The sequence below is a fragment of the Litoreibacter sp. GN1-5 genome (assembly GCF_055693805.1).
In genome coordinates this window covers 962,261-1,074,365 of the sequence record NZ_JBVFUP010000001.1, presented here as the reverse complement: position 1 = coordinate 1,074,365, position 112,105 = coordinate 962,261, and the positions used below count along the sequence as shown (strand labels likewise).

Below are 112,105 nucleotides of genomic sequence, written 5' to 3'. Positions count from 1 at the left end.
GCATTACCGCGTTGGGTTGACGGGTCAGGACAGGAAGCCCCCCATAGGTTGGCTGCAAATGACAGCCAGATCATGCATTGGGGCCAGCCTATCGCGCGTGATCTGGTGCAGCTCAACCATTATTCTGTCCGCTCGGCTGCGGATTTCATGATCAAGCGCGCTCAGGGCCTGCCCAATCATCGCGATAAACCGATTGACCTGACCTATTGGGTTGAGCGGAACTTCAATACGGTCGAGGATTGCTCTATCGCTCGTATGCGGCCTGCTACACAGACGACTTTAGAAGAGTTGATGCAGATCACGGGCGTCACAGAAGCCAATGAAAACGCCTTCGACTGGCATTTAACCCGATTTCAATCCATGATGAAAGATGATGCGGAACTGGCCCTGTTTGGCCGGTTATTGCTGGCCGGTGGTAGTACGCCACCAAACCGTAAAGTGGCGTTGGAGTTGGTCAAAATGTATCAGGCGGTCCATGCCAAAACGTAAAAACCAAGACCCTGTCTATGTCAGTCGTACCCTGAACTGCGCCCGGCAAGGGGATGTCACCGTGTTGGGGTGTGTCGGTTGGTCCGACCCCGATGCGGGCATGGCTCTACGGATATGCTTTCTGGCCGACACCAAGGCCGAGCAGATTGAACAGAATCCACCACAGGACTGCGTTAAGCCAAACTCTCTTCGAAGTATAAACGGCGCGTTGATGCTGTCGGCAACATACCCGGAACTTGCAGCATCTGTCCCACTGGCTCTGACCAGTGGTCCCATGCAGCTGGATGTGCAGCCGGTCGAGACGGATCTGTTCGCGGGCTTAAATACCTTCCTGACAGAACGCAATGGGGAGCCGATAGAGCTTCTGGAAACATGGTTGCGCCATCACATCAAGCACCATGATCTACAGGCTGTTTTGTTGATAGACCGGGCCAAACCGGGCAGTGAGAAAGGTTTCGCACGTAAGCTAGAAGCATTGGCCGAAAAGCTTGGTCTTGCACGTTTGGTGCATCTGAAATGCGATATGCCATTAGGGCATCCCAACCTGCCTGAAGCGGCGCACCCGTTCAATGCACCTGACGCGCCGGGTAGGGCGAGAATGGGGGCACTTGAGCCAGACCCGTGGGCGTCCCCACTACGCCACTTCACCATTTTCGAGCTGGTGCGCTGGCGATTTCTGAACACGGCCCGTGCGGTGATAAATCTGGACCCAAGCGACATTCTGTTGCCCGAAGACAACCCGTTTTCACAGGTTCAAGACAGCAAAGCGGGTGTTCTAAGCCTGGCAGGGCAACGAATTTACCCATGGCGTATCAGGCAGGGTCAGATGCCAACATTTGGCGACCATATCTGCAAACCGTTTGATGCTGACAAAATCGCCCGACGATGGTGCGTAGCACCTGCGCGGCTGACGCCTGATAATATCTGGCGGCTGATCCGGATCACCAATGTTGACACGGACTCGACCGTTACCGTTCCCTTCCTGCGGGCCATGGCCGTCCGGCATCCGATGGCTAATACGGCCGAGATCGTGCCGAAAGCCTCGCTTGTTGAAGACAAACGGCTTTTGGCATTATCTAAGACCAGTTTCGCACACAAACCGGTGCGACCACCAACAAATCAAGTGGTGCGTGTGCCTCTCAAGGCAACGGATGCAGGGCGTACCTGCATTATCACCACCATGAAGAATGAAGGGCCGTTTATTCTGGAATGGATCGCCTATCATCGGGCGATTGGGGTGGATGATTTCCTTGTCTATTCCAATGATTGTACGGATGGCACGGACGACATGCTCGATCTGTTGCAGACCAAGGGGTATTTGCAGCATCGTGAAAACCCGTACCGCAGTTTGAAACCGACATCGCCCGGCGCAATTGTCAGACCCCAGCATGCAGCCCTTCAGGCCGGAGAAGCAGAGCCGATACTCAAGAATGCGGGTTGGATAATTTGCATGGACGTGGATGAATATATCAACATCCATGTGGGGCAGGGGCTGTTGTGCGATCTCTATGAGGCCGTGGGGCAGGCCAATCTGATTTCGCTCACCTGGCGTTTATTTGGAAATGATAATGCGCATGAATTTCAGGATGAATTCATTACAGATCAATTCACCAGATGTGCCCCGCAACTTTGCCGTAAACCCCATCAGGCTTGGGGGTTTAAGACGCTGTTTCGAAATATAGGTATGTACAGCAAAATCGGGGTGCATCGCCCCAAGGGCCTGAAGCCTGATCTGTGGGATCAGATCAAATGGGTCAATGGCTCTGGTAAGTCCATGCCCAAGTCTATGTTGCGCAATGGCTGGCGATCCAGCGTGTCGACTTACGGCTATGATCTCGTGACGCTCAATCATTATGCGGTCCGCTCGGTGGAAAGTTTCCTCGTGAAGCGTGACCGCGGCAGGGTTAACCATGTTGGGCGTGATCAAGGTCTCAGCTACTGGTTTCGTATGAATAACAACGCGGAAGAAGATCTGTCGATCCTTTCCAAACGCTCATTGTTGCAAGCTGAATTTGACCGCTTGATGTCTGATCCTGACATTGCCGCTATACACGCGCGTTGTGTGGCCGCGCACCGGGCCAGGATCACAGAGTTAATGGCCATAGATGGATATCGAGATATCTATGAAGCGCTCACAAGCCCGCGGATGGAGCGTCTGTCGCAGCTGCATAAGCATTTCGGCGCAAATGTGTTTCTGGCTGGCCCTGAGGTTATCCCTCAAGAGATCGTGGATCGTGAAGACCTACCGGAAAACTTCTTTTTCACCGTCGAAAAAGCGGAAACCACGCATTAAAGCGGTTTGCGTTTGATCTGAATCGAAGGGGGATTCACACGGAGCTGTTTGTGTGCTTCACTTCCTCTGGGAGGTGGATCATGGGCAAACCCTACTCTTTGGACCTTCGGGAACGGATTTGCGCTTACATTGCCAAGGGAAACTCAGCGCGTTCGGCTGGGCGGCTTTTTGGAGTTAGCGCTGCGACGGCGGTCCGTTTTGCGGCAGAGCATCGTGAACGCGGCGCGATAGCGCCCAAGCCTCAAGGCCGCCCGTCTGGTCAATTTGGCAAGCTTGCGCCGCACCGGGATTTTCTGCTGGAGATCGTGAAGGCCGAACCGGATATCACGCTCAAGGAACTGGCTGCTGCCCTCCTGCAAACACATGGCGTAGACGTTCAGCTATCGTCGTTGCACCGCGCCCTCCATCGCGCCGGGCTTTCATATAAAAAAAGGACTGATCGCGGCAGAGCGTGATCGGCCCGTGGTGCGTCAAGCCCGCCGTGACTGGATCACGCGCCGTCAGCCCCGCATGCGCCAGGAGCCGCACAGACTGGTCTTCATTGACGAGACGGCGGTGAAGACCAACCTCACACGCCTGCGCGGGCGAGCTCCAGTCGGGGAGAGGCTCTACGGCACCGCTCCCTTTGGCAGATGGGGGACGCAGACATTCATTGCCGGTCTGACGCAAGACGGGCTGATCGCTCCTTGGGTGATCAATGGTCCGATGAACGGACCTACCTTCGACACTTACGTCGACACACAGCTGGCTCCAGTGCTTGATCCCGGAACAGTCGTCATCCTCGACAACCTGTCCACCCACAAAAGCCCGCGCGCCGCCGAAGCCATGCGCAAGCGAGGCTGCTGGTTCCTGTTCCTGCCCGCCTACAGCCCCGACCTAAATCCGATCGAAATGGCCTTCTCCAAACTCAAAGCGCACCTTCGCCGCATCGGAGCAAGAACTTTCGATGCCTTGTTCGAGGCTCTTGGCGATATCTGCAATATGTTCAATCCAAACGAATGCTGGAACTTCCTCAAAGCCGCCGGATACGCCTCAGATTAAATGCAAAACGCTTTAGGGGACTTAATGCGTGCGCCGTGCTTTGCGGAATGAACTCGGGCTCTGGCCAGTATGGGCTTGAAAGGCGCGGGTGAAATAGGTGGGTGAGTTGAACCCCAGATGTTTTGCGATGTCTTGCACCGGCTCATCCGAGTGGATCAGCGCATCGCATGCTGCGTGAATGACCCGCTCCTGCACAAGAGTTGAAGCAGGTTTGCCGACCGCGCCTTGGGTCAGGCGTGTCAGATGCGTTGGCGTGATTTTCAGATCATCGGCAAATTCACCAAGAGATTTGCCGCAGTTCTGGGTGATGGACACCACCTTGCTGAACTTTTGCAGCACCTTTTCGGATTTACCCAACGCGCCTTGGGGTTGGTCGGCCAGCAGCCGATCCAGCCAGACGCCAATCATTGTGGCATGGGCGCGAATTGCGCGGCGTTGACCTGTGCGCGGATGCGCCATTTCACGCACCAACAGATCAATTAGCGTGGTCATATCGCTTTGGCATTGCACCGAGCTGGCTTTGACAATTGCAGCTTCTTCGGGAAGCGAGATCATATCATCCTCGGGAAGATAGACGACCATACCCTGAGACTGTGAAAACATTTCGTAGCTGAACAACGTATGCGCCGGGATATACACAGCCGAGTTCGGACCGACACCGCGCATTTTGCAGTTCACCATGAACTTGCCTTGACCACGTGTGATCCAGAACAGGATCGGATGCTCAAGCGCGCGCGCGCTGTCGCAGCGCCATGCTTCGTTTCGTTGCACGGCAGCAAGTGTTTCCACCTTTGGAAGTGACGTCTTGAGCATATGGTCAGTAATCCAAACTTGTTTGTCTTAGTGTATCTAACATTTAAAAGCCCCCGCAACCCTCTGTCAAATATTGAGAAAAACATTTCTATACTGTGTGGGCAGGGACACGAACCCAGTTTTTCATACGGGCCCGGAACCATGTACGCTGACGTTTAGCATATTGGCGCGAGGCGATAATGGAACGGTTTTCTGCCTCAGTTAGCGAAATTTCGCCATTAATGTGTGCCATCAGTTCAGGTGCGCCGATGGCTTTGGCTGATGGACGGCCAGGATCCCAGTCATCTTGCAAAGCGCGCACCTCATCCAATGCGCCGGCATCCAACATCAGTCCGAAACGGCGTGTGATCCGTTCAAGCAACCACTCCTTATCGGCGTCCAGAACCAGTGCCGTTGTGGCGTTCAATGGCAATAACGGGGGAGGCGTATTGTCCTGCCAGTCCGCAATCCCGCGCCCTGTGCTGTGCAGAACCTCCCACGCGCGTTGCACGCGGGCGCGGTTCTGCGTATCGATCCGTGCTGCAGACGCATCGTCCAGCATCGCCAGAAGATCATCGTGGGACAATGCATCTGCCTTGGCCCGGATGTCGGGCGGCGTTGCGGGAATCTCGGCCAGCCCTTCGGTCAGCGCCGTGAAATATAAGCCAGTGCCGCCTACGATGATCGGGCGAAGCGTGCTGTGTAGGAACGGTTCAATCTCGCGCAGCCAGTGGCCTACAGAATAATCTTGCTGGTAAGGCACATGCCCGTACAGTGCATGGGGTGCCCGGGCGATGTCTGCCTTATCGGGCCGGGCCGAGAGCACCTGCCAGCAATCAAAAACCTGCAGCGCATCGGCATTGATCACAATACCGCCTTGCGTTTCTGCCAATTGCAACGCCAATGCGGATTTGCCCGAGGCCGTAGATCCAGCAAGCAGGATCGGCTGATCAGCGGGAATAGTAAGGTCCTGCACAGGCATAGCGTGCTTTCTGCAATCTTTGCGAAATAGGGCGGGTTTACCCGTTGAAACTTCACCGTTTTTCCGACATTTTGCGCCCAACATGCAACCCAAACCGAAAAGGCTTATGCGCATGACCGGTCAGGCCCCCTCAAAAACCACATATAAACGCGTTCTTCTGAAGATTTCTGGTGAGGCGCTGATGGGCGATCAGGGCTTCGGGTTGCATCCGCCCACCGTTGAACGCATCGCCGAAGAGGTCAAAACGGTTCACGATATGGGCGTTGAGATTTGTATGGTGATCGGCGGTGGCAATATTTTCCGCGGGCTTCAGGGAAGCGCGCAGGGCATGGAACGCACGACCGCAGATTATATGGGGATGCTTGCGACTGTGATGAATGCGCTGGCGATGCAAAGCGCGCTGGAAGGCCTGAATATCCATACCCGTGTGATCTCGGCCATAACGATGAACGAAGTGGCCGAGCCCTATATTCGTCGCCGCGCCGTCCGCCACCTGGAGAAAAAGCGCGTTTGTATCTTTGGAGCCGGAACCGGCAATCCGTATTTCACGACTGATACGGCGGCTGCGCTGCGTGCCAATGAGATGGCGTGCGAGGCGATCTTCATGGGTAAACAAGTGGATGGCGTTTACGACAAGGACCCCAAGAAACATGCGGATGCGAAGCATTACCCGAAGATCAGCTATGATGACGTGCTGCAAAAGCGCCTGGGCGTCATGGACGCCTCGGCCATTGCCTTGGCGCGTGACAACGATCTGCCGATTATCGTGTTCTCCCTTGATGAACCGGGCGGCTTCAAAGGCATTATGGGCGGTGAGGGAAAATATACGATCGTGCAGGATTGATGTGCGCATCAGCAGACGAAAGTACATTCAAATTTTGGGGCACTGATGCAAGTTGTGCCGTCACCAGGCATCAAGCTGGATGAAAATCGTGCGCAAGAATTGCATTTAGAGGTCAACTTCACGGATAACCGACGATCGAAAAAGCAAAGCGCCGAAGCCTTTACGATGACAAGAAGCGCGCGTTTGCCTGACGCTTGACATTTTACCTACCTATACAATCCCGCTGGATTGACGGTATATAACTGCAACAGCAACAAGAAGACCTGACGAGGCATAACGATGGCTGAAGATTTCATTCTTGATACTGATGATTTGCAAAGACGCATGGATGGGTCGATGGCATCTCTGCGCACGGAATTCGCCTCGCTTAGAACCGGGCGGGCGTCTGCTTCTATGCTGGAGCCTGTGATGGTAGATGCCTACGGCTCTATGACGCCGATCAATCAGGTGGGGACCGTGAATGTACCCGAGCCGCGGATGGTCACGATCAATGTTTGGGACAAGGGGCTGGTTGGCAAGGTTGAGAAAGCCATCCGCGAAAGCGGGCTGGGCATCAACCCGCAACTGAACGGCACAATTATAATGCTGCCCATACCCGAGCTGAACGAGGAACGCCGCCGCGAGCTTTCAAAAGTCGCTGGCACCTATGCCGAGAATGCGCGTATTTCTGTGCGCAATATTCGCCGCGACGGTATGGATCAGATCAAGAAGGCAAAGGCCGACGGTATGTCGGAAGACGATCAGAAACTTTGGGAACAGGAGGTTCAGGATATGACCGATGCCCAGATCAAACTGATCGATGACGCGCTTGACAAGAAGCAAGAAGAGATCATGCAGGTCTAATGGCGTCACAATCCTGCCAAACCCAAATGTTTTTCTGGTAAAAAGTTTTTATTGAGGCAATGTGATGAGCGTTCATGAGATCAACCCGACTGGCCCGAAGCATGTGGCTATCATTATGGATGGCAACGGACGCTGGGCCACGCAACGGGGCAGGCCGCGCCTGTTCGGCCACCGGGCAGGCGCAAAGCGTGTGCGGCAGGTGGTTGAGACTTGCCCAAGCCTGGGCGTGAAATACCTGACCATCTTTGCCTTTTCGACGGAAAACTGGAAACGAACACAAACCGAAGTGGCAGGCCTCATGGCGCTGTTTCGTCGCTACATTCAGCGTGAGGCGAGCAATCTTTACAAAGAAGGTGTTTGCGTCCGCTTTATCGGCGACCGTGTCGCTTTGGATAAGAAATTGCAGGTTCTGATGAAATACCTGGAAGATCTGACCAAGAAAAACGACAAGGTTCATCTGACGATTGCGCTCAACTATGGTGGGCGGGATGAGGTGACGCGTGCCACGCAGAGGCTTGCAGTCGAGGTCGCCGAAGGACGGCTGAAACCTGATCAGGTCGACAGCGAAACGCTGGCCAGTTTTCTGGATACCTACGTGCTGCCTGACCCTGATCTGGTGATCCGCACGAGCGGGAGGCCCGGATATCAAACTTTCTTTTGTGGCAATCGGCTTATGCAGAATATGAGTTTATCGATACGCTTTGGCCAGATTTCTCGCCTGATATATTTAGCGATGTTGTGCGTCGCTTTGGTATGCGTGAACGACGCTACGGCGCAATCCGGGCTTGATTGATATGGCTGGTGACGGGCTGACACCCAGCACTGACAAATGGGGCGACCTTGCTGTCCGTATGGGCTCTGGCCTGGTGATGGCCGTGCTGGGATTGACCGCTGTTTGGCTCGGGGGCGTATGGTTTCTGGGCTTGCTGGCTATAATATGCGCCGCCCTTGTCTGGGAACTTGTGCGCATGCTTGGAGGGGGCAATAAACGTGCGTTGATCTTAGGCGTTGGTGCAGGTGCTGCTCTGCTTGTTGCTCGCCTGCTGCCGGTGGGGCTAGGTCTGCCGTTTCTGTTGCTACCAGCCATTGCCGGAATCGGGTTTCTTGATAAGAACCGCACGCTTTTCATGGTTTTCACAGCGCTGATCGTCATTGCGTCGTTCGGTCTGGCCGTTCAACGGATTGATTTTGGCTTTCGCTGGATGCTGTGGTTGGCGCTGATCGTGATTGCAACAGATGTGTTTGGCTATTTCGCTGGGCGGTTTCTAGGTGGCCCAAAATTCTGGCCACGTGTCAGCCCCAAGAAAACATGGTCCGGAACCGTGGCTGGGTGGGTTGCTGCGGGTGTGGTTGGGGCGCTGTTCATGGGGTATCCGGGCGTCGGGGTCGAGATCATTGGCATCTCGGTGGCGCTGTCTATGGCGGCGCAGATGGGCGATATTGGTGAAAGCGCTATGAAACGCAAGATGGGCGTGAAGGACAGCTCGAACCTGATTCCGGGGCATGGGGGCGTTTTTGATCGTTTTGACGGTATGCTGGGCGCATCGGTTTTTCTATTGCTGATCGAACAGTTGGTCGACTTTCCGCCAGTGCTGTGATGGTCCGTAAAGTTTCCATCTTTGGCTCAACCGGGTCGATCGGATGTAACACGGTCGACCTGATCCTGCGGCACCCTGACAGCTACGATGTGGTGGTCTTGACAGGCGGGCGCAACGTGACGCTTTTGGCGCAGCAGGCGAAAGCCACTGGCGCAGGGCTTGCTGTAACTGCGTTTGAGGACTGTTACGACCCTCTGGCCGAGGCGCTAGAGGGCAGCGGGATCGAGATTGCAGCCGGACCGGATGCGCTGATCGAAGCAGCAGATCGCCCTGCCGACTGGATCATGTCCGCTATTGTTGGCGCTGCGGGGCTGGCACCCGGGTTACATGCGCTGCGCCACGGCACGACATTGGCGCTGGCGAATAAGGAAAGTCTGGTGACGGCCGGACCGCTTATGCTGTTTGAGGCAAAGAAGCATGGCGCCACAATCATTCCAGTAGACAGCGAGCATTCAGCCATTTTTCAAGCGCTTGTCGGCGAAGATATCAACGCTGTTGAGCGGATCGTCATCACGGCCTCGGGCGGGGCCTTCCGCGACTGGTCGTTGGATCGTCTCAAGACAGCCACGCTGGAGCAGGCGTCAAACCATCCGAACTGGGATATGGGGCAGCGAATTACCATTGACTCGGCGTCGCTGTTTAACAAAGCGATGGAGTTGATCGAGACGAAAGAATTCTTTGGTGTGCATCCTGATCAGATCGAGGCGGTGATCCACCCGCAATCTCTTGTTCATGCCTTGGTTGGTTTCACGGATGGTGGCCTGATGGCCCATCTCGGCCCGCCTGATATGCGTCACGCCATTGGGTATGCTTTGCACTGGCCGGATCGGCGGCATGTGCCAGTGGACCGGCTTGATCTGGTGCAGATAGGTCAGTTGGAATTTCGGGCCGCCGATCCCGATCGCTACCCAGCGCTGGCATTGTCGCGTTTTGTGATGCAGACGGGCGGGCTGAGTGGGGCTGCATTCAATGGCGCGAAAGAGGCCGCCCTGAATGCATTCATCGCAGGAAATATCGGATTTTTGGAAATGGCACGGGTTGTTGAGGGCGTTTTAGAGCAGATTGACGCAGAAAATGGTCATAACTCTGCCATGATAACCCTTGATAACGTGGTGCAAATGGACCATTTGGCACGTAACAGTGCCGCCGAGATTATTCGGAAGATCGCACGTTAGGGCAGGGCTGACATATGGATATTCTGGGAACAATCCCGCAATTTGGTGGGTTTTTGTCAACTATATTGGCATTTGTTGTCGCGCTAAGCGTTATCGTCGCGGTGCATGAATATGGCCATTATATTGTCGGGCGTTGGTGCGGCATTCATGCTGAAGTGTTCAGCCTTGGCTTCGGCCCGATTCTGTATTCGCGCGTTGATAAACATGGCACCAAATGGCAACTGGCTGCCCTTCCATTCGGGGGGTATGTGAAATTTCTGGGCGACTCCAACGCGGCCAGTGGCAAAGACGACGAAACAATCGGCCAGCTCAGTGATGCTGAGCGCAAGCGCACTATGCATGGGGCGGATTTGTGGCGACGCTCTGCCACCGTTGCAGCGGGTCCTGTGTTCAATTTTATCATGTCGATCCTTGTATTTGCCGGTGTTTTTCTATTCTCTGGAACAACAGAGGACGAACCGGTTATCGGGACGTTAAAGCCCCTTCCGGGGGGAGCATGTACTTAAGCCCGGCGACCGTATTCTTTCGATTTCGGGCGTGGATATACCGGACCTGACAACACTTTATGAAACTGCGCGAGAGCTGGAGCCTTCCAAGACTGTCGAATACAAGATCGAGCGTGATGGTGCCGAACTGACCCTAGAGGGCATGTTTCCCATGCCCGCTATTATCGACCGGCTTCAGCCCAAATCGGCTGCGATGGATGTTGATATGAAGGTGGGGGATGTGATCCTGTCCGTCGACGGGGAGCCTGTGAACGCCCTCAGACAGCTTCAGGAAGCCGCCCAGGAAGGGGAAGGCAAGCCCATGGTGCTGAGCGTCTGGCGTGATGGTGAAGTCTATGAAGTTGCTTTGGCCCCACGTAAACGCGATATTCCCCGCAGCAATGGCGGGTTTGAGACGCGCTGGCTGATCGGCTTTTCGGGCACCGTATTTTTTGACCCCCCTGTGGAGAGGTTGGGTATTGGGGAAGCAATTTCAAGCGGCGCACAACAAACATGGCTTATCGTGACCTCAAGCCTGTCAGGCATCTACCATATGATCACCGGTGCGATCAGTTCTTGTAATATTCAGGGCCCAATCGGTATTGCACAGACTTCTGGCGATATGGCGTCACAGGGCTTGCTGGAATTTATTATGTTCGTTGCAATGCTGTCGACGGCTGTGGGACTGCTGAACCTGTTCCCAATCCCGGTTCTGGACGGTGGGCATCTGGTCTTTCACGCGTTTGAGGCTGTTTCAGGACATCCTCCAAGTGACAAAGCCCTGCAAATCCTGATGATGAGCGGTCTTGCGGTGTTGCTGTCTTTCATGATGTTCGCCCTGTCGAACGACCTTTTCTGCGTGTAACGTCAAAATTCAGCCACATTATCGTCAGATTTGAGTGTGATATGAGCACTACACAATTACGTGAGACGGTTTTATGCAACCTGCGTCGACTTCATATGATTGTTTGAGATTGCTGTTCGCATTGAATGCGGACCGGTTACTTTTTGTTCTGGCCATCGCTTTGGGCGTTGTGTTGAGCAATTATGTAGCGGGTCTCTGAGGCCACTTTTTAAAGCATTTTTCGGCCATTAGTTTACGATAACTATCATTGAATTTCTTTACTGTCGTTCGTTTTGACAACCGGCAAGACTCGGGATACTCAGGGCATATATTACAGAGTGTCAGAGCGAGACCCGAGCACATGAAGATCGCACACGCGGCGCAGCCCTCAGAAAATTCATCAGATTGAACATCGTCACGGGGCTTTTGGCTTGTGCCACGCTGGGTGGCGTTACGCATATCACCCCCGCGGAGGCGCAAACCTATAATGTTTCTCGGGTCGAGATTGAAGGAAACCAACGCATCGAGGATGCAACGATCCTCAGCTTTCTGGAACTCACGCCGGGGCAGCCTGTCTCTGCAGCAAAACTGAATGATGCCTTTCAGCGATTGCAACGCTCAGGCCTTTTTGAAACGGTCGATATTGTTCCGGCGGGTAATCGGCTGATTGTGACCGTTAAGGAATATCCGACCATCAATCAGGTCAATATCGAAGGTAACAGACGCCTTAAGGACGAAGACCTGCAAGCATTGGTGCAATCGCAATCCCGGCGCGTCTACAGCCCTGCAACCGCAGAAGCTGACGCAGCACTTTTGACCGAAGCCTACCGTCAGGCTGGCCGAATTGCAGCCACTGTAACGCCCAGGATTATTCCACGTTCCAACAACAGGGTTGATCTGGTTTTTGAAGTTACAGAGGGCCGTGTGGTTGAGGTCGAGCGGGTCAGCTTTGTCGGCAACCGCGCCTATAGCGACCGTAGGTTGCGGCGAGTGATTGAAAGCAAACAGGCAGGGATTTTCAGGACGCTCATTCAAAGCGATACGTTTGTTGCCGACCGGATCAATTTCGACCGTCAGCTTCTTCGGGATTTTTACCTGTCACGGGGCTATGTCGATTTTCAGGTCTTATCCGCGACCCCTGAACTAACGCGTGAACGGGATGCGTTCTTTGTGACCTTCAACGTTCAGGAAGGTCAGCAGTTTCGGTTTGGTGAGATTACCACAGTCAGCGATCTGACCCAGATCGATACAGAAGAATTTCAGGCGGTATCGAAAATCAAGCCGGGATCAGTGTATTCGCCCGAGCGTGTGGAAAATACGATCACCCGTATGGAACGGCTGGCGCTGCAAAAAGGGCTGAACTTTATTCGGGTAGAACCGCGCATCAACCGCGACGATGCCAATGTAATTCTGAACGTTGAGTTCAACGTAACACGTGGGCCACGTGTCTTTGTGGAACGCATCGATATTGAAGGCAATGCTACGACGCTTGATCGTGTCATCCGACGCCAGTTCCGCACCGTCGAGGGTGATCCTTTCAACCCCCGTGAGATACGCGATGCGGCCGAACGTATTCGCGCGCTGAATTACTTCTCGAATGCTGATGTGAATACCCGCGAAGGCAGTGGCCCGGGTCAGGTGGTTGTAGACGTTGACGTTGAAGAAACGACAACTGGCTCTCTTGGCTTTGGTGTCAGTTATGGTGCCGTCAATGGTGTGTCGTTCAATGTAAACTTTAGCGAACGAAATTTCCTTGGTCGGGGGCAACGCTTGTCATTCTCGCTTGATACGGGATCAGACAATCAGAACACGAATATAAATTTCCTGGAACCTGCATTCCTTGGGCGCGATCTTGCGTTTGGGCTGAACGCTTATTACCGCACGACAGATTCGCAATTTGCGAATTATGATACTCAAAATATTGGGATTGCGCCCAGTATAGAGTTTCCCGTAAGCGAAAACGGACGGCTGCGGTTTGGGTATCAGATTTCTGAAGACAGAATCCAAAATGTGCAGGCGGATGTATCGCCCATTATTCAGCGAGAAGCCGGATCTCAGATTACATCTGCTCTCGACTATTCTTATTCCTATGATACCCGTCGTACAGGTCTGAATCCCAATGCCGGCGTCTTGCTGCGCTTTGGGCAACAATATGCGGGTATCGGCGGGGATACGGAATATATCCAAACAACCGGCCTTATCTCGGCACAAACCAAAGTTGCACGAGAAGAAGTGACCCTACGGGCTGAGTTTGAGTTTGGCGCCCTGACAACTTTGTCTGGCAATAGCCGCATTACCGAGCGCTTTTTTCTGAACTCTAACCGACTGCGTGGATTTGACGGGGCAGGGGTTGGGCCACGTGACCGCGATTCTGCCGGTGGTGATGCGCTTGGCGGCAATTACTTTGCCGTGGCCCGTCTTGAGGCGGAATTCCCCGTTGGCTTGCCTGATGAATATGGCATCACTGGCGGGGTTTTCTTCGACGTTGGCTCTGTCTGGGGATTGGATGATATCGCGGGAACAGCTGGTGCAATACAGCCCACTGGCCTTGTAGATGACAGCTTGAACCTGCGGTCTGTCATTGGCTTCTCGGTCTTCTGGAATACGCAAATCGGACCATTACGCTTTAACTTTTCTAAAGCACTTGTCAAAGAGCCGGGCGATCTGGAACGGAGCTTTGATTTGACCGTTTCAACCCAGTTTTAACCATGAGATGGCTGGCGCTGTGTCTGGCATGTCTGTGCATCGCGCATCCGGTTTTTGCCCAGAGCCCGCCCAATAGCCCTGTTCTGACGCTTAATCAGGATAGGCTTTATATCCTGTCTGATTACGGGAAACGGGTTCAGGCCGAGTTGGAGGCAATCTCATCTGAGTTGGCCGCAGAAAACCGCCGGATCGAAGCAGAACTGGTCGCCGAAGAACAGGACTTAACCAACAAACGCCCCGAAATGGACCCGGTAGAGTTTCGCAAGTTGGCGGAAGAATTTGATGAACGTGTCACCAAAATCCGCAAAGAGCAGATAGACAAACGCGATGGCATTCGCAGACGGTCCGAGGCTGAACGAACCCGGTTCTTTGAACTGGCTTACCCTGTCTTGTTCAAGCTGGTTGAAGACACAGGGGCTGTGACGATCCTGAGCGACTCGGCGGTTATTCTTTCGGTCAAACGCATTGATATAACCGATGAGGCAATCCTTCGTGTAAACGCTGAGATCGGAACCACGCCGCTTGGGCCGTTGCCCGAAGGAACATTCGGGCCTCAAAGCCCCACGCTTAATCCCGATGACGGAAATATAACGCAACAAAACGATAACTGACCCCCGCTTGTGTGGTGCCGGACGCACTGCTACTGAGATTTAACGGGTGACTTTAGGCGAGGATATAATGACCCAAACCACGGCTGATATTGACTTGATCCAACGGATCATCCCTCATCGCTATCCCTTCCTGCTGATCGATAAAGTCGTGGATATTGAGGCTGGCAAAAGCGCCGTGGGCATTAAAAACGTCACCTTCAATGAACCACATTTTCAAGGCCATTTCCCCGGCGCCCCAATTATGCCGGGGGTGACAATCATCGAAGCGATGGCCCAGACTGCGGCTGTTATGGTCGGCGTAACGATGGATATGGCTGACAAAGATTTGCTGGTTTACTTCATGGGCATTGACGGCTGTAAATTCCGCCGCAAGGTGGTGCCCGGTGATGTACTGCACCTGTCGGTTGAAGCCACACGCGGCAAACCCGGCGCAAAGGTCTGGAAATTCAAAGGCATTGCTACTGTTGAAGGGGATATGGCGGCCGAAGCAGAATTCACTGCGATGATGGACCTGCCAAAAGAATGAGCGCTCGGATACATCCCTCTGCCATTATCGAAAATGGTGCGCAGATTGCGCAAGGGGCAACAATTGGTCCGTTCTGTACTGTTGGTCCAAATGTCAAACTTGCCGCTGGTGTAGAGCTGAAAAGTCATGTTGTGGTGGCGGGGCATACTTCTATCGGTGAAGATACGGTTGTGTTCCCGTTCGCCACTTTGGGTGAGATCCCGCAAGATTTGAAGTTCGCCGGAGAAGAGACACGGTTGGATATCGGGGCCCGCAATCGTATCCGCGAAGGCGTAACAATGAACACCGGGACTGAAGGCGGTGGCGGCGTGACGCGTGTTGGTGATGACAACCTGTTCATGACGGGGGCTCATGTGGGCCACGATGCCGTTGTTGGCAATGGCGTTATCATGGCCAATCAGGCCGCACTGGCGGGCCATTGCATTATAGAAGACAAGGTCATTATCGGCGGTCTTGCCGGTATTCATCAGTACGTGCGCGTTGGGCGTGGCGCGATCATCGGGGCGGTTACGATGGTCACAAATGATGTGATCCCTTATGGTCTGGTGCAGGCTCCGCGTGGCGAGTTGGATGGGCTGAACTACGTTGGCCTCAAGCGCGCTGGTGTGGCGCGGGCGGATATCACCGCTTTGCGCGCGGCATACCAGATGTTGCGACAGGGGGATGGGGCCTTTCAGGACCGTGCGCGCAGGCTTTCGGATGAGACCGACAGCGTTTACGTGCGTGAAGTGGTTGACTTCATTTTGGGGGCAAGCGACAGGTCGTTCTTGACGCCTCGCTGATGCTGGCTTTGATCACAGGGGACGGGCAATTGCCCGGCGTTTTGATAAAGGTGCTGGAAGCACAGGCTATTCCATTCCAGCTGTGCGAAATGGAAGGGCATGGCTCAGACGCGCGGGGTGACAGGCCGGTGACGCGGTTTCGTGTGGAACGGTTGGGTACATTTCTTGAAACGCTGAAAAGCCACGGTGTCACTGAGGTTTGTTTTGCCGGCGCTGTGGCGCGCCCGCGTTTGGATCCAACGCTGATAGATGCCGCAACAATGCCTTTGGTCCCACGCATGATGACTGCGCTACAGGCGGGCGATGATGCGGCTTTGCGTATTGTCCTTGATTTCTTTGAAGAGGCGGGTCTGAAAGTCCGCGCGGCCCATGACATTGCCCCCGATCTTCTGCCGGATGCGGGTGTGCTGACGGAAAGGCAGCCCACTGAACAGCACCAGCAAGACGCAGAACATGGCGAGGCGATCATTGCTGCCATGGCCACGGTTGATGTGGGGCAGGCCTGTATCGTGGCGGAAGGGCAAGCACTGGCGATTGAAGCGTTGCCCGGAACGGATTGGATGTTACGCTCTCTACTGAAGCCGATGCGCAGTAGCTCGACCATGGACGATACATCTGACCCACTGGGATGGGCGGTTGACTGGCTAACTGGCGATGGCGCTGAAACTGGTCAAATTCGCTTGTCGCGTGATCCGGCGCTGCCCGGCGGCGGAATTCTGTGCAAGATGCCCAAGCCGGGGCAAGACATGCGCGTTGATGTGCCGACCATAGGCCCCAATACCATGACACTTGCTGCCGAGGTGGGGCTGCAAGGCGTGGTGATCAAAGCTGGTCAGGTTATGGTGTTGGACCAGCCAGCAGTGATTGATCTGGCGAATGCACATGGGCTGTTTCTCTGGGTACGGGAATGAAGCTTTACCTGATTGCAGGGGAACCTTCGGGCGACAAGCTTGGCGCGGCGCTGATGGCCGGGGTGAAAGAGCTGGTGCCCGATGCGCAGTTTGCAGGCATTGGTGGTCCGCTTATGCAGGCCGAAGGGATGAGCAGCCTGTTCCCGATGGAGGAGCTGAGCGTCATGGGCTTGGCCGAGGTCCTGCCGCGATTGCGCGGTTTGCTGAAACGCCGCGATCAGGCGGCGGCGGATGTCATCGCGCAGGCCCCGGACGCGCTGATCACGATCGATAGCCCTGATTTTTGCCTGCGGGTGGCCGCGCGCGTCAAGGCCTCTGCAAATATTCCGACGATCCATTACGTGGCCCCCACTGTTTGGGCTTGGCGACCGGGGCGCGCAGTCAAGATGGCCAAGATGATCGACCATGTTCTGGCGCTGTTTCCGTTTGAGCCGCCCTATATGCATGCCGCTGGTATGGGCTGCGATTTTGTCGGTCATCCGGTCGTCAGCGAACCCGTTGCTTCAGACACCGACGCGGCAGAGTTTCGGGCCGCGCAAGGTTTGGATAACGCGTCTGTCATTCTGGTCCTGCCGGGCTCACGGCAGGGGGAGGTTGCGCGCCTGTCCCCGATCTTTGGCGATGCGTTACGCCAGATCACGCAGGCCCGCCCGGATGCACGTGTCATTATTCCGGCAGCAGATGCCGTGGCAGAAACTGTTAAAAGCCTGACCGCAGATTGGCCCGGCGACCCTATTGTGCTGGATCCGCGCGGGCAGGGGGCATATGCGATGCCCCTTAAGCGCGCGGCGTTTAAAGCGGCGGATGTGGCTTTGGCAGCGTCAGGTACGGTGTCGTTGGAACTTGCCGCAAACACGACGCCGATGGTTGTGGCCTATGATATGAATTGGCTCTCGCGTCAGATGATCAAGCAGATGTTGCGCATTGATACGGTCACGCTGGTCAATCTGGTCTCTGAAACACGTGCTGTGCCGGAATTTCTGGGGGCTGATTGCAAGCCTGATGCCATAGCAACAGCCGTGCTTGACCTTCTCAACGATCCTGCCGCGCAGGACGCACAACGCGCTGCGGCAGCGGTGACGATGGAACGTCTTGGCAAAGGACAGGAGGCCCCGGGTTTGCGGGCGGCGCGGGTGGTGCTGGATGTAATCAACGGTAGTGGCTAGTTGGTAAAATCCACCACTGTGCCGCCCGTCAAGGCGATCAATTGATCCGGGGTAATCCGAAAAATATGGCGCGGTGTTCCTGCTGCTGCCCAGACTGTCTCAAAGGTGGTCAGGTGCGGGTCGATGAAGCTCTGAATCGGGCTCAGATGGCCAACGGGTGAGACGCCACCAATCGCAAATCCGGTCTGCGCACGGATTAACGCTGCATCAGCCTTGTCCAGCCCTTGCCCGGCAACATCAGCCGCTTTCGGCAGCGACACCGTGTTGCCACCCGCCGTCAGGAATAGGATAGCTTTGCCACCCGTGTGCCCTTGAAAGATGATCGACTTTGCGATTTGGTCCACCTCGCACCCGACGACATCTGCTGCTTGTTGGGCCGTGCGCGTGCTGTCCCCGGTTTCGACAATCTCGATATCAAGCCCTGCCTCTGACAAGGCGGTTTTGACGCGCTTCAGACTTTTGCTCATCGCGTATCTCCTTCATGATCTTTGTTATTGGAATGCAGGGCAGTTACAAGTCATGGTTGACCCGGCGTGCGCGGGCTCTCATCCTTGGATATGACTTTCGCTGATCACATCACCCGCAGCCCGATCCCCTATCAACCTGATAGGGCCGAAGAAGTTGCAGCACTGTTCAGTGATCTTGCTGAGCCATTGCGGAACCTCATTGCTGGTACAGCCGGGTGCAGCCCCTATCTGGCGGGGCTTCTTCACCAAGAGCAGGATTGGGTGATGGGTCTTAAGACGCGAAGTGCAGATGCGTTGCGTGATACGGTTCTGTCTGACCTGCGCATGCTGTCCGCCGATCAGATGAAATACGGCCTGCGACAAGCCAAACGCCGTCTGGCGCTATTGGCGGCCTTGGCGGATCTGGGCGGTGTCTGGCCATTGGAAACGGTCACGCAATGCCTGACCGATCTTGCCGACACGGCCACCGATGTGGCCTTGAAGTCCCTTGTCGGCGCCGAAATCGCGCGTGGTAAACTACCCGGACTGACCGAAGATGATATAGCCACCGCAGGCGGTATGTCCGTGCTTGCCATGGGCAAGATGGGCGCGGGGGAGCTGAACTATTCCTCGGATATTGATCTGATCTGCTTGTTTGACGAAACCCGCTTTGCGCCTGATGATTACATGGACGCGCGTGCCAGTTTTGTGCGGATCACCCGACGGTTGGTTGCGCTGCTGTCGGATGTCACGCAGGACGGCTATGTTTTTCGAACCGATCTGCGTCTGCGCCCCGATGCGTCAGTCACGCCGGTTTGCATCGCGATGGAAACGGCCGAGCGGTATTATGAAAGCGTTGGCCGCACCTGGGAACGCGCCGCCTTTATCAAAGCGCGCCCTTGCGCGGGCGATATCGATGCCGGTCATGCTTTTCTGGAACGGCTCATTCCGTTCGTTTGGCGCAAGCATCTTGATTTCGCAGCCATCCAGGATGCCCACGATATGCGCCTGCGCATCCGCGATCACAAAGGCCTGCGCGATGCGATAGAGCTGTCTGGCCACAATATGAAGCTGGGCGCTGGCGGTATTCGGGAGATCGAGTTCTTTACCCAGACCCGTCAGATCATTGCAGGCGGGCGCGATCCTGCTTTGCGGGTGCGTGGCACCGTTGAGGGGCTGGCGTGTTTGGAACAAGCGGGCTGGATCGACACAGAGGTGGCCAAGACCCTGACCGACGCCTATCGCGCGCATCGCGAAGTCGAGCATCGATTGCAGATGATAGGTGATGCACAAACCCACGATCTGCCGACCAATGACGAGGGGTTTGACAGGCTGGCGCGCTTTGCCGGTTATATAGAAACGGATGACTTCAAGGCCCAGCTCGCGCATCGATTGGGCGTAGTCTCTGATCTGACGGAAGAGTTCTTTGCCCCGTCTGATACAGGCACCTTGCGCCCTGATGCTGCTGAATACCTTGAAAAATGGCGCAGTTTTCCTGCGTTACGGTCGCCCCGTGCTGTCGAGATTTTCAAACGTCTGTTTCCGGACATTCTGAGCCGATTGGACGCTGCTGCCAAACCGGACGAGGCCTTAGCAGAGTTCGAGCGGTTCCTGTCTGGCCTGCCCGCTGGGGTGCAGGTCTTTTCCCTGTTTGAGTCCAATCCGCACCTGACACAGTTGATCGTAGATATTTGTGCCACATCCCCCGCTTTAGCCGCGTATCTGGCGCATAATGCCGGGGTTCTTGATGCTGTGATCGGGGGCAGCTTTTTCTCGGACTGGCCGGGTCAGCATGTTTTGACTGTGGAGTTAAGCGACATTCTGGTCGGACGCGATGACTATGAAGCCAAGCTGGACGCGGCGCGTCGTTGGCAGAAGGAATGGCATTTCCGTATCGGGGTACATCACCTGCGCGGATTGATCAGCCCTGAAGAAGCAGGCGTAGAATATGCTGAACTGGCGGGCGCGGTTCTGCAGGCTTTGTTCCCGGTCGTCATCGCTCAGTTCGCGGGTAATCATGGCAATCCGCCGGGGCGTGGGGCTATGGTACTTGGTATGGGGTCGCTTGGGGCAGACCGTTTGTCAGCGCGATCTGATCTTGATCTGATCGTGATCTACGATGCGGCAAGGGTAGAGGCTTCGGATGGGCGGCGCCCCTTGCCAACCCGTACCTATTTTGCCCGGCTAACACAGGCTTTGGTCACGGCGCTGTCTGCACTTACGGCGGAGGGCAAGCTTTATGATGTGGATATGCGTCTACGCCCGTCCGGGCAGGCAGGGCCTGTCGCAACCTCGCTATCTTCCTATGCGGCTTACCAGCAGGACGAGGCCTGGGTTTGGGAGCATCTGGCCCTGACCCGCGCCCGCGCTGTTGCGGGGGCCGCTGATCTGATGGCCGATGTGGATGCGGTGCGCGCGTCGGTCCTGACCATCGGCCATGACCGTACCAAAGTGATGCAAGAGACCGCTGAGATGCGTCAACGCTTGCTGGCTGCGGGGCGGGTGGGGAGCATCTGGGCGGTGAAGGACGGACCCGGCGGGCAGCAGGATATTGAGCTGATGGCGCAGGCAGGGGCGCTTATGTCCGGCAGTCAGACCCGCGCGGTGTCAGACCAGTTGCGCGCTGGCGTTGTTCTGGGTTGGCTATCCGCAGATGCGGCAGAGGCGCTTGAACAGGCCTATCGCCTCTTTTGGAAAATACGTCAGACAAGTCGTTTGCTGACCGATAGCCCGCTTGATGTCGCGCAGCTGGGTCGTGGAGGTGTGGACGTGCTGTTACGCGATACTGACGTCGGATCGCTAAGTGAGCTGGAAACAGCGCTCGTAAAACATCGCAAAATTGCAGCGGATAGAATTGAAACGGTACTGGCGCAAACGCAGCCGCGTGCTAAGTAAAGTTTCAAGTGGAAGTTACTTTATGAACCTCAAAGATCTCGACAGTAAGGGCCTTATCTGCGACGCCTATCAGATTGATGGGATTACGGTCGCTGAGTGTCGGTCTATATTTCTGGATTGGGCGCTTAGCCTGCCCATGGGCGAAGAGACGCGCCCAAGGATTGAAAAGCTGTTGGTGCATTATGGCGCCGAGGCACCGGATCATCCGATGAGCGCGGTTTTGACCGCAGGTCTTACAGCCCCTTCAACGCCTAAGCGGCGCGGGGGCGCAAGGCGCGCGTACCAGAGTAGCTGGCCGTTACGCGAAGTGTCGCTTAACGGCCGAGCAGATTATTCAGATGCTGGGGCAGGGGTCGCATCTGGCTTGGTTGCCTCAGTCACAGCTTCCAGACCGGCAGTGAAGCCTGTCAGGGACACGCCCAGCTCTACTTTTTGGTCCGGGGCTTGCGCAGGGATGATCGTAATCTTCGCACCCTTGCCGCGCTTGAACGAAGCAATATCGTCTGCGGTAAACCCTACACGGGCAAAGCAACCTACCTGCGTGCAAAATGTAAACGGATATGTTTTGGCAGGGCCGCCATCTACCGACATCACCAATTGACGGGTCAACAGGGTTTCCAGCGGCGTTACAATAGTTGCGCCTGCTGCCAGCTTGTCACCTTCGGGCAAGTTGAACAGGTTGATTTCTGCGACAGCGTTGTCGTTCTGATCTTCCAGCAATTGGTACAGTTGGCACGGATCCTTTGTACCCTCGGGTGCCTTGATGCAACGTAATTCCCAATCGCCATGTTCTGAGACAACATAAGTCTGGCCAACATCCGGGCCGACTTCGGTGCCGGTGGCCAGCCCGTCAGTACGCTCATCAGGGGTCTCTTCAGGTGCAGGCACTTCTGCGTCGTCTTGTGGTGTCGCGGGCTGCCCTTCTGGTGCCTCTGTTTCCGGGGCGGGTGCAGGTGTGGTTGCGTCCTGCGCGATGGCAGGGGCAGAGACAGCGAGCCCTGCACAGATTAAAAGTGATTTCAAAAGATCAGACATGTTCGTTCCATATCGGTTACTACTCACAAGGACATGTAGCATGGGGCCGAGGCAGTGTCAGGCGCGAAAACAGAGATGTGAGATAGCTTTGTCCAAGGCGGCAACAGCCCGCCAACCTATACCTTTGAATCAGGAAAAGGGCCTGATAACAGACCCTTCCCTTTTTCTTCTCTCCCCGTCGGACTGGCCGACTTATATGTCAAAGTTATGACAAGGCCACGGATCGGTCAACAGGCTTTATGAGTTACGGTAAACTAATTGAAATCAAATAAAAAAGGCCGTGTCGCGGTGACACGGCTCAGTTGACAGGGAGGAAGTCATGCCTGCGCTGACCTGCTTGGGTCTTTGCCTGCGTAGGAATGAGACTGGCACAAACAGATTAACAATGTATTTTGCCGTAACGGTTTTTCGGAAGGAACAGACATCGTGTCGGATCAAAAGACAATTTTCATTGGCGGTGGTGGTGAAGACTACAAAGAAAAGCAACATATGTTGCTGCGTTACGCAAACCGGCATGGTCTTATTGCTGGGGCCACAGGCACCGGAAAAACTGTGACATTACAAATCCTTGCAGAAAATTTTTCAAACGCCGGGGTGCCGGTGTTCATGTCCGATGTGAAGGGTGATTTGTCAGGGTTGGCCGCGGCGGGCTCGGACAGTCATAAACTGCATGACGCCTTTTTGAAACGTGCGGGTAGTATTGGCTTTGACGATTTCGCCTATGACACATTCCCGGTGACGTTCTGGGATTTGTATGGCGAGCAGGGCCATCCGGTCCGCACAACCGTCTCGGAAATGGGGCCGTTATTGTTGTCGCGGCTCATGGAGTTGAGCGAGGCGCAGGAGGGGATTCTCAACATTGCCTTCCGTGTGGCTGATGAAGAAGGTCTGTCATTGCTCGATCTGAAAGACCTACAGGCGCTGCTGGTCTGGATCGGCCAGAACGCCAAAGATTTGGCTTTGCGTTACGGGTTTGTATCATCGCAATCCGTAGGTGCCATTCAGCGCCGTTTGCTGGTGCTTGAAAATCAGGGCGCAGAAAAGCTGTTTGGTGAACCGGCGCTGGACCTTGAAGATATGTTTGTCACCGATACAGCGGGCCGGGGACAGATTAATATTCTTGCCGCCGACAAATTGATGGGGTCGCCAAAGCTCTATGCGACTTTCCTGCTGTGGCTGTTGTCAGAGCTGTTTGAAACCCTGCCTGAAGTGGGCGACCCGGACAAACCGAAATTCGTCTTCTTCTTCGATGAAGCGCATTTGCTGTTCGAAGGTGCCCCGAAAGCGCTGGTCGACAAGGTTGAGCAGGTGGCGCGTCTGATCCGTTCCAAGGGGGTGGGGGTGTACTTCATCACACAGCAGCCCGCAGATGTTCCGGAGGATATTCTAGGGCAGCTTGGCAATCGCGTTCAGCATGCCTTGCGGGCCTTTACCAAGAAGGATTTCAAGGAGTTGCGCGCCGCAGCTGAGACATACCGTGAAAACCCGCGCTTTGATGTGGAGGACGCGATCAAGGAGGTTGGCGTAGGGGAAGCTGTGACATCAATGCTGATGGAAAAAGGTGTTCCGGGCATTGTAGAGCGTACCCTGATCCGACCGCCATCTTCACAGCTTGGCCCGATCACAGCGATTGAGCGTAAGGCTGCAATGAACAGCTCTCCGGTTGCTGGCAAGTATGAAGCCGAGGTTGACCGGAATTCCGCTTTTGAGATGCTTCAAAAACGCGCCGAAGACGCGGCCAAGGCTGCGGAAGAAGCTGAAGCGCGTGAAGAAGAAATGGAGGCACGGGAGCGTGAATATCAAACCGGGCGACGCTATTCCGGGACACGGGTAGGCCGGTCAACGACAAAGAAGCGCACAACGCGTCGTGGCGATTCCGTGGGGACGGCTTTTGCCAAATCCATGATGCGATCAATTGGCACCAAAGCGGGCACGGCCATTGTGCGTGGGGTGATGGGCAGCCTGTTCAAGGGACGTTGAGCAATGGCCTGCCAGCCCTTCAGAAAAGGAAAGCAGGTCACGCAAATAGATTCGTTTGCATTGAAACAAAACCCGTGTTTGGCCAATAATTGTGTGGATTAGAAGCTATTTTTTAGAGCCTAACAAAGAGAGTCATTCAGGAATTTGAAAATTAGATTTTAAAATAATTGATTTATACCAATGTATTAATGGCAAGTCATATTTTCTATATTCCCATGTTCATGAAAATAAAGCACTCTTATTTCAGCAGATCGACTTGTGGGAGGGTTATTACTAGGGATCAGGCTGAGGCATTGTTATTACCGCCAAACACAGCAACTCAAAATTGTAGTATGACTTTGATCCCTCACCTGAGAGATTTACTTTAAAAATAGGGGAGTAAAGATGAAAATAGTAAAAATACTTGGAATTGTGTGTGCGATGTCGTTCGCGTCACAGGGGCCGCTTTGGGCTCAGGACACATTCGAAAAGAACATCATGACGGGTGGCGCATCTGGGACCTACATCCAGATCGGCCGTGATATCGCGGAGCTTGGCTTGACCTGTGGCAAAGACCTGACAGTTCAACAAAGCGCGGGATCACTGGAAAATATCCTTGCTGTTCGGGATCGGCGTAATACGCAATTCGGTATTGTTCAAAGTGATGTGCTTGATTATTTCCAGACCTATTCAAAAGATGATCCAGATATTCAACGTGCCATTGCCGGTGTGGTGATTGCGGCACCTCTTTATAACGAGGAAATTCAGGTTCTTGCCAAACGCGAGATTATGTCACTGGCAGAGCTGAACGGCAGGCGTGTGTCTGTCGGGGTGCAGGACAGCGGGACATTTCTGACAGCATCACTTGTTCTGGATCAGACAAATACCGATCCTGGCAGTAAGCTGAATCTGAACGCCAAAGACTCGCTCGAAGCTTTGCTGAAAGACGAAATCGACGCATTTTTCTACGTCGCGGGCGCGCCGACAGCCTTGTTGGCCGATGAGCGGATTGATCCGGAACTTTACCAGCTTGTGCCGTTGACTGATAGCGTCCTGACAGAATCTTATACGGCTGCGACATTGCCAGCAAATACCTATCCTTTCCAGAAAGAACCGGTCGATCTTATGGCTGTAAAAGCTGTGCTAATGACCTACGATTATGATCTGGGCAAGAACAACTATCACCGACAAAGCTGCGATGCTGTATCAGACTTCTCCAATCTGGTGTTTTCCAACTTCGACAAGCTGAAGCAGACAGGGCATCCCAAGTGGAACAATGTTGACCTTACCGATATTCCGCCCGGCTGGACGATCGGGGCCTGTGTCAATCGCGGCATTGCAGAGGACTATACGTCGCAATGCACCATCCAGGCAGCAGAGGCTGCTGCTGCAGAAGAAGAACCCGAGGCAAACGTGATCTACAAACAACGCATCTGCGCAGCACTCGGCGGATGCTGATCTAATCACGGGATCATGCAGGCCCGATAAAGGGCTTGCATGATTTCACCCATTGCCGCGTTCTTCGGATTTGACCGCATCCCACAAGGCGTCCATTTCTTCCAAATCAGACTCGGCCGGGGTTTTACCAAGCGCTGCCAGCTTCGCCTCAACCGCTTCAAACCGGCGCGTGAACTTGGCATTGGCTGCCCGCAGGGCGCTTTCAGGATCGAGCTTCATATGCCGCGCCAGATTGGCCATTACGAATAAAAGGTCGCCAAATTCTTCCTCAATCTCTTTTTGCGATAGGGTGCTATAGGCCTCGCGCAGCTCCTGAGCTTCTTCGCTGATTTTATCCAGCACCTGATCAATGAACGGCCAGTCAAATCCGACCCGGGCCGCGCGCTTTTGCAGCTTGACTGCGCGCACCAGGGCGGGCAGCCCGATAGCAACCCCGTCCAACGTGCCACGTTGAGCCTTACCAGCCCGTTCGCGCGCTTTGATGCGTTCCCAATCCGCCGTCTGCTGGTCTGCGGATTTATCCCGTGATGCGGCACCAAACACATGGGGATGGCGGGCGACCATCTTGTCGGAAATTGTATTTGCAACGCTGTCGAAGTCGAACAGTCCGGCCTCTTCGCCCATCTGCGCATGATACACGGTCTGCAACAGCAAATCCCCAAGTTCGCCTTTCAGTTCGTCCCAATCCTGCCGCTCGATAGCATCCGCGACTTCATAGGCCTCTTCAATTGTGTAAGGGGCAATCGAGCTGAAGTCCTGTTCGATATCCCATGGGCAACCCGTTTCAGGATCCCGCAGCCGGCGCATGATTTCCAGCAAACGGGCCATTCCGCCCTTTGGGTCATTGATCAGATCAGGCATTGCAGGCGGTCCGGCTTTGGAACAACATGGCGCGACATTGCCAGAAGGAGCCCGCCTATGCCACCCGTCAACCGTATCGCTGATTTTGCCGAGGATATGAAAGGCTGGCGCCGCTGGATGCATCAAAACCCTGAGCTGCAATTTGACTGTCACAACACGGCTGCGTTTGTTGTGGAACGGTTGCGTGAATTCGGGATCACAGACATTCACCAAGGCATTGCCAAAACCGGCGTGGTTGCGATCATTGAAGGGCGGGGCGACGGCCCGACCGTTGGTTTGCGCGCTGATATGGATGCTCTGCCAATAGAGGAAGCAACTGGGGCTGACCATGCGTCGCAGACGCCCGGCAAAATGCATGCCTGTGGGCATGATGGCCATACGACAATGCTACTGGGGGCCGCGAGATACCTGGCCGAGACGCGCCGGTTCAAAGGCCGTGTTGCGTTGATCTTTCAACCCGCTGAGGAAGGCGGTGGCGGGGCAGGCGTTATGGTCGAAGAAGGCATAATGCAGCGTTTCGATATTGGTGAAGTCTATGCCATGCATAATAAACCCGGCTTGCCTGTAGGTCATTTCCAGATCCGCCCCGGCCCGATGATGGCTGCGGTTGATACGTTTGAAATCTATATCAACGGTCAAGGTGGTCACGGTGCCATGCCGCATCAGACCCGCGACCCGATTGTAGCTGCTACTGGAATTGTGCAGGCAATTCAGACGATTGTTAGCCGTAATCACTATACGCTGGACGAGCTTGTAGTGTCGGTTACGCAAATCCATACGGGCTCTGCCGACAATATCATTCCTGAAGAGGCCTATATCTGCGGCACAGTGCGCACCTTTGATAAAGCCGTGCAGCAAATGGTCATGGACCGGATGGAAGCCATTGTCGCAGGTCAGGCGGCCAGCTATGGCGTCGAAGCGCGGCTGGACTATCAGCAGGGCTACCCGGCCACGGTCAACCATGCCGATCAAACCGCTTTTGCGGCAGACACCGCCCGGGCCGTCTCGGGTGATGCTTTTGTTAATGACACCTGCAATCCAACCATGGGGGCAGAAGATTTCTCATACATGCTGGAGGCGCGCCCCGGTGCTTACATCAATATCGGCCAAGGCGAGAGCGCCGGGCTGCACCACCCGGCCTATGATTTTAATGATGACATAGCACCTATCGGTGCCTCATTCTTTGCACAACTTGTCGAGCGGTCACAGCCAGTGAGTTGAGTGTTGGATGTGTCATCAGTTTCGCTGTGCTATCCCTTGTTAGCTTTGAACTATACCTAAGTTTTCGACAGAATTGCCCCGGTGACTTGTTCTATGGGTCTAAAGAATTTAGGGAAAAGTAGATTTATTGCCGGGAGGAACGAGTGCGAATTGCATTATGCGGCATCGTTAAGAACGAAGCCCCCTATCTTATAGATTGGTTGGCTTGGCATAGAGCGCTTGGTTTTACAGATTTCATAATCGCCGATAACGATAGCAGTGATGGGACTTCGGAGATTCTGAAACAGCTACAAGACAAAAATGCTGTGCGAAGTTTTCAGATGCCTACCCGTCTTCATGAGATACCGCAGCTTGATGCTTATGCGCACGCTGCTCGTGTGGCTGATCGTCTTGCGGTTGACTGGATCGCCTTTTTTGATGCGGATGAGTTCCTGCTTCCCTCAGATCCAGAGGTAAGTCTATCGGAACTTCTCGCCAAGCTTCCGCCGGATTGCGGATCAATCTCGTTTAACTGGGCTACATACGGGTCGTCGGGGCATCTTAGGGCTAGCTCCGAGCCTGTGCCTTATCGTTTTACACAACGGGCCCCGATGTATGATGATCATGTCGCGCGGACTGGCATTAACCTACATTACAAATCGATCATCAGACCTTCCGCTTTTGGGGGCGATCTTCCAAATCCGCATCATATGAAGCTCAAGTTAGGTTTTCAGCATCTGGGAGCTGATTTTTCTCCTCTAGGACTGACACGGGTAGGGATCGGAAACCGTGTCTTCTGGAAGCCATTCCGTATCAATCATTATACTGTGCGGTCCTGGGGAGAGTTTTTACAGAAGAAACTTACGCGCGGCTTGGCCGATATTCCTACTTTGACGCGAAGTACGGATTACTTTCATCGGCACGACTTCAACACTGAGCGTGACCCGGTTCCCGACTGGATTAAGTCAAACTTTGAGGCGAAACAGGCAGCGTTGCTGAATATTTTAGGCGACACTCGGATTTTAGATAAAGCAATTGCTGATATGCTTGCTTTTGATCCACCCCCAATATCCTCATCTATCACACCGGGTTTAGAACAAGATAGCGTGCTTAACAAGCATTTCGTCGGATTGGCTGGAAAGCATAGGCGCAGGCTGCGACGGTGCGCACTACAGATCGCGCTTTGGCAGGCAAAAACCGAGCCTCAATTAGAATGGTGAGTGTACGGGGCAGCGTGCAAGATGATACTGGATCAAAGCGTCAATTAAGGCCCGCAACCTGCCGCGGGCCTCGTTCATGTATGTCTGCCTTTTAAGCTCCGACCATAATACAGCGGAAAGGCGATACAGTCGCGCTATGCCTTACAGCGCGCCTTCATATTCGCCCCGCGCCGGATAGCCCTTGTCGATGGCGAAATCGACAGCCCCCAGAAGTTCCGAGAAATGCGGACGTACGAAAGGCATGGTCTGCACCGACATGTAATACAGCGTCTGATCCGGGTTCACCAGAAACAGACCGGGCTCGGAAAACAGCGCGGGTTCTTCGATACCGATGGATGTTTTGCCGCGCGAGGTTGAGATATAGAGCCCCCATTCTTTCGCCTTGGCCAGTGGCAGATCATAGGCAAAACGCAGATCGCGCGCCTCGATCTTGTCCGCCATACCTTGCGTGCGCTCTTCACCGTCTGAACTGATGGCGATGGTCTTTACGCCGCGATGGGCGAAGTCACCTGTAAGCTTTTCAAGCTCTTTGAGGTAAGTGGCGCAGAGCGGGCAATGCAAGCCGCGATAAAAGCAGATAACCGTGCCACGGTCCGACCCGTCAGTGCTCAGGTCAAATTGACCTCCGCCCAGCAGGGGCAGAGAAAGATCAGGGGTTTTCTGGCGTGGCATAAGCATTGAGGTATCTCTTTTTTGTTCGGGTGTTTTGTTGCAGGGTTGCGCCCGGATGAACATTCACAAATCGGTCATCGCAGCCCTAATTTCAGCAGCGCGAAGCCCAAGCCCGACAAAACGCAAATGCCAAAGGCCAGCGGCAGAGGGGTGCCATCAAAGGCCAATCCCAATGGTGCTGCGACCAGCACGGCCAGAACGGTTGAAACTGCCCCGATGACCGAGGCGGCAAGACCTGCGATATGTCCTACAGGTTCCATCGCCATGGCGTTGAGGTTGCCGATCACGAGGCCTGCCATAAAAAACACGCTTGTGGTCCAGATAACATAAAGCGCGAAGGGCACATCGCCGCTGGCGGTGCCCCATAAGGCCACGATGCCCGACAGCAGGATTTGCCCACCAAACCCGTAGAGCGCCATTTTGCGCATGCCCAAACGCACGACCAAAGCTGCATTGATCAGGCTGGCTGTGCCAGCAATCAAAGCGATCAGCGCGAACCACAGCGGGAAGCTGTCATTGCGACCGTAGGTTGTGTCAAAGATCTGCTGGGTCGAGCTGAGGCAGCCAAAAAGTATCCCGAAACACAAAGTCTGGGTAAGTGTGGATATGGTGAAAACCCGGTTCCCAAAGCATTCCTTAACAGCTGCGATCAAGCTGGTGGGCCGAAACGGACGCCGCTTGTCACGGGGCAGGGTTTCAGGCTGCCGGATCATGAGCCACGACATTGTCACTATCGAGAACAGGATGAACGCCAAAAAGATCACACGCCAACTGCCATTGCCGATAATCACTGCGCCGATAGATGGCGCGATGGCGGGCACAAGCGTGAAGATCATCATCGCAAAAGACATGATCCGCGCCATCTGGCGGCCATCATACAAATCTCGCACAATCGCCAGCGCTACAATGCGTGGCCCAGCCGCGCCCAGGCCTTGCAACACGCGGGCGGCGATGACCGTTTCCAGCGTTTGAGCAAAGCTCGCCAGTGCGGCACCCAGAATATAAAGCGCCGCACCGCCCAGAATAACGGGCCTGCGTCCCAATGTGTCCGACAAAGGTCCGGTAAAGAATGTGCCCAACCCCATGCCAAAGACGAAGCTGGTCAGGATCAGCTGGGCGTTATTAGGGGCTTTGGGGCTAAGTTCTGCCGCGATGCTGGGCAGGGCTGGCAGCATCGCATCGATCGAGAAAGCCACGGTGGCAAACAACATGCCTATCAGAGCGATAAATTCAGGCAGAGGCAGGCGACGGGCGTCAGTCACGCGTCACGCCAGTTTGCTAAAAGCTGCGCCGTGATCACGCCTGTTCTGCCAGTTGTGCGTTGATGTCTTCTATCACCTGCCCCCACAGATCAGGTTGTTGCGCGCCGGGCAGGACGTGCTGGTTCGCGATCACGAAGGTCGGAACGCCGGTTACACCTTTTTCGCGGGCATTGGCATCACGGGCGCGGATGTCATCGGCATCTGCGTCACTATCAAACAGGCGCGCGGTCATGGCCCGGTCCATACCGGCACTTTCGGCAATATCGAGCAGGGTTTCGATGTCGCCAATATCGCGGCCCTGCACGAAATAGGCCCGAAACAGGGCCGAGACCACGGCGGTCTGGCGCCCCTCCAGCCCGGCCCAATGGATCAGACGATGGGCGTTAATGGTGTTTGGTGTTGTTTTGATCCCGGCGAAATCAATCTCAAGGCCAGCGGCTTCCGCGGCCTCTGCGATCTGGCCATAAACCCGCACAGCGTTATCTTTGCCGCCGAATTTGGTCTCAAGATAGGTGCGACGGTCCATGCCGTCTGCTGGCATATCAGGGTTTAGCTGGAAAGGGTGCCATTCGATAGCAAACGGATGATCTGGGTGTTTTTCCAGCGCGCGATCCAGATGTGCTTTGCCGATATAGCACCAAGGGCAGATCGGGTCAGAGATGATATCGAGTTTGATCATGAGGGGCTCATCTTACTAGTCATGGCAGTGTGTTTGACCTTTAGGCATGTCTGCTGGCGGAATGTAAAGGTATGGAATACGCAACGCGGGACTTTCTGGCGCGATCCCCATTGTCAGCGGCAGGTCATTCGATTTATGACAGGCGTCATGCCAAGTGAGAAAGAACCCAGCCTGATCCGTATTGCCCGCGAAAGCGGGGACCGTAGCCCTGTTGAACCGCTCAATCTGGGACAACGGGTGCGAGAACTGCGCAAAGAACGCGCCTGGACGTTGGAGCAGGCGGCGCAGGAAGCTGGTTTGGCGCGCTCGACCCTGTCGAAGATCGAGAATGACCAGATGTCCCCGACCTTCGAGCTGATGAAGAAGCTGGCAGAAGGTCTGGGCATTGATATGCCGCAATTGTTCACGCCGCCCAAAAAGGCGCAGGTGAATGGTCGCATGGATGTGACCCGCTCTCAATCCGGTCAGGCCCATGTGACCCCGACCTATGAGCATGAGTTGTTGAACGCGTCCCTGACCAAAAAGACCATGCTGCCCTATCGTGCCTATATCCGGGCCCGATCTTTTGACGAATTCGACGGCTGGATCCGCCATGACGGGGAAGAGTTCCTTTATGTTCTGACCGGTACGATCCGGCTGTTTACCGAATTTTACGAACCCGTTGACATGAAACGCGGCGACAGCGCCTATTACGACGCCTCGATGGGCCATAACGTGGTTTCCACAAGCTCTGAGGACGCGCTGATCCTATGGGTGACATCGCTGGTTTGAAAGGTTTGGAGGCTTTTTCGACGGCTTACGATAAGGAAGATTTTGGGCTTGATTATTAAACCGCGTAGAGTGTGTTGCAACCAGTAGAAATATCACTATTGACGAAACTGAGGATATTATAGCCCCCACATATCGCAGAGCGCAAAGACCTAACAAAGAGTGTCAGATGTCAACTCCGAGCCCATATTGACGAATGCTGCAGGGTGTCTGAATGTCTATCTTTGTGATCTGCATTGACGACAGTTGAGGACTAGGAACTCTCGATCGGACAATGTTACTTGTCACTGACACAAAAGGGACGGCTGTAAGCATGAGTATCAATCTGACTTTAGTGGCGCTGGAGCCCTCGCTTTCAGATAAACTACGCTCCAATCCTTTGTTGTCACAAGAGATTGAGATTGAGCCATCGCGGGATGATTTTCTTGCATCACATGGTCTTCAAATCAGTCGTACTCTGAGTGAAGATGAATACCCTTTCGACCGACTAGCACTGGGTAAAGACTGGCACTTGATGGATCAAATTTTCACAGGAATCGGCGGCTTACGTTTGCTGAGATTATTCATAGCAAGTGGAATAGGTTCTTTTCTCACTTCCGGTGGAACGTCAATCGGCGAAGGCTCCGGATACGGTCCTGCAAGACTGCTATCTGCTGAGGAATGTGGGGACATTGACACTTTTCTGGAAGACTTCGATATATCGTCGGCTATCGAGGGCCTGACCATGAAAATCGTTAAGCAAGCGGACATTTACAGCTATTCGCAAGGTAACGTGCCAATCGAAGAAATTCGAAGGATTGCGCGTCTAAATTTTGATGAAATTAAGAACTTTTTTCGAAAAGCGTCGACAGCCGCATTAAGCGCCTACATATTCATGTCATAAATCTTCTTTGCTTTGATCGCTTGTGACATTGACCCAGACTAACTGGCGACTGCTTAGCAGTCATTCGCGCAAGCGCAGCGAATTCACCCTTTGTCCGCTGTGCTGGCCTTGCCGTAGAGCGGGATGAAGGTCCGGGTTAGATCAAAATGCGTGACGTTTGAGCCAAAACTGCCGGACATACATGGTTGGACTCAGAAAACGAGTCCATCGTGTCAAAGCTGCGTAACTTTCCGCACCACCCATAAATCGAACGATGGAAAAGATCTCGTTCAAGGGATCAGAACGCCGGAGCAAGCCTGCAAATTTCGCGGATGGTCCTCTGTTCCAATATCTGCCATTCCACGCCCCCCTCACTCTGCGGCTGCTCGGGTTGCTGTCAGGTCTATATTTACCACGACATCAAACGCCACGCTGCTTTCATCGCTGTAGCTTTCGCCAATGTTGTAGGCGGTTCGGTTCAGGGTGGTTTGGCCCGTCATTGTGGCGGTGTCGCCGTCAAGTGTCAGGGTAAAGGGCAGGGTGACGGGGGCCTTGGTGCCTTTCAGGGTCAGGGTGCCGTCGGCGACATAGCCGGGGTCATCCGCCCGTATATCGGCTGTGAATGTGGCGGTCGGGTGCGCGCTTGCGTCGAAGAAATCTGTGCCCAACGCCTGATCGGTGACAGAGCCAAGGGTCAGGGATGGGATGCTGATCTGCACCTCGACGTCTCCGTATTTGCCATCTGCGTCTGGCGTTTCGTCGAAATTAATCGCCGCGCTCCAATCAGAGAAGCTGCCTTCCACGTCACTGCCCAATTGTTTCACAATGATGGAAAGCGTGCCGTCCTGCACCTGCCAGCCGCTTTCTGCAACTGCTGTAGGATCAGAGGCAGATGCTGGCGCAGGGCAGCCTCGCTGTGGTCATGGCTATGCTCATGTTCATGGGAGGAAAACAGCCCAAGGGACGTGCCAATCAGCAGCGCTGCGGCGTATATGCCAACTGCGCCAAAGGCCGGCGTCATCGATTTATGCTGTGCAGGCAGAGCGTCTGGTTCCGTCGTCCCCGGCAACATCCGCTTCAGGGTCACGTCCTTGTCGATAACATGGTGCTTCAGCGCGCCTGCAACATGCAGCAGGATGGCAACGACCAGAACACGCTCAAAGATGATGTGCAGGGACGAGAAAGTTTGCGCCACGTGCTCATCCTTTGGCACGAAGGGCAGGGATTGCCCGAAAGGCCACCAGATCGGGGCGAACCCAGTTGTCGCGGCGTGGTGAACCCAGCCAGTCAGCGGGACAAGTATAAGTGAGGCGTAAAGCAGCCAATGCACCAGTTCAGCCAGAAAGCTTTCCAGCTTTTTGTCGGCGTTCAGCAGCCCTGGTTTGGGCTGGCTGATGGCCCATGTGATACGCGCCAGGGCGGTAAAGAAGATCGCCACGCCGATGGTTTTATGCAGCGAGAACAGCCACGCCTTGCGGGCCAACTGCTCCCCCGTGTCAAAGGGTAGACCATTGGCGTAGATGCCAAGCGGGATCATGGTGAGGATCAGCAGAGCAATCAGCCAGTGGAACGACTTGGTCACTGCGCCGTAGGTGGTGACAGAGTTGGTAAGCATCGGGACCTCGCTAAACGTCGCGTTTTTGCAGCATAAGCCGGTCAAACCTGCTGGCAACCGGTCAAATGACGCCTTTCAAGGAAAACGGTTCTGGATTATGAAAAATGTGCGCATACTGCTATTTTGTGCAAGTTCCACAAGGATTTGCGAAGCTATGAAATTTACCAAAAGATTGTTTTGTTTGCTCATGTTATTTCTGAGCGGTCCAGCCAATGCGACGCCGCCTGATATTATTACGGTTCATGATGAGGTTTTTGGGATCAGTGAGGCCTATGTTTTTGTGTTGCGCAAAACGAACGACAATATGGGCCTTTATACCAGCGATACGCGTGATATTTATCTGGTGGTAAAGAGCATTGCATCCGGCCTGGACGAAGAGATTTGGCCGGTTTACCGGACGCAACGCGCCCCGGACTATGAGAGGGATCCCAGCGGGTATGTTGAAAAGCTAACGGTTTCAGAGTTAGAGGATGCGGTAAACCCGTTTGAAATTCTGGCGCAATATGACGGATTGTCGGTGGCTGATAGAGGTAACACAGCATTGACTGACTATGACGTGGTGTCTTTGAGCACTGAGCTGTTGGAAATTTCACACGATGGACAGCGCCGATACCAGCTTTCGACGCAACAAATGCTCAGCGACATTGCTTATTCTATAAGCGTAACGGCAGAGGCTTTGCCAGATTACGGGCGGATGGCCCCGATCGCGACAAGGGATGTTTTTTATCGAGGACCTTATGAGCCGGAGGAGTGCGAGGTCGGCAGGCTACAGAAAGTCAATTCCGTTCGGCAACAGTCGCACATTCAACTGGCTCTGATAAAGTGTGCCACGGGGGAGGGTGATAGCGCTTCAATCTACGTTATTGTTCCGCCCGTTGCGGAATAAGGTCAGCATCCTTGTGAGCCTTCGCCGGGTCGGCTAGACCTGAACAAAAGATCAAGGAGGGACAATCGTGCGGGCATTCATATTTCCGGGGCAGGGCGCTCAGACCATTGGTATGGGAAAGGCATTGGCGGATACTTATCCCGCTGCGAAGGCTGTGTTTGACGAGGTTGACGAGGCGTTGGGCGAGAAGCTGTCAGCCCTGATCTGGGAGGGCGAGCAGGATGTGCTGACGTTGACGCAAAATGCGCAGCCCGCGCTGATGGCGACCTCTCTGGCGGCTATGGCGGCATTGCAGGCCGAAGGGGTCACGGTTGGGGCCGCGTCTTTTGTGGCCGGGCATTCATTGGGGGAATATTCTGCGCTTGCTGCTGCCGGGGCGTTGAGCATCGGGGATACCGCACGTCTGCTGCGCACGCGCGGGCTGGCCATGCAAGACGCTGTGCCTGTAGGTGTGGGGGCTATGGCTGCGCTGCTGGGGCTTGATTTTGAGACGGCGACCATCGTGGCAGAGGAAGCAGCACAGGGCGAGGTTTGTCAGGCAGCCAATGATAATGATCCGGGGCAGGTGGTTGTCTCGGGGCATAAAGCCGCTGTGGAGCGGGCTTTAGAGATCGCCAAGGAGAAGGGAGCGAAGCGGGCTGTGTTGCTGCCTGTCAGCGCACCGTTTCATTGCGCCTTGATGGAACCTGCTGCGCAGGTCATGGCAGAGGCTTTGGGCAAGGTAGAGATCACACAGCCCCAAGTGCCTTTGGTGGCGAATGTACGCGCCTCTGCTGTCAGTGATCCGTTGATGATCCGTGACTTGCTGGTGGAACAGGTGACAGGTTCTGTCCGTTGGCGCGAGTCGGTCAGCTTCATGGCAGGCGAAGGTGTCACCGAGATGTGGGAGATCGGCGCGGGCAAGGCGCTGTCGGGTATGGTGCGACGGATCAATAGGGACGTAGCAACGCGGGCTATTGGCGCGCCGGACGACATTGCGGCAGCTGTTGAAGCCCTGAATGCCTGAGATACATTAAGAGGACTATGTAATATGTTTGATTTGAATGGGAAAAATGCACTGATCACCGGTGCATCAGGCGGGATCGGTGGCGCGATTGCCAAGACCCTGCACAATGCGGGTGCGACGGTGGCCCTGTCCGGCACTCGGGTGGAGCCATTGGAGGCTTTAGCGGCAGAGCTTGGGGACCGTGCTTATGTGGTGCCCTGTAACCTGAGTGATTTCGAAGCGGTCGATGCGCTGCCAAAACAGGCCGCGGAGGCGACGGGTTCGGTCGATATTCTGGTGAACAATGCGGGGATCACACGGGATAATCTGTTCATGCGGATGAGTGATGAGGAATGGCAGTCGGTGATCGACGTGAACCTGACCTCGACTTTCAAGCTGTGCAAGGGCGTTCTACGCGGCATGATGAAAGCCCGCTGGGGTAGAATTGTGAATATTTCCAGTGTCGTAGGGGCTACGGGTAATCCGGGTCAGGCGAATTATGCAGCCTCCAAGGCGGGGATGGTTGGCCTGTCCAAAAGCCTTGCTTATGAAGTGGCATCGCGTGGAATTACGGTGAACTGTGTCGCCCCCGGCTTTATCACCACTGCGATGACCGACAAGCTGACGGATGATCAGAAATCCGGCATTCTTGGGCAGATCCCGTCTGGTCGGATGGGCGAGGCGGACGAGATCGCAGCGGCAGCGCTTTATCTGGCGAGCGCCGAGGCAGGCTATGTCACTGGGACAACACTGCATGTGAACGGTGGGATGGCGATGATTTAAGGAGTTGGGACGTCTCAAGCCAGACTGCTTTGACTTTGAAATTCCGGTGGCTTTGGAAATACTGCGATGCAGCATAGGGTCATGTCGTCCGGGTGGGGTTGCATAACCGTTTGCCTTCCCCATTTGATATGCTATAGGCGGCTCAGATTTGCTGAAAGAGAGGTCTTTCAGTTGCTGCGTGAGCGGCGTATAAACAGGCCGAACGGCCACTCCATGACCGGGACAGACCCGACCAAATACGAGGATACATATCATGAGCGACATCGCAGATCGCGTGAAAAAGATTGTTGTCGAGCACTTGGGTGTTGAAGAAGACAAGGTTGTAGACAACGCGTCGTTCATCGACGATCTGGGTGCTGATAGCCTGGACACTGTTGAACTGGTTATGGCGTTTGAAGAGGAATTCGGCATCGAAATCCCTGATGACGCGGCTGAGACGATCCAGACATTTGGAGACGCCACAAAGTTTATCACGGAAGCTTCATAAAGCAGGCTTTCCACAAGAGTTTTTGGAACGGCATTCCTGACGGGGTGCCGTTTTTTTGTGCGTGACGTCTGCGGTCGCGGGTCACGTTTCTGCGAGAGACGCATTTGACGGTACACTTGGCGTGCGTCGCATGCATTCTGGGCATGGGACAATTATTCAGAGGGTTTCATGCGATTTCTCATTGGGTTTGCCGCGTTTTTAAGTCTGTGCTCACCTCTCTTGGCCCAAGGCGATATATGCGGACAAGATGCGCCCTGCGCTGTTGAGGGGGCGAGTATCACCTAATATTTCCGCAGGATTGGGATGGCGCAGCGCCATTGCCCGCAGTGGTCTTTTTCCACGGGCATAATTCATCCGGGGCATCGGTCTTTCGCGCTGGAAGTTTGCGGGCCAGTTTTGCCGATCAGGGCTATCTGATTATTGCGCCGAACGGTGCGATGCGGCCCGGCAGCACGACCCGTGCATGGCCTGCACGCCCGTCTGAGGGGGGCCGTGATGATGTGGCGTTTACCTTACGGGTGATGGATGATGTTGCTGGGCGTGTGCCGCTGGATGCGGACAGGCTTTATGTGTCGGGCTTTTCTGCGGGTGGTTCGATGGCCTGGATGATGGCCTGCTATGCGAGTGAGCGATTTGCGGGGTTTGTCTCGGTTGCGGGAGCTTTGCGGCGACCTGTCCCTGATCAGGCCTGCCCGTCCGGGCCGGTGCGGCTGTTGCAGATCCACGGATTTGCGGATGCGCAGGTGCCATTTGAGGGGCGCGCAATCCGGGATTGGCATCAGGGTGATCTGTTTGAGAGCTTGGGGTTGATGCGGGCGACGAATAAATGCCGCTCAAACCCGGACCATATTGAGATCGGCGAGGTTTTCCGGTGCCGGGACTGGGGCGATAGCTGTGAGGGTGGGGCGTTGAAAATGTGTATCCATGATGGGGGTCATGGATTGCCAAAAGGCTGGACGGATCTGGCAAAGGATTGGTTTGAGAAGGGGGTTGCCCCGGCCAAGTAGGTTTATTTAGATGCCAAATGTTTTTGGTGTTATGAGTGTTGTGCGGGACGGAGCCCCGTTAAACGCATTTTCTGTAATGTCCGCTTATGCACTACGCATTAGGGCAGTGTGATAGTTCGTAGAAGGTTTGAATTTCGCCGTCATTAAACTCTTCGACTTTTGTTATCAGCCAAGTCGGTCCAGTTGCGGCTTTGAGTGTGTAGGCACCGTCCTCTTTTTCAAGATCTGCAGCATTTTGTGAGGAGAAGGTTTTCGCAATCCAACGCAACTTCATATCGCAATCAGGTTTTACTTGTGAAAGCGATATATATTTTGGATCTGGAGATGGATAAGTAGGCAGCCTGTCAGCGAAATATTCGCCGCTTACAAAGAACGGATCTGTAAGTGTCGCCGCATCTAATCCTGTAAAACAATCGCTATCTTCTACTATCTCAGCCGCATCGTCCTTTGTTTCGACGAATATGCAGCTACTTTTGGATGGATCAAGTGAACCATCAGCTGCCCAACCTGGACGGTATCAAACTAAGTAAACATTGCCGTCTTGATCAGTGCCAGCGAGAGAAATGGTCTGGAAAAATGGAGAATCTAAAGTGTCGTACCTAGTTAAGCTAGAAAAAGTCTGTGCAGTCACCTGTTGGCTTGTGCTCGTAACAAATAGTGCAAAAACAAGGCTTAATTTTCTAGAGTTAAATATCATTAATTTTGTCCGTTTTTATATTTTATATACTCAGATTTTTTTATGTCACCGAAGGAGTTACGTTGATAGTTGCTTTGTTTAAGTCGGCTGTTTGTTGCCGAGAGCTGGTAGTGATCGGAAGTCGATGAGAGATGCACCATGTTATGCTGGCGACAGTGCGGGTATTGATTGCCATAAAGCTAGCCTGATACCGTTTATGATATGATCTAACCACCACTCTGAATTGCCCCTTACCATTAGAACCCAGATTTGTTTCGGCGCAGCACTGGTTGAAGTCGCCTCAAGCCCACCATTGAGTGTTCAGCGTCTGGATATCTGCTGTGGCAGTAAACCCAAACATGCCTTACGTTTTATATTTGCGCTTATCGCAGATAATCGCGGGCCTTGCAGAGAGCGGCTTATGGTCTTGTGAACGGGTTGGCAGAAAGCTGCGCGTCTTGGCTTGCTCCTTGGGTCGTGACGCGTGTATTACTCTGGGAAACCTTTGAGATATGAAAAGAAGGATAGGGGCATGCGTCGGGTTGTTGTCACAGGGCTTGGAATGGTGTCGCCTTTGGCTTGCGGGGTCGAAGAGACGTGGGAGCGTTTGCTGGATGGCAAGTCAGGCGCACGGACAATTGAGAAGTTTGACGCATCGCATCTGGGCACGGGTTATGCATGCGAGGTGCCGCGCGGTGATGGATCGGACGCGACGTTTAATCCTGACGACTGGATGGAGCCGAAAGAGCAGCGCAAGGTAGATGATTTCATCCTCTACGGTATGGCCGCGGCAGAGATGGCCGTGACGGATGCCAATTGGAAGCCTGAGGGCGAGGATGATCTGCTGCGCACGGGCGTGATGATTGGCTCGGGGATTGGCGGGCTGAACTCGATTGCCGAGACGGCGGTGCTGATCAAGGAACGCGGGCCGCGGCGGGTATCGCCATTTTTTATTCCCGGCGCTTTGATCAATCTTGTTTCGGGGCAGGTGGGTATTCGGTATGGCTTCAAAGGACCAAACCATTCTGTGGTCACGGCCTGTTCGACCGGTGCCCATGCAATTGGCGATGCTGCGCGGCTGATTATGCTGGATGACGCTGATGTCATGATCGCTGGCGGCACGGAAAGTCCAATCGGAGAGATCGGGATCGCCGGATTCAATGCGTGCAAGGCGCTGTCCACGGCGCGCGCAGATGATCCGGCCCGCGCGTCACGACCATATGATGCGGACCGGGACGGGTTTGTGATGGGTGAAGGTGCAGGCGTTGTTGTGCTTGAAGAATATGAGCACGCAAAGGCGCGTGGGGCGAAGATTTACGCCGAGATTTTGGGCTATGGGCTGTCGGGTGATGCCTATCACATTACAGCGCCGTCCGAGGATGGGGACGGGGGCTACCGTGCCATGGTTGCGGCCCTGAAGCGCGCTGGGCTAGAGCCGTCGACGGTGGATTACATCAACGCCCACGGAACCTCTACGATGGCCGACACGATTGAGCTGGGCGCGGTGGAGCGTTTGTTGGGGGATGCAGCCGAGAATGCGGTGATGTCATCAACAAAATCCTCGATCGGGCATTTGCTGGGGGCTGCGGGCGCGGTTGAGGCGATCTTCTGCATTCTAGCGATCCGCGACGGCATCGCGCCACCGACGATCAACCTTGATAACCCGGCTGTGGAGCCGAAGCTGAACCTTGCGGCGAATGCTCCGGTGAAGCGGGAGATCAACGTGGCTCTGTCCAACTCATTCGGGTTTGGCGGTACAAATGCCTCGCTGGTTATGGGGAAAGTCACGTAAATGTGGAAATCTATCGCCTCGAATGCGCTGACGTTACTTGTGCTGGCCCTATTTGTTGCGGGCGGTGTGATTGCCTGGGGGCAGTCGAAATATCGCGCGGAAGGGCCGCTTGAGGATGCGATTTTCTTTGCGGTGCCCAGTGGGACAACATGGCGGGCTGTTTCCAGAGAGTTGGAAGAGAAGAATGCGATTGCGGATGATCTGATTTTCCGGGTTGGCGTTGAGTATTCTGGCCTTGCGACGCAATTGAAAGCGGGCAGCTATGAAATACCGGCGAAGGCCACGATGGAAGAGGTCAGCGCGATCCTGACATCGGGAATCCCTAGCACGTATCAATTCGTGGCAAGTTATGTAATCCGCAACTCCGGCGCTGAGATGCGTTTTCGAGAGCGCACGCCGGGGACTGGGGCAGAACAGATCTTGGCGGAGTTCAAAGCAGGCGAGCCCATTCCTGCGGCCTATACGGAGGCTGTCAATGATGGAACGCCAATTGTGTATCGTGTGGCGATTGCTGAAGGTCTGTCGAGCTGGCAGATCATCGAAGGGCTGAAGGCGGCTGATTTTCTGGATGGCGAGGTTGAGGAAGTCCCTGTCGAGGGGAGTTTAGCGCCCGATACGTATGAGGTCGCGCGCGGGACAGATCGGGCTGGGCTTGTTAACCGTATGACACAGGCGCAGGGCCGTATTCTGGCAGCGGCCTGGGAGGCGCGCGATCCGGATGTTCCATTAGAAAGTCCGGAAGAAGCGTTGATTCTGGCCTCTATCATTGAAAAGGAAACCGGGGTGCCGGATGAGCGCGGGCAAGTTGCCAGCGTGTTCGTGAATCGGCTGCGTCAGGGTATGAAATTACAGACAGACCCAACGGTAATTTATGGGATCACGCTAGGCGAAAGCAATGGTCTGGGCAGGGGTATCACGCAAAGTGAGTTGCGACGGGAAACGCCCTACAATACCTATGTGATCCCGGCGCTGCCACCGACGCCTATTGCCAATCCGGGCAAGGCCTCGATCGAGGCGGCGCTGAACCCGGAAGAGACGCCTTATATCTTTTTCGTTGCCGATGGGACGGGCGGACATGCGTTCTCAGAAACGATTGCAGAGCATAACGAGAACGTCGCCAAGTGGCGTGAGATCGAAGCGCAGCGGAATGCTAACTAGTAGGCCTTAGCTACATCTACATCTCGAAATAGACGCGCTCATGTCCGTGGTCGTTTAACCGCGCGGTTTCGTGAAAGCCCTGACTTTTGTAAAATTCGATATGGCGCGCCATTGCGGCGTCGTTCCAAAGGGCAAGACGGCTGCAATCGTTTTGCAGAGCCTCTTTCTCGGCAAAGAGCAGAAGCTGTCTGGAGATATCATGGGATTTGTGTTCATCGGGGACACCTATGGCGTCGATATGATAGGTGCCAAGATGTGGGTAGCAGACAATATAGCCTTTGAGCGTGTGTATCCGCGCGATATAGAGGTGATGTTGATCTATCTCCCGGCTGAAATCGGGAATCACCGGCGCGGGTAAATGAGTCGCATGGGCGACATAGGAAGCATGCACCAGATGCGAAAATTTCTTGATTTCGAACAGGTCTCGATGCTGGGCTGGTCGTATCATCTTGGGCCTCCGTAATGATATTTGGTATAGAATGGGGGACCTCAGAAGGAAAGAACCCGTGTAATTTCCGGGGCTTGTCTATGTTTTTGGTGTGATTATGCTGGATGTTCATTTCCCGTTAACCCATTGTTAATAAACACCGTTCTGAGCTTTCGAGGTCGATTTTCCTTGACTTTGCGAACGGTCTCTGGCAAGAAGTTGTCAAGCTGGAAGAAATGGGCAAGCGGCACGGATCAGATGATCTGGCGCCGCTTTTTTGTTTCCTCACTCGTGCGGAGGGCATGAGAGGCAGATTTTAGACATGAGTATTGAGGACCCTCTTGAGGGAGACGTTTCGGCCCTGTCCGAGAGGTCAGAAGATTTGACAGAAGATTTACAGGCGCTGGGCCTGATGATGCGGGAGTTGAAGGACGAAATTCGGGAGGAGTGGAAAAGGATCAAAGTCGGTGAAGGCTGCGACAAGAAGCTGGGTAAGATGCTGAAAAGCGATCTGGAAACTTTGGTTAAATTGTCGATTGAGCAGGAGAACAGGCTTGAAAAACACATACAATCCCGTGGAGGCGTCGCCGGATACGACGCGATTGACTTTGAAGCCATTCGGGCCGAATTCTTGGATCGGCTTGTTAAGCTCCATTCCCGTTACAGTGCTGAAGGAGTTGCTGAACGAGGTCAGTAAGCATGTGCCTTTGGGGGCATTGTGGGATTTTCGCTTCTGGTGGCTGCCCCATCAGGTGCCGCCTGAAGGTGATTGGCGAACCTGGGTGATCATGGGCGGGCGCGGCGCTGGCAAGACACGAGCCGGGGCTGAATGGGTCCGGTCCATGGTTGAAGGCAAGGGGCCGCTTGATGAGGGGCGTGCGCGCTGTGTGGCACTGGTGGGTGATACGTTTGATCAGGTGCGTGACGTGATGATCTTTGGCGATAGCGGGATCATGGCGTGTTGCCCGAACGGTCGTAAGCCGGAGTGGCAGTCCACGCGACGGCGATTGGTCTGGCCCAACGGGGCGATTGCGGAGGCGTATTCTGCATCGAGCCCGGAAGGGCTAAGGGGGCCTCAGTTTGATGCGGCCTGGGCGGATGAACTGGCGAAATGGAGCAATGGTGGGGCCGCCTGGGACATGCTGCAGTTCGCCCTGCGGTTGGGGGAGCATCCCCGGCAGGTGGTAACGACGACACCGAAGAATGTGGAGGTGTTGAAGCGGATATTGAACGCGCCGTCGACGGTGATGACTCATGCCAAGACAGAGGCAAACCGGCACAATCTGGCAGAGAATTTTCTAACAGAGGTGCGGGCGCGTTATGCCGGGTCGCGGCTGGCACGACAGGAGCTGGACGGGCTGCTGCTGGAGGATGTCGAAGGGGCGCTTTGGACCACGGCGACCTTGGAGGCTTGCCGGGTAACGAAGTTGCCGGAGTTTGATCGGGTCGTCGTGGCGGTAGACCCGTCAGTGACCTCGGGCAAATCGGCGGATGCCTGCGGTATCGTGGTTGTCGGTGCTGAGTTGACCGGGGAGCGGACCGATTGGCGCGCGACCGTAATTGAGGATGCGACGGTTGAACGCGCGTCGACGCTGCAATGGGCGGAGGCGGTCGTGGCGGCCTATGAGCGACACGGCGCGGATAAGGTCGTGGCCGAGGTCAATCAGGGTGGTGATCTGGTGGAAGATTTGCTGCGGCAGGTGTCTCCGTTGACGCCCTATGCCGCGGTACGGGCCACGCGCGGCAAGGTGGCACGGGCAGAGCCGGTTGCAGCTTTGTACGAGCAGGGCCGGGTCAAGCATTTCGGTGATCTGGGCAATCTGGAGGACCAGATGTGCAAGATGACCAACCGTGGCTATCAGGGTCGGGGTAGCCCGGACCGGGTGGATGCGCTGGTCTGGGCCGTGACCGAGTTGATGGTGGCGGGATCGAGAGCGGGGCAGGCGCGGATGCGGTCCCTTTGATGTGACGAAATTGATCTGGAGGCCCTCGGATATTCGGGGGCCTTTTTTATTGGAATGGGAGCCTGCGATGGTTTTTGATTTTTTACGGCGCGGTGCTGTTGAGGTGCCGGAAGCGAAGGCTTCGGCCACGGGGCCGGTGATTGCCTATCATGGCAGCGGCCGGGTGGCGTGGAGCCCACGCGACACTGTGTCTTTGACGAAGACAGGGTTTTCGGGAAACCCGGTCGGGTTCCGGTCGGTCAAGATGATTGCAGAAGCGGCGGCGGCGCTGCCGTTGGTGTTGCAGAACGCGGATCAGCGGTTTGAGCTGCATCCCGTACTGTCGCTGATCGGTCGCCCCAATGCGGCGCAGGGGCGCGCTGAGTTGCTGGAAGCGCTTTACGGCCAGCTGTTGTTGAGTGGGAATGGCTATCTGGAGGCTGTTGGAGCCGATCTGGGTGTTCCGGTTGAGCTGCATGTGCTGCGCTCGGACCGGATGAACCTTGTGCCCGGGGTCGATGGCTGGCCTGTCGCGTATGAATATGCTGTTGGTGGCAAAAAGCATCGGTTTGATATGACGGGCGAAGTGGCACCGATCTGTCACATTCGGTCTTTCCATCCGCAGGATGATCACTATGGGTTTTCTCCGCTTCAGGCAGCGGCGTCAGCGATTGATGTGCATAACAGCGCCTCGCGCTGGTCCAAGTCGTTGCTGGACAATGCGGCGCGCCCTTCGGGGGCGATTGTTTATAAAGGCGCAGATGGTCAGGGCGCATTGACCAATGATCAGTATGAGCGCTTGCAGGGCGAGATGGAGGCGCATCACCAAGGCGCCCGCAATGCGGGGCGTCCGATGTTGCTGGAAGGTGGTTTGGACTGGAAACCGATGGGCTTTTCGCCAAGCGATATGGAGTTTCAGAAGACAAAGGAAGCGGCGGCGCGTGAGATCGCGCAGGCGTTTGGCGTGCCGCCAATGCTTTTGGGCATTCCGGGCGATGCGACCTATGCCAATTACGCCGAAGCAAATCGGGCGTTTTATCGGCTGACCGTGCTGCCGATGGCGGGCAAGGTGCTGGGTGCGATATCGCATTGGCTGAGCGAGATTTCGGGCGAGGCGGTGACTCTGGCCCCCGATCTGGATCAGATCCCCGCTTTGAGTGCTGAGCGGGAAGCGCAGTGGAAACGCGTTGCCACGGCAGATTTTCTGACCAATGCCGAAAAGCGTGTGATGCTTGGCCTGCCAGCCACGGCAGGTGAGTAATGGCAGAGGAGCGGCGGGCCGGTGGGTCACGCTATCTGTATGAGCCGTTTGAATACGCGCCCGCCCATCAGGTTGAGGCCAATGAGCGGGTTCTGGAGGCACGGTGGAACGGGTTGGAATACCGGCTGGGTCAGATCGAGCTGATGCTGGAGCGGCTGGAACGGCGCGTGTGGCTTACGATTTTTGGTGTAACGGCGGCGGTGTTGAGTGAGACCGCTACGGGGCTTTTCCTGCCCTGATTTGAGGAGAAATCTATTGATGACAGATTATTGCGGGCCAGAGCTGGAGCGAAAATATTGCCAGATATCTGATCAGATCGAACTGGGCGCGGATGCCACGATTTCGGGCTATGCGTCTTTGTTTGGTGTTGCAGATCAGGGCGGCGATGTTGTGTTAAAGGGGGCCTATGCCAAATCCTTGCAACAGCTTGAGGCATCCAAAGGCACAGTAAAGTTGTTGTGGCAGCACGACCCAGCCCAGCCAATTGGCGTTTGGGACGAGGTTCGCGAGGACGATACGGGCCTGTTCGTCAAAGGGCGTTTGCTGACTGAGACGCAGAAAGGCCGTGAAGCGGCTGCGTTGATTGAGGCAGGGGCCATTGACGGGCTGTCCATCGGATACCGGACGGTGAAAGCCGACCGGGATGCCAAAGGCCGGAGGCAATTGGCAGAACTGGAGCTTTGGGAAGTGTCGTTGGTGACATTCCCGATGCTTCCACAAGCACGGGTCGGGGCGAAAGCCCATACGCCGGAAACGGACGTGGCCCAAACCATGGCGGATGTGTTTCGCACCATGCGTCAGAGCCTGGCCGAGACCTGAGGCCAGGTTTTTACCCACCCTTATTTCAGGACCTAACATGACTAAACCCGAGACCAAGTCCCGGACTGATGGCGCTTTGCCTGATGGTTCGACTCCGGCTTTTGATCTGACTTCAGAGATGACCGGTTTTCTGAACGATTTCAGCCAGTTTCAGGCTGATATTAAATCCCGACTTCAAAAACAGGAAGAACGTATGACCCATCTTGACCGTAAGAATTTTGCCCGTACTGCACGCCCTGCGCTGTCTGCCACTGTAGAAGCCAGCGTACCGCATCAAAAGGCTATGCAGTCTTATCTGCGCAATGGCGATGATGACGCGCTGCGCGGGCTGGAGCTGGACGGCAAATCACTGAACACTTCGGTCAACAGCGACGGTGGCTATCTGGTGGACCCGCAGACGGCTGACACTATTCGCGGCGTGCTGCGGTCCTCGTCCTCCCTGCGTGCCATTGCCAATGTTGTCAATGTTGAGGCGACAGCGTTTGAGGTTCTGGTGGATCACACAGAGATGGGGTCCGGTTGGGCGACCGAGACCGGCGCAAGCGTTGAGACCGACACGCCGCAGTTTGAGCGTATTTCGATCCCATTACATGAGCTGTCTGCACTGCCAAAGGCTTCCCAGCGCTTGCTGGATGACAGCGCATTTGACGTTGAAGGCTGGTTGGCTGGCCGTATCGCGGACAAATTTGCAGCGGCTGAAGCGGCGGCGTTTGTTGCAGGTGACGGCATCGATAAGCCGAAAGGCTTTCTGACGCATACGAGTGTTGCGGATGCTGGTTGGACCTGGGGTTCGCTTGGCTATATCGCGACTGGCGCAGACGGCGAATTCGCGACTGGCCAAGCTGCAGATGCGATTGTTGATCTGGTTTACGCGCTTGGCGCACGTTACCGCGCAAATGCGTCTTTCGTGATGAACTCAAAGACAGCCGGTGCTGTGCGCAAGATGAAGGATGCCGATGGCCGCTTCCTGTGGTCCGACGGTCTTGCCGCTGGTGAGCCTGCCCGCCTGATGGGCTATCCGGTTCTGATCGCCGAAGACATGCCTGATATTGCATCCGGTGCCGAGGCGATTGCATTTGGTGATTTTGGCGCAGGCTACACGATTGCCGAACGCCCTGATCTGCGCATCTTGCGCGATCCGTTCTCGGCCAAACCACATGTTCTGTTCTTTGCGACCAAGCGCGTCGGTGGTGATGTCAGCGACTTTGCGGCGATCAAACTGCTGAAATTCTCGGAAGTCTGAGGCTTGTGAGAACATCGCCTTTGCCTGAATTACCAGGCAGGGGCGGCGTTGGGGCGCGCGCGATGTCTTTCGTGTTGTCCAGCTTTTCCCCCTCCGTCCGAGCAACGCGGGGGGCGCGCGTCCCATTTTACGGACATTTCCGGGAGAGATTTGATGATGTTGGTTGAATTGAGCGCCGTGTCTGCGGCTGATTTGCCATTGGATGGGCTGAAGGCGCATTTGCGGCTTGGATCTGGCTTTGCCGATGATGCTTTGCAGGATGGCGTGCTTGAAGGTTATCTGCGGGCCGCTATGGCAGCGATTGAGACGCGGATTGGTAAGATATTGCTGACACGCCGGATGAGCTGGACCGTGACGGCCTGGGCGAAGTTTGCCTGTCAGGCATTGCCGGTTGCGCCGGTCAGCATGATCCATTCGGTGAGCCTGGAAGATCGTTCAGGCGCATTGCGTGTTGTTGAGGCTGATGCCTATCACCTGCGCCCGGACGCACAGCGTCCACGACTAGCGGCACGCGGAACGGCGTTGCCCGCAATACCCGTGGGCGGATCGGCTGTGATCGAGTTTGACGCGGGGTTTGGTCCGTCATGGGGTGATGTGCCCTATGATTTACAGCAAGCGGTGTTTCTGCTGGCGGCACAATATTACGAGAGCCGCCGGGATACGCAGATGAAGGCTGGTGTGATGCCGTTCGGTGTGGCGGCGCTTCTGGAACCGTACCGGACCATCCGCTTGTTCGGGGCAAAAGCATGAGCGTGAATCTGACACGGCGGTTGGTGCTGGAAGACCCCGTGCGTCTGGGCGATGGCGCAGGTGGGTTTACGCAGAATTGGGTGCCGCTGGGTGCGCTGTGGGCTGATATGCGCGCGGGCACCGGGCGGGAGCGGTTCGGGTCGGGGGTGACGAAATCGTCAGTGCCCTACCGGGTGATTGTGCGAGGCGCGCCTGAGGGTGCACCGTCGCGACCCCGGCCCGATCAGCGGTTTCGTGAGGGTAGCCGGTTTTTCCGCATTCTGGCCGTTGCCGAATATGACCGCGATGCCCGGTATCTGATCTGCTATACAACTGAAGAGGTGGCGGGATGAGCTATGGTGTTTCAGCCGCCTTGCAGGCCGCGGTTTTCAGCGCATTGAGTGCAGATGATACCGTGACGGCGCTGGTCGGCTCAGCAGTTTTTGATGCGGAGCCATCGGGAGCTTTGCCGGACACTTATGTCAGCCTTGGGGCGGAAGCTGTGCGCGACCGATCAGACGGGTCGGGCAGTGGGGCCGTGCATGACTTTACCGTCAGTGTTGTAACGGAACTGTCCGGATTTCAGGGGGCTAAAGCGGTGGCCGCGGCGGTATCAGATGTCTTGATTGACGCCGATCTGGTGCTGGCGCGGGGAGTTCTGGTGTCCCTGCGGTTTCTGCGGGCAAAGGCGGCCCGGATCGAGAATGGTACGACGCGGCGCATTGACCTGATTTTTCGAGCACGGGTCGATGATGCGTGAGCGATCTCACGCGGGTTTGAATTTCACAAAATTGGAGAGATGAGATGAGTGTTCAAAGGGGCAAGGACCTGCTGTTGAAGGTTGATCTGACAGGTGACGGGCAGTTTCAAACGGTAGCTGGTTTGCGGGCTACGCGGATTTCGTTCAATGCGGAACAGGTGGACGTAACATCGCTGGAGTCGCAAGGTGGATGGCGCGAATTGCTTGGCGGTGCCGGGGTTAAGACGGCCTCGATTTCGGGCTCGGGTGTATTTCGCGACGAGGGCACGGATGAGCGGGCGCGCCAGATCTTCTTTGACGGCGAAGTGCCACAATTCCAAGTGATTGTGCCGGATTTCGGTATCGTGGAAGGGCCGTTTCAGATCACCAGCATTGAATATGCGGGCGCGCTGGAAGGCGAGGCAACTTACGAGATTGCGTTGGCCTCGGCCGGGGCGTTGAGCTTTACGGCGCTGTGATGGCAAACCCTTGGGCAGGAGAGGTGCGGTTGGTGCTGGATGGGGTGGCTTGCGACTGCAAGCTGACCCTTGGCGCGCTGGCTGAGTTGGAAGCAGAGCTGAAGGGCGAGACGGTTTTGGACCTGATTGAGCGGTTCGAGAGCGGCAAGTTTTCTACACGCGATGTGCTGGCGCTGATCGTGGCGGGGCTACGCGGCGGCGGCTGGTCTGGTCGTGCTGCGGATTTGCTGAGTGCAGAGATCGAAGGCGGGTTGCTTGAGGCGACCCGCGTAGCGGCACAGCTTCTGGCAAGGGCGTTCTCAACAGGTGAGACGTGAGCGGTTTTGATTGGCCTGCATTGATGCGATTGGGATTGCAGCAGGCCGGTCTAAGGCCCGCTGATTTCTGGGTGCTGACCCCGGCAGAACTGACGTTGATCCTTGGGCTGGATGCGGTTGCGAAGCCATTGAACCGGGCGCGGCTGGAAGAGCTGGATCGGCTGTATAGCGATATTTCAGGAGAAAGATAATGGGCGTTTTTGACGGCTTGGACGGGCTTGATGATCGAATTGACGGGCTGGAAAGCTCACTGGGTGGAGCGGAAGTAGTTGTCTCTACATTTGAGACCGAGTTGGCATCCATGCGACAGACGATGCTTTACACAAGCCGAGAGGTGCAGTCGCTGTCATTGTCCATTGGGGGCGGGTTGCGCAAGGCGTTTGATGGGCTGGCCTTTGACGGCCTGAAGCTGTCGGATGCGCTGAAGACGGTTGCCGAGAGCATGATTAATGCGGCTTACAACACCGCGCTGAAACCGGTGCAGGATGGCTTGGGGTCGGTGATTGCCAATGGTGTGAATGGGCTGGTCTCGGGCATTCTACCATTTGAGAAGGGCGGCACGTTTTCGCAGGGCCGTGTGATGCCGTTTGCCAAAGGGGGCGTCGTCACAGGGCCTACCAATTTTCCAATGCGCGGCGGTATGGGGTTGATGGGCGAAGCTGGGCCCGAGGCGATTATGCCACTGACCCGAGGCGCTGATGGGCGGCTTGGTGTACAGGCGGGCGGTGGTGGGCGCCCCGTACAGATCACTATGAATATACAGACACCTGACGTGGCGGGTTTTCAACGGTCGCAAAGCCAGATCGCGGCGCAAATGGGCCGCGCTTTGAGCCGTGGCCAGCGCAATCGGTAAGGGGAGATTTCCGAGATGAGTTTTCATGAAGTGCGGTTTCCCGCATCGCTATCCTTTGGATCCCTTGGAGGACCGGAGCGGCGCACCGAAGTGGTGACGCTGGCAAATGGATTTGAAGAACGCAACACGCCCTGGGCACATTCGCGGCGTCGCTACGACGCAGGTGTTGGTATGCGGTCTTTGGATGACGTGGAGGCGATGATTGCGTTCTTCGAGGCGCGGCGCGGTCAGCTTTCGGGGTTTCGCTGGAAGGATTGGTCGGATTATCGATCCTGCAAGGCCTCGGGGCAGGTCACATTTGAAGATCAGGTTTTGGGTCGCGGTGACGGTGTGACGGCTGAGTGGCAATTGGTGAAGACCTATGCCTCGGGTGGATCATCCTATGTGCGTCCAATTGCCAAGCCGGTTCAGGGGACCGTTTTGGTGGGTTTTGATGGGCTTCAATTGCAGGAAGGTGTCGATTGGGAGGTTGATCTGGCCTCAGGTATTGTGAGTTTTGCCCATGCGCCGGACAAAGATGTGGAGATCACGGCAGGGTATGAGTTCGACGTGCCTGTGCGCTTTGCCACGGATGTCATCCAGACCTCGGTTGCATCCTTTCAGGCGGGGGATGTGCCCAGTGTACCGGTAATCGAGGTGCGGGTATGAGCGCGCTTCTGGATCACTTGGCGACGGGTCATACCACTGTCTGCCGGTGCTGGGCTGTGACCCGGCGGGACGGGCGTGTATTTGGCTTTACGGACCATGATACAGCGCTGTTTTTTGAGGGGATTGAATTCAAGGCGGATACGGGTTTGACCGCAAGTGCGGTGCAGCAGGTGACTGGGTTGGCTGTCGATAACTCGGAAGCGGTTGGTGCATTGTCTGATGCGTCAGTGACAGAAGCAGACATTGCGGCGGGGCGCTTTGATGGGGCCAATGTGACGGCGTGGTTGGTGAATTGGGTCGATGTTAACTGTCGTGAGGTTCAGTTTGCAGGCTCCATCGGGGAGTTGAAACGTGGCGATGGGGCATTCCATGCCGAATTGCGGGGGCTGAGCGAACAGTTGAATCTGCCAGTAGGGCGCGTGTTTCAAAAGCCATGTCAGGCGGTTCTGGGGGACGGTCAATGCCGTGTTGATCTGAAGGCGCCGGGATATCGCGCAGATGTTGCTGTGGAAGAGGTATCAGAAGGGCGGATATTTCGGTTCAAAGCGCTGGATGGATTTGATGACCGGTGGTTCGAGAAAGGTCGGCTGGAAGTTCTAACCGGTGCTGCAAAAGGGCTGATGGCTGTCATAAAGAACGACCGGTTCCGGGATGACACCCGTGAGGTTGAGCTATGGGAAGAGCTGCGGATGCCGATTGAAATCGGCGACTTGGTTCGTGTGGAAGCCGGGTGCGACAAGCGCATGGAGACATGTCGGCTTAAATTTCAGAACCTGCTGAATTTTCGCGGGTTCCCGCATATTCCGGGAGAAGACTGGATGATGACGTATCCCAAGCAGGGTGGCGCGAATGATGGCGGGAGCCGGTATTCATGAGCGTCCCGGTTGATTTGATATTGGCAGAAGCGCGCAGCTGGATTGGAACGCCTTATCGCCATCAAGCGGCCTGTAAAGGCGGTGGGAGCGATTGTCTGGGTCTCTTGCGTGGTGTTTGGCGCGCTGTTTATGGGGCTGAGCCAGAAGCGATCCCGGAGTATAGCGCAGATTGGTCCGAGCCGCAGGGTGAGGAACGATTGTTCGCGGCGGCCATACGGCATCTCAGGCGCAAACCTGTGGCGGAAGCAGCAGCAGGCGATGTGATCCTGTTTCGGATGCGCGATGGCGCAGTGGCCAAGCATCTGGGGATCACATCCAATATAGGCCCGGACGCTGCGTTTATTCATGCGTATTCGGGGCATGGCGTTGTGGAGTCTCCGTTTTCCGAGCCGTGGGCGCGTCGCGTTGTGGCACGGTTTGAATTTCCTGAAATGAGGTGAGCAATGGCGACGATATTACTATCCGCGGCGGGTGCTGCGATTGGCGGCGCGATTGGCGGCGGCGCGCTGGGCTTGTCCTCTGTTGTGATCGGGCGGGCTATTGGCGCAACCATTGGACGCGCGATTGACCAAAAGCTGCTTGGTAGTGGGTCCGAGGTTGTAGAAACCGGGCGCCTTGATCGGATGCGGATCATGGGGGCGAGCGAGGGCGCGTCGATCCCACGAGTTTATGGGCGTATGCGCGTTTCAGGAAATGTGATCTGGACGTCGCGGTTCAAGGAAAATGTTTCGGTCACTCAGCATGGTGGTGGCAAAGGCGCGCCTAAGGGGCCGACGACCAAATCATATTCCTACTCGATCAGCCTTGCTGTCGCGTTGTGCGATGGTGAGATTTCGCGTGTGGGGCGGGTTTGGGCTGATGGGGCAATCATCCCGAAATCCGATTTGAACATGCGGGTTTATAAAGGGACGGAAGACCAACTGCCCGATCCGCTGATGTCTGCGCTTGAAGGGGAAGGTGTGACGCCTGCCTATCGAGGGTTGGCTTATGTGGTGCTGGAAAATCTGGACCTGAGCCAGTTTGGTAACAGGGTTCCTCAGCTATCCTTTGAAGTGGTGCGTCCCGCCCGGCCGGAAGGCGCATCGGACGCGTCAAACGTATCAGATGGGGTGCAAGGTGTTGCGATGATGCCGGGCAGCGGAGAATATGCTTTGGCCACAACGCCTGTGTACCGCAATGGGGCAGGCGGCCAAATCAAGGCTGCGAATGTGAATTCAGCGGAAGGTGTGCCGGATTTTGTGGCCTCGCTGGATGCGCTGACCGAGGGAATCGCCCAACTGCAAATCAACGTCACTGGTGGTGAGCTGGTTCGGGGATGATTTGCGGTGCGGTCATTGCCGTGTCTTGCCGAAGGTTGAGCAAGCTGTGGTTGCTGCGCCCAGAGCATCGAACCATATCCCGTCACGTATACAGGATGCGTGGTTTGGAAGCACGGCTAGCGATGAGCATCCTTGGGTCGTTTCAGGTATTTCGCGCAGCACTGCAGAGCAGGTTGCGCAGGTTGAGGGACGCCCTGTCTACGGGGGAACCCCGGCAGATGGATCGGTCATAGAGGCTATCGAGGCTTTGCACGCGACAGGGCAAGAGGTGATGTTCTATCCATTCCTGTTGATGGAAATTCTGGAAGGCAATGCTTTGCCTGATCCATGGAGCAATGCTGGCACACAGCCGGCGTTGCCATGGCGCGGCAGAATTACGACACAGGCTGCGCCGGGGCGCGACGGAACGACGGATTTGACCGCTGCGGCCCGTGATGAGGTAGCGGCGTTCATGGGGACTGCGCGACCATCGGACTTCCAGATTCTCGGGCGGTCTGTGCGCTATACGGGGCCTGCGGAGTTTTCCTACAGGCGGTTCATTTTACATTACGCCTATCTGTGTAAAGCTGCGGGGGGCGTAAGCTCATTCTGCATCGGCTCGGAAATGCGCAGCTTGACACAAATCCGAGATGAAACAGGTGGATTTCCGGCTGTAGAGGCTTTGCGTGTTCTGGCGGCAGAGGTGCGTTCGATTTTGGGGTCTGAAACCAAAATTGGTTATGCGGCAGATTGGTCTGAATATTTTGGGTATCATCCACAAGACGGTTCCGGCGACGTTCGCTTTCACCTTGACCCTCTTTGGGCGGATGAGGCGATAGATTTCATTGGTGTCGACAATTATATGCCGATTGCCGACTGGCGTGATGGCGATGCACATGCGGATACTGCTGCTGGTTCGGTCTATGACCTGGACTATTTGCGCAGCAATATCGCAGGTGGAGAAGGGTACGACTGGTACTATCGCGATGATTTTGCGCGAGAGTTACAGGAGCGTACCCCGATTGAAGATGGCGCATATGGAGAAAATTGGGTTTACCGCTATAAGGACCTGAAAAGCTGGTGGACACAGGCACATTATGAGCGGGTCGGCGGTGTTCGATCTGATATTCCTACGGGCTGGGTGCCTCAGTCAAAGCCGATTTGGTTTACGGAACTGGGATGTGCTGCGATTGACAAAGGGGCGAACCAGCCAAACAAGTTTCTGGACCCTAAATCATCTGAATCGGCGATCCCGCATTTCTCGAACGGTCGGCGGGATGATTATATGCAGCAGCAATATTTGCGCGCGTATTTCAGCCATTTTGATGATGTGGAGAATAACCCTGTCTCGGCTCTTTATGATGGGCCGATGGTGGATATGTCAAAAGCGCATGTCTGGGCTTGGGATGCGCGACCCTGGCCGGATTTTCCAAACAATCTTGATGTTTGGAGTGACGGTCTTAACCATACAAAGGGACATTGGCTAACTGGGCGCAGCAGTGTGCAGTCTCTTGCCGCTGTTGTGGCTGCAATTTGCGAAAGCGCTGGGCTGAGTAATTATGATGTCAGCGACTTGCATGGTGTTGTGCGCGGGTTTTCGATTGCGGGTGTAGAGACGGCGCGGGCCTCTTTGCAGCCGTTGATGCTGGCATACGGGTTTGACGCGATTGAGCGTAGCGGTAAGCTTATTTTCCGCAACCGTGACGTCGCGCCTAAGATTGCCATTAACGATGATGCGCTTGCTTTGTCTGATGCGGATGGAGGTGCGATGGAAAGCGTCCGCGCGCCTGTAGCGGAAGTCGTGGGGCAGGTGCGTCTGGGATATGTGGAGGCCGAGGGTGAGTTTGTCACGCGTTTGGCCGAAGCGCGGTTTCCAGATGATGACACGATGACTTCGACGCAAAATGACATGCCGCTTGCTTTGACCCCTTCAGAGGCGCGGGCGATGTCGGAGCGTTGGTTGTCAGAAGCGCGGATCGCAAGAGATAGTGTGCAGTTCACTTTGCCGCCATCGCGCAGCGATCTAATGGCAGGGGACACAGTGCTGCTGAAAGATGTTAGCGGTGCAGATACTTTGTACCGCGTAGATCGAGTGGAAGATCGAGGGGTGCGTGCGATCGAGGCCGTGCGTGTTGAAGCGCATGTTTATCAGCCGAGTGACGCGGTTGAAGAGCTGTCTAACATACGGCCCTTCACGGTTCCCATCCCGCTGGCTGTCCACTTTATGGACTTGCCTTTGCTGACTGGCAAAGAAGTACCCCATGCACCGCATGTCGCAGTTTCAGCGGATCCGTGGCCCGGTGGTGCTGCGGTTTACGGATCTTCTTTGGATAGTGATTATCGGTTGAACAGTATTGTGGAGCGTCCCTCGATTATGGGCGTTACTCAGAACCCGCTTCAGCGCGCAGAGCCGGGAATATGGGATCGTGGGGCCCCGTTAAGAGTTACGCTTTCTGATGGGGCCTTAAGTTCTGTCAGCCGCGAAGCTGTCTTGAATGGGGCGAATGCAGCGGCAATTGGAGATGGGTCATCAGGCAACTGGGAAATTATTCAGTTTGCCAAGGCGGACTTGGTTGCGCCTCAGACCTATGATTTGTCGACCCGATTGCGGGGGCAGGCGGGCTCTGATGGTTTGATGCCTGATATTTGGCCGCAAGGTAGTCTTCTTGTTCTATTGGATGGTGCGCCAAGCCAGATCGAGTTGGATTTATCCGCCCGTGATCTGGCACGCCATTATCGTATCGGGCCATCATTAAGACCCTATGATGATCCCTCGTTTCGATATTATGTCGAAGCGTTCAAGGGGATAGGATTACGTCCTTACGCGCCCGTTCATTTGAAGGCCCGAGATGTTATCGGTGATCTTGCGGTGAGTTGGGTGCGTCGAACCCGGATTGATGGCGATAGTTGGAGTTCCTTTGAGGTGCCGCTCGGAGAGGGTCTGAACAATATCTTGTCCGGGTTATAAAAAACGGCAGCGTGATCCGAGAAAACATAACAAATAGTGCGGACTGGACTTATAGCGCGCCAATGCGAGCAGCCGACGGTATTGTTGGAGCGTTTGCGGTTGATGTCGCACAAATCTCACTCAGTTTCGGGCCGGGGCCCTTTGCAAGGATTATGATCAATGACTGAAACAGCAAATCTTAAGTTACCTTTGGTACAGCCCGCACAGGCGCAGAAGCATGTGACTGTGAACGAAGCATTGGCGCGTCTGGATGCGGCTTTGCAACTGAGCGTTATAAGTCGTGCGTTGACCTCACCACCGTCTCTGATTGTGGAAGGCAGTGTATTTCTTGTTCCGCAGGGGGCTGCGAATGAGTGGGAAAACAAGGATGGAACGCTTGCGTTTTATTTGAATGGCGGGTGGGAGTTTATTACCCCACAGGTCGGCTGGGCCATCTGGGTGCGCGATGAGGCGGTTCGGATCACATATAATGGCATGGCTTGGGTGGATAATGTGTTGGCCATGTCTTCAAATGGGGCAGCTATGCGTAGTGATGTTATCGAGGTTGATTTCACACTGTCGGGCAGCAGCGCCTTTGAGGATACGGGGTTTATCATTCCTGCAAATACATGTGTTTTGGGTGTGACGGGCCGCGTGTTGCAAGATATTACGGGCAGTCTGACAGATTGGTCGCTTGGCGTTGCCGGGTCTGAGACGCGCTATGGATCTGGTCTTGGTAAAAGTGCCGGGTCTTGGGTAAGAGGTCTGACAGGACAGCCTTTGACCTATTATGATGCAGAACAATTGCGGTTGAGTGCAAATGGCGGGAGTTTTTCCGCAGGGCAAGTGCGTTTGGCGGTACATCTGATGCAATTCGACCTGCCGGTCGGTCTGTAACCCAATCATTCTGCGTGTGATTTCGCCGAAACGGAGCTGCCGATCACAAGTTTGTCGACAATGCGCCTTTCAATATGGCTGTCTTTGACCATCTGTTGTAATAGAATGCAAAAGATTGGAAAGCACGATGGCCAGAACACGTCCTAATGTGAAAGAGGTTGATCCGGTTTGGCAACGCATCACTGGCGAGGCCGAGGAGGCAATTATTGCCGAGCCTTTGCTTGGTGGTCTTGTCCATGGTTCGGTTCTGCATCATGCGAATTTGGAGCGCGCATTAGCTTACAGGATGGCCCAAAAGCTGTCTTCCGGAGAGATGTCAGAGCAGATCTTGCGCGAAATCTCGGATGAGGCCTATGCGTCGGATTCTGATCTTGGAGCATCTGCCAGGGCTGATATTGTTGCTGTGTATGACCGTGACCCTGCCTGCCATAGGCTTATTCAACCTTTGTTATACTTCAAGGGTTTTCAGGCGATACAGGCTTATCGCGTGGGCCATTGGTTGTGGGAGCAGGGGCGTCGTGATCTGGCGTATTTCATACAGATGAGGGTCAGTGAGGTCTTCGGGATCGATATTCACCCTGCGGCGCGTGTTGGAAAAGGTATTATGATCGATCATGCGCATTCAATTGTCATCGGTGAAACAGCTATCGTTGGTGATAATGTCTCGATGCTGCATTCGGTGACTTTGGGTGGAACGGGCAAGGAAGATGATGACCGGCACCCCAAAATCGGCAATGGCGTTTTGATCGGGGCCGGGGCAAAGGTTCTTGGTAATATTACGGTTGGGCATTGTTCGCGTATTGCGGCTGGGTCCGTTGTTCTGGAGCCTGTTCCGCCGATGAAAACTGTTGCAGGTGTACCGGCCAAGATTGTCGGTGAAGCAGGGTGTTCGCAGCCGTCTATCAGTATGGATCAGCTTTTAAGCAGCGATAATTAATAGGATTTGCCTGTCTTCGAGTTTGAGGGCAAACTGCCCTCAAACAAGCTATATATGCCCTATGCCAGCATGGAGATCGGATTTTCCAGGTTATCTTTGATAGCTTGAAGCAGGTTCGCACCAAGCGCACCGTCGATCACACGGTGATCCACGCTCAGCGTTACCGACATTACAGTTGCGACAGCGAGTTCCCCATCCATTCCGACAATTGGCTTTTTGGTGCCAGCACCAACGGCAAGAATTGCGCCATGGGGTGGGTTGATGATGGCATCGAAATTGTCGATGCCGAACATCCCAAGGTTTGAGATTGCGAAGCTTCCCCCTTGATATTCATGCGGTGCCAATTTGCGATCACGTGCGCGGGTCGCAAGGTTTTTCATCTCGGCAGATAGGGTGGAAAGCGACTTAGTCTCTGCGTCTTTGAGTACCGGGGTGAACAGCCCACCTTCAATGGCCACGGCAACCGCGACATCAGACGGCTTGAGCTTGAGGATGCGGTCTTCAGCCCAGACAGCATTTGCATCAGGGACCTGTTGCAAAGCAAGAGCACAGGCTTTGATTATGAAGTCGTTGACGCTGAGTTTAATGCCGCGGGCATCAAGTGTTTTGTTTAATTCAGCGCGGAATTTCAACAAATTGTCCAGTTGAATATCCCGGCGCAGGTAGAAATGCGGTACGGTTTGCTTGGCTTCGGTCAGACGGGCAGCAATCGTTTTGCGCATACCGTCGAGCGGAACATCCTCATATTCACGATCCGCATAGGTCTTTAGAACCATTTCAGTTGAAGGGCCGGCACTAATAGCAGATGTCGTTTGTGCTTTAGCTGTTTTTACGGGCGTGTCGCCTGGCTTGGCCTTAAGCACGTCTGCTTTCACGATGCGCCCTTTCGGACCGGAGCCTTTGATGGCGCTCAGGTCGAGTCCCTTGTCCTTTGCGATACGCCGCGCGAGGGGAGGCGAAGATGCGATCACCCTGTTCGGGTTTCGTCACTGGTGCAGGTGTAGACGCTTGGCTGGCAGGTTGAGGTGCCGCGCTGGTAGTTGCTGCAGGCGGTGCAGGTTCTGATGAAGCAGCTGTCTCGCCAATATCGTCTGCACTTTCGCCATCTTCCAACAAAACCGCAATTGGTGTGTTAACCTTCACACCTTCCGAGCCTTCGGCGACAAGTATCTTGCCCACGACGCCTTCGTCAACGGCTTCAAATTCCATTGTCGCTTTATCTGTTTCGATTTCGGCCAGAAGGTCGCCGGAACTGACGGTATCACCCTCTTTTACAAGCCATTTCGCGAGTGTGCCTTCCTCCATAGTGGGGGATAGCGCGGGCATGAGTACTTGGATTGGCATTCTCATTTTCCCCTATCGATAAGTGACTTGCTTGACTGCATCGATAACCTCTTCGGTTGTGGTCAATGCCAGCTTTTCAAGATTGGCAGCATAAGGCATCGGGACGTCTTTGCCGGTACAGTTGATGACTGGCGCATCGAGGTAGTCAAACGCATGCTGCATGATGACTGAACTGATGTAATTACCGACAGAGCCTTGCGGGAAGCCTTCTTCGACGGTGATGCACCGATTGGTTTTCTGAACACTTGCAAGAATGGTTGCCGTATCCATCGGCCGCAAAGTTCGCAGGTCGATAACCTCAGCACTGATCCCTTCTTCAGACAGCTTATCAGCAGCGTCCAATGCGTATTTCATACCAATCCCGAAGCTGACGATTGTAACATCAGAGCCCTCGCGCCAGATTTTTGCCTTGCCGAATGGAACGGTGAAATCATCCAGAACGGGGACATCAAAGCTTTGTCCGTAAAGGATTTCGTTTTCCAGAAAAATCACAGGGTTCGGGTCACGGATAGCCGTTTTCAGCAAACCTTTCGCATCAGCGGCAGAATAGGGCATTGCCACTTTCAGGCCGGGGATTTGCATATACCACGCAGCATAATCCTGAGAGTGTTGAGCGCCCACGCGAGCGGCGGCCCCGTTAGGGCCCCGGAAAACGATCGGGCACCCCATCTGGCCACCAGACATATAAAGCGTCTTAGCGGCAGAATTTACAATTTGGTCAACAGCTTGCATGGCGAAGTTGAAAGTCATGAACTCGACAATAGGTCGTAACCCGCCAAATGCAGCCCCCACGCCGATACCTGCAAAGCCATGCTCTGTAATTGGTGTGTCGATAACCCGCTTTGAACTGAACTCATCCAACAGACCTTGGGAAATCTTGTAAGCGCCTTGGTATTGTGCGACCTCTTCGCCCATAAGAAAGACATCTTCGTTGCTGCGCATCTCTTCAGCCATGGCATCGCGCAAGGCCTCGCGGACCGTGGTTGATTTCATTTCGGTTCCAGCGGGTATGTCTGCCTCTTCCGGTACAACAATAGCAGCAGGAGCCACTGGGGCAGACGTGGGTTCAGATGCCGGCTCAGACTTCGCCGCAGGTGCGGCAGACACGGCCGGAATGTCATCGGTACTTTCGCCATCTTCAACCAGAACTGCGATGGCCGTGTTGACCTTGACCCCTTCGCTACCAGCTTCGATCAGAATTTTACCGATGATACCTTCGTCCACCGCTTCGAATTCCATCGTCGCTTTATCAGTTTCAATTTCTGCCAGTATGTCACCGGATGAAACGGTATCGCCTTCTTTGACCAGCCATTTTGCCAATGTGCCTTCTTCCATGGTGGGGGATAGGGCGGGCATTAGAATTTCAGTAGCCATTGGTTAAATCTCCCGCTCAAGCATCTGCATAAATGTCGGTATAGAGCTCGTCGAGGCTTGGCTCCGGGCTTTCTTTCGAGAATTCGGCGGCCTCATTCACGATGCCTTTGATTTCCTTATCGATGGTTTTCAGATCATCTTCGGTTGCGTGTTTTCCTGTCAGAAGCATGTCGCGTACATGTTCAATCGCGTCCCGCTCATCACGCATTTTCTGAACTTCCTCGCGTGTGCGGTACTTGGCCGGGTCAGACATGGAATGCCCGCGATATCGATAGGTTTTGACCTCAAGGATATAGGGACCTTTGCCCGCACGGCAGTGTGCAACTGCTTTTTCGCCCGCTTCTTTGACGGCAAGAACGTCCATACCGTCGACCTCTTCGCCCTCAATGCCATAGGCGGCACCTCGTTCCCAAAGTGAAGGCGACTTGGTTGAGCGTTTTACGCTGGTGCCCATCGCATATTGGTTATTCTCAATGACAAACACGACAGGCAAATCCCAAAGCTCTGCCATATTGTATGTCTCGTAAACCTGACCCTGATTTGCGGCCCCGTCTCCGAAATATGTGAATGTTACGCGGTCATTCCCTTTATATTTATCCGAGAAAGCGAGCCCGGCCCCGAGTGGAACCTGAGCGGCAACAATACCGTGTCCACCATAGAAATGCTTCTCTTTCGAGAACATATGCATGGAGCCGCCTTTGCCTTTTGAATAGCCACCTTCGCGCCCGGTCAGCTCTGCCATAACGCCTTTAGGGTCCATACCACAGGCCAACATGTGGCCATGATCCCGATAAGATGTGATGCGTTTGTCGCCTTCACTGGCTGCGGCTTCCAAGCCAACAACAACCGCTTCCTGGCCAATGTAGAGATGGCAAAACCCGCCAATAAGACCCATGCCATAAAGCTGACCGGCCTTTTCCTCGAATCTGCGGATCAACAGCATATCCCGATAGTAGGATAGCAGGTCTTCCTTCGAAACATTTGATTTCTTTGTGTTTTTCTTGACAGCCACGAGAAACGCCCCCTCCCGCAAGATAATTGGTTTAACGTTAAACTAATTCTTATCAGAGTTTGGCGGGGAATTCATCAGGAAATTTTTGCGCGGTTTCAAAACCCGCGGTCAGCGGATGAGGATTTCATCTGCACGCATCAAGCCCAGTACGTCACGAGCCTGTTCATCAAGAAGGTCAAGATCAAGATAGTTATCCGACAATCTGCGGGTTTTGTTTTCCATCACGGCAACATCTTGGGACAGGCTTTGCATTTCAGCTTTCAACACGTCAATCTCTGCTTCGACCTGAACACGCCTGAAAATACCAAAATCACCCTGAACAGCGGCGAAAGTAAAATACGCCCCCATGCAAAACAGAACCGAAAAGATCAGCAGGGGCGTCAGTCCTGGGGATTTCCGTATCGCATTCATATCTGGTCTACCACTTTGCCTGTGATGCCATCTCGTCCTGGATAGCTTTCATGGATCATGGCATACCCGAATCGGTTTGTGAATCCCCTTTATGAAATAAAGATCACTCTTTATCCCATTGGTCTGGCTACGTTCTCTTGTTCCGGACTCTTATTGCAAAACAGCGTGAGTCATAGATGATGTCACTCTTTGCCTTTGTAGATATTCATCAGCTTATTGAGCATATCCATGGCATCTGCGCGGTCCCGTTGGAAGCTGTTCCGCCCGATAATTGACCCGTTCCCACCGCCATCGCGGATGGCGCGCGCATCATCATAAACGCTGTCTGCGCTTTTCTTGGACCCGCCCGAAAAGACCACGATGCGGCGGCCATCAAATGCAGATCGCATGCAATCAGCAACGCGGGCAGCTTGGGTTGAGATGTTGATACCTTCCGCCTCATAGACTTTTTTGGCTTCAGGCAGAGATAGATGATCCGTAGACAGTTTAATCTTGATAATATGCGCGCCCAGCAGTGCCGCAATCTGCGCGGCATAGGCCGCGATATCGATAGCAGTCTCGCCATCCTTGTCCAGCGCTTCGCCGCGCGGATAGGACCAGATCACAGTTGCAATCCCTTTTGCAGCAGCTTCGCGGCGCATTTCCGCAATGTCCGAAAACATGGTCAACCCGGCAGAGGAGCCGGGATAAATGGTAAATCCAATTGCCCCTGCGCCCACACGCAGCGCGTCATCAACGGAGGCGGTGATCGCCTGTGTCTTCGCAGACTCGGATGGATGCAGTGAGTTGGCCGAGTTCACCTTCAGAATGGTGGGAATTTGTCCTGCAAACGTATCTGCCCCGGCCTCCAGCATTCCCAAAGGGGCGGCAAAAGCGTTGAGCCCTGCATCAATGGCAAGCTGATAATGATAGTGCGGATCATAGGCCGGTGGGTTCGGCGCAAAGGATCGTGCGGGTCCATGTTCAAAACCCTGATCCACAGGAAGAATGATCATTTTTCCGGTGCCGCCCAATTTACCGTTCATCAACATGCGACACAGGTTGGCTTTCACGCCAGGCGTCTCGCCTTCATAATTCGACAGGATTTTCTGAACAACTCGGGTGGCACGCATAGGATCAACCTCATTTTTAACTACATGAAGCTGCGTCTAAAGCGGATAGGAGTGGCACGCAACAATGGTGGCGCTAACATTATTCGGGAATTTAGCAGCTGTTCAGGTGCGGGCAAGAAACTGCTTAGCGATGACAGCGACAAAGCTGCGGGGCACTATGCGGGGCAGGAAGGCGAACAGCTTATTGATACCCCCATGAACGGCGACACGGTGTCCACCCCGCATGGCGGTCCACCCGGCTTCGGCGACCTGCTTTGCCGTTGCTAACCTGCCCATCTTGATAAGTCGGACATCGTGCATATCAGCCTGGTCGAAGAAATCGGTTTGCGTCGCCCCGGGGCAGAGCGCTGTAACAGTTACATTCGTCCCGCGAAGCTCTTCTGCAACGGCTTCGCTCAGACTTAGAACATAGGCCTTTGTGGCGTGATAAACAGCCATGCCGGGACCGGGCATGAAAGCGGCAGTGGAGGCGACGTTCAGGATACGCCCTTTACCGTGCTCTTTCATATGGGGGATAGCGCGTTTCATCAGATCGGTGAGCGCCAGCAGGTTGACGTTGATGGAGGTCAGTTCGCGATCCCAATCGCCGTCGGCAAAAGCGCCGTTGCGACCAAGGCCTGCATTGTTCACAACCGTATCGACCGTGCGGCCCTCGGTTGCTTTCTCCCAAAGGGTTTGCGCTGCGGACGTGTCAGATAGATCAGCAAGCAGGACGACAGTCTCGACATTGAAGTCTTTGCGCAACGTCTCAGCAAGTTCGATCAGCTTGTCTTCAGATCGCGCGGATAGGATAACATTGCGCCCATCACGAGCGGCAAACCAGGCAAGTTCCTTTCCGATACCTTCCGAGGCCCCGGTAATCAGCGTATATGTCTTGGTCATTATCTGTCTCCTGCTTCGCTAGAGCCCCTTATACGGCGACCGTAGCGCACGAAAACAAAAGCGTTACGTCACTGCTCCAACGCCGCAACGCCGGGCAGGGTTTTGCCTTCCATCCATTCCAGAAAGGCGCCACCTGCGGTTGAAATATAGGTGAAGTCTTTTGCAGACCCTGACCCGTTCAGGGCTGCAACAGTATCTCCGCCGCCTGCGACGGTTATCAATTTGCCGTCCCGTGTCAGCCGCGCCGCAGCGCGGGCTGCGGCATCTGTCGCCATGTTGAAAGGTGTTATCTCAAACGCGCCTAACGGGCCGTTCCAGACCAAGGTTTTTGCTTGCTCGAACTGTTCGATCATATCTGCAACAGTTTGCGGGCCGGCATCAAGGATCATCATGTCTGCGGGGCAGTCGGTCGCAGGGACCGTCTTGTGTTCGGCACCTGCTTTAAATTCTGTCGCAACAACAACGTCTGCTGGAAGTTGCAGTGTGCAGCCCGCAGCTTGCGCTTTCTTTTCAATCTCTTGTGCCGTATTGATCATATCCCGCTCGGCCAGCGATGTCCCGATTTCGTACCCGCGTGCGGCAAGAAAAGTGTTTGCCATCCCGCCGCCGATAACGATGACATCGACCTTGTCGATAAGATTTCCCAGAAGCTCTAGCTTGGTGGATACCTTAGCCCCGCCAACAACAGCAACCACCGGACGTTTTGGCGCGCTAAGGGCTGTCTCTAACGCAGACAGTTCGGCCTGCATCAGCCGTCCCGCGCAAGAGGGCAGCAGCCGGGCAATAGCCTCGGTTGAGCTATGGGCGCGGTGCGCAGCAGAAAATGCATCATTCACATAGATATCCGCCAGCGAGGCCAGACGTTGCGCAAAGCCCTGATCGTTCTTCTCTTCGCCCGGATTGAAACGCAGGTTTTCCAGAAGAAGTATGTCGCCCTCTGCCATTGCCGCGACGGCGTCACCGTAATTCCCATCCACAAAAGTCACTTTGCGACCCAAAGCCGTCTCAAGCGCGGGCAGGGTGATGCGTAACGACATTTCAGGCACAACCTTGCCTTTGGGTCGCCCAAAATGCGCAATCAGGATCGGCTTGCCGCCTTTGGCCAAGATGTCGCTGACCGTTGGGACAATCCGATCAATGCGGGTCGTATCCGTGACCTGACCATCTTCGACCGGGACATTGATATCGACACGCACCAACACCCGTTTGCCGGATAAATCCATCTCATCAAGTGTTTTCCAAGGCATGCTGATCTCCGCGCTTTGGGTTAATCATCTGTCCAAAATACCTTCCGTCCGAAGGTAATCTTGCTTTGATTAAAGCAGCTTGCCCATTGCAACAGCCGTATCCGCCATACGGCACGAGAAGCCCCATTCATTGTCATACCAGCTCAGGACACGGACCATGCGGCCCTCCAATACCTTGGTTTGGTCCGAGGCAAAGATGGATGAATGCGGATCGTGGTTGAAATCCATCGAGACAAGCTTGTCGTCGGTATATCCCAACACGCCAACAAGCGGCCCGTTTGAGGCCGCATCACGCATCAGTTGGTTGATCTCTTCGACGCTTGTGTCGCGTGCAGCTTCTATGGTCAGATCCACTGCACTGACATTGGGGGTGGGGACGCGAATGGCGACACCATCCAGCTTTCCTTCCAGTTCGGGCATAACCAGACTGACCGCACGGGCAGCCCCTGTCGAGGTCGGGATCATGCTCATCGCTGCGGCACGCGCGCGATAGAGGTCCTTGTGCATCGTATCAAGCGTCGGCTGGTCCCCGGTATAGCTGTGGATCGTCGTCATGAACCCTTTCACGATGCCGATATTATCCTGCAAAACCTTTGCAACAGGGGTCAGACAGTTCGTGGTACATGACGCATTTGAAACGATTATGTCCTCTGCAGTAAGCGTGTCGTCATTCACCCCATAAACGATTGTCTTGTCAGCCCCTTTGCCTGGCGCAGAAATCAGGACACGGGACGAGCCGTTTTCCAGATGGATTTGCGCTTGTTCTTTCGAAGTGAAGATACCGGTACATTCCAGCACAATATCAACGTCAGCCCATGGCAGATCATCAGGGTTGCGAATGGCGGTCACTTCAATCGGGCCACGTCCGACATCAATCGTATCGCCACGCACTGTGACTTCATGTGGAAAACGACCATGGACCGAGTCAAACCGCAGCAAATGCGCGTTGGTCTCGACGGGGCCAAGATCATTGATGGCGACAACTTCGATATCTTTGCGATCAGACTCAATGATGGCGCGCAAGACATTGCGGCCAATGCGGCCAAATCCGTTGATTGCTACTTTGACTGACATGAAAACCTCCGGGTTTGAGTTGGGTGCGCAAGACTGCCGTTAACGCTAACAAAGCGATTTCTTACATAACGTCAACCACGCGGGCCTCGAATTGATCATCCATCAGCGCCAAAACGCCATGTATTCGATTAAGGCTGCAAGCTTTTTACCAAGAAAAACCGGAAGCTCTCCATCGAAATAAAAATAATCAACGGCAAAGCCGCCAATAACCAGAAGACCCAGAACAATAGCAATGCGGTTCGTCATGCCCATCTCTCAGGGCAAATCGCCCGGTTTGGTATCTAAAGACGCCCCATTGCAGCGGCAACATCGGCCATTCTGCAAGAGAACCCCCATTCATTATCATACCAAGCCAGTACCCGAACAGTACGCCCACCTACAACCTTGGTTTGCTCTGGCGCAAAGATCGAGGAATGGGATGTGTGGTTGAAGTCGATCGAGACTTTCGGTTCCGGATCATAAGACAGGACAGCCCCCATATGCCCATTTGCCGCCTCGGCAACGACCGCGTTGACGTCCTCAACAGTTACGTCTTTGCCAGCTTCAAAGGTCAGATCAACGGCGGATACATTTGGGGTTGGCACCCGCAGCGCGGTTCCATCAAGCTTGCCTGCCAGCTCGGGCAGGACTTTGCCCAACGCCTTGGCGGCCCCGGTTGATGTCGGGATCATCGCCATTGCGGCGGCCCGCGCCCGGTACAGATCATCATGACGGCGGTCCAATGTCGGCTGATCGCCGGTATAGCTGTGAATGGTCGTCATAATGCCGCGTTCAATACCGATGGCATCATTGAGAACTTTCGCCAAAGGCGCCAGACAATTTGTCGTGCAAGACCCGTTTGAGACAACCTTGTTGGCAGGCTCAAGATCGCGGTGGTTTACGCCATAGACAACCGTGCGGTCCACATTCCGGGCAGGGGCCGATATCAGGACACGGCTTGCCCCGCGCTCAAGGTGGATCGCCGACTGTTCGCGGTTGTTGAATTTTCCGGTGCATTCCAGCACGACATCCACGCCATTCCAATCCAGCTCTGACGGATCGTAGGTCGAGAAAACCTTCATCGGCCCCCGGCCCAAATCCATCTTACCGTCGTCCAGTCTGATGTCGCCGGGGAAGCGGCCATGGACGCTGTCATATTTCAAAAGATGTGCGTTTGTCTCAAGCGGACCCGTCGCGTTGATGGCGACCACCTGCACGTCATTGCGGGCGGCTTCGGTAATATGCGCAAGCGTACAGCGCCCGATCCGACCAAACCCATTGATTGCAACTGTCACCGTCATACCATGCACCTCTTGATTACAGGTGCGTTATAGGGCATCGGCTTCTTATTGAGAAGTTCAGTTTTCGTTTTTTAACAATACGTTAGCGTTAACATTTGCGCGCTTGGCAAGACTTGGCCGATGTTAGCGATAACGCATTGTCATCAATTACATGCTTAAGCCGCAGAGCTGTCGACTCGGTCCGCCAAAGCCTCGGCACGGGCGGCAAGTTCTGCAAGACTATCTGTCACGGCACTGGGGATCACAGGAACTTCGACCTTCTGAGGCGGGGCCGCTTTCAGCGCGGCCAGCTCTGCGGCCTGAGCTTCCAGACGTTTGCCAGCTTCGCGAACCTGTTCTTCCAGACCCGCCGTTTTATCCGCCAGCATCAAGCCTGCCATCAGCAGCATCCGGGCTTCGGGAATGCGGCCAATTTGCTCGGCCAGAGTAGAGGCTTCATTGTCCAGAAGTTTTGCAGCGTATTGCAGAAAATGCTCTTCCCCCGTCTGACACGTGACTTGGAAAACGCGCCCGCCAATTTCGATATCTACTTCAGGCATCCCGCACCTCTTTCAGCATAGGGGCCAGCTCGCCCAGAATTTCATCCATCTGCGCTAAATCCGCTTTGCGCATCGCGCGCAGCTCATCCAACTCATTGCTCAGGGCGCTGTTGATCATATCGGGCGAACCCTGATTGTTCGTATTGGCGTCACGCAGTTTAGCGTTACTATCATGAAGGGATGCGATCACGTTTTGTAACCGCGTGTTTTCAGAGTCCATCGCGTCAAGCCGCGTTGCCATCCGTTCTACCCGCGTCTCCAGCCGTTCTACCTGGGCCGTCATCTGTTCGCGGGATGCAACGAGTTTTGCATTCGTGGCGCGCTCAATTTCCAGATCTTCGCGTAGCTCGTCGCTGTCTGCTGTACTTGCGGGTGCAGCACTGCGGGTCTCGATGCCTTGTGAAATTCGGTCAAGGGCGGATGCAATCCGTCCCTCAAGCTCTGTGATGTCCGTCATATATGCCCCCTGGGTCGTTTTTGTCCGGCCTCTTGGTCGAGATCGTTTTTTTATCGTCCGAGATTATTTTAACCAAGCCGACACCAAATTGCGCCCCCTTTCCGCACGAGAAGCACCAAGTCGCGGCGATCTGCTTGAACTTCGCGCTAACGCTGGTATGGGACAGGCATAACTTGCCTGGACAAAAGGGGACACTGATCGTGGATATTGCCAGCCTGCGCAAAAAGCATCCTGAACATTGGAACAAGGCCTGTGCGATCCGCACACTGACATTGGACGCGGTTGCCGCCGCGAATTCGGGTCATTCCGGTATGCCTATGGGCATGGCTGATGTGGCGACTGTCCTGTTCGAGAAGCATCTGAAATTCGATGCCTCTGCACCGGACTGGGCGGATCGAGATCGGTTCATCCTGTCTGCGGGCCATGGCTCTATGCTGTTATACGCTTTGCTATATCTGACGGGCTATGAGGATATGACGCTGGAAGAGATCAAGAATTTCCGCCAGTTGGGGGCCAAAACGGCAGGCCATCCGGAATACGGCCATGCCAAGGGCATAGAGACGACAACCGGACCGTTGGGGCAGGGCATTGCAAACTCGGTAGGATTTGCCATCGCCGAAGAAGTCCAACGTGCGCGCCTTGGCCGCAAACTGGTGGATCACCACACTTACGTCATCGCAGGTGACGGTTGCCTGATGGAAGGCGTCAGTCAGGAGGCCATCGGGCTTGCTGGTAAGCATGAGCTGGGGCGTCTGATTGTTCTTTGGGACAATAACAACATTACCATCGACGGCACGGTCGAACTTTCTGACAAAACCGATCAGGTCATGCGGTTCAAGGCGTCCGGTTGGCAAGTGATCGAGATCGACGGCCATGATCCTCAGGCGATTGATGAGGCCATAGCAAAGGCCAAGAAATCGCGTAAACCTTCGATGATTGCGTGCAAGACTCATATCGCCCTTGGCTCATCGGCGCAGGATACATCGAAAGGCCACGGTGCTTTGACCGATGCAAAGCTGATTGAGGATACACGCGACGCTTATGGCTGGTCCTACGGGCCGTTTGAGATCCCGAAAGACGTGAAATCCGCTTGGGAAAAGATCGGCGCACGCGGCAAGGCAGAGCGTCAGGCCTGGGAAGACCGGCTTGCCGCAATGTCGAGCAACAAGCAGAACGAATTTGCCCGTATCATGGCGGGCGAGCCATCGAAAAAGCTGAGCGCGACGATCAAGGCGTTGAAAAAGCAGATCAGCGAGAGCAAACCAAAAGTTGCGACGCGCAAAGCGTCGGAAATGGCGTTGGAAGTTATCAACCCTATTATGCCCGAAACATTTGGTGGTTCAGCGGATTTGACAGGATCCAACAACACTCTGACCGCCGATATGGGCGTGTTTTCTCCCGATAACCGCAAGGGCCGCTATATGTATTATGGCGTGCGCGAACACGGTATGGCCGCTGCTATGAATGGCCTGAATTTGCATGGTGGCATAAAGGCCTACGGTGGAACCTTCATGTGCTTCACGGATTATGCGCGTGGGGCAATGCGTCTGTCTGCACTGATGGGCGTACCGGTCACATATGTGATGACGCACGACAGTATTGGTCTTGGTGAAGATGGCCCGACGCACCAGCCGGTTGAACATCTTGCCATGCTGCGCGCAACGCCGAATATCAACGTATTCCGCCCCGCCGATGCGGTTGAAACCGCTGAAGCATGGGAGGTCGCGCTCAGCTCTAAATCCACGCCTTCCGTTCTGGCACTCAGCCGTCAGGGGCTGCCGACCGTCCGCACGGACCACACAACCAAAAATCAGGTTGCTATGGGGGCCTATGTTTTGGCCGAAGCCGTCAGCAAACGGCAGGCGATTTTACTGGCCACGGGGTCCGAGATCGAAATAGCACTTGCTGCAAAAGAGCTGCTGGAAGCCGATGGTATCGGCACCCGCGTCGTATCGATGCCATGCTGGGAAATATTCGAAGAGCAGGATGAAAAATACCGCCGCAAAATTCTACCCGCCGGACCTGTTCGGGTGGCAATTGAAGCCGGTATTCGCTTTGGCTGGGATCGTTGGCTATTCGGTGAACGCGGAAAGCGAGAGAAGTCCGGTTTCGTCGGGATGCATGGCTTTGGTGCGTCAGCCCCGGCGGGAACCTTGTATAAGCACTTTGGTATTACGGCGGAAGAAACAGCACAAAAAGTGCGTGACCTTCTGCGTTAATCGCTTTGCAATTAAAGAAAAAGCCCGGTTAAGGCCGGGCTTTTTTATGGGTGCGGCTCTTACGCGTTTGCTTCGCGGATTTTTTCCGCAGCGTCTTTGTCATAGGTGACGCCCTTTTCATCGAACAATGTATCCAGCTCACCAGACAGTGTCATCTCGGTAACAATATCGCAACCACCAACGAATTCGCCTTTGACATAAAGCTGCGGGACCGTTGGCCAGTCGGAATAATCCTTGATCCCCTGACGCATGGCGTCATCGGCCAACACGTTTACGTCCGAGAATTCGACGCCCATATAGTTCAGCACGCCAGCAACCTTGGAAGAGAACCCGCATTGCGGCATGGACTTTGTACCTTTCATAAACAGCACAACTTCGTTGGCAGTCACAGTGTCTTTGATTTGTGTCGCGGTATCGGTCATTTTGATTACTCCGGAACTTTTGTTGTAAGAGCCAGCGCGTGTAGCTCGCCATTGGCGCCGTCCATCTTGCCTTTTAGCGATGCATAGACGGCGCGTTGTTGTTGTACTCGGTTCTGGCCTCGGAAACTTTCGTCGATCACCTCGGCCGCATAGTGGTTTCCGTCACCGGCCAGATCGGTAATGATGATTTTGGCGTCCGGAAAACTTTCACGGATCAGGTCTTCGATTTCCTGAGCTTTCATGGCCATGGGGCAGGGTCCTGTTTTGTCATCTGTAACAGAAATAGGGGGCCTTCGTAGGGGTGACAAGGCACCTTTATCCCACGGCGGTCTCAAAGCTGTCGCGGTAAAGCGCGCTCAGCTCTTCCAGAGGGGCTTCTGAGCTTCCGATTTTAACGGCACTGCCGGTGAATTTGCCAACCGTTTGCATCGGCACACCTGCTTGTCCTGCGGCAATCATCAAAGCCTCTGCCTTGTCATAGGAACAAGCGATCAGATAACGCCCCTGATCTTCGCCAAAGGCTATTGCTGTTGTGTCATCGTCAAGAACCAGACCAACGCCAGCAGCTTCAGCCATCTCAAATGCAGCCAAGGCAAGCCCCCCGTCAGACAGATCCGTGCACACATCAATCCAGTCCCGGTTGGCCCGGATGAAATCGCCATGGGCTTTTTCGGCAGCCAGATCTACGGAAGGCGCATCGCCGTCTTCGCGGTTGAAAACTTCGGCCAGAACGGCAGACTGCCCCAGATGCCCTTGGGTTTCGCCGACCATCATGGCCAGATGCCCCTCCCGGACCTGACCGGCGATCACATGATCGACATCGTCAATCAGACCCACAGCACCGATCGTAGGCGTTGGTAGAATGGCGGAGCCATCGGTTTCATTATACAAAGACACATTGCCCGACACGATTGGCATATCCAATGCGGCGACGGCTTCACCAATCCCCTTTATGGCACCGACGAATTGCCCCATGATCTCGGGTTTTTCGGGGTTGCCGAAATTCAGGTTGTCTGTGGTGGCAAGGGCAAAGCGCCCACGGCGGTCAGGTTGCGATAGGCTTCTGCGACGGCTTGCTTGCCGCCTTCAAATGGGTTTGCCTTCACATAACGCGGGGTCACGTCAGAGGTGAATGCCAAGGCTTTGTTGGTGCCGTGAACGCGCACAATCCCAGCCCCGGCGCCGGGTGCAAGCACTGTATCGGCCATAACCTGACTGTCATATTGTTCCCACAGCCATTGCTTGCGGGCGTAGTTGGGGCTGCTGATCAGGGCTTTCAGCGCATCAATAGCATCGACTTGCGGTATGTCTTCCAAAGCATCGTGCGCAGGGGTTTCCACCCATGGCCGATCATATTCGGGGGCCGTGCCGGACAGGGCTTTCAGAGGCAGATCAGCTTTGATCTCATTGCCATGCAGAACAAGGAAACGATCCTCGGCAATGGTTTCACCGACGATTGCAAAATCAAGATCCCATTTGTCGAACACTGCTTTTGCCTCGGCTTCGAGGGCAGGGTTAAGAACCATCAGCATCCGTTCCTGTGATTCGCTGAGCATCATCTCATAAGCGGTCATGCTTTCTTCGCGCACTGGCACCGCATCCAGATTTAGCTGCACGCCAAGACTGCCCTTGTCACCCATTTCCACAGCAGAGCATGTCAGGCCAGCCGCGCCCATATCCTGTATCGAGATCACCGCACCGGTTTGCATCAATTCCTGACACGCCTCCATAAGGCGTTTTTCAGTGAAAGGATCGCCAACCTGAACGGTCGGGCGCTTTTCTTCGATCGTGTCGTCAAATTCAGCCGAAGCCATGGTGGCCCCGCCAACCCCGTCACGCCCGGTTTTTGCCCCGAGATAGACTACGGGCATGCCGACACCTGATGCGGCAGAGTAGAAAATCTTGTCCGCATCGGCAAGGCCAGCAGCGAAGGCATTCACCAGACAATTGCCATTATAGGCCGGATGGAAGCGAACCTCACCGCCAACGGTTGGCACACCAAAGCAATTACCATACCCGCCGATCCCCGCCACGACGCCCGAGACAAGCTGGCGCGTTTTGGGATGATCCGGGGCGCCGAAGCTTAACGAATTCATCGCCGCAATAGGGCGCGCGCCCATAGTGAACACATCGCGTAGGATACCCCCCACGCCTGTTGCTGCGCCCTGATAAGGTTCAATATAAGAGGGGTGATTGTGGCTTTCCATCTTGAAGACCACCGCTTGGCCATCACCAATATCCACTACACCTGCATTTTCGCCTGGCCCACAGATAACCTGCGGTCCGTCGGTCGGCAGGGTCCGCAGCCATTTCTTAGAGGATTTATAGGAACAATGTTCGTTCCACATAGCTGAGAAAATGCCAAGCTCAGTGAAACTTGGCTCCCGCCCGATGATCTCCAGAATGCGTGCGTATTCGTCTGACTTCAGCCCATGTGCTGCAATTATATCATCGGTAAGTGCAGGATCCTGCATTGGTGATATCCCTCATTTTTGTGCCACAACCTCTTATGACAGGCGCGCACGAGGGGAAAGGGGGATACCGCCGAAATCAGGTTGCTACGTGCCTGATGCCACGTCAGCTGGTAATAAGATTGAGATGGCGCTGCCCTTGCCAGATGTGCTTTCTATAAACAGCGCACCGCCTGATTGCTCGGCAAAGCCCTTCGCCATCGATAGCCCAAGGCCTGACCCTTTGCCCACCGGTTTTGTGGTAAAGAATGGCTCACAAACCTTTTCCAGATTTTCAGGCTGAATGCCTTCCCCTTCATCGCGCAATTCAATCAGCACATAAGGCCCGTCTGGAAAATCACCGCTGATACCGTCAGGGGCTGTTGTATTGCGGGCGCTTAAGGTGATTGTGCCACCATCGGGCATCGCATCGACAGCGTTGATCATCAGGTTCAGCAGCGCTGTCTGGCATTGATCACTGTCAACACGAACCGACCATAATCCGGGGTGCAGAGGCATCTCAAGTGCAATGTTGCGTGGCAGCATTCCTCTTGCCAGTTCTGAAAAACTGTTCAGAAAATCAGGCAAGGCAACAGTTTGTGCAATCAAGGGAACCTGACGGGAAAAGGCAAGAAGCTGCGATGTCAGAACGGAAGCCCTTTTCGCTGCATCATAAGACTGACCGGCTAATGCGTTTTTCTCGTCCATATCATCGACTTCGCGTAGCAGGTCTAGATTGCCCATCACGACCGTCAGTATGTTGTTGAAATCATGGGCAACACCTGCGGTCAGCCGCCCGATGGCCGAAATTTTCTGAGCTTCCACACCCATCTTGGTGGCTGTTTCAAGGGCCCGTCTGGTTGCAAAAACTTCAGCCAGTGTCACGATGAAATACAAAGACAAGGCGACCGCAAATCCGAAGCCTATATATCCCTTCAGGGCATCTTCGCTATTAATCATGAAATCCGCCCCAAGATATATGATGACAACTGACATAAGTCCGCCATCAATGATGGCAAAGGATGTCAAACGGCAATGCTGGGACAATGCGTTCAGCATTGCGCCTATCATCATCGCAATCGCCCCGGCGTTTAACAGCGGCACAGGCAGTGACCAGAAATAGATCGGAAGCATAAGGTAGATTGCCTGAAGTATAGTCTCTGACAAGACAATGATCTGGTAGAGTTTTTTCGTTGGTTTTTTCGCGAAGAGCTGAACCAGCCGATAAACGATCACGACAATCGAATAATATACGGCATACCAAAGGAGCGGCAGGTAAAGATGCAGGAACAGTGCGATCCCAACGATGGGAAACCCCAGCAAAAATATGCGAGAGGTGAATTCTATACTTTTGAGGCTATACAACCCCTTTACAACATCGGCCTCCTGCTGAAAATCCCGCAAGTCCATAGTTGTTTACCCGGCTCGTTTTAGTGGCGCAGTTTGCATACGGCCCCTCATTTATGAAAACAGCCGAGTATGAGGGTCATACCATTAAAAATGATTATAAACCGTTAACACATGTAAACGACAAAAAAAGGCCGAGCATAAAGCTCGGCCGAAGTCCAACAGGGAGGTAGACACCAGCAAAGCTGCTGCCTGATTGTGCAGGTAGTGATCTGATTGCGTTGGTTCAAGGAAAATCGCTCTTTTAAGTCGCATAACGGTTATGCGACTGTTGCATATCTGCTGAATTACTGAGCGGCTTGCGCGCTTTGCGCCTTTTTCCTTTGTGCTGTAATTTCGCGCACAACGAAGTCACGAAAGGCGGCAATACGTTTGGATTGACGCAGTTCTTCGGGGTAGGCTAGAAAAACCGGGACTTCATTCGATTCAAAATCTTCAAGTACCCTGATCAAGCTTGGCTCATCAATTGCCGTGTAATCTGGCAGGACGCCCACACCCAGATTGTTCAGAACGGCTTGCAAGACACCAAAATAGTTATTCACCGTTAACAGGGACGGAGGATCATAACTCATCAATTCGCGCACCATCATCGCGCCGGCGCTGACTTGCTCCGAATTGATGTTTTGACAGATCAGGCGGTGGGATTGCAGATCATCCATTGTTTCCGGAACGCCCTTGCTGTCCAGATAGGATTGGCTGGCATAAAGGCGCATCTTCACACTCATCAGCCGCTTGCGCACCAAATCGGCTTGGCTTGGCTCTTTCATACGGATGGCGACATCGGCCTCGCGCATCGGTAAGTCCAGAACGCGTTCTTCAAGCATCAGGTTGATGTTCAGATCCGGAAAATCCGCGTAGAGCGCTGACAGGCGCGGTGCCAGCCAGAGCGAGCCAAAGCCGATGGTTGTTGTGACACGCAGTTCTCCGAAAACTTCCTCTTCGCTATCTCGAATACGGGCCGCCGCGGCGTCAAGCCGCTTGGTCATGGACCGTGTTGCATCAAACAGTAACTCGCCCTGTTCGGTTAGAATCAGCCCGCGCGCATGGCGGTGAAACAGGGTCGCACTAAGCGATTCTTCAAGTGCTCTGATCTGGCGTGATACAGCGGATTGCGACAGATGCAGCACATCGCCCGCATGGGTCAGAGAGCCAGCATCAGCGACTGCGTGAAATATTCTAAGCTTATCCCAATCCATGACATACCAACTGTTTCAATTTTGAACGCTTACACGACTGCTCCGTAACTTATGTTTTACATGGCCTGCAATCAAACTGCGTCAAAAGTTTTTATTTTGTAGGTCAGCTTTTTTGACCTATAATAAGGTCAAATCGGGAGAGCGCTATGATCAACAAAGACATAAGTCTGACTGACCGGTTCGATTTGACGAAATCCCCGGTTCTGCTGAATGGGACACAGGCGCTGGTGCGCTTGGTTCTGATGCAACATGTCCGCGATGCCAGCGCCGGGTTAAATACAGCAGGTCTGGTCACGGGATATCGCGGTTCGCCCCTTGGGGCGGTCGATATCCAAATGACGCGGGCCGCACAGCAGCTTGCTGAAGCGCAAGTGACCTTTCAACCCGGTCTGAACGAAGACCTGGCCGCCACGGCCATCTGGGGCGCACAACAAGCCGAGCTGCGCGGGGAGGGCCGTTATGACGGCGTGTTCGGCCTGTGGTACGGTAAGGGGCCCGGCGTGGACCGTTCCGGCGACGTGATGCGCCATGCCAATATGGCCGGCACATCACCCCATGGTGGTGTGCTCATGGCGATGGGGGATGACCATACCGGCGAAAGCTCGACAACCTTACATCAGTCCGATTGGGCGATGGTGGATGCCTATATGCCCATTATGTCGCCCGCCGGGGTGCAGGAAATTCTGGACCACGGGCTCTATGGTTGGGCGCTGAGCCGCTTTGCAGGCGTCTGGGTCGGGCTGAAAACCATGAAGGACACGATCGAGGCAACCGCCGTTGTGGATGGTCGTCTGGACCGAATGTCCTTTGTTTTACCCGATTTTCCGATGCCAGATGATGGTTTGAATATCCGCCTTGTTGATACCCCGGTTGCTCAGGAAGCGCGGATGATTGATCACAAACGCTTCGCCGCAGAGGCGTTTGCAAAGGCAAACAAGATCAACAAACGGGTCTGGGGCAAGCCGGGGGCCAAAATCGGGTTTGTCGCGGCAGGTAAAAACTGGCTGGATTTGACCCACGCCCTGTCGCTTTTGGGGATTGGTGAGGTTGAAGCCGAACGCCTTGGTCTGACCACTTACAAGGTCGGGCAGGTCTGGCCACTTGAAATGGATGGGTTCCATGATTGGGCCGAAGGTCTGGATCTGATCATTGTTGTGGAAGAGAAGCGCAAGCTGATTGAAGTACAGGTCAAGGAAGCCATTTTTGATGACCGACGGGGTCGCCGGGTCTATGGCTGGCACAAAGGCGATACATGGGAAAATGGCCGCAGGCTGGAACTGTTCCCGACCCGCTATGCCCTTGATCCCATTGATATTGCTGAGAAGCTTGGGAAAATCTTAATTGAAGAAGGTCGCAATACGGATCGTATTCAAGCGGGTCTTGCGATGCTGGCAGAAACCAAACGCGCCGACAACGCGCAAGACATCGCAGCCCGCCTGCCGTATTTCTGTTCGGGCTGCCCACATAATACATCGACCAAAGTTCCTGACAGGTCTCGTGCCTATGCGGGGATCGGCTGTCATTACATGGTCCAATGGATGGACCGCGATACCGTCGGCTTCACGCAGATGGGCGGTGAGGGCACGAATTGGATCGGGGAAGCCCCGTTTTCAACCCGCGACCACGTGTTCCAGAACCTGGGTGATGGCACCTATAACCACTCAGGCGCGCAAGCCATCCGTGCGGCTTTGGCCGCCGGGACGAATATCACCTATAAAATCCTCTATAATGATGCCGTTGCCATGACAGGCGGGCAGGGGAACGAAGGCGGGCTTGACGCGCCTCGCATCACAGCCGAGCTGCGCGCCATGGGCGTGCAAAACATCGCGTTGGTCTATGACGAAAAGGAAGATGTTGATTTCAAGGCCTTCCCGGCAGGCATTGCAACACATGAACGAGCAGAACTGCCATCTGTGCAAGAAAATTTCAGTAAGATCAAAGGTGTATCAGCAATTGTTTATGTGCAAACCTGTGCTGCTGAAAAGCGCCGCCGTCGTAAGCGCGGGCTTTTCCCTGACCCTGACAAGCGCGTTTTCATCAATACAGATGTGTGTGAGGGGTGCGGGGATTGTGGGGTGCAATCGAATTGTGTGTCCATCGTTCCAGCCGAAACCGAGCTTGGGCGCAAACGCGCAATTGACCAGTCGTCCTGCAACAAGGATTTTTCCTGCGTCAATGGCTTCTGCCCATCTTTCGTGACCATCCAAGGAGCGCAGATCAAGAAACAGGCAACTGCGGAAATAGATCTGCCAGACCTTCCTGAGCCCGATCTGCCAGCCATAAATGGCACCCATAATGTGGTAATTACGGGTGTTGGCGGCACTGGTGTTGTGACTATTGGCGCAGTGCTGGCGATGGCTGCGCATATAGATGGCAAGGGCGCGGGGATGATGGAAATGGCAGGTCTTGCCCAGAAAGGGGGGCGGTTCATATCCATTGTCGTCTGGCAAATACGCCGGAAGACATTTCGGCCATTCGCGTGGCAACTGGCGAATGCGATGCGTTGATTGGCGGCGATCTTGTGGTCTCTGCGGGGGCCAAGACGCTTGGCCTGATGCAGACCGGACGCACAAAGGCTGTGGTCAACAGCCATGAAATCATCACAGGCGATTTCACTCAAAACACCGAATTCACCCTGCCGACGGACCGGCTGAAAGTCTCGCTTGAGGCAAAGCTTAAAGGGGACGTATCGTTCTTTGATGCGTCTGATCTTGCCAAAACACTGATGGGTGATCTCTATCTTTTCCAACATGATGTTGTTCGGTGCAGCCTGGCAGCGGGGCACAATCCCGCTTAGTCATGAGGCCATCGCACGGGCGATTAAGCTAAACGGTGCTGCGCCCGATAAAAACCTGAAAGCTTTTGAGCTTGGGCGTTGGGCGGCCCTGTATCCCGAGGATGCTGCGAAACAGCTTGAGGCCAAGATAGTCCACCTGCCGAAAACGTTGGAGGACAAGATCGAATTTCGGGCAGATCATTTGACGCAATATCAAAACAAACGTCTTGCCAAACGCTATCGCTCTTTGGTGGATCAGTTTGAAAACCCGGCTCTGCGCGAAGCCGTTGCCAAGGGATATCACAAACTTTTGGCCTATAAGGATGAATACGAAGTCGCACGTCTGCATCTGAAAACAGAGGAAAAAGCCCGTGCCGAATTCGATGGCGCTCTGAGCCTGACCTATCATCTGGCCCCGCCGATCTTCAGCAAGATAGGTGCAAACGGACGTCCGCTCAAACGGGAATATGGCCCGTGGATAGCGCGGGCATTTCGGATACTTGCCCGTCTGAAAGGTCTGCGTGGTACACCATTTGACGTGTTTGGTTATTCCCCTGAACGCAAAATGGAGCGGGCCTTGGTTAAGCAATATCAAGAGGATGCAAAGCGTTTCGCCACGGCCCAAAATCAGGAGGCCGCGATTGCCCTTGCTGAGCTGCCCCTTCAAATCCGCGGATTTGGCCCGGTTAAGCAAGCTAATGAGCACAAAGCCGCAAAACGACGCGAGGAACTGCTGGCGATGCTGGATCAGCCGCCCGTTAAACAGGCGGCGGAGTGATCATTTCAGGCCTTACGGATCACATAAGCCTGCATCGCCCCATGATCCGTCTGCTCGATCAGGTCATGTCCGGCTTCTGCGCAGAAATGCGGAACGTCCACAATTGCTGCCGGATCGTCGGCCAGAATACGTAAAGTCGTACCCGTTTTCATACCCATAAGCTTTTTGCGTGCCTTCAGCACGGGCAGGGGGCATAACAGCCCGATTGCGTCTAGTTCTTCATCCCATTTCATAAAGTGTGATCTATGCGCCGCAGGTGGACTTGTCCATCGTCATTGGTGTCCTTCCTATCGCTCTCGGACCGGGTTAACGTCGCGGCATTTAATGAGGGGTATCATGACAGATAATATTCTGCATAAGGTGAAGAAACGTCAGGTTTTCTATATTCCAGGCTATGATCCAATGCCGCCCCGCCGTTATCGGGAACTTTACCGCAGCGAGGCGGTCGAGCAGGCCCGGATCAGTGGGTATGAGATTGACCTGACACCAAGAAAAGCCGAAGGGCCATTTGGATGGCAAGTGACAGGTCATATTGATGGCAGCACCGTGGATGCGAATGTCGATGTGCTCGTCTGGTCCGACATTGTCCGCAAGAGCATGGCGAATGATATTCCGCGCACGTATCTGCAATTGGTCAAGACCGCTTGGATATATATCAGCTCAGGCGCTTTTATAAAGCTGATGGCGCTGCGGAAAGGCCCGATGATTGCAGCACTCTACCCCGTGGGGATGCTTCTGTTACAGCTTATTCTGGCCCTGATCGCATGGTCCATAGTTTCAGGTATTCTGACAAGCCTTCTTTTCGGGGCGTTCAGCCTGTTTGGGGCGTTGCCACCGACATGGCTGTCCTATCCGCTAGGGTGGGTCTTTACGGCTGCGGGCATTGCTATTGCGGTGTTGCTTTTACGTTGGTTTAAGTCACAGGATGGCAAGCTATACGCCTATTACCTTATGCATGACTACGCCTATTCGGCCCAATTCAACGGCGAAAACCCGTCTGATCTGGAAGAACGTATGAAGACATTCGAAGATTTCATTGCGGCGACTTTGAAAACGAATGTTGATGAGGTTCTGGTGGTCGGCCATTCCTCTGGCGCGCATCTGGCGGTTTCCATCATTGCTGATCTGATCCGGGGCGGAAAATTGCCGGAAAATGGCCCGCGCTTGGCATTCCTGTCGCTTGGGCAGGTTATCCCAATGATGTCTTTCTTGCCGAAAGCCAATAAGTTACGACGCGATCTTAATTTTTTGTCGTCTTGCGATGATATCACTTGGATCGACGTGAGCGCCCCAAGCGATGGCTGCGCGTTTGCCCTCTGTGATCCGGTCTCTGTCACAGGGGTTGAACCACAGGACAAAAAATGGCCACTGGTTCTGTCTGCCGCATATACTCAAACGCTCAGCCAAGAACGCTGGCGTCAATTGCGCTGGCGGTTCTTCCGGTTACATTTCCAGTATCTCTGCGCATTCGACAAGCCAAAGGACTATGATTATTTCCAGATCACAGCAGGTCCTGTTACGCTAGCTGATCGATTTGCCGGTCGGCAACCGTCCCGGTCTCGCATAGATGTTGCCGTGTCGCCGTATCGCTCAACATCAACCGTATGACCGGGGACGGGCACCTGCCGCCCAAACCTGCGGCAAGGCCTGACGAGGTATCGCTATGGCACTATGTGCGGTTGTTTCGGCAGGATATCCTGTCGGCACAACCTGAACGGCTTTACCGCGCCTGGATGGCAGAGTTCCGCACGCCTTTTTTTCGCAGCTATCTGGTCAACCAGCCTGATCTGATCCGGGAAGTCCTGAAGGCGCGTCCGCAAGATTTTCCGAAGTCAGATCGTGTGGGTGAAGGCTTGCGTCCGCTATTGGGTAACAGTGTCTTTCTGACGAATGGCGCTGCTTGGGAACGGCAAAGGCGTATCATTGATCCCGCCTTCGAAGGCGGGCGTTTGCGTGATACCTTCCCGGCCATGTGGCATGCGGGTCAGGGGGCAGTGACGCGGCTGTCTGCGAAGGTGGACGATAACCCGATTGAGATAGAGCAAGAGACCAGCTTTGCGGCGGCAGATGTTATCTTTCGCACGCTATTTTCAATTCCCATTGAAAACAACATCGCGTCGCAGGTGTTTACGCAATTTCGGGACTATCAACGCTCACAACCCATTCTGAACCTTGCGGCCTTTCTGCCTATCCCGTGGTGGTTGCCACGGTTTTTTCGCCGTGGGACGCGTCAGACAGCGAAATCCATCCGTGCGCTGATTTCTGAATTGACGACTGAGCGCATGGCGGCGATTGAGGCAGGCGTGGCGCCGAATGATCTGGCGACTAAGATCATGACGACTGCTGATCCGGAAACCGGTGAGACTTTTAGTGCACAAGAGATGGTAGATCAGGTTGCCATCTTCTTTCTGGCCGGCCACGAGACCAGCGCAAGCGCGCTTGCATGGGCGCTCTATCTTCTGGCGCTTTACCCTGAATGGCAGGATCGTTTGGCTGAAGAGGCCGATGCGCTGGGGGAGGCACTGGAATTCGCGGTAGTGTCGAAACTGCGCCTCAGCCGGGATGTATTTCGAGAGGTTTTGCGGCTCTATCCGCCGGTGCCGATGATGGTGCGACAGACTACGCAGTCCGAGACCTTTCGCGACCGCAAAATCGCTACGGGCGCGCAGGTTGTGTTGTCACCTTGGCATTTGCACCGCCATACCCGGTTATGGGACAACCCGGACGGGTTCGACCCAACCCGGTGGGCGACCGAGAACGGGAAGGCCTGTATGCGCGATGCTTATATCCCGTTCTCTGCGGGGCCGCGTGTTTGTATCGGGGCGGGTTTTGCCATGGTCGAAGGGCCGCTTTTGCTGTCCATGCTGGTCCGCGCGTTTCGCTTTGAACGTGTGGTTGGGTCTGACCCAATCCCGGTCGCACATCTTACAGTCCGAGCGAAAGACGGGATCTGGCTGCGCGTCACACCAAGGCGGTGATTCTGTTTACGCAAGGTCACGTATCTCAAAAATGTTAACCAATTGGGCAAAATGTTAATCTCCAAGGCATAAAATGTGATGTTTTTGCTTCACTTTGAAAAATGTAACGCAACGTCTTAAACCAAGTGGTCAAATTTTGCCGACGCACTAAAAATACATTTATTTCAACCTATTAAATAAAGCCATATGGCTGATTTATTGAATATATGGTGAATTTTAGCTAATTCCTCCCCGTAAAAAGCGTTCCTTTTTTGGGCATAACTGTGGCACAACCAAATTCTGAACCTTGGGAGGGTACAGATGGCATTTGATAGCGACCTTGGAATTGAAGAAACGGTGTCGAAGTCACAAATCGTGGCACCTCTTTTTCGAATTGCAATTCCATCCATACGCAAGCTGCAGCGTACTAAAACAATTGAGCGGGTAGAGATCGGGACCGGGTCAAAATTGACCAAGGACGAACTGGTTAATTTGTTCGATGATGATTTGCAACTGACGACACGCCGGGTTTCTGCATCGCGGTGATAGACTAACTTTTGGGACGCGCGCTTGCATTTTGTAAATGCCAGTCCAATACAAAAAGCCGGATCGCTGATGCGAGTCCGGTTTTTGTATGTCTGGCGGCATCTATTTGTGCCGCAAGCTCGTTGATCGGCAGATTGCGCTCTCGTGCTATATTGCGAAATGCGGCCCAGAATTCATCTTCAAGCGATACGCTTGTTCTGTGTCCCTTAATCGTGAGAGAGCGTTTTTTGGGCCGGCTCATTTATCCAGCTTATGGCCATCAAGATCACGGCTTCGCTTCTGCGTCAGGGACGTGACGCTGTTCTTTTCTGCTTTGCTCGGCCCGAACTTTACCGCATTCGCATCTGCGCGCGCTGATTTCTCGGCCCGTGCCTTAGCCTTGCGCGCTTTGTTCAGGTTAATGGGCTTCATTTGGGGCCGATCATCTGTTCAGGGCGTACAACCCGGTCAAAGGTTTCCGCATCCACAAACCCAAGAGCAACTGCTTCTTCGCGCAATGTCGTGCCGTTTTTGTGGGCCGTTTTGGCGACGGTTGTGGCGTTGTCATAGCCAATTTCCGGCGCAAGGGCTGTCACCAGCATTAGGGACTCGCGCATCAGCTTTTCGATCCGGTCACGGTTTGCCGCGATCCCGGCTACGCAATTGTCTGTAAAGGCAACCGATGCATCCCCCAGAAGTTGCATGCTTTGCAGCAAGTTGTAGGCCATCATCGGCTTGTAGACGTTCAATTCAAAATGGCCTTGTGACCCGGCAAAACCGATGGCTGCGTCATTGCCAAAGACATGCGCGCATACTTGCGTCATGGCTTCGCATTGGGTCGGGTTGACCTTGCCGGGCATGATCGAACTGCCGGGCTCATTCTCGGGCAACATCAGCTCTCCAAGTCCGCACCGGGGGCCAGATCCCAAAAGCCGAATGTCATTGGCAATCTTGAAGAGCGAGGCCGCAACAGTTTTCACGGCACCTGACATCTCAACCATTGCGTCATGGGCGGCCAGCGCTTCGAATTTGTTCGGCGCTGTGATGAAGGGCAGGCCGGTGATTTCAGCCATATTTGCGGCGACCTGGGCATCCCAGCCGTCAACTGTGTTTAGGCCCGTCCCGACCGCCGTGCCGCCTTGGGCCAACTCATAGATATGGGGCAGAGCGTTCTGAACGCGCTTGATCCCCATAGCAACCTGATGAGCATAGCCTGAAAATTCCTGTGCAAGCGTCAGAGGCGTTGCATCCATCGTATGGGTGCGGCCGATCTTGATGATACCTTCAAATTCCTGAACCTTCATTTCCAGTGTGGCATGCAGCTTGGCGAGCCCGGGCAAAAGGGTGTCATGTGCCATTGTTGCCGTCGCGATATGCATCGCAGTGGGGAAGGTGTCGTTCGAACTTTGTCCCATGTTGCAGTGATCGTTGGGATGCACAGGCTCTTTTGAGCCAATCATGCCACCCAGAATTTCAATGGCCCGATTGGCGATCACTTCGTTCGCGTTCATATTCGACTGCGTGCCTGATCCGGTTTGCCAGACAACCAGCGGAAAATTGTCGTCCAGCTTACCGTCGATGACATCCTGCGCGGCATCAGAAATTGCTTCGCCCAGCTTTGTATCCAGCTTGCCATTGGTGGTATTGGCCTGGGCGCATGCCTTTTTGATCACCCCAAGCGCACGAACAATGGCCACGGGTTGCCGTTCCCACCCGATAGGAAAGTTCTGGATCGAGCGTTGCGTTTGCGCGCCCCAATATTTATCCGCGGGAACCTCTAGTGGGCCAAAGCTATCGGTTTCGGTGCGAGTATTGGTCATGGGCGCATTCCTTGAGAACAAAATTCCACATGGATGTACCCTGTGCCGCAGGCAAAGACAATTCCGCTGATGCTGACAACAGAGGGTCTATTTGCGGAAACTGTCCAGACTGACAATATCAGCCTCTTTCGCTTTATTCGGCTCTGGCGTGTCTGCTATTTCTTCCAGTGTTTCAAGATCGATGTCCGGAAGCTCAACCACTTCATTTTCTGCGTCGCCGTCTTGCGTTTCGAACCGAAGGCCGAATTCAACGGACGGGTCTACAAAGGTGCGGATGGCATCAAACGGAATGGAAATGGGTTCAGGCGTATTGCCAAAATTGAGCGTGATCTGGAAGCCGTCTTCGCCCACCACAAGATTGTCGAACCATTCCTGAACTACGATTGTCATATCTTGTGGGTAGCGATCAAAAAGCCAATCAGCCATAGCCACGTCAGGGTGTCTGGTGTCAAAGTTGATGAAGAAATGGTGGTCACCGGGAAGACCCGATACGGCAACATCGCTCAGCACCTCGGCAATCAGCCCACGCATCGCACGGTGCATCATGTTGCCATAGTCGATACTGTTCGACATCTATTCAAGCCCCCACTTGTTGTTCTCCTAACAATAAGGGATTCTCCGGTGATGGAAAGGGATTGCGTTTGAAAAGTTTCCGTTAAGGTAACTCTGATCGCGCTGTGCCTATTCCTGCGTCACTTACTGAAAAACGATACCAATCACCAAAGCAACGCAAGCGGATAGCATAAGTACCCGGATCAGACTGATCTTACGCACCAGCAACAGATACCCCGCAAGGACGGCCAACAAGGCTGGAACGGGCTGTATTGTCTGCACCTCTGGCACAAGAATTGATACCCCGAAAAACTCGATCTCAAGTTGTTTCGTGAAGAAAACATGCATCGCAAACCACAGGCTTAGATTTAGGATTACGCCTACGATTGCTGCAGTGATCGCTGACAACGCACCCGACAGACGCGGGCGGGACGCCAGCCAATCTATGTAAGGCGCGCCTGCGAAGATCCACAGAAAGCACGGCACAAATGTCATCCAAAGCGTCACGATGCCCGCGACGATACCCAGAATAACGCCACCTTGGGCATATCCGGCAAGGATGCCCACGAACTCTGTCACAAGGATCAGGGGGCCGGGTGTCGTTTCTGCAAGCCCCAGCGCGTCCATCATTTGTGGTGTGCTCAGCCATTGGTAGTCCCCGACCACGGCTTGGGTCATATAGGCCAGCACGGCGTAGGCCCCGCCAAAAGTCACAACAGCCAGCTTTGAGAAAAACACTGCCAAGGGACCAAGAAAGTTTGAGTCCAGCGTGTATATGGTGGCCAGTGGTCCCAGCCAAATAATCGCCCAAATCAGGACTGTGCGCGCTGTGTCACGGGTCTTTACCTGAGCCACATTTTCAGCGAGCGAGTGCGTGGATGTCACAAACGCGCCGGCGATACCGGTCCCTAGAACAATCACCGGGAACGGGATGGCAAATACATAGATCCCGATAAAGGCCAGCCCGGCCAGCACCCAATGAATGGGGCTGATCAGCGCGCGCTTGGATACTTTCAAAAGCGCCTCGATAACAATGATGACCACAGCGGCTTTGACCCCCAGAAACAGCGCTTGTATCCAGAAAATTTCGCCGAATTCCGCATAGATCAGGGCAAGGGCCATGATCACCAGGGCACCGGGCAACACAAACAGCAACCCCGCGATCAGCCCGCCCAGAACACCATGAAGACGCCAGCCTGAATATGTTGCAAGCTGCATCGCTTCTGGTCCCGGCAGCAGCATGCAAAAGCTGAGTGCCCGCAGATATTCCTGTTCCGTCAGCCAAGGGCGCTCTTCGACCAATTCGCGATGCATAAGGGCGATTTGCGCCGCCGGACCGCCGAAAGACAGCACGCCGATACGCCCGAACACACGGGCAAGTTCGGGGATCGAGACGCTCACGGGGCTGGCCAATCGTGGGTTTCGCCTTGACCATCACGCGCCCAGCGATAAAGCGCGTCGTACATAATCATGCCAGCCTCCAACTGCGCCATATCATCCCGGTAGGCGCGACTGAGCCCTACGGATAAGGCAAGCAGCCCTGCGGCTTCTGGCGCCAGACCATGAGTGTTTGTATCCGCAGCACGCACGACCTTGGCGAGAGTTTGTAACGGTTCCGTATCAAGCCCCATGTTTTGCATCACTGCAACGCGCCCAAAGGCGCGTCAAGACGTGGTCTTACAACGCTGGGAATTTATTCAGAATACTTTGCGCGACAGCTTTTGGCCCGTGCATCGCCACGAAGTTCTGCCTTTTGCAATTTTAACTGCAGGCTTTCAACTTTCCGACGCTCAGCATCCACATCAATTGAGATCGGGGTTTCAACAACCCGATATTGTGTCTCGGGGCAGCTATAAGTTTCGCCATTTTCCCGCGCACATTGCACGATTGCAGTAAAAGGTTCTTCCTGTCTGTGGATTGCATATCCACGATCGATATTGCGGTTAGTCTTGGTGATCAGGTTTGCGAGCTCATTGTATTCTTCATACCCGTTACTAATACAAATCGAACGAGGTATGCCGCAGGCTGATAAAGCAATAAGGCATGGAAATATAATGTAATTCTTCATCTTCTGTTCCAATGTTCAAGGTGTGCTTTGAACTTGTCAGCAGAAGTTCCGAGGTAAACAATAACAGCCTGATGTTATTTGATAACTCGGCTTAATCCGGCTTAATCAGACCCAGCCCGCGCAGATAGATACCGATACCGGCTTCCAACAGCTCTTCGGGGGGAAACGGAGCCTTGGCCCCTGGCGATCCGCGGGCGAACAGCTCGACCACACCATGGGACATGGCCCAGATATGGCTTGAAAACATCGTAGCGGGTGGGCGTTTATCTGCGGGAATATGTTGGCTCAACGCCTCTGCGGCGCGTTCCAAAATGCCGCGCGACCTGTTGGCGGCAAGCGCGAGGTCCGGATTGGCCTGAAGGCTGAGACCGCTTTCGAACATAGCCATGTAGTGCCCGGGAAATTTCCGCGCAAAGGCAAGATATGCGCGCCCTGTGGCCTCAAAGGCTGCAAGCGCTGTGGGCTGGCCATCGGCGTAGGCGTGCTCCATCAAGTCGCCAAAGATACGGTGGCCTTGCAGGGCGGCTTCGGCAATCAGGGCCTCGCGACCTTCGAAATGGCGGTAGACAGCGGCAGGGGTGACGCCCGCGTGTTTGGCAGCTTCAGCGACGGTGAAGCCCGTCGGGCCTTTCCCTTCGATCAGCTTCAGGGCCGCTTCAACAAGCGCCTGCTTAAGATTACCGTGGTGATAGCCGCGCTTAGGCATGCCAGATCCCGGGCCCGCCGCAGATCTGTGGATCGGGGGGCGTGATCACACAGCTGTCCTTGTTGGCATAGTCGATCTGACCCAGCACCTGCCGGATTGCTGCAATCCGCGCGCGACGTTTGTCATCGCTGCGCAAAACAGTCCACGGGGCGTACTCCGTGTGGGTGCGGTCAAGGTTCTCGCCTATGGCCTTGGTATAAGCGTCCCATCGGTTCAACCCTTCCACATCGATCCAGCTAAGCTTCCATTGCTTCAGTGGATCAGCCTCGCGGTCCAGAAACCGGCGAAGCTGTTCGGCACGACCAACATTCAGCCAAAGCTTCACCAATGTCACGCCGTCCTCAACGATTTGCTTTTCAAAGCCGGGAACCTGTCCGAAAAAATGCTCTCGCTGCGCGTCTGTGCAGAACTCAAAAACCTTTTCGACGACGCCCCGATTATACCAGCTTCGGTCAAACAGGGTTATCTCACCCGCCGCCGGAAGATGCTTGATATAGCGTTGGAAATACCATTGGCTGGCCTCGCGATCGCTTGGCTTGGACAGAGCCACGACACGGGCAACGCGCGGGTTCATGTTTTCGCGGAAGCGTTTGATAGTCCCACCTTTCCCAGCGGCATCACGGCCCTCGAATATGATCGCAACGCGACTGCCTGCTTCCTTGATATGGGCCTGCATCTTGACCAGTTCAATCTGCAGGGCTGCTAATGTTTCTTCATACTCATCACGGTCCATGCGTTTTCGGTAGGGGTAGCTGTCTGCCAGAATGCGGTTCTTCTTGGCGTCGCGGATCGCATCCCGTACCTCTTGCGGCGCTTTGGTCTCATAGAATGCGCTAATGGCGCTATCAAAGGGCAGGCTGTTCATATGAACCTCGTCTTTGTCGTGGCAGACAGTATGACGTGGATGGTTAACGCAGGCCAGCGCGTTTTGCAGCGCGGTGAATGGCGTTAATGACTTGCGCTTCGGCACTGTGATGAGGCATGTGGCCGATGCCTTCCAGTGTGGTCAGGTTTGCCCCTTTGATTTGCGTGGATAAAGGGATGGAATGGACGGTCAGCGGGACAATTTTGTCTGCCGTGCCGTGGATGATTTCAGTCGGGACGTTGATCTGATCATAAAGCGGGACCATCCCCGTCAGGTCCTCTTTCAACCGACTGACCTGCTGCGTATTTGCATGCAAAGTAATTGGGCGCACGGGCAACCCAAGACCTGTGTGCGCGATATAGCCATCCTGTATAGGGTCCGGGGTGAACACGCCGTCAACACTCTGCTGAACGCGTGATGCGGGAACGAAAGCCGAGACCAAGGGGATGACAACAAGTTTGCCAAATACGCTGTTGGTCAAACGATACCAGAAATCCAATGGGCCTTCCCAGCGATTGGACACTCCGGCAATGTTTACCAAAGCGCTGACATCATCAGGATATTGCAAGGCATAGGCCAGCGCCACTGCATTTCCGTAACTATGCCCAAGGATAATTGGGTCCTGAACTTCAAGCTGTTGGCTTGCTGAATAAAGCAGGGTGGCTTGCTCCTGCGGGGTTTCGCCGTCATATGCGCGCGTCTTGATCCGCCCTGTATGGCCATGCCCCGGTCTGTCAAAAGCTATAATACGATAATCGCCCTTCAACTTATCTACCATCGAGAAAGTGAATTCCCGCGTGCTGCCGCTGGCGCCGTGGATCAGCATCAAATCAGGGCCGGAGCCCTCGACATGCGCGTGAACCTGAACACCATCGATTTGCAAAAGCTGCCCGGTTGGCGGGTGGTCCAGATCAGCCTGACGGGCGCGCTGATCCATTCGTAAAACGGTCAGCCCAATGAGGCACAGAAACCCCAAACTGGCAGATATGAGCAGCTTAAGAGCCAATCTTCGACATATCAAAGTGAGTGGTTTGGTAGAGCTGGTTGATCCAGTTGCCGTAAAGCAAATGCGCATGACTGCGCCAACGGTTCATCGGCGTCTGGCTTGGATCATTCTGCGGGTAGTAATTGATCGGCACATTAATCGGCGTGCCTGACGCGACATCGCGATCATATTCTTCCTTCAGCGTGAAGCTGTCATACTCAAAATGATTGAAGATATAAAGCGCGCGGTGCGCCGTATCCTCAACCAGACAAGGCCCAACCTGATCGCTGCCCAGAAGAGTGGTCAGGCCGCCCGCCGCGTCAATCTCTGATTGTTTCATCTCAGTCCAGCGGGACACGGGGATCACGCAATCGTCCGAGAACCCATTTAGATAGGGCGATGCGGGCGCAAGATTGACATGGCGAAAACAGCCAAATGCCTTAGCGCCCAGCATATGCTTTTTGATCCCGTGAAAATGATTGATCATCGCCATGCCGCCCCAGCAAACGCCAAATGTGGAATGCACATTGGTTTGCGTCCAGTCCATGACCTGACGCAGCTCATCCCAATAGGTGACATCCTCGAAGGCGAGGTGCTCGATAGGGGCCCCAGTGATGACCAAACCGTCAAATTTCTCGTCTTTGACCGCGCTGAACGGTTTGTAGAACTCGGCCATATGCGCGGCGGCCGTGTTCTTGGTCTTATGTTCAGACATACGGATCAGCGACAGCTCGATCTGTAATGGCGTTGCGCCGATCAGGCGGGCAAATTGGTTTTCCGTCTGGATTTTCTTCGGCATCAGGTTCAACAACCCGATGCGCAAAGGGCGAATGTCCTGACGGGCGGCCTCATCCTCGGACATCACCATAACACCTTCTTTTTGCAGCACGTCATAGGCTGGAAGGTTTGATGGCAGTTTGATGGGCATAGGTCTGGGTCCGCTTTGAAATTGAAGAATTTACGTAAACTGTAGGTCAGCCATTGCCAAGGGTATCGGCAATCAACTGATCGAGACCGGCGGATGTTGTCTGTTTAGCAAGCTCTTCTGCCTGCACTTTGATCCCCCAGTTTTCAGCCATTGCCGCATAACGCGGCTGGCGGTGTGCCATGGCGCGGGCATAGGTCCAGCGGATGAATTCATCAGGATCAACTTTATTTTCTGAAGTATTGTTTTCGTTCAGATATGTGTCCCAGCACTCTTCCAGAAACAGGGCCTGATAGCACATTGGTTTCGGCGCACGGTCAAAGCGTTTGATCAGCTCTTGCGTGTGCTCCTCGGATCCTTCGATCCAGACCATCAGGTGGTTTTCGGCCAGTTTGCTAAGAACCGGGTCGTTGTTGTCATTGGGGTCCACGACCTCGCAAATCGACCCGCCGCTGTCGCAGACGAAATGGTCATACCCGTAAAGCGTTTTCGCGCGGGAAATGAAATGTTCGGTATCCAGTAGTGCTGCAACCTCGGCTGCATGATGTTGTGTCTGGCGGCGTTGATATTCTGCGAAGGGCAGGCCGCCTTTGGCCGGGTCGCCGGGTTTGCCAAGATAGGTGGACAATGGCGACAGGTTGTTGAAGGTAATGTTGGAGGCGATGTAGATGCTGTCAGTTCTGAGCAATTCCGCCAAAAACGAGTCCTGCATCGCATGGGCTTTGAAGTTGTCGACGATATGCTCGCCCATATAGCGCGTACCGATGCGGTAATCGACCGAGTAGTGGAACCATAGCCCGCTGTCGCGCAACATATTGGCTATGTGGGTTTTGCCAAGGCCTGACATGCCGAAAAACAGCACGCGTTTTGACGATGCGTTCAGCCAGTCATCTGCGGTTTTATAGATCATCGCCGGTCCCTTTTCGTGCTGTGGTAACGCTGTGGGCGGCAATCTTCTAGGGTTTTTTGCGAAATCGGCGCAGGATGCGACCATCAAGTATCACCAACCCCAAGGCCAATATGCCAAACCCCAGATAGGCGCGGGGGTGCAACTCTTCCCCCAGAACCAAGGCTCCCAGCACGATAGCGATTGGAGCGACCAGCAATGTGCAGAGCATCAGATTGCCACTGCCAGCGACGGCCAGAATGCGGTAATACAGCAGATAAGCACAGGCCGTGGCGATTACGGCATAGTAGGCGATGGCCATGGTCGCTGTCGGGCTCAGATTGAAGCTGGGCACGCCGTCAATGATGAATGCCAATGGCACCATTACAAGGCTTGATCCGCTCAGCATACCCGCTGCTGCGACTTGTGGCGCCAGCCCACTTAGTGTCGTGCGACCCCACGCACCGGCAAAAGCGTAGGAAAGCGTTCCGGCCAAAACGGCCAGCTGTGCCGCTGATTTCAGATCGAATTGCGCTAGATTTTCCAGGCCTATCGCTGTTGCAACCCCCAGGAATCCAACGCTAACACCCAAGGCGCGGTTCAAAGTTAATCGCTCATCCGCAAAGACGATAGAGGCCACAATAACCCCAAAAATTGCTGTTGCCGCGTTCAGGATAGAGGTCAACCCACTTTCGATATGAAGCTGCCCCCATGCCATAAGCGAGAAAGGGATGATGTTGTTCAGCAGCCCCATCACCAGAAATGCGACCCAGATTTTCGGATCACGGGGCAGGGGGAGGCGGCGCAGAATGATATAGAGCCACAACACCAGCGCGGCCCATAACACCCGATGCGCAACAGACGTGAACACAGGCACCTCGTTCAATGCCAGCCGAATAGACAGAAATGACCCGCCCCAGATGCAGGACATCAAAAGCATTTCAGACCATGCGCGGGTAGAGAGTGTCTTTTGTGGCGTCATAGGGCGTAGTTAGCCGCAACACATTAGGCGGCGCGACCCGAAAGTTGCGCTATAAAGCAGTGATTTGTGATAAGCGCCATCACAAATGCAAAACGCCCCGCCGGATAAGGGCGGGGCGTTTGGTCATAATAGAGAAACTGACGGGTTAGAAGTTGAAGCCGACACGGATACCAGCGCCAATGGCTTTGTTATCCTGAAAATTGATAGGAGCTGGTCCAAGAAATCCGGATTGGTCGCCAAGGCGTGCATATGTAATTCCGCCAGTGACTTTTGTATTGCCTTGCGTATATGTCGCTCCAACGCCGATGCTTGTGATCCCGGTCGTCGGTGAGAGAAGCGTATTGGTTGGGCGTATACCTGCGGATTCATATCCAAGGGTTACGGCACCAGACCAATTCTCTGTAAATCTGCGACCGACCCCAAGGGAATAAGTTGTGGTATCTTCGCGGAAATTCACATAATTACCGGCACCGGATGTTGTGAGATTAAATCCTTCCCATTCGACATATCTTACTGAGCCAAAAAGCAATGTATCTTGCGCTATTCCTGTTTGAAATTCCAGATTCAAACTTGCGGGCGTTGTGACGGTAAATGCGCTTGGGCTAATCGTGGCAGGAAGTGGGCTGACTTCTATGCCAGTGAGATCTTGATCAATCTCGCTGTTATATGTCAACGCAACCCGCAAGGCGATGTCTGGTCGTTCATATGCTACACCAACGAGCCCGCCGATACCGACATCGCTGTCAGCGTTTAAAAGTGATGGGACGCCACTTACAACAGTACCGATTTCTCCACCAATCGTTTGAAGTCGTAGGCCACCATGAACGCTAAAGTTATCGCTGAACTTATACCGAAGAACACCTGTAAGTGCCTGTGTTTCAATTGTCGCGGAGCCTAGTGGTAATGCTGGCCGATAATCAACATTCGCGCCAAATGGTTGATCCAGGATCAGCGCTAAACTCAATTTGTCTGATAAGCTCTGCTTAAACGCAAAGGAGTATGGTTGGTGTGATTGAACCGGGTCCACTGATAGAATGTCGGGTTTTACTGTCGCGCTGACAGATCCAAAAGAAAATTCAACATACGATCCGCTTTCTCCACCCTCTTCAAAAAGCGGACGTAAAAACTGCCCAGAGCGGTCAATGCCGCCCGCACTTGCTAATGTTGTGCTTGCTGCCAGAATGGCTACAGCGCCTGTAATTCTTTTCATGGTTTCCTCCCAACCAAATTTTGCCCTTGTGCACAACGATAGCTGTGGATTGGAAACTGCGTCAATTTGTAACCCTGCGTCACGCTGCCTTGAAATTACAACTGAAAGGTAATTGTATCACAAAAGTCTCGGAAATTAGAGGGTTAATGCGGTTTTGTAGCCTGAGCGCGGCTCTCATGGGCGATATTAAGGTAGTTCGCACCGAAAATGATTAGAGCACCCGCAAGCACCCATGGATCAAATCCCTCGCCGTAAAACACGGCACCAATCAAGGCTATGACGGGCAATCTGGCAAAATCGAACGGAATTACGATCACTGCAGGCGCAAGGGTCAGAGCGGTGGTCAGGCAGAAATGTGCGCACAGCCCCGCAAGGCTGACCAGCACAACCCATGGCAAAAGGCCAAGCGAGGGCACGGCAATATCCCCGTCCCACCCCGCACAGATCAACCCAAAGCCCGTTTGCATGATCGTCAGCCAAAACAGGATGCAGGTGATGCTGACATCGCGTGTCAGCAGTTTCGTAAAAATTGCGGACCCCGCGAAGCCGATAGCCGAAAGCGCGGCAAGGATGACGCCGGTTTCAAGTGTTGCGAAATCCGGCCGGGCAACGATCAGGATACCGGTGAAACCCATGCATGCGACAAGCCCGCGCAGCCGGGTCAGTTTTTCGGCCAGAAATATCGGTGCCAGTAATGCCACCCATATGGGCGATGTGAATTCCAGCGCAAAGACTTGCGCCAGTGGGATCAGTGCAATAGCAGCAAACCACAGATTTTGGCCTGAAAAATGGCAGATGTTACGTATCAGATGCAGGCCCATGCGGCGTCGGTTGATCTGGCCCAATGTACCAGCCACGCTGGCAACCGTGATAACCACAAAGACGCCAATAACAGAGCGGTACAGCATCAGCTCAAACGTATCGAGCTCAAAACTGATTTCGCGTCCAGCCACTGCCATGGATGTGAAGGAAATAATAGCGCCAAGCATCCAGAATGCTGCGCGCAAGATGTCTGACCGGGGCGCTTGCGCCGTTAATTGCGGTTCTTTCAGGGCCATATCTCTAGGTCAGCCAAGCATCGCGCGACTGCGCAGCAATACCCAGCATACCAGCCAGGCTATGAGCCATGGCACGGCCAGCGTTGAACCAGAAGGCAGCGGCTTCCCGCAGGGTCATGGTCAGTTTTGGGAAACGGCTACTTGGCGAGGATGCGCGGAACCTCTCGGAATAGCTGAGCGAAAGCGCGTGCCGACCCGCCCATTTGAAGCTGAGCCAGGATCGGGGTAGGTGGAAGCCTTCGGTCACAAGCCGCAGGCTTTGCGCACGCGCCAGCATCGGTTGCGAAAAGAGCGCGTTTTGAAGGGTCGATTGAGATTGTTCCTCAATACTTATGACGTCAAGCGGGACGCCTTGCGCACGGGCATGGGTCGCCATTTGTTGCCCCGCAGATGGACCTTCAGGGCGCGCCATACCGCCGGAGAAATGCAGACGCGGTGCAACACCCGCTTTCCAGAGCGCAACACCCGTCTCGACACGCAATATGCTTGAGCGGTGCAGCGTGCCATCAGGGTCCATCCCCGCCCCAAGCACGACGATAACATCCACGGGATCCAGCTGATCATAGGCCGGGTTTGGGGCCAGCGCGGCAAAGCCAGCAACGAACAGCACAGTCACAGCATATAGTGCAACAGCAGCCGTAAGCATGCGCAGCAGACTTTTCAGGATCAGGTTCACGTGATTGCGCTTGGATGAGGGAGGAAGTTGATTTTATCTGACCTTCAGTTTCTGGCTTCATTGTTTTGATCTGCGTAGCCGATCAACGCTTGTTGGAAAAGCTTTGGTGTTGTTGTTTCGAAACATTTACCTTGGTGCGCCAGCCGCCAGCCTTGAAATTGCGTGGTTCCAGCCGCTCAGAACAAGTTGCTCATTTGGGTGCTGGTTTCCGTCCTCAATGCGGTCCGCCCCATCGTAAATCTGGCAAAGAACTGTCTTGCGAGTCCGGTCAGAGCGATTGGGCATCGACCCGTGCAGGGTGAAATAGTGGAAGAACAGCACATCGCCAGCCTCTGCCTCCAGTACCTTCGCCTGTTTGATCGGATACCGATCCAATATTTTGTTCTCTTGACGGCCATTTGCGCCCTCGATCCGGCCCAGCTTGTGCGACCCTGGATAGACCCGCAAGCAGCCCATTTCGTCGGTGGCGTCCGAAACATGGATGATGCCTGCGATCATGCTGTCATTATACGTCGGAAAATAAGGCCAATCCTGATGCATGGGAAAGGGAGAGCCGTGTTCCGAAGGTTTCTGAAACAGCTTTGAATGATGCAGGATAATATCATTTCCGATAATCTGTCGTGCCACTTTTAGGAAGCGTTCATTCAGAAACGCGTTAAGCCACACGCGCGAATAACGCTGTACATTATGGGTGTGCAGTATGACATCATTCGCACTGGCCAGTTTGCTGGTCTGTGTTCCGTCCCAGGTCGCGTCTAACTGATCGCCGCTCTTGTTGAGTTGACCTACTATGCGGTCAAACTCTGTTTTAAGTTCGTTGAGCGTATCGCGTGCGAATACGGATTTGGCATGGTAATAGCCATTTTCTTTGAAAAATGCAGGTATGTCCGACATTGTTGGCACCAGATAGTTATTGATCTTTCCTAATTATAACTCGGTATAATACTCAATAAATTGCATATTTCGGCATATTCATTGTATTTTCCTAGAAATGACTGATGTGAATGAAATCGCGATTGTTCGGCTTCTTGACGCTGGAGAACGCTGCCGAATTTGGCTGCGCAGTACGCGCAGGCGTTATGACCCGGCGCCACGCCGCTTGCCGGAACTGAATGTTCTGATCTGTACCAGAGGGCAGGTGAGCTATTTCATCAACGGGACAATTGTCCACTTGCGTCCGCGCAGTTTGCTGATCGCATATCCCGGTGACAGCCACTTTCTGATAAACGAGAGCGCAGATGCCGACCTGATTGTTGCGGTCATCTCGCCATGTATGCTTGAGAATCCTCCAACGCATCCGAAAATTGAACATTCTGATGGCACCGCTCCGCGCCAAGCCAAAAGCCTCAAGGAGCATGCTTTTCTTGAACTGTCGGACGCTGCGTCACATCTTATTGCTCTGGATCATCTCACCACACTGGAAATCGGGATGAGCTGGTGGATGCATCGGCTTTGGCACCATTGGCAGCATGCGCAACACCAAGGTCAGGATGGCACACATCCCGGCGTGGCGCGTGCGTTGACGGCCATCAGAGATAATCCTCGCAGTTCCATCGCGGACGTGGTCAAGGTGGCGGGCGTGAGCGCAGATCATCTTGGCGCCCTGTTTCGCCGTCAGGTTGGCGTGAGCATGGTAAGGTATCGCACTATGTTGCGGCTCGAAAACGTGGAGCGATTGGTCCAGGACAATGCGCATTATACATTGGCAAAGGCTGCAGTGGATGCGGGCTTCAGCGACTATTCATCCTTTTACCGGGCTTTTCGCAAACTTCGCGGAGTTGCGCCATCCAGCTTGCAATTAGGTCCGCATCGTTTGGAATAGCTGGCGTAGTCATCCACGTTAAAAACTTAGCTCTGACGCGGTAGGTTTGATTTTCTACAATGCCTTGCTCATCGCAGTCATACCCACATTGACGCATGTCAAAGCTTGTTTTCGCAACTCACATAAAATGCAGAACGCAGGCACGAGCTTCAGTAACTCAGAGCGAGGACAACATGACCATTTCCCCAATGCTTTTTATCTGCCTCTTCTTCGCGGGTTTCGGAGTTTTCTTGATTGGGGCAGGCGTGATCTGGTGGGTTTCCCTGCAAGCAAAAACGCCTCCAGAGCGTGATGCGCGATAGTCTTGGAACCAACACTTTGTATTAAGCCTCGCAATACGTATCGCGCGATATGAGTGTCAGCCTGAAAGGTGGATCGTGACAACAAGCTATTACCTTGACGAGACATCGACCGATCTTGCCGCTTTACAAAAGCGTCTGGAAAGCTCTGATTTGATTCCAAGCCAAGAGCCTTTGCTACATGGGCTCAGTGCCAAAATGAGCGCCCTTCATGCAGCAGGCATGACCTCTCTGGCGGATCTTCGGGTCGCGCTTAAGTCGCAGAAATCGTTGGCGTCCCTGTCCAAAGAGACAGGTATCGATTCCGGCTATCTTCAATTGCTCAAACGGACGGTTAACGGGTATTTTCCAAAACCAAGATCGCTAAGTGAAATGGACTGGCTGGATAGCGACACCGTCACGAAGCTCACGAATGCAGGCATGACAAACACCCAGAAACTGTTCGATGTGGCACCCAACAAAACAAGCGCCTTGGCCAAGGAAATCGGTGTAGATGTGGAGGATTTGACCGAACTTGCCGCAATCTCCGATCTGTGTCGCATTCAATGGGTCAGCCCTAGATATGCGAAGGCACTTCTCGCCGCTGGCAACAGCAACGCGACCACCGTTGCCAAGGCGAACCCGGATGTTCTTTATCAGGCACTTATAAACGTGAACCAAGGGGCGAAATTCTACAAAGGCAAAGTGGGACTAAGAGACGTCAGAAGATTGATCGCGGCCGCTTCATATGTTCCTTAAGCAATTGGTCAGAGCGCAGGTCGTTTCGCCAATAGCTGTCAGCTTCGTTACATGAGGTCCACGGATATTAAATCTCTTCGTTTCTAATCGTGCGTGTGGGTCAAGATTGTCTGGCGGTCCATACGTGCCAATCCTAGTCATATCATACTGCCCGCGCCTTTAGTCGTATTTCAGCTTGGCAGGATGCTGATAGTCTGTCGCCAAATAGGGAGGAACAAATGATATTCATGAAATTGATTGGCGGTGCAGTTACAGCTGCTTTTCTAACCACCGCTGTGTGGGCCGATGCGCCAACATTGCGGGCTGCCGTCCTGAAATTCGGCACCGTGAATTGGGAGCTGAATACGATCAAACATCATGGGCTTGATACGGAAAACGGCTTTACGTTGGACGTTCAGGGGGTGGCGGGCAGTTCTGCTGCGCAAGTCTCGTTTCAGGGTGGTGAGACGGATGTCATCGTGTCGGATTGGTTATGGGTCGCGCGACAGCGCGCTGCGGGTCGGGATTATGTGTTTATCCCATATTCCAAAGCCGTTGGCGGCGTGATGGTCGGGGCGGATAGTTCTGCGCAAAGCATTCAGGACCTGACGGGGGGCAAGATTGGTATCGCAGGCGGGCCGCTCGACAAAAGCTGGCTGATTTTGCGGGCCTATGCAGAGAAAAACTATAACATGGACCTTGTGAGCGAGACTGAGCAGGTGTTTGGAGCACCGCCGCTGATTTTCAACTCTGCCTTGTCGGGTGAAATCGGCGCCGCGATCAATTTTTGGCACTTCATGGCCAAGATGGAGGTTGCCGGTATGCGCAAGCTGATCGATGTTTCTGATGCGGCACGGGATTCTAGGTCTTGATCCAGAAACGCCACTTTTGGGCTATGTTGTGAAAGGCGAGATGCTGCGCGAAAATCCGGCAATGGTCGATGGTCTGGCCCGGGCCTCGCGCGCGGCGAAGGATATTTTGGCAACCGATGATGCCGAGTGGGAACGCCTGCGTCCCAAGATGAACGCCAAATCTGATGCTCAGTTCGAGGCGCTGATTGCGGGGTTTCGCGCTGGCATTCCCGCCGAGGGGCCGATTGATGAAGCGGCAGCGGGCCGGATGTTGACGCTCATGGCAGAACTGGGCGGCGAAGATCTGCTGGGCAAGGCTACAGAATTGCCGGATGGTACTTTCTACCAAGGCAGCAAATGATACTTTACGTGGAATGAGCGCGGACCACACACAATTCGGAACAGGCGATACGCTGCCCGTTCTTGACCTGCAGCTGACAGGGCTTGTCTATGGGGATGCGCCCATTCTTGGTGAGATGTCTTTACAAGTCCTTCGCACCGAGACGCTGGCTCTCGTTGGTCCGTCAGGTGTCGGTAAAACATCGCTTCTGCGGATTATCGCAGGGCTTGAGGCCGGGTATCAGGGGCAATGTCAGATACAAGGCAAAGCCGCAATGGTCTTTCAGGAACCAACCCTGCTGCCATGGCGTAATTTGCGGGACAACATCGTAATCACCGCCTGCGTATCGCCGCAAGACGCAGATGCCGCGCTTGAAGATGTGGGGTTGGGCGGGCGCGGTGCGGACTTTCCCGCACAGCTTTCGCTTGGTCAGCAGAGGCGGCTGTCCCTTGCGCGGGCTTTCGCGGTTAAGCCAGACCTTTTGTTGATGGATGAACCCTACGTCTCCCTTGATCCAGCGCTGGTTGAAGAAATGATGACGCTGTTCGCCAAGCTGCGCGCACTACACCAGATCACGACGATTATTGTCACCCATGTCGAGGCAGAGGCGCGCAAGCTTGCAAGCCGGATCGTAACATTGGGCGGCAGCCCCGCGCAGATCACTTCTGACATGCAAAACACCGGAACTTATTTCAAGTTAGAGGGGGCCTCGCCTCATTCATAAGATGCGCTCAACCTTTGCGGCGCATCCCGGTCCGCGCCGGGTTATAGCCCCACAGTGCCGCAGCGGTGAAAAGGCCCCCCGCCAGCAGTGTCCACACCAAAGCGGGGCCATTGAAGCTTGTGTATAAAGCGAAACGGATCAGCTCGACCGCATGTGTAAAGGGGTTTACGGCGCAGATGTCGCGCAACATTTCCGACGACTCGGCCATTTTCCACAGTGGATAGAGCGCTGAGGACAGAAAGAACATCGGAAAGATTACAAAGTTCATCACCCCTGCAAAATTCTCCAACTGCTTGATGAAGCTTGAAAGAAGAAGCCCCAACGCCCCCAGCATGATGCCCGCTACAATCAACGCCGGAAGCACTGTGATATAGCCCAATGCTGGCATTGTAATGCCAAAAGCGGCTGCGATTGCAAGAAAAGCGTAGACCTGTATGACCGAGATTGCCGTTGACCCCAGCAACTTGCAGAATAACAGCCACCAGCGCGGTAAAGGGCTGGTCAGCAGCAACTTCAAGGAGCCCATTTCACGGTCATAAACAAGGCTCAGCGAAGATTGCATGCCGTTAAAAAGCAGGATCATCCCGCATAAACCCGGCACAATATAAGTCTCGTAAGTTACGTAGGTCTGGTATGGTGGAATGATGCTCAGGCCCAGCGCTGCACGAAAGCCTGCAGCAAAGACCAACAGCCAGACTAGCGGTCGTACCAATGCTGCAATAAAGCGCTCGCGCTGGTGAATGAAACGCAGGGCCTCACGGGTCACAATGGCACGCAGAGAGGTCAGATACGCGCTCATGCGGGGGCCGTGGTGATTTCGAGAAAGACATCTTGAAGCGGGCTATCTCCGCCAATCTCTTGTGCGATGCCATCCGCCAGAACGCAGGCCTGATGCAGGATCACAAGGCGGTCATCGGGTCTTACCTCGTCGGTCAGATGCGTGGCCCAAAGAACGGTGGTTCCGTCTTCTATCAGGGTATGGACGTGCTCTGTGATTGCGGCGCGTGCGGCGGCATCCAAACCAACGGTCGGCTCATCCAGAAGTAGGACAGAGGGTTTGTGGATCAGTGCGCGGGCGATTTCGGCGCGCCTGCGATGTCCACCGTTCAATGCACGTGCCTTTTCATCAGCGCGCTCCAGCATGTCGAGCCGGTCAAGTGCTGCGTCAATGCGTGTGCGCGTGTCGCGTCTGGATAGTCCGTGAAGTGCCGCGAAGTAGTTCAGGTTCTGGCGCACCGTGAGATCAAGGTCGAGCGTGGTTTGCTGGAACACGATGCCAAGCTGCGCCAAAGCCGCGCGGGGGTGCCTCGAAAGGTTATGGCCTGCGATTTCGATACTGCCTTGGGGTGAGACAAACAGCCGGGTCAGCAGGTTGAAGAGTGTTGATTTTCCTGCGCCATTGGGGCCCAGAAGCGCGCAAAACACACCTGCATCAAGCGAGAAACTTACATCTTTCAATGCTTTCTTGGTGCCATAGCTGTAACTCAGATCGGTAACGCAAAGGCCGCTCATTCGATTGCCTGCTGTTGAAGTCCGGTTATCATACGTAAAGTCTTTTCAGCGGCATTATGACATTAAGGCGGTAGGTCGCATAAAACACCGTAACACTATTCGATATGGGGCTAAAGCTATACAGACAATTGAGAAGCCCATATCCGACTTAGGTATAATGCGCGCATTTTAATCTTGGGCCGGGATAGAGTTTCGTGACACTCTCACGGCATGGCGCAATCGGACACGCAAATACAGGCCCCTGTGGCTGTGATCTCTCTTCTGGGGCTGATTGCGCTTTGGATTGTGGCGGCATGGATCGCAGACAACCCGGTGGCGCTGCCGACGCCCGGTGCCGTGTGGCAGATCATGCTGGCCGAAACGGCATCAGGCGAATTGCCACATCATATGATGGCCACGCTTTGGCGCGTTGCGGCGGCGTTCACCTTGGCGATGGGGTTTGGGCTGGTGATCGGCATCGCCATGGGCTTCAGCAATGCGCTTGATCGCTGGTTTGGAACATGGCTGGTAGTGTTTCTGAATGTGCCTGCGTTGGTCGTGATTGTGTTATGTTATCTGTGGATCGGTTTGAACGAGACCGCTGCTATCACGGCTGTAGCGTTGAACAAAACCGCTATGGTGGCGGTGACGATCCGCGAAGGCGTACACGCGCTTGATCCGAAACTGGCAGAGATGGCGCGTGCCTTTCGGATGAGCTCAGCCGCACGGTTGCGTCATATTATCCTGCCGCAGCTTTGGCCGTTCATTGCGGCGAGCACGCGAAATGGGTTGGCAATAATCTGGAAGATCGTTCTGGTGGTCGAATTTCTGGGCCGCAGCAACGGGATCGGCTTTCAGATTCACCTTTACTTTCAGCTTTTCGAGACCGGCTATGTGCTTGCGTATTCCCTCAGTTTCGTCGCCCTGATGCTGGTGTTGGAATATGCTGTGATCAAGGTTTTTGAGCGCCGTGTCACCCGCTGGCGCCGCATAGCTGCCTCATGAGAGGTTGGGCAGGGGGCGGGGAAATGCTTTAATGGTGAGATCCCTTAATTCGCTCAAGGCGAAGCTGGGCCTTGGCGCGGGGCTGATCAGTATCGTGGCTGTTCTGGCAAGTCTGCTGACGATCTACGGGATGTCGCAAATGTCCCAGCGGATCGAGACTGCGCTTCTTGCCGAACAACGTATGCAGCGGTTCTCGATTTTGGCCTCGCAGGTGGGTTCGTTCATTGTGGTTGTGTATGAGGCGTCGCAATCTGGACTGGAAGAGCAAGCCCTGAGAACCCGGCTGGATGGTTTGACGGAAAACGTCAGACAAACCTTTGCCCAGTTACGTCGCGATCTCGAGATCGCCGTCTCGGAAGCCGAGCAAAGCGGGTTGGATGAACAATCACGCCGGGCAACCCGAAGCCTTGGGATTGCACGGATGGAAGCGCTCTTCAATGCGACACTTGAAGATGTTCTTGAGGCATCTCAAGATCGAAACCGGGCGCGATCCCAAGGGTTGATCAATACCTTTTCAATTGGCTTTGACCCGCTTCTTAACGCTGCAATCACCGAAGAGCGCCGTGCACGCGATGAAACGATTGCCGATATCTCGGCGTTGCGCACCCGGCTGACCTGGTTGGCCATGGCCGTAGCCGTTTTGGCGTTGGTATTGTTGCTAGGGTTCTATCTGGGTTTGGTCCGTCCGCAAATGTCGCGCCTCGATATTTTGCGCCGCGCATCAGAAGAAATCGGCAAGGAAAACTTTGCCGTTTCTCTACCGGTCAAAAGTCATGATGAGATCGGGCAGGTTTTTGATGCAACCAATCGGATGGCCGGTTTTTTGGCAAAGCGTAAGGCAAAGGTGGACGACGAATGGGCTCGGCTCAATCAGGTGGTCACCGAGCGGACGGAGGAATTGCGTAGCGCAAACGCCGAGCTTGCCAGAACAGATGAAAACAGACGCAGGTTTTTTGCTGATATAAGCCACGAGCTACGCACGCCGCTGACCGTCATCCTGATGGAGACTGAACTGGCCTTGAAAGGCGGGGGTGCTGAGAAATCCCTTGAGATCATTCAAAGCCGTGCGAAGCGGCTGAACCGTCGGATTGACGACCTGCTACGGGTTGCGCGTTCAGAGTCGGGGCAGATCACGCTGGCCTCAGAGCCCGTTGATCTGGGTATGGCCATGCGCGAAGCCATCGAAGAGATGCGCGCCCCTGTCACAGCTGCAGGTATGTCGCTTAGTGAAAGCAGGGCTACGCAAACCATCGTGCAGGTTGATCCAAACTGGGTCCGCCAGGTGATCGCGAGCCTGATTGAGAATTGCATACGTCACGCAAAGGCTGGCGGCATAATCCATTTGGCGGCAGAAACAGAGGATGGGACAGGCAAGGTCAGGATCATTGATAATGGGGCAGGCTTGTCTGACGAGGAATTGGGCCGGGTATTGGAGCGTTTTGAACAGAGCGGTCCGGACACCAAGAATGCAGGGTTCGGGATCGGGTTATCGCTTGCCAGATGGGTTGTCGAGGCACAAGGAGGTCATATCGATCTAATGAGCCCCGTGCCGGAGCCATATCGGCTTGGTGACGCACCTGGGACTATGGTCACGGTTTGCTTTCCATTGAACTTGGCATAGCATTTCGGCAATGACGCAAGTTGAACAGAACACAATTCTGATCGTTGATGATGATGCAGAGATAAGCGCGGCTCTTGCACGCGGTCTTCAGATGCAGGGCTATGCGACAGTCAGTGAAAGTTCCGTTGGTGCTGCATTGATCCGGTTCCGCGAGACGCGGGTGTCGGCCGCAATTGTGGATGTGATGATCGGCGATGAAAGCGGAATTGCCCTGGTCAGATCGGTGCGCCGGGAGGGCAATTCCAAACCGGTTTTGATGTTGAGTGCACTGTCAGAGATCGAGGACCGGGCGCTTGGCCTTGATGCGGGGGCGAATGACTACATTGTGAAGCCGTTTTCCTTTGATGAGTTGGTGGCACGCCTGAAAGTGCAGGAAAAGCGTTCAGACAGCCCTGAAAAGCCTGCTCTGGTTCTGGACCCGCAAGCCCGCGTGATACGATCCCCGGGTGGTCAAGTAACCCTGACAGAAAGAGAATTCTCGCTTCTGGAAATATTGGTTAAGCATGAGGGTGCCGTTCTGTCACGCGGTGAAATCTTTGATACACTTTGGGCAGATGAGGGAACGTCTTCCGAGAATGTTGTCGACGTCTATATCGGCTATTTGCGAAAGAAACTTCTGTCGCTCTCTGATTTTGGCTTTCAAATCAAAACGATAAGAAGTCGCGGGTTTATATTGGAACCCTTGAAGACGCAGTGACTGACGGCCTGGGGCATATGGCTCTCTTATTTTCTTCTTAGAACATAAGGTTTGACCGTTTGCCGTTCGCTGAGAATACTTGCGCTACATAGTCAGTCATCTTGGAGGAAAAGCTATGGCTTGGACGAAACCGGTTATCCGCGAAATCGAATGCGGCATGGAAATCAATATGTATGGCCCTGACGGCGAGGGCGACGGTCGCGACAACGACGGGCTGTTCTGAAGACAAAGTGCGCGGAGGTTTGAATGAAATTCCGCGCACATATTCTGGGGGCCGCTGCGGGTGGTGGGCTGCCTCAGTGGAATTGCGGTTGTAAAAACTGCAACCTTGCCCGCGCCGGGAAAATCCCGTCTCAAACGCAATCATCGGTTGCCTTCAGCGCGAATGGTGCTGACTGGACCCTTCTGAATGCTTCACCTGATATACGGGTTCAACTGGAGCGGTCATCTGCGCTACACCCTACAGGTTTGCGAGAAAGCCCTTTAAAGTCGGTGCTGCTGACCAATGGCGACATTGACCATATTGCGGGGCTTCTGACACTGCGTGAACAACAACCGTTTGTCTTGTTTGCGACCAGCGAAATCCACAAGTTTCTGGACGATAATCCGGTATTTGCGGCGCTTAATCCGGATGTCGTGCGCCGACAGACGGTCGAGCTTGGTACGCCGGTTGAAATTGCGCCGGGCCTGACGGCGGAACTGTTCGCGGTGCCGGGCAAAGTGCCGTTGTATCTTGAAGGCGAAACCGTTCAAACCGACTTGGAAGGGGAGCAAACAGTCGGGGTTCATCTGCAGGCAGCAGGACAGAATGTGTACTATATTCCCGGATGCTCGACATTCCGCGCTGATTTGCGCGCACGGCTTCAGGGTGCGGAACTGGTGTTTTTTGACGGCACGTTGTGGCAGGATGATGAAATGGTTCGCGCGGGCCTCAGTCAAAAAACAGGGCTACGTATGGGGCATATGTCAATGTCCGGGCCCGAGGGCTCGATTGCCGCGTTTGACGGGCTGGATGTGCGCCGCAAGGTCTATGTTCACATGAACAACACAAACCCTATACTTCGCCCGGACTCCGATCAGCGGCGTGAAGCTGAGGTCGCCGGCTGGACAATTGCTCAAGATGGAATGGAGATAGTGCTATGACCCCCTCACAAGAATCTTTTGAGGCCCGACTGCGCCAAATCGGGGCTGAGCGATATCACGACAAACACCCGTTTCACCATTTGCTTCATTCCGGCGGGTGTTCCCCCGATCAGGTGCGTGCCTGGGTGATCAACCGCTTCTACTATCAGGCCAGCATCCCGATGAAAGACGCGGCCTTCATGAGCAGGGTCGAAGATCCGGCACTACGCCGTGCATGGCGTTCGCGGATTGAGGATCATGACGGGACATCGGAAAACGAAGGCGGCATTGAACGCTGGCTGCGTCTTGCTGATGCAGTCGGTCTGGACCGGAGCTATGTTGCCAGCAAAGAAGGTGTGCTGCCTGCGACGCGTTTCGCGGTCGATGCCTATGTGCGTTTTGTGCGCGACAAAACTTTGCTAGAAGCCGTCGCTGCGTCGTTGACCGAACTGTTTGCGCCGAAAATTCATGCGCAACGGATTGAGGGTTTGCTTGCAAACTATGCCTTCGCTGACGACAAAAGCCTGTCATATTTCAGAAACAGGTTGAAAGAAGCGCCAAAAGACGTGGCTTTTGGTCTGTCCTGGGTGCTGGATCACGCCGATACCGCCGAGAAACAGGATGCTGCGGCGCAGGCGCTGATTTTCAAGACCGATGTTTTGTGGTCGCAGCTTGACGCGCTTCATTCGGCCTATGTGGACCCAGCACGTATTCCGCCGGGGGCGTGGCAGCCGGGGACGTTCATGCTTTCTGATCATGCGAAAGCGTCATGACGCTGGCGCGTGACGCAATACCACTTATCCCGCGTGGGGTGCGGATGCATTTTGACCAACTGCGCAAGACATGGGTTTTGCTGGCCCCGGAGCGCACGATCAACCTTGATCCTATTGGCCATGCGATCCTGGATGAGATCGACGGCGCGCGGAGTTTCGATACGATCGTCGAAACGCTGGCGCAAAAATACGATGCCCCGACAGACCAAATCGCGCAGGATGCCGGGGCATTTATCATCGGTCTGATGGATCGTCGTATTCTCGAGGTACGCCCATGACTATAGCTGCGCCCCTTGCAATGCTGGCAGAGCTGACGCACCGGTGCCCGTTATCCTGCCCTTACTGTTCAAACCCAATTGAATTGGCGAAGAAAGAGGCAGAGCTTTCAACCGAGACATGGGGGGATGTGTTCCGTCAGGCCGCAGAGCTTGGGGTTTTGCAACTGCATTTGTCAGGTGGGGAACCTGCGTCTCGGCGTGATTTGGTTGAGCTTGTGGCTGCGGCACGCGACGCGGGGCTCTATACGAACCTCATTACGTCGGCGATTGGTTTAACAGAACGGCGGCTGAAGGACTTGGATGAGGCGGGGCTTGATCATGTGCAGCTGTCCCTGCAAGGCACGGATGCGGAAATGGCCGACAGGATCGGCGGCTATCGCGGTGGGTTTGAGCGCAAGATGATAGTGGCAAGCTGGATCGGGGAAATCGGTTTCCCGCTGACCCTCAATGCCGTTATGCATCGGCAGAACCTGCACCAACTGCCCCGTGCCATTGAGATGGCGGTCGAGATGAAAGCGCGTCGGATCGAGGTTGCAATCGTGCAGTTCCACGGTTGGGCCATGCTAAACCGTGATGCGATGATGCCGACGCTTGAGCAGGCGCAGGAAGCCAGCAGCATCGTTGCTGAAGCGCGTGAGCGGCTGAAGGGCGTGCTGGTCATCGACTATGTGCCTGCTGATTACCACAGCGAATACCCCAAGCGCTGCATGGGCGGGTGGGGAACGACTGGCCTCAACATCGCGCCAGATGGATTGGTTCTGCCCTGTCATGCGGCTCAGACGATCAAGAGCCTGAGTTTTGACAATGCGCGTGACACGCCATTGGCTGATATCTGGTACAAGGGCGCTGCTTTCAACGCCTATCGCGGCGATGACTGGATGCAGGAGCCTTGTCGGTCCTGTGACCGCAAGACACTTGATTTTGGCGGATGTCGGTGTCAGGCCATGGCGATTGCGGGTGATCCTGCGGCAACGGACCCGGTTTGTATCAAATCACCGCTTCATACGAAGATGAAAGAGAAAGCGCATGCGTTTGCCAGTAATGAGGCGGCTGAACTGACCTTTCGCGCTTAGTTGCGAAAGGCGCGGTCAAGGTTCTTGGCGTTCTGAAATTGCGTTTGCGCCTCGCCAATCAGTGCCACCAGACGCGTGCTGGTCAGGTCTGCATCGCCGAATTGGGCCTCGGTCACAATCGCCCCTGTCAAATCCGCGCCAGCCATGGTGGTTCCCATCATATTGGCCCCGGTTAGGTTCGCCTTGGACAGATCGGCAAATTCCAGATCTGCCCGCATGAAGTTTGCGCCAGTGAAATTTGCACCCTTTGCGTTTACTTTCCGCAAGACACCACGCATCAGCCCCATGGATTGATTGGTCATATCGGCTGAGAAATTGGCTTCTGTAAAGTTTGCGCCAGTCAGATTGGCGCGGGTGAAGTCCGATGCTGTGCGCGCGCCTACAAAAGATGCATTGCTGAGATCGGCCTTCAAGAATTGTGTCTGGAACAGGCTTGCCCCGTCCAGAACAGCGCCAGTCAGATTGCTGTTCATCATCCAGACCTGATCCATGATGGCACCGGTCAGATTTGTTCCCTCAAGGTTTACATTATTCATCCGTGCGGCGCGCAATGTGGCGCCGGACAGGTCAAGCCCGCTTAGATCAATCCCGTTCAGCCGGGCGCGGGTCAGATCGATTTGTTTACCAGCCTCGATCAGCGCGATGATGTCTTCGCGGGAATGGTCGGCTTGCGTCATCGCAGGGGAATCGAGATCAACCCCTGAGAGCACGGATTGCGCCTGTGTCTGACTGGTCAGGTGGGGTGCAAGAAACAGAGAAAAACAAAACACAGCCAAAAACTTACGATACATATTTTCAGCCCCTATCAAGCGTCTGTTTGACTGATACAATACAGATATATGAGTGTGTTTGTGAAAAACTTACTCAGTGTCACGCCAAATTTGTGATATGGGCGGGCTATGAGATTGCGTTTATTACGGGTGTTCTGCGCCGGTTTTGTCGTGTTTTTTCTTCTTGTAGAAGACAGCGCGGCTGGCCCTGACCGGACCGATTATCTGGCCATTGCCAAAAAAGGGTGGGTCTTTGATCTGCGCTCCTCATTGCTGCGGCGTAATCCTGATTTGCCACCTGTGCGGTTCGACAGTAAGGAAATTGTCACTGGGGCCGTTTGCCTTTTTGGGGCTGTGCCGCACCCGCTATCCCGCGAAATCATCGCGGGCTTTGATGCGTTGTTGCGCGATGTGTTCGGTCAACGCGACCCCGTTGTTTTTTCGGGCGAACGTATCGAAGATTGCCCCGCAGCACAGCGCGTGTACCTTCGGATCTACTCGGGTGAGGCGCCGCTGGACAAGTTTAATGCTGACCTACGATATCTGGACAAGGCTTTCGCCATCGGCTTGCCCCGTAATCGATTTGAACGGATAGGATCACCAGCACAAGCCATCGGCTTTTTTGGCGGAAAGGGGCCAACCGCACATATGCTGATCCGGCAGCCCGACAGGGATGATCTGACTGTATTGGAACGTGACTTTTACGCTTCCATCCTTGTGGAAGAGCTGTTTCAGGTTTTTTCAAACGGGGTTGATATTTTAAAATTCGACAGGGAGACGCCATTCTATTCCAAACTTCAGGAATTCCCGGTTTATCTTAAACATCTACCCTGGAGCTCAGAGGAATATATGCAGAGCTTGGTTGAGAGCAATCCAAAGGGGCTTTGTGCCTTTGATATTTTCATGCTGCACGCATTGGCAACCACAGACCTGGAAAACTCTAACTCCGACAAACTTCTCAGCTTTGTCGAAGGCCGCTTTGACGAATTGGTCGCGCGTGCAACGATGACATTGGCAAACCCGCGGTTCAAATCAATCCTGGATGAAACCTGTACAGAAGTGCCACAGTAAGTCTTCCCACAATTGAGACTTTGGGCTGTATGGCAATTGATCCATGCCGA

At 54.5% G+C, this 112,105-nt stretch carries 113 protein-coding genes and 6 pseudogenes (1 of these 119 only partly in view); 69 read left to right on the top strand and 50 right to left on the bottom strand.

Annotated elements, in window-relative coordinates; genetic code table 11:
• The 3 genes from ACZ1HF_RS05530 to ACZ1HF_RS05520 all read left to right on the top strand — a co-directional run.
• Nucleotides 1–489, top strand: partial view of a glycosyltransferase family 2 protein gene (locus ACZ1HF_RS05530; RefSeq protein ID WP_472656561.1) — the 3' end only. It extends 552 nt beyond the left edge of the window; the window shows 489 of its 1,041 coding nt (coding positions 553–1,041); its start codon lies off the left edge, out of view; its stop codon occupies nt 487–489.
• Complete coding sequence (locus ACZ1HF_RS05525) at nt 476–2,782, top strand: glycosyltransferase family 2 protein (RefSeq protein ID WP_472656560.1); 2,307 nt, start codon at nt 476–478, stop codon at nt 2,780–2,782. Before ACZ1HF_RS05530 ends, ACZ1HF_RS05525 begins: the two co-directional genes overlap by 14 nt.
• Before the next feature lie 80 nt (nt 2,783–2,862).
• A protein-coding gene (locus ACZ1HF_RS05520) for an IS630 family transposase (RefSeq protein WP_472656335.1) occupies nt 2,863–3,823 on the top strand; the annotation gives its coding sequence in 2 pieces (ribosomal slippage) (nt 2,863–3,207 and nt 3,209–3,823; 960 coding nt in all).
• A gap of 21 nt (nt 3,824–3,844) precedes the next feature.
• On the opposite strand, the gene ACZ1HF_RS05515 is transcribed toward ACZ1HF_RS05520, so the two are convergent.
• Together ACZ1HF_RS05515 and miaA are read right to left on the bottom strand one after the other, a co-directional pair.
• Complete coding sequence (locus ACZ1HF_RS05515) at nt 3,845–4,636, bottom strand: AraC family transcriptional regulator (protein WP_472656559.1); 792 nt, start codon at nt 4,634–4,636, stop codon at nt 3,845–3,847.
• 88 nt (nt 4,637–4,724) lie between these two features.
• Nucleotides 4,725–5,597: a tRNA (adenosine(37)-N6)-dimethylallyltransferase MiaA gene (gene miaA, locus ACZ1HF_RS05510; protein ID WP_472656558.1), complete on the bottom strand. Its 873-nt coding sequence runs from the start codon at nt 5,595–5,597 to the stop codon at nt 4,725–4,727.
• Between the two features lie 112 nt (nt 5,598–5,709).
• Here miaA and pyrH point away from each other — a divergent pair, with 112 nt between their 5' ends.
• The 12 genes and pseudogenes from pyrH to lpxB all read left to right on the top strand — a co-directional run bounded on the left by pyrH (nt 5,710) and on the right by lpxB (nt 18,088).
• Nucleotides 5,710–6,441 carry a UMP kinase gene (gene pyrH, locus ACZ1HF_RS05505; protein ID WP_472656557.1) on the top strand — a complete coding sequence of 244 codons (732 nt, stop codon included), beginning with the start codon at nt 5,710–5,712 and terminating at the stop codon, nt 6,439–6,441.
• A gap of 279 nt (nt 6,442–6,720) precedes the next feature.
• Nucleotides 6,721–7,284, top strand: a complete 564-nt coding sequence (frr, locus tag ACZ1HF_RS05500) for a ribosome recycling factor (RefSeq protein WP_472656556.1) — start codon at nt 6,721–6,723, stop codon at nt 7,282–7,284.
• A 64-nt stretch (nt 7,285–7,348) separates the two neighbouring features.
• A pseudogene (gene uppS, locus ACZ1HF_RS05495) lies at nt 7,349–8,073 on the top strand (polyprenyl diphosphate synthase).
• Nucleotides 8,074–8,078: 5 nt separating this feature from the next.
• A complete protein-coding gene (locus ACZ1HF_RS05490; RefSeq protein ID WP_472656555.1) occupies nt 8,079–8,882 on the top strand; it encodes a phosphatidate cytidylyltransferase in 804 nt (267 codons plus the stop codon).
• The gene (gene dxr / locus ACZ1HF_RS05485) at nt 8,882–10,057 is read left to right on the top strand and encodes a 1-deoxy-D-xylulose-5-phosphate reductoisomerase (RefSeq protein WP_472656554.1); all 1,176 of its coding nucleotides are present in this window, start codon (nt 8,882–8,884) and stop codon (nt 10,055–10,057) included. The genes ACZ1HF_RS05490 and dxr overlap by 1 nt, the downstream gene beginning before the upstream one ends.
• A gap of 14 nt (nt 10,058–10,071) precedes the next feature.
• A pseudogene (gene rseP / locus ACZ1HF_RS05480) lies at nt 10,072–11,407 on the top strand (RIP metalloprotease RseP).
• Between the two features lie 309 nt (nt 11,408–11,716).
• Nucleotides 11,717–14,092 carry an outer membrane protein assembly factor BamA gene (gene bamA / locus ACZ1HF_RS05475; RefSeq protein ID WP_472658987.1) on the top strand — a complete coding sequence of 792 codons (2,376 nt, stop codon included), beginning with the start codon at nt 11,717–11,719 and terminating at the stop codon, nt 14,090–14,092.
• Nucleotides 14,093–14,094: 2 nt separating this feature from the next.
• Complete coding sequence (locus ACZ1HF_RS05470; protein ID WP_472656553.1) at nt 14,095–14,703, top strand: OmpH/Skp family outer membrane protein; 609 nt, start codon at nt 14,095–14,097, stop codon at nt 14,701–14,703.
• A 67-nt stretch (nt 14,704–14,770) separates the two neighbouring features.
• On the top strand, nt 14,771–15,229 hold the full coding sequence (fabZ, locus tag ACZ1HF_RS05465; protein ID WP_472656552.1) for a 3-hydroxyacyl-ACP dehydratase FabZ: 459 nt from the start codon (nt 14,771–14,773) through the stop codon (nt 15,227–15,229).
• The gene (lpxA, locus tag ACZ1HF_RS05460; protein WP_472656551.1) at nt 15,226–16,011 is read left to right on the top strand and encodes an acyl-ACP--UDP-N-acetylglucosamine O-acyltransferase; all 786 of its coding nucleotides are present in this window, start codon (nt 15,226–15,228) and stop codon (nt 16,009–16,011) included. Before fabZ ends, lpxA begins: the two co-directional genes overlap by 4 nt.
• Complete coding sequence (locus ACZ1HF_RS05455; protein WP_472656550.1) at nt 16,011–16,922, top strand: LpxI family protein; 912 nt, start codon at nt 16,011–16,013, stop codon at nt 16,920–16,922. The genes lpxA and ACZ1HF_RS05455 overlap by 1 nt, the downstream gene beginning before the upstream one ends.
• Nucleotides 16,919–18,088, top strand: a complete 1,170-nt coding sequence (lpxB, locus tag ACZ1HF_RS05450) for a lipid-A-disaccharide synthase (RefSeq protein WP_472656549.1) — start codon at nt 16,919–16,921, stop codon at nt 18,086–18,088. The genes ACZ1HF_RS05455 and lpxB overlap by 4 nt, the downstream gene beginning before the upstream one ends.
• Here lpxB and ACZ1HF_RS05445 read toward each other — a convergent pair.
• Nucleotides 18,085–18,555: a YbaK/EbsC family protein gene (locus ACZ1HF_RS05445; protein WP_472656548.1), complete on the bottom strand. Its 471-nt coding sequence runs from the start codon at nt 18,553–18,555 to the stop codon at nt 18,085–18,087. The two genes, lpxB and ACZ1HF_RS05445, sit on opposite strands and share 4 nt — an antisense overlap.
• Nucleotides 18,556–18,645: 90 nt before the next feature.
• Between ACZ1HF_RS05445 and ACZ1HF_RS05440 the strand changes: the two genes are divergently transcribed.
• Nucleotides 18,646–21,429 (top strand): [protein-PII] uridylyltransferase family protein, encoded by a 2,784-nt coding sequence (locus tag ACZ1HF_RS05440; RefSeq protein ID WP_472658986.1) that lies wholly within the window; start codon nt 18,646–18,648, stop codon nt 21,427–21,429.
• 330 nt (nt 21,430–21,759) lie between these two features.
• Here the strand turns inward: ACZ1HF_RS05440 and ACZ1HF_RS05435 are convergent, their stop codons facing one another.
• Nucleotides 21,760–22,464, bottom strand: a complete 705-nt coding sequence (locus tag ACZ1HF_RS05435; RefSeq protein ID WP_472656547.1) for an invasion associated locus B family protein — start codon at nt 22,462–22,464, stop codon at nt 21,760–21,762.
• Nucleotides 22,465–22,953: 489 nt separating this feature from the next.
• Between ACZ1HF_RS05435 and ACZ1HF_RS05430 the strand changes: the two genes are divergently transcribed.
• Nucleotides 22,954–24,444: a helicase HerA-like domain-containing protein gene (locus ACZ1HF_RS05430; RefSeq protein WP_472658985.1), complete on the top strand. Its 1,491-nt coding sequence runs from the start codon at nt 22,954–22,956 to the stop codon at nt 24,442–24,444.
• A 384-nt stretch (nt 24,445–24,828) separates the two neighbouring features.
• Nucleotides 24,829–25,881: a TAXI family TRAP transporter solute-binding subunit gene (locus ACZ1HF_RS05425; RefSeq protein ID WP_472656546.1), complete on the top strand. Its 1,053-nt coding sequence runs from the start codon at nt 24,829–24,831 to the stop codon at nt 25,879–25,881.
• A gap of 45 nt (nt 25,882–25,926) precedes the next feature.
• On the opposite strand, the gene mazG is transcribed toward ACZ1HF_RS05425, so the two are convergent.
• Nucleotides 25,927–26,742, bottom strand: coding sequence for a nucleoside triphosphate pyrophosphohydrolase (mazG, locus tag ACZ1HF_RS05420; RefSeq protein WP_472656545.1), 816 nt, complete (start codon nt 26,740–26,742; stop codon nt 25,927–25,929).
• Nucleotides 26,743–26,799: 57 nt separating this feature from the next.
• Between mazG and ACZ1HF_RS05415 the strand changes: the two genes are divergently transcribed.
• A complete protein-coding gene (locus ACZ1HF_RS05415) occupies nt 26,800–27,963 on the top strand; it encodes a M20 aminoacylase family protein (RefSeq protein ID WP_472656544.1) in 1,164 nt (387 codons plus the stop codon).
• Between the two features lie 143 nt (nt 27,964–28,106).
• Nucleotides 28,107–29,162 (top strand): glycosyltransferase family 2 protein, encoded by a 1,056-nt coding sequence (locus ACZ1HF_RS05410; RefSeq protein ID WP_472656543.1) that lies wholly within the window; start codon nt 28,107–28,109, stop codon nt 29,160–29,162.
• A 141-nt stretch (nt 29,163–29,303) separates the two neighbouring features.
• Here the strand turns inward: ACZ1HF_RS05410 and ACZ1HF_RS05405 are convergent, their stop codons facing one another.
• The 3 genes from ACZ1HF_RS05405 to ACZ1HF_RS05395 form a co-directional block, all read right to left on the bottom strand.
• Nucleotides 29,304–29,840 carry a peroxiredoxin-like family protein gene (locus tag ACZ1HF_RS05405; protein WP_472656542.1) on the bottom strand — a complete coding sequence of 179 codons (537 nt, stop codon included), beginning with the start codon at nt 29,838–29,840 and terminating at the stop codon, nt 29,304–29,306.
• Nucleotides 29,841–29,908: 68 nt separating this feature from the next.
• Nucleotides 29,909–31,096 (bottom strand): multidrug effflux MFS transporter, encoded by a 1,188-nt coding sequence (locus ACZ1HF_RS05400; RefSeq protein ID WP_472656541.1) that lies wholly within the window; start codon nt 31,094–31,096, stop codon nt 29,909–29,911.
• Nucleotides 31,097–31,130: 34 nt separating this feature from the next.
• Entirely contained in the window at nt 31,131–31,775 is a 645-nt protein-coding gene (locus tag ACZ1HF_RS05395; protein WP_472656540.1) for a DsbA family oxidoreductase, read from the bottom strand.
• Between the two features lie 147 nt (nt 31,776–31,922).
• Between ACZ1HF_RS05395 and ACZ1HF_RS05390 the strand changes: the two genes are divergently transcribed.
• Nucleotides 31,923–32,546, top strand: coding sequence for a helix-turn-helix domain-containing protein (locus ACZ1HF_RS05390; RefSeq protein WP_472656539.1), 624 nt, complete (start codon nt 31,923–31,925; stop codon nt 32,544–32,546).
• 310 nt (nt 32,547–32,856) lie between these two features.
• Nucleotides 32,857–33,426, top strand: coding sequence for a DUF1877 family protein (locus ACZ1HF_RS05385; protein ID WP_472656538.1), 570 nt, complete (start codon nt 32,857–32,859; stop codon nt 33,424–33,426).
• 350 nt (nt 33,427–33,776) lie between these two features.
• Here the strand turns inward: ACZ1HF_RS05385 and ACZ1HF_RS05380 are convergent, their stop codons facing one another.
• Both ACZ1HF_RS05380 and ACZ1HF_RS05375 read right to left on the bottom strand, forming a co-directional pair.
• Nucleotides 33,777–34,256: a YceI family protein gene (locus ACZ1HF_RS05380; RefSeq protein WP_472656537.1), complete on the bottom strand. Its 480-nt coding sequence runs from the start codon at nt 34,254–34,256 to the stop codon at nt 33,777–33,779.
• Entirely contained in the window at nt 34,226–35,020 is a 795-nt protein-coding gene (locus ACZ1HF_RS05375; protein ID WP_472656536.1) for a cytochrome b, read from the bottom strand. Before ACZ1HF_RS05375 ends, ACZ1HF_RS05380 begins: the two co-directional genes overlap by 31 nt.
• A 154-nt stretch (nt 35,021–35,174) precedes the next feature.
• Here ACZ1HF_RS05375 and ACZ1HF_RS05370 point away from each other — a divergent pair, with 154 nt between their 5' ends.
• From ACZ1HF_RS05370 to ACZ1HF_RS05350, 5 genes are all read left to right on the top strand, one after another.
• A complete protein-coding gene (locus ACZ1HF_RS05370) occupies nt 35,175–35,906 on the top strand; it encodes a hypothetical protein (protein WP_472656535.1) in 732 nt (243 codons plus the stop codon).
• A gap of 64 nt (nt 35,907–35,970) precedes the next feature.
• Nucleotides 35,971–36,912: an ACP S-malonyltransferase gene (gene fabD, locus ACZ1HF_RS05365; protein WP_472658984.1), complete on the top strand. Its 942-nt coding sequence runs from the start codon at nt 35,971–35,973 to the stop codon at nt 36,910–36,912.
• A 24-nt stretch (nt 36,913–36,936) separates the two neighbouring features.
• Entirely contained in the window at nt 36,937–37,674 is a 738-nt protein-coding gene (gene fabG, locus ACZ1HF_RS05360) for a 3-oxoacyl-ACP reductase FabG (RefSeq protein WP_472656534.1), read from the top strand.
• Nucleotides 37,675–37,927: 253 nt separating this feature from the next.
• Entirely contained in the window at nt 37,928–38,161 is a 234-nt protein-coding gene (locus tag ACZ1HF_RS05355; protein WP_472656533.1) for an acyl carrier protein, read from the top strand.
• 284 nt (nt 38,162–38,445) lie between these two features.
• Entirely contained in the window at nt 38,446–39,168 is a 723-nt protein-coding gene (locus tag ACZ1HF_RS05350; protein WP_472658983.1) for a CE1 family esterase, read from the top strand.
• Nucleotides 39,169–39,259: 91 nt separating this feature from the next.
• Here the strand turns inward: ACZ1HF_RS05350 and ACZ1HF_RS05345 are convergent, their stop codons facing one another.
• Nucleotides 39,260–39,442 carry a hypothetical protein gene (locus tag ACZ1HF_RS05345; protein WP_472656532.1) on the bottom strand — a complete coding sequence of 61 codons (183 nt, stop codon included), beginning with the start codon at nt 39,440–39,442 and terminating at the stop codon, nt 39,260–39,262.
• 934 nt (nt 39,443–40,376) lie between these two features.
• Between ACZ1HF_RS05345 and fabF the strand changes: the two genes are divergently transcribed.
• Nucleotides 40,377–41,636: a beta-ketoacyl-ACP synthase II gene (gene fabF, locus ACZ1HF_RS05340; protein ID WP_472656531.1), complete on the top strand. Its 1,260-nt coding sequence runs from the start codon at nt 40,377–40,379 to the stop codon at nt 41,634–41,636.
• Nucleotides 41,637–42,794, top strand: coding sequence for an endolytic transglycosylase MltG (mltG, locus tag ACZ1HF_RS05335; protein ID WP_472656530.1), 1,158 nt, complete (start codon nt 41,637–41,639; stop codon nt 42,792–42,794). It abuts the gene before it with no gap.
• A gap of 16 nt (nt 42,795–42,810) precedes the next feature.
• Here mltG and ACZ1HF_RS05330 read toward each other — a convergent pair whose 3' ends face one another.
• Nucleotides 42,811–43,242 (bottom strand): GNAT family N-acetyltransferase, encoded by a 432-nt coding sequence (locus ACZ1HF_RS05330; RefSeq protein WP_472656529.1) that lies wholly within the window; start codon nt 43,240–43,242, stop codon nt 42,811–42,813.
• Between the two features lie 301 nt (nt 43,243–43,543).
• Here ACZ1HF_RS05330 and ACZ1HF_RS05325 point away from each other — a divergent pair, with 301 nt between their 5' ends.
• The 19 genes and pseudogenes from ACZ1HF_RS05325 to cysE all read left to right on the top strand — a co-directional run bounded on the left by ACZ1HF_RS05325 (nt 43,544) and on the right by cysE (nt 59,206).
• Entirely contained in the window at nt 43,544–43,918 is a 375-nt protein-coding gene (locus ACZ1HF_RS05325; RefSeq protein WP_472656528.1) for a hypothetical protein, read from the top strand.
• Nucleotides 43,890–45,185, top strand: a complete 1,296-nt coding sequence (locus ACZ1HF_RS05320) for a DNA-packaging protein (protein ID WP_472658982.1) — start codon at nt 43,890–43,892, stop codon at nt 45,183–45,185. Before ACZ1HF_RS05325 ends, ACZ1HF_RS05320 begins: the two co-directional genes overlap by 29 nt.
• Before the next feature lie 67 nt (nt 45,186–45,252).
• On the top strand, nt 45,253–46,425 hold the full coding sequence (locus tag ACZ1HF_RS05315) for a phage portal protein (RefSeq protein WP_472656527.1): 1,173 nt from the start codon (nt 45,253–45,255) through the stop codon (nt 46,423–46,425).
• Nucleotides 46,425–46,664, top strand: a complete 240-nt coding sequence (locus ACZ1HF_RS05310; protein WP_472656526.1) for a GTA head formation protein, RCAP_rcc01685 family — start codon at nt 46,425–46,427, stop codon at nt 46,662–46,664. The genes ACZ1HF_RS05315 and ACZ1HF_RS05310 overlap by 1 nt, the downstream gene beginning before the upstream one ends.
• Nucleotides 46,665–46,683: 19 nt before the next feature.
• Nucleotides 46,684–47,244, top strand: coding sequence for an HK97 family phage prohead protease (locus ACZ1HF_RS05305; RefSeq protein ID WP_472656525.1), 561 nt, complete (start codon nt 46,684–46,686; stop codon nt 47,242–47,244).
• A gap of 37 nt (nt 47,245–47,281) precedes the next feature.
• A complete protein-coding gene (locus tag ACZ1HF_RS05300) occupies nt 47,282–48,487 on the top strand; it encodes a phage major capsid protein (RefSeq protein ID WP_472656524.1) in 1,206 nt (401 codons plus the stop codon).
• Between the two features lie 153 nt (nt 48,488–48,640).
• Entirely contained in the window at nt 48,641–49,237 is a 597-nt protein-coding gene (locus ACZ1HF_RS05295) for a head-tail connector protein (protein ID WP_472656523.1), read from the top strand.
• Complete coding sequence (locus tag ACZ1HF_RS05290) at nt 49,234–49,569, top strand: head-tail adaptor protein (protein WP_472656522.1); 336 nt, start codon at nt 49,234–49,236, stop codon at nt 49,567–49,569. The genes ACZ1HF_RS05295 and ACZ1HF_RS05290 overlap by 4 nt, the downstream gene beginning before the upstream one ends.
• Nucleotides 49,566–49,976: a DUF3168 domain-containing protein gene (locus ACZ1HF_RS05285; protein WP_472656521.1), complete on the top strand. Its 411-nt coding sequence runs from the start codon at nt 49,566–49,568 to the stop codon at nt 49,974–49,976. Before ACZ1HF_RS05290 ends, ACZ1HF_RS05285 begins: the two co-directional genes overlap by 4 nt.
• A 44-nt stretch (nt 49,977–50,020) precedes the next feature.
• Complete coding sequence (locus tag ACZ1HF_RS05280) at nt 50,021–50,434, top strand: phage major tail protein, TP901-1 family (protein ID WP_472656520.1); 414 nt, start codon at nt 50,021–50,023, stop codon at nt 50,432–50,434.
• Nucleotides 50,434–50,751, top strand: a complete 318-nt coding sequence (locus ACZ1HF_RS05275; protein ID WP_472656519.1) for a gene transfer agent family protein — start codon at nt 50,434–50,436, stop codon at nt 50,749–50,751. Before ACZ1HF_RS05280 ends, ACZ1HF_RS05275 begins: the two co-directional genes overlap by 1 nt.
• Nucleotides 50,748–50,942, top strand: coding sequence for a rcc01693 family protein (locus tag ACZ1HF_RS05270; RefSeq protein ID WP_472656518.1), 195 nt, complete (start codon nt 50,748–50,750; stop codon nt 50,940–50,942). Before ACZ1HF_RS05275 ends, ACZ1HF_RS05270 begins: the two co-directional genes overlap by 4 nt.
• Nucleotides 50,942–51,604: a phage tail tape measure protein gene (locus tag ACZ1HF_RS05265; protein WP_472656517.1), complete on the top strand. Its 663-nt coding sequence runs from the start codon at nt 50,942–50,944 to the stop codon at nt 51,602–51,604. Before ACZ1HF_RS05270 ends, ACZ1HF_RS05265 begins: the two co-directional genes overlap by 1 nt.
• Before the next feature lie 15 nt (nt 51,605–51,619).
• Nucleotides 51,620–52,252: a phage distal tail protein, Rcc01695 family gene (locus ACZ1HF_RS05260; RefSeq protein WP_472656516.1), complete on the top strand. Its 633-nt coding sequence runs from the start codon at nt 51,620–51,622 to the stop codon at nt 52,250–52,252.
• The gene (locus ACZ1HF_RS05255) at nt 52,249–53,127 is read left to right on the top strand and encodes a DUF2163 domain-containing protein (protein ID WP_472656515.1); all 879 of its coding nucleotides are present in this window, start codon (nt 52,249–52,251) and stop codon (nt 53,125–53,127) included. The genes ACZ1HF_RS05260 and ACZ1HF_RS05255 overlap by 4 nt, the downstream gene beginning before the upstream one ends.
• Nucleotides 53,124–53,567: an NlpC/P60 family protein gene (locus ACZ1HF_RS05250; RefSeq protein ID WP_472656514.1), complete on the top strand. Its 444-nt coding sequence runs from the start codon at nt 53,124–53,126 to the stop codon at nt 53,565–53,567. Before ACZ1HF_RS05255 ends, ACZ1HF_RS05250 begins: the two co-directional genes overlap by 4 nt.
• Nucleotides 53,568–53,570: 3 nt before the next feature.
• A pseudogene (locus ACZ1HF_RS05245) lies at nt 53,571–57,560 on the top strand (baseplate multidomain protein megatron).
• Nucleotides 57,553–58,269 carry a DUF2793 domain-containing protein gene (locus ACZ1HF_RS05240; RefSeq protein ID WP_472656513.1) on the top strand — a complete coding sequence of 239 codons (717 nt, stop codon included), beginning with the start codon at nt 57,553–57,555 and terminating at the stop codon, nt 58,267–58,269. Before ACZ1HF_RS05245 ends, ACZ1HF_RS05240 begins: the two are co-directional and overlap by 8 nt.
• 127 nt (nt 58,270–58,396) lie before the next feature.
• Entirely contained in the window at nt 58,397–59,206 is an 810-nt protein-coding gene (gene cysE, locus ACZ1HF_RS05235) for a serine O-acetyltransferase (protein ID WP_472656512.1), read from the top strand.
• Nucleotides 59,207–59,265: 59 nt separating this feature from the next.
• Here the strand turns inward: cysE and ACZ1HF_RS05230 are convergent.
• The 12 genes and pseudogenes from ACZ1HF_RS05230 to ACZ1HF_RS05175 form a co-directional block, all read right to left on the bottom strand.
• Nucleotides 59,266–60,550 (bottom strand): annotated as a pseudogene (locus tag ACZ1HF_RS05230) (pyruvate dehydrogenase complex dihydrolipoamide acetyltransferase).
• Nucleotides 60,551–60,562: 12 nt separating this feature from the next.
• The gene (locus ACZ1HF_RS05225; protein WP_472656511.1) at nt 60,563–61,924 is read right to left on the bottom strand and encodes a pyruvate dehydrogenase complex E1 component subunit beta; all 1,362 of its coding nucleotides are present in this window, start codon (nt 61,922–61,924) and stop codon (nt 60,563–60,565) included.
• 16 nt (nt 61,925–61,940) lie between these two features.
• Nucleotides 61,941–62,936: a pyruvate dehydrogenase (acetyl-transferring) E1 component subunit alpha gene (gene pdhA, locus ACZ1HF_RS05220; RefSeq protein ID WP_472656510.1), complete on the bottom strand. Its 996-nt coding sequence runs from the start codon at nt 62,934–62,936 to the stop codon at nt 61,941–61,943.
• Between the two features lie 108 nt (nt 62,937–63,044).
• Nucleotides 63,045–63,347 (bottom strand): FtsB family cell division protein, encoded by a 303-nt coding sequence (locus ACZ1HF_RS05215; protein ID WP_472656509.1) that lies wholly within the window; start codon nt 63,345–63,347, stop codon nt 63,045–63,047.
• Nucleotides 63,348–63,529: 182 nt separating this feature from the next.
• Entirely contained in the window at nt 63,530–64,459 is a 930-nt protein-coding gene (locus ACZ1HF_RS05210; RefSeq protein ID WP_472656508.1) for a class I fructose-bisphosphate aldolase, read from the bottom strand.
• Between the two features lie 102 nt (nt 64,460–64,561).
• Entirely contained in the window at nt 64,562–65,341 is a 780-nt protein-coding gene (locus tag ACZ1HF_RS05205) for an SDR family NAD(P)-dependent oxidoreductase (RefSeq protein WP_472656507.1), read from the bottom strand.
• Between the two features lie 68 nt (nt 65,342–65,409).
• On the bottom strand, nt 65,410–66,588 hold the full coding sequence (locus tag ACZ1HF_RS05200) for a phosphoglycerate kinase (protein WP_472656506.1): 1,179 nt from the start codon (nt 66,586–66,588) through the stop codon (nt 65,410–65,412).
• 69 nt (nt 66,589–66,657) lie between these two features.
• Nucleotides 66,658–67,662, bottom strand: a complete 1,005-nt coding sequence (gene gap, locus ACZ1HF_RS05195) for a type I glyceraldehyde-3-phosphate dehydrogenase (protein ID WP_472656505.1) — start codon at nt 67,660–67,662, stop codon at nt 66,658–66,660.
• Between the two features lie 102 nt (nt 67,663–67,764).
• Entirely contained in the window at nt 67,765–67,908 is a 144-nt protein-coding gene (locus ACZ1HF_RS05190) for a hypothetical protein (RefSeq protein WP_472656504.1), read from the bottom strand.
• A gap of 35 nt (nt 67,909–67,943) precedes the next feature.
• On the bottom strand, nt 67,944–68,942 hold the full coding sequence (gene gap / locus ACZ1HF_RS05185) for a type I glyceraldehyde-3-phosphate dehydrogenase (RefSeq protein WP_472656503.1): 999 nt from the start codon (nt 68,940–68,942) through the stop codon (nt 67,944–67,946).
• A gap of 155 nt (nt 68,943–69,097) precedes the next feature.
• Nucleotides 69,098–69,481 (bottom strand): cell division protein ZapA, encoded by a 384-nt coding sequence (locus tag ACZ1HF_RS05180; protein ID WP_472656502.1) that lies wholly within the window; start codon nt 69,479–69,481, stop codon nt 69,098–69,100.
• Nucleotides 69,474–69,938 (bottom strand): hypothetical protein, encoded by a 465-nt coding sequence (locus ACZ1HF_RS05175; protein ID WP_472656501.1) that lies wholly within the window; start codon nt 69,936–69,938, stop codon nt 69,474–69,476. The genes ACZ1HF_RS05180 and ACZ1HF_RS05175 overlap by 8 nt, the downstream gene beginning before the upstream one ends.
• A gap of 200 nt (nt 69,939–70,138) precedes the next feature.
• Here ACZ1HF_RS05175 and tkt point away from each other — a divergent pair, with 200 nt between their 5' ends.
• On the top strand, nt 70,139–72,157 hold the full coding sequence (gene tkt, locus ACZ1HF_RS05170) for a transketolase (protein ID WP_472658981.1): 2,019 nt from the start codon (nt 70,139–70,141) through the stop codon (nt 72,155–72,157).
• Between the two features lie 59 nt (nt 72,158–72,216).
• On the opposite strand, the gene grxD is transcribed toward tkt, so the two are convergent.
• From grxD to ACZ1HF_RS05145, 5 genes and pseudogenes are all read right to left on the bottom strand, one after another.
• The gene (gene grxD, locus ACZ1HF_RS05165) at nt 72,217–72,579 is read right to left on the bottom strand and encodes a Grx4 family monothiol glutaredoxin (protein WP_472656500.1); all 363 of its coding nucleotides are present in this window, start codon (nt 72,577–72,579) and stop codon (nt 72,217–72,219) included.
• Nucleotides 72,580–72,584: 5 nt separating this feature from the next.
• Nucleotides 72,585–72,827, bottom strand: coding sequence for a BolA/IbaG family iron-sulfur metabolism protein (locus ACZ1HF_RS05160; protein ID WP_472656499.1), 243 nt, complete (start codon nt 72,825–72,827; stop codon nt 72,585–72,587).
• A gap of 67 nt (nt 72,828–72,894) precedes the next feature.
• Nucleotides 72,895–75,053 (bottom strand): annotated as a pseudogene (gene purL, locus ACZ1HF_RS05155) (phosphoribosylformylglycinamidine synthase subunit PurL).
• A gap of 84 nt (nt 75,054–75,137) precedes the next feature.
• Complete coding sequence (locus tag ACZ1HF_RS05150; RefSeq protein ID WP_472656498.1) at nt 75,138–76,439, bottom strand: sensor histidine kinase; 1,302 nt, start codon at nt 76,437–76,439, stop codon at nt 75,138–75,140.
• Between the two features lie 284 nt (nt 76,440–76,723).
• The gene (locus ACZ1HF_RS05145) at nt 76,724–77,632 is read right to left on the bottom strand and encodes a LysR family transcriptional regulator (RefSeq protein ID WP_472656497.1); all 909 of its coding nucleotides are present in this window, start codon (nt 77,630–77,632) and stop codon (nt 76,724–76,726) included.
• A gap of 146 nt (nt 77,633–77,778) precedes the next feature.
• Between ACZ1HF_RS05145 and ACZ1HF_RS05140 the strand changes: the two genes are divergently transcribed.
• Genes ACZ1HF_RS05140 through ACZ1HF_RS05130 form a run of 3 tightly spaced genes read left to right on the top strand, consistent with a single transcriptional unit; the run spans nt 77,779 to nt 81,186 of the window.
• Nucleotides 77,779–80,139, top strand: a complete 2,361-nt coding sequence (locus tag ACZ1HF_RS05140) for an indolepyruvate ferredoxin oxidoreductase family protein (protein ID WP_472656496.1) — start codon at nt 77,779–77,781, stop codon at nt 80,137–80,139.
• On the top strand, nt 80,112–80,429 hold the full coding sequence (locus ACZ1HF_RS05135; RefSeq protein ID WP_472656495.1) for a hypothetical protein: 318 nt from the start codon (nt 80,112–80,114) through the stop codon (nt 80,427–80,429). Before ACZ1HF_RS05140 ends, ACZ1HF_RS05135 begins: the two co-directional genes overlap by 28 nt.
• Nucleotides 80,362–81,186 carry a DUF6537 domain-containing protein gene (locus ACZ1HF_RS05130; RefSeq protein WP_472656494.1) on the top strand — a complete coding sequence of 275 codons (825 nt, stop codon included), beginning with the start codon at nt 80,362–80,364 and terminating at the stop codon, nt 81,184–81,186. The genes ACZ1HF_RS05135 and ACZ1HF_RS05130 overlap by 68 nt, the downstream gene beginning before the upstream one ends.
• A 5-nt stretch (nt 81,187–81,191) precedes the next feature.
• Here ACZ1HF_RS05130 and ACZ1HF_RS05125 read toward each other — a convergent pair whose 3' ends face one another.
• Nucleotides 81,192–81,419: a sulfurtransferase TusA family protein gene (locus ACZ1HF_RS05125; protein WP_472656493.1), complete on the bottom strand. Its 228-nt coding sequence runs from the start codon at nt 81,417–81,419 to the stop codon at nt 81,192–81,194.
• A gap of 103 nt (nt 81,420–81,522) precedes the next feature.
• Between ACZ1HF_RS05125 and ACZ1HF_RS05120 the strand changes: the two genes are divergently transcribed.
• The 3 genes from ACZ1HF_RS05120 to ACZ1HF_RS05110 all read left to right on the top strand — a co-directional run bounded on the left by ACZ1HF_RS05120 (nt 81,523) and on the right by ACZ1HF_RS05110 (nt 84,689).
• Nucleotides 81,523–82,794, top strand: a complete 1,272-nt coding sequence (locus tag ACZ1HF_RS05120; protein WP_472656492.1) for a hypothetical protein — start codon at nt 81,523–81,525, stop codon at nt 82,792–82,794.
• On the top strand, nt 82,791–84,164 hold the full coding sequence (locus ACZ1HF_RS05115; protein ID WP_472656491.1) for a cytochrome P450: 1,374 nt from the start codon (nt 82,791–82,793) through the stop codon (nt 84,162–84,164). The genes ACZ1HF_RS05120 and ACZ1HF_RS05115 overlap by 4 nt, the downstream gene beginning before the upstream one ends.
• Nucleotides 84,165–84,464: 300 nt before the next feature.
• Nucleotides 84,465–84,689 (top strand): hypothetical protein, encoded by a 225-nt coding sequence (locus ACZ1HF_RS05110; RefSeq protein WP_472656490.1) that lies wholly within the window; start codon nt 84,465–84,467, stop codon nt 84,687–84,689.
• Between the two features lie 4 nt (nt 84,690–84,693).
• On the opposite strand, the gene ACZ1HF_RS05105 is transcribed toward ACZ1HF_RS05110, so the two are convergent.
• The 17 genes and pseudogenes from ACZ1HF_RS05105 to ACZ1HF_RS05025 form a co-directional block, all read right to left on the bottom strand.
• Entirely contained in the window at nt 84,694–84,930 is a 237-nt protein-coding gene (locus tag ACZ1HF_RS05105) for a ribbon-helix-helix domain-containing protein (RefSeq protein WP_472656489.1), read from the bottom strand.
• Nucleotides 84,927–85,100, bottom strand: a complete 174-nt coding sequence (locus ACZ1HF_RS05100) for a DUF4169 family protein (RefSeq protein WP_472656488.1) — start codon at nt 85,098–85,100, stop codon at nt 84,927–84,929. The genes ACZ1HF_RS05105 and ACZ1HF_RS05100 overlap by 4 nt, the downstream gene beginning before the upstream one ends.
• Nucleotides 85,097–86,488, bottom strand: coding sequence for a class II fumarate hydratase (gene fumC / locus ACZ1HF_RS05095; RefSeq protein ID WP_472656487.1), 1,392 nt, complete (start codon nt 86,486–86,488; stop codon nt 85,097–85,099). Before fumC ends, ACZ1HF_RS05100 begins: the two co-directional genes overlap by 4 nt.
• 87 nt (nt 86,489–86,575) lie before the next feature.
• On the bottom strand, nt 86,576–87,061 hold the full coding sequence (locus tag ACZ1HF_RS05090; RefSeq protein WP_472656486.1) for an SspB family protein: 486 nt from the start codon (nt 87,059–87,061) through the stop codon (nt 86,576–86,578).
• A gap of 123 nt (nt 87,062–87,184) precedes the next feature.
• Nucleotides 87,185–88,441 (bottom strand): chromate efflux transporter, encoded by a 1,257-nt coding sequence (chrA, locus tag ACZ1HF_RS05085; protein ID WP_472656485.1) that lies wholly within the window; start codon nt 88,439–88,441, stop codon nt 87,185–87,187.
• Nucleotides 88,438–88,686: pseudogene (locus ACZ1HF_RS05080) on the bottom strand (chromate resistance protein ChrB domain-containing protein); the annotation flags it as partial. The pseudogene ACZ1HF_RS05080 and the gene chrA, both read right to left, overlap by 4 nt.
• 47 nt (nt 88,687–88,733) lie before the next feature.
• Entirely contained in the window at nt 88,734–89,108 is a 375-nt protein-coding gene (locus ACZ1HF_RS05075) for a hypothetical protein (RefSeq protein ID WP_472656484.1), read from the bottom strand.
• Nucleotides 89,109–89,199: 91 nt separating this feature from the next.
• The gene (locus tag ACZ1HF_RS05070) at nt 89,200–89,814 is read right to left on the bottom strand and encodes a TetR/AcrR family transcriptional regulator (protein ID WP_472656483.1); all 615 of its coding nucleotides are present in this window, start codon (nt 89,812–89,814) and stop codon (nt 89,200–89,202) included.
• Nucleotides 89,807–90,679 carry a polyphosphate kinase 2 gene (ppk2, locus tag ACZ1HF_RS05065; RefSeq protein ID WP_472656482.1) on the bottom strand — a complete coding sequence of 291 codons (873 nt, stop codon included), beginning with the start codon at nt 90,677–90,679 and terminating at the stop codon, nt 89,807–89,809. The genes ACZ1HF_RS05070 and ppk2 overlap by 8 nt, the downstream gene beginning before the upstream one ends.
• A 43-nt stretch (nt 90,680–90,722) precedes the next feature.
• Complete coding sequence (locus ACZ1HF_RS05060; RefSeq protein ID WP_472656481.1) at nt 90,723–91,685, bottom strand: alpha/beta fold hydrolase; 963 nt, start codon at nt 91,683–91,685, stop codon at nt 90,723–90,725.
• Entirely contained in the window at nt 91,675–92,592 is a 918-nt protein-coding gene (gene metA, locus ACZ1HF_RS05055) for a homoserine O-acetyltransferase MetA (protein WP_472656480.1), read from the bottom strand. The genes ACZ1HF_RS05060 and metA overlap by 11 nt, the downstream gene beginning before the upstream one ends.
• Nucleotides 92,593–92,638: 46 nt before the next feature.
• Nucleotides 92,639–93,499, bottom strand: a complete 861-nt coding sequence (locus tag ACZ1HF_RS05050) for an ATPase (protein WP_472656479.1) — start codon at nt 93,497–93,499, stop codon at nt 92,639–92,641.
• Nucleotides 93,500–93,545: 46 nt separating this feature from the next.
• Nucleotides 93,546–94,457 (bottom strand): DMT family transporter, encoded by a 912-nt coding sequence (locus ACZ1HF_RS05045; RefSeq protein WP_472656478.1) that lies wholly within the window; start codon nt 94,455–94,457, stop codon nt 93,546–93,548.
• Nucleotides 94,458–94,602: 145 nt separating this feature from the next.
• Entirely contained in the window at nt 94,603–95,667 is a 1,065-nt protein-coding gene (locus ACZ1HF_RS05040) for an OmpP1/FadL family transporter (RefSeq protein ID WP_472656477.1), read from the bottom strand.
• Nucleotides 95,668–95,810: 143 nt separating this feature from the next.
• Entirely contained in the window at nt 95,811–96,725 is a 915-nt protein-coding gene (locus ACZ1HF_RS05035; protein ID WP_472656476.1) for a DMT family transporter, read from the bottom strand.
• 4 nt (nt 96,726–96,729) lie between these two features.
• On the bottom strand, nt 96,730–97,401 hold the full coding sequence (locus ACZ1HF_RS05030) for a YdcF family protein (RefSeq protein WP_472656475.1): 672 nt from the start codon (nt 97,399–97,401) through the stop codon (nt 96,730–96,732).
• A gap of 126 nt (nt 97,402–97,527) precedes the next feature.
• On the bottom strand, nt 97,528–98,295 hold the full coding sequence (locus ACZ1HF_RS05025) for a phytanoyl-CoA dioxygenase family protein (RefSeq protein WP_472656474.1): 768 nt from the start codon (nt 98,293–98,295) through the stop codon (nt 97,528–97,530).
• Between the two features lie 97 nt (nt 98,296–98,392).
• On the opposite strand from ACZ1HF_RS05025, the gene ACZ1HF_RS05020 reads away from it, so the two are divergent.
• From ACZ1HF_RS05020 to ACZ1HF_RS05000, 5 genes are all read left to right on the top strand, one after another.
• On the top strand, nt 98,393–99,223 hold the full coding sequence (locus ACZ1HF_RS05020; protein ID WP_472656473.1) for an AraC family transcriptional regulator: 831 nt from the start codon (nt 98,393–98,395) through the stop codon (nt 99,221–99,223).
• Between the two features lie 377 nt (nt 99,224–99,600).
• Nucleotides 99,601–100,260 (top strand): DUF4332 domain-containing protein, encoded by a 660-nt coding sequence (locus ACZ1HF_RS05015; RefSeq protein ID WP_472656472.1) that lies wholly within the window; start codon nt 99,601–99,603, stop codon nt 100,258–100,260.
• Nucleotides 100,261–100,478: 218 nt separating this feature from the next.
• The gene (locus tag ACZ1HF_RS05010) at nt 100,479–101,111 is read left to right on the top strand and encodes an ABC transporter substrate-binding protein (protein WP_472656471.1); all 633 of its coding nucleotides are present in this window, start codon (nt 100,479–100,481) and stop codon (nt 101,109–101,111) included.
• Nucleotides 101,086–101,451, top strand: a complete 366-nt coding sequence (locus ACZ1HF_RS05005) for a hypothetical protein (RefSeq protein ID WP_472656470.1) — start codon at nt 101,086–101,088, stop codon at nt 101,449–101,451. Before ACZ1HF_RS05010 ends, ACZ1HF_RS05005 begins: the two co-directional genes overlap by 26 nt.
• Before the next feature lie 13 nt (nt 101,452–101,464).
• Nucleotides 101,465–102,154, top strand: coding sequence for an ABC transporter ATP-binding protein (locus ACZ1HF_RS05000; protein ID WP_472656469.1), 690 nt, complete (start codon nt 101,465–101,467; stop codon nt 102,152–102,154).
• A 7-nt stretch (nt 102,155–102,161) separates the two neighbouring features.
• On the opposite strand, the gene ACZ1HF_RS04995 is transcribed toward ACZ1HF_RS05000, so the two are convergent.
• Both ACZ1HF_RS04995 and ACZ1HF_RS04990 read right to left on the bottom strand, forming a co-directional pair.
• Nucleotides 102,162–102,953 carry an ABC transporter permease gene (locus tag ACZ1HF_RS04995; protein ID WP_472656468.1) on the bottom strand — a complete coding sequence of 264 codons (792 nt, stop codon included), beginning with the start codon at nt 102,951–102,953 and terminating at the stop codon, nt 102,162–102,164.
• Nucleotides 102,950–103,666, bottom strand: a complete 717-nt coding sequence (locus ACZ1HF_RS04990) for an ABC transporter ATP-binding protein (protein ID WP_472656467.1) — start codon at nt 103,664–103,666, stop codon at nt 102,950–102,952. Before ACZ1HF_RS04990 ends, ACZ1HF_RS04995 begins: the two co-directional genes overlap by 4 nt.
• A 210-nt stretch (nt 103,667–103,876) precedes the next feature.
• On the opposite strand from ACZ1HF_RS04990, the gene ACZ1HF_RS04985 reads away from it, so the two are divergent.
• The 8 genes from ACZ1HF_RS04985 (at nt 103,877) to pqqE (ending at nt 110,214) form a co-directional block, all read left to right on the top strand.
• Entirely contained in the window at nt 103,877–104,650 is a 774-nt protein-coding gene (locus ACZ1HF_RS04985) for an ABC transporter permease (RefSeq protein WP_472656466.1), read from the top strand.
• Nucleotides 104,651–104,681: 31 nt separating this feature from the next.
• On the top strand, nt 104,682–106,271 hold the full coding sequence (locus tag ACZ1HF_RS04980; protein WP_472656465.1) for a sensor histidine kinase: 1,590 nt from the start codon (nt 104,682–104,684) through the stop codon (nt 106,269–106,271).
• A gap of 10 nt (nt 106,272–106,281) precedes the next feature.
• A complete protein-coding gene (locus ACZ1HF_RS04975) occupies nt 106,282–106,968 on the top strand; it encodes a response regulator transcription factor (RefSeq protein WP_472656464.1) in 687 nt (228 codons plus the stop codon).
• Between the two features lie 115 nt (nt 106,969–107,083).
• On the top strand, nt 107,084–107,191 hold the full coding sequence (pqqA, locus tag ACZ1HF_RS04970; protein WP_472656463.1) for a pyrroloquinoline quinone precursor peptide PqqA: 108 nt from the start codon (nt 107,084–107,086) through the stop codon (nt 107,189–107,191).
• Between the two features lie 23 nt (nt 107,192–107,214).
• Nucleotides 107,215–108,111: a pyrroloquinoline quinone biosynthesis protein PqqB gene (gene pqqB / locus ACZ1HF_RS04965; protein WP_472656462.1), complete on the top strand. Its 897-nt coding sequence runs from the start codon at nt 107,215–107,217 to the stop codon at nt 108,109–108,111.
• The gene (pqqC, locus tag ACZ1HF_RS04960) at nt 108,108–108,863 is read left to right on the top strand and encodes a pyrroloquinoline-quinone synthase PqqC (RefSeq protein ID WP_472656461.1); all 756 of its coding nucleotides are present in this window, start codon (nt 108,108–108,110) and stop codon (nt 108,861–108,863) included. The genes pqqB and pqqC overlap by 4 nt, the downstream gene beginning before the upstream one ends.
• Nucleotides 108,860–109,141 (top strand): pyrroloquinoline quinone biosynthesis peptide chaperone PqqD, encoded by a 282-nt coding sequence (pqqD, locus tag ACZ1HF_RS04955; RefSeq protein ID WP_472656460.1) that lies wholly within the window; start codon nt 108,860–108,862, stop codon nt 109,139–109,141. The genes pqqC and pqqD overlap by 4 nt, the downstream gene beginning before the upstream one ends.
• On the top strand, nt 109,138–110,214 hold the full coding sequence (gene pqqE, locus ACZ1HF_RS04950; RefSeq protein ID WP_472656459.1) for a pyrroloquinoline quinone biosynthesis protein PqqE: 1,077 nt from the start codon (nt 109,138–109,140) through the stop codon (nt 110,212–110,214). The genes pqqD and pqqE overlap by 4 nt, the downstream gene beginning before the upstream one ends.
• On the opposite strand, the gene ACZ1HF_RS04945 is transcribed toward pqqE, so the two are convergent.
• On the bottom strand, nt 110,211–111,005 hold the full coding sequence (locus ACZ1HF_RS04945) for a pentapeptide repeat-containing protein (RefSeq protein WP_472656458.1): 795 nt from the start codon (nt 111,003–111,005) through the stop codon (nt 110,211–110,213). The genes pqqE and ACZ1HF_RS04945 overlap by 4 nt on opposite strands.
• 108 nt (nt 111,006–111,113) lie before the next feature.
• Here ACZ1HF_RS04945 and ACZ1HF_RS04940 point away from each other — a divergent pair, with 108 nt between their 5' ends.
• Nucleotides 111,114–112,055, top strand: coding sequence for a hypothetical protein (locus ACZ1HF_RS04940; RefSeq protein ID WP_472656457.1), 942 nt, complete (start codon nt 111,114–111,116; stop codon nt 112,053–112,055).
• Nucleotides 112,056–112,105 lie beyond the last annotated feature (50 nt).

What these genes read in the sequence shown, in the direction of transcription:
- ACZ1HF_RS05355 (WP_472656533.1), top strand. Translation starts at nt 37,928, where the DNA reads ATGAGCGACATCGCAGATCGCGTGAAAAAGATTGTTGTCGAGCACTTG.
- mazG (WP_472656545.1), bottom strand. Translation starts at nt 26,742, where the DNA reads ATGCCTGATCTGATCAATGACCCAAAGGGCGGAATGGCCCGTTTGCTG.
- ACZ1HF_RS05315 (WP_472656527.1), top strand. Translation starts at nt 45,253, where the DNA reads ATGGTTTTTGATTTTTTACGGCGCGGTGCTGTTGAGGTGCCGGAAGCG.
- ACZ1HF_RS05310 (WP_472656526.1), top strand. Translation starts at nt 46,425, where the DNA reads ATGGCAGAGGAGCGGCGGGCCGGTGGGTCACGCTATCTGTATGAGCCG.
- ACZ1HF_RS05025 (WP_472656474.1), bottom strand. Translation starts at nt 98,295, where the DNA reads ATGTCGGACATACCTGCATTTTTCAAAGAAAATGGCTATTACCATGCC.
- ACZ1HF_RS05430 (WP_472658985.1), top strand. Translation starts at nt 22,954, where the DNA reads ATGTTGCTGCGTTACGCAAACCGGCATGGTCTTATTGCTGGGGCCACA.
- ACZ1HF_RS05010 (WP_472656471.1), top strand. Translation starts at nt 100,479, where the DNA reads ATGATATTCATGAAATTGATTGGCGGTGCAGTTACAGCTGCTTTTCTA.
- pyrH (WP_472656557.1), top strand. Translation starts at nt 5,710, where the DNA reads ATGACCGGTCAGGCCCCCTCAAAAACCACATATAAACGCGTTCTTCTG.
- ACZ1HF_RS05000 (WP_472656469.1), top strand. Translation starts at nt 101,465, where the DNA reads ATGAGCGCGGACCACACACAATTCGGAACAGGCGATACGCTGCCCGTT.
- ACZ1HF_RS05125 (WP_472656493.1), bottom strand. Translation starts at nt 81,419, where the DNA reads ATGAAATGGGATGAAGAACTAGACGCAATCGGGCTGTTATGCCCCCTG.
- ACZ1HF_RS05265 (WP_472656517.1), top strand. Translation starts at nt 50,942, where the DNA reads ATGGGCGTTTTTGACGGCTTGGACGGGCTTGATGATCGAATTGACGGG.
- ACZ1HF_RS04980 (WP_472656465.1), top strand. Translation starts at nt 104,682, where the DNA reads ATGGTGAGATCCCTTAATTCGCTCAAGGCGAAGCTGGGCCTTGGCGCG.
- ACZ1HF_RS05285 (WP_472656521.1), top strand. Translation starts at nt 49,566, where the DNA reads ATGAGCTATGGTGTTTCAGCCGCCTTGCAGGCCGCGGTTTTCAGCGCA.
- cysE (WP_472656512.1), top strand. Translation starts at nt 58,397, where the DNA reads ATGGCCAGAACACGTCCTAATGTGAAAGAGGTTGATCCGGTTTGGCAA.
- ACZ1HF_RS04985 (WP_472656466.1), top strand. Translation starts at nt 103,877, where the DNA reads ATGGCGCAATCGGACACGCAAATACAGGCCCCTGTGGCTGTGATCTCT.
- ACZ1HF_RS05150 (WP_472656498.1), bottom strand. Translation starts at nt 76,439, where the DNA reads ATGGACTTGCGGGATTTTCAGCAGGAGGCCGATGTTGTAAAGGGGTTG.
- ACZ1HF_RS05115 (WP_472656491.1), top strand. Translation starts at nt 82,791, where the DNA reads ATGACCGGGGACGGGCACCTGCCGCCCAAACCTGCGGCAAGGCCTGAC.
- gap (WP_472656503.1), bottom strand. Translation starts at nt 68,942, where the DNA reads ATGACGGTGACAGTTGCAATCAATGGGTTTGGTCGGATCGGGCGCTGT.
- ACZ1HF_RS04975 (WP_472656464.1), top strand. Translation starts at nt 106,282, where the DNA reads ATGACGCAAGTTGAACAGAACACAATTCTGATCGTTGATGATGATGCA.
- ACZ1HF_RS05260 (WP_472656516.1), top strand. Translation starts at nt 51,620, where the DNA reads ATGAGTTTTCATGAAGTGCGGTTTCCCGCATCGCTATCCTTTGGATCC.
- ACZ1HF_RS05225 (WP_472656511.1), bottom strand. Translation starts at nt 61,924, where the DNA reads ATGGCTACTGAAATTCTAATGCCCGCCCTATCCCCCACCATGGAAGAA.
- ACZ1HF_RS05300 (WP_472656524.1), top strand. Translation starts at nt 47,282, where the DNA reads ATGACTAAACCCGAGACCAAGTCCCGGACTGATGGCGCTTTGCCTGAT.
- ACZ1HF_RS05345 (WP_472656532.1), bottom strand. Translation starts at nt 39,442, where the DNA reads ATGAAGTTGCGTTGGATTGCGAAAACCTTCTCCTCACAAAATGCTGCA.
- lpxB (WP_472656549.1), top strand. Translation starts at nt 16,919, where the DNA reads ATGAAGCTTTACCTGATTGCAGGGGAACCTTCGGGCGACAAGCTTGGC.
- ACZ1HF_RS05005 (WP_472656470.1), top strand. Translation starts at nt 101,086, where the DNA reads ATGCGGCACGGGATTCTAGGTCTTGATCCAGAAACGCCACTTTTGGGC.
- fabG (WP_472656534.1), top strand. Translation starts at nt 36,937, where the DNA reads ATGTTTGATTTGAATGGGAAAAATGCACTGATCACCGGTGCATCAGGC.
- pqqB (WP_472656462.1), top strand. Translation starts at nt 107,215, where the DNA reads ATGAAATTCCGCGCACATATTCTGGGGGCCGCTGCGGGTGGTGGGCTG.
- ACZ1HF_RS05325 (WP_472656528.1), top strand. Translation starts at nt 43,544, where the DNA reads ATGAGTATTGAGGACCCTCTTGAGGGAGACGTTTCGGCCCTGTCCGAG.
- metA (WP_472656480.1), bottom strand. Translation starts at nt 92,592, where the DNA reads ATGCCCATCAAACTGCCATCAAACCTTCCAGCCTATGACGTGCTGCAA.
- ACZ1HF_RS04995 (WP_472656468.1), bottom strand. Translation starts at nt 102,953, where the DNA reads ATGAGCGCGTATCTGACCTCTCTGCGTGCCATTGTGACCCGTGAGGCC.
- ACZ1HF_RS05415 (WP_472656544.1), top strand. Translation starts at nt 26,800, where the DNA reads ATGCCACCCGTCAACCGTATCGCTGATTTTGCCGAGGATATGAAAGGC.
- ACZ1HF_RS05090 (WP_472656486.1), bottom strand. Translation starts at nt 87,061, where the DNA reads ATGTCGAACAGTATCGACTATGGCAACATGATGCACCGTGCGATGCGT.
- ACZ1HF_RS05280 (WP_472656520.1), top strand. Translation starts at nt 50,021, where the DNA reads ATGAGTGTTCAAAGGGGCAAGGACCTGCTGTTGAAGGTTGATCTGACA.
- fabZ (WP_472656552.1), top strand. Translation starts at nt 14,771, where the DNA reads ATGACCCAAACCACGGCTGATATTGACTTGATCCAACGGATCATCCCT.
- ACZ1HF_RS05200 (WP_472656506.1), bottom strand. Translation starts at nt 66,588, where the DNA reads ATGCCTTGGAAAACACTTGATGAGATGGATTTATCCGGCAAACGGGTG.
- ACZ1HF_RS05215 (WP_472656509.1), bottom strand. Translation starts at nt 63,347, where the DNA reads ATGAATGCGATACGGAAATCCCCAGGACTGACGCCCCTGCTGATCTTT.
- ACZ1HF_RS05145 (WP_472656497.1), bottom strand. Translation starts at nt 77,632, where the DNA reads ATGGATTGGGATAAGCTTAGAATATTTCACGCAGTCGCTGATGCTGGC.
- ACZ1HF_RS05110 (WP_472656490.1), top strand. Translation starts at nt 84,465, where the DNA reads ATGGCATTTGATAGCGACCTTGGAATTGAAGAAACGGTGTCGAAGTCA.
- ACZ1HF_RS05120 (WP_472656492.1), top strand. Translation starts at nt 81,523, where the DNA reads ATGACAGATAATATTCTGCATAAGGTGAAGAAACGTCAGGTTTTCTAT.
- ACZ1HF_RS05525 (WP_472656560.1), top strand. Translation starts at nt 476, where the DNA reads ATGCCAAAACGTAAAAACCAAGACCCTGTCTATGTCAGTCGTACCCTG.
- ACZ1HF_RS05370 (WP_472656535.1), top strand. Translation starts at nt 35,175, where the DNA reads ATGAAATTTACCAAAAGATTGTTTTGTTTGCTCATGTTATTTCTGAGC.
- miaA (WP_472656558.1), bottom strand. Translation starts at nt 5,597, where the DNA reads ATGCCTGTGCAGGACCTTACTATTCCCGCTGATCAGCCGATCCTGCTT.
- ACZ1HF_RS05425 (WP_472656546.1), top strand. Translation starts at nt 24,829, where the DNA reads ATGAAAATAGTAAAAATACTTGGAATTGTGTGTGCGATGTCGTTCGCG.
- ACZ1HF_RS05100 (WP_472656488.1), bottom strand. Translation starts at nt 85,100, where the DNA reads ATGAAGCCCATTAACCTGAACAAAGCGCGCAAGGCTAAGGCACGGGCC.
- ACZ1HF_RS05250 (WP_472656514.1), top strand. Translation starts at nt 53,124, where the DNA reads ATGAGCGTCCCGGTTGATTTGATATTGGCAGAAGCGCGCAGCTGGATT.
- ACZ1HF_RS05050 (WP_472656479.1), bottom strand. Translation starts at nt 93,499, where the DNA reads ATGATCTATAAAACCGCAGATGACTGGCTGAACGCATCGTCAAAACGC.
- frr (WP_472656556.1), top strand. Translation starts at nt 6,721, where the DNA reads ATGGCTGAAGATTTCATTCTTGATACTGATGATTTGCAAAGACGCATG.
- ACZ1HF_RS05390 (WP_472656539.1), top strand. Translation starts at nt 31,923, where the DNA reads ATGCCAAGTGAGAAAGAACCCAGCCTGATCCGTATTGCCCGCGAAAGC.
- ACZ1HF_RS05255 (WP_472656515.1), top strand. Translation starts at nt 52,249, where the DNA reads ATGAGCGCGCTTCTGGATCACTTGGCGACGGGTCATACCACTGTCTGC.
- ACZ1HF_RS05445 (WP_472656548.1), bottom strand. Translation starts at nt 18,555, where the DNA reads ATGAGCAAAAGTCTGAAGCGCGTCAAAACCGCCTTGTCAGAGGCAGGG.
- ACZ1HF_RS05435 (WP_472656547.1), bottom strand. Translation starts at nt 22,464, where the DNA reads ATGTCTGATCTTTTGAAATCACTTTTAATCTGTGCAGGGCTCGCTGTC.
- ACZ1HF_RS05305 (WP_472656525.1), top strand. Translation starts at nt 46,684, where the DNA reads ATGACAGATTATTGCGGGCCAGAGCTGGAGCGAAAATATTGCCAGATA.
- pqqE (WP_472656459.1), top strand. Translation starts at nt 109,138, where the DNA reads ATGACTATAGCTGCGCCCCTTGCAATGCTGGCAGAGCTGACGCACCGG.
- ACZ1HF_RS05040 (WP_472656477.1), bottom strand. Translation starts at nt 95,667, where the DNA reads ATGAAAAGAATTACAGGCGCTGTAGCCATTCTGGCAGCAAGCACAACA.
- ACZ1HF_RS05175 (WP_472656501.1), bottom strand. Translation starts at nt 69,938, where the DNA reads ATGACGGACATCACAGAGCTTGAGGGACGGATTGCATCCGCCCTTGAC.
- ACZ1HF_RS05470 (WP_472656553.1), top strand. Translation starts at nt 14,095, where the DNA reads ATGAGATGGCTGGCGCTGTGTCTGGCATGTCTGTGCATCGCGCATCCG.
- ACZ1HF_RS05105 (WP_472656489.1), bottom strand. Translation starts at nt 84,930, where the DNA reads ATGAGCCGGCCCAAAAAACGCTCTCTCACGATTAAGGGACACAGAACA.
- ACZ1HF_RS04945 (WP_472656458.1), bottom strand. Translation starts at nt 111,005, where the DNA reads ATGTATCGTAAGTTTTTGGCTGTGTTTTGTTTTTCTCTGTTTCTTGCA.
- pqqC (WP_472656461.1), top strand. Translation starts at nt 108,108, where the DNA reads ATGACCCCCTCACAAGAATCTTTTGAGGCCCGACTGCGCCAAATCGGG.
- ACZ1HF_RS05385 (WP_472656538.1), top strand. Translation starts at nt 32,857, where the DNA reads ATGAGTATCAATCTGACTTTAGTGGCGCTGGAGCCCTCGCTTTCAGAT.
- mltG (WP_472656530.1), top strand. Translation starts at nt 41,637, where the DNA reads ATGTGGAAATCTATCGCCTCGAATGCGCTGACGTTACTTGTGCTGGCC.
- ACZ1HF_RS05515 (WP_472656559.1), bottom strand. Translation starts at nt 4,636, where the DNA reads ATGCTCAAGACGTCACTTCCAAAGGTGGAAACACTTGCTGCCGTGCAA.
- ACZ1HF_RS05210 (WP_472656508.1), bottom strand. Translation starts at nt 64,459, where the DNA reads ATGCGTGCCACCCGAGTTGTTCAGAAAATCCTGTCGAATTATGAAGGC.
- ACZ1HF_RS05020 (WP_472656473.1), top strand. Translation starts at nt 98,393, where the DNA reads ATGACTGATGTGAATGAAATCGCGATTGTTCGGCTTCTTGACGCTGGA.
- ACZ1HF_RS05375 (WP_472656536.1), bottom strand. Translation starts at nt 35,020, where the DNA reads ATGCTTACCAACTCTGTCACCACCTACGGCGCAGTGACCAAGTCGTTC.
- ACZ1HF_RS04940 (WP_472656457.1), top strand. Translation starts at nt 111,114, where the DNA reads ATGAGATTGCGTTTATTACGGGTGTTCTGCGCCGGTTTTGTCGTGTTT.
- ACZ1HF_RS05490 (WP_472656555.1), top strand. Translation starts at nt 8,079, where the DNA reads ATGGCTGGTGACGGGCTGACACCCAGCACTGACAAATGGGGCGACCTT.
- fabF (WP_472656531.1), top strand. Translation starts at nt 40,377, where the DNA reads ATGCGTCGGGTTGTTGTCACAGGGCTTGGAATGGTGTCGCCTTTGGCT.
- ACZ1HF_RS05330 (WP_472656529.1), bottom strand. Translation starts at nt 43,242, where the DNA reads ATGATACGACCAGCCCAGCATCGAGACCTGTTCGAAATCAAGAAATTT.
- ACZ1HF_RS05440 (WP_472658986.1), top strand. Translation starts at nt 18,646, where the DNA reads ATGACTTTCGCTGATCACATCACCCGCAGCCCGATCCCCTATCAACCT.
- ACZ1HF_RS05395 (WP_472656540.1), bottom strand. Translation starts at nt 31,775, where the DNA reads ATGATCAAACTCGATATCATCTCTGACCCGATCTGCCCTTGGTGCTAT.
- pqqD (WP_472656460.1), top strand. Translation starts at nt 108,860, where the DNA reads ATGACGCTGGCGCGTGACGCAATACCACTTATCCCGCGTGGGGTGCGG.
- ACZ1HF_RS05290 (WP_472656522.1), top strand. Translation starts at nt 49,234, where the DNA reads ATGAGCGTGAATCTGACACGGCGGTTGGTGCTGGAAGACCCCGTGCGT.
- ACZ1HF_RS05180 (WP_472656502.1), bottom strand. Translation starts at nt 69,481, where the DNA reads ATGCCTGAAGTAGATATCGAAATTGGCGGGCGCGTTTTCCAAGTCACG.
- pqqA (WP_472656463.1), top strand. Translation starts at nt 107,084, where the DNA reads ATGGCTTGGACGAAACCGGTTATCCGCGAAATCGAATGCGGCATGGAA.
- ACZ1HF_RS05240 (WP_472656513.1), top strand. Translation starts at nt 57,553, where the DNA reads ATGACTGAAACAGCAAATCTTAAGTTACCTTTGGTACAGCCCGCACAG.
- ppk2 (WP_472656482.1), bottom strand. Translation starts at nt 90,679, where the DNA reads ATGAACAGCCTGCCCTTTGATAGCGCCATTAGCGCATTCTATGAGACC.
- ACZ1HF_RS05275 (WP_472656519.1), top strand. Translation starts at nt 50,434, where the DNA reads ATGGCAAACCCTTGGGCAGGAGAGGTGCGGTTGGTGCTGGATGGGGTG.
- gap (WP_472656505.1), bottom strand. Translation starts at nt 67,662, where the DNA reads ATGTCAGTCAAAGTAGCAATCAACGGATTTGGCCGCATTGGCCGCAAT.
- ACZ1HF_RS05205 (WP_472656507.1), bottom strand. Translation starts at nt 65,341, where the DNA reads ATGACCAAGACATATACGCTGATTACCGGGGCCTCGGAAGGTATCGGA.
- ACZ1HF_RS05035 (WP_472656476.1), bottom strand. Translation starts at nt 96,725, where the DNA reads ATGGCCCTGAAAGAACCGCAATTAACGGCGCAAGCGCCCCGGTCAGAC.
- ACZ1HF_RS05070 (WP_472656483.1), bottom strand. Translation starts at nt 89,814, where the DNA reads ATGCCTAAGCGCGGCTATCACCACGGTAATCTTAAGCAGGCGCTTGTT.
- ACZ1HF_RS05405 (WP_472656542.1), bottom strand. Translation starts at nt 29,840, where the DNA reads ATGCTTATGCCACGCCAGAAAACCCCTGATCTTTCTCTGCCCCTGCTG.
- ACZ1HF_RS05455 (WP_472656550.1), top strand. Translation starts at nt 16,011, where the DNA reads ATGCTGGCTTTGATCACAGGGGACGGGCAATTGCCCGGCGTTTTGATA.
- dxr (WP_472656554.1), top strand. Translation starts at nt 8,882, where the DNA reads ATGGTCCGTAAAGTTTCCATCTTTGGCTCAACCGGGTCGATCGGATGT.
- lpxA (WP_472656551.1), top strand. Translation starts at nt 15,226, where the DNA reads ATGAGCGCTCGGATACATCCCTCTGCCATTATCGAAAATGGTGCGCAG.
- ACZ1HF_RS05160 (WP_472656499.1), bottom strand. Translation starts at nt 72,827, where the DNA reads ATGGCCATGAAAGCTCAGGAAATCGAAGACCTGATCCGTGAAAGTTTT.
- ACZ1HF_RS05075 (WP_472656484.1), bottom strand. Translation starts at nt 89,108, where the DNA reads ATGAAGAATTACATTATATTTCCATGCCTTATTGCTTTATCAGCCTGC.
- ACZ1HF_RS05045 (WP_472656478.1), bottom strand. Translation starts at nt 94,457, where the DNA reads ATGACGCCACAAAAGACACTCTCTACCCGCGCATGGTCTGAAATGCTT.
- ACZ1HF_RS05190 (WP_472656504.1), bottom strand. Translation starts at nt 67,908, where the DNA reads ATGACGAACCGCATTGCTATTGTTCTGGGTCTTCTGGTTATTGGCGGC.
- ACZ1HF_RS04990 (WP_472656467.1), bottom strand. Translation starts at nt 103,666, where the DNA reads ATGAGCGGCCTTTGCGTTACCGATCTGAGTTACAGCTATGGCACCAAG.
- ACZ1HF_RS05140 (WP_472656496.1), top strand. Translation starts at nt 77,779, where the DNA reads ATGATCAACAAAGACATAAGTCTGACTGACCGGTTCGATTTGACGAAA.
- ACZ1HF_RS05295 (WP_472656523.1), top strand. Translation starts at nt 48,641, where the DNA reads ATGATGTTGGTTGAATTGAGCGCCGTGTCTGCGGCTGATTTGCCATTG.
- grxD (WP_472656500.1), bottom strand. Translation starts at nt 72,579, where the DNA reads ATGACCGATACCGCGACACAAATCAAAGACACTGTGACTGCCAACGAA.
- fumC (WP_472656487.1), bottom strand. Translation starts at nt 86,488, where the DNA reads ATGACCAATACTCGCACCGAAACCGATAGCTTTGGCCCACTAGAGGTT.